Annotated in this window: 100 protein-coding genes, 1 tRNA gene and 1 pseudogene (2 of these 102 only partly in view); 47 read left to right on the top strand and 55 right to left on the bottom strand. The window is 51.6% G+C overall.

The genetic code is table 11. The features are described from left to right. The 11 genes and pseudogenes from metG to FEK42_RS01770 all read left to right on the top strand — a co-directional run. On the top strand, positions 1-1,287 hold the 3' portion of the coding sequence (metG, locus tag FEK42_RS01815) for a methionine--tRNA ligase (protein WP_130260040.1). It extends 747 nt beyond the left edge of the window; the window shows 1,287 of its 2,034 coding nt (coding positions 748-2,034); the start codon falls outside the window, past its left edge; it ends in the stop codon at positions 1,285-1,287. A gap of 140 nt (positions 1,288-1,427) precedes the next feature. Beyond that, positions 1,428-5,225 carry a WGR and DUF4132 domain-containing protein gene (locus FEK42_RS01810; RefSeq protein ID WP_138211718.1) on the top strand — a complete coding sequence of 1,266 codons (3,798 nt, stop codon included), beginning with the start codon at positions 1,428-1,430 and terminating at the stop codon, positions 5,223-5,225. Between the two features lie 12 nt (positions 5,226-5,237). Further along, complete coding sequence (locus FEK42_RS01805) at positions 5,238-9,026, top strand: WGR and DUF4132 domain-containing protein (protein ID WP_138211717.1); 3,789 nt, start codon at positions 5,238-5,240, stop codon at positions 9,024-9,026. 9 nt (positions 9,027-9,035) lie between these two features. Next, positions 9,036-12,668 (top strand): DUF4132 domain-containing protein YehI, encoded by a 3,633-nt coding sequence (gene yehI, locus FEK42_RS01800; RefSeq protein WP_138211716.1) that lies wholly within the window; start codon positions 9,036-9,038, stop codon positions 12,666-12,668. A gap of 60 nt (positions 12,669-12,728) precedes the next feature. Continuing rightward, positions 12,729-13,076: a hypothetical protein gene (locus tag FEK42_RS01795; protein WP_135407329.1), complete on the top strand. Its 348-nt coding sequence runs from the start codon at positions 12,729-12,731 to the stop codon at positions 13,074-13,076. 123 nt (positions 13,077-13,199) lie between these two features. Then, positions 13,200-13,271 (top strand): annotated as a pseudogene (locus FEK42_RS22900) (hypothetical protein); the annotation flags it as partial. 539 nt (positions 13,272-13,810) lie between these two features. Continuing rightward, the gene (locus FEK42_RS01790) at positions 13,811-14,899 is read left to right on the top strand and encodes a MoxR family ATPase (protein WP_001313986.1); all 1,089 of its coding nucleotides are present in this window, start codon (positions 13,811-13,813) and stop codon (positions 14,897-14,899) included. 9 nt (positions 14,900-14,908) lie between these two features. After that, a complete protein-coding gene (locus tag FEK42_RS01785; protein WP_138211715.1) occupies positions 14,909-17,188 on the top strand; it encodes a DUF5682 family protein in 2,280 nt (759 codons plus the stop codon). Continuing rightward, a complete protein-coding gene (locus FEK42_RS01780; RefSeq protein ID WP_135492785.1) occupies positions 17,181-18,317 on the top strand; it encodes a VWA domain-containing protein in 1,137 nt (378 codons plus the stop codon). The genes FEK42_RS01785 and FEK42_RS01780 overlap by 8 nt, the downstream gene beginning before the upstream one ends. Continuing rightward, positions 18,314-20,305, top strand: a complete 1,992-nt coding sequence (locus FEK42_RS01775; RefSeq protein ID WP_135492786.1) for an SWIM zinc finger family protein — start codon at positions 18,314-18,316, stop codon at positions 20,303-20,305. The genes FEK42_RS01780 and FEK42_RS01775 overlap by 4 nt, the downstream gene beginning before the upstream one ends. A 133-nt stretch (positions 20,306-20,438) precedes the next feature. Further along, positions 20,439-20,900 (top strand): YehR family lipoprotein, encoded by a 462-nt coding sequence (locus tag FEK42_RS01770; protein ID WP_130207020.1) that lies wholly within the window; start codon positions 20,439-20,441, stop codon positions 20,898-20,900. 41 nt (positions 20,901-20,941) lie between these two features. Here the strand turns inward: FEK42_RS01770 and FEK42_RS01765 are convergent, their stop codons facing one another. Genes FEK42_RS01765 through btsS form a run of 3 tightly spaced genes read right to left on the bottom strand, consistent with a single transcriptional unit; the run spans position 20,942 to position 23,860 of the window. Beyond that, positions 20,942-21,412: a DUF1456 family protein gene (locus tag FEK42_RS01765; RefSeq protein ID WP_130207022.1), complete on the bottom strand. Its 471-nt coding sequence runs from the start codon at positions 21,410-21,412 to the stop codon at positions 20,942-20,944. Positions 21,413-21,458: 46 nt separating this feature from the next. Beyond that, positions 21,459-22,178: a two-component system response regulator BtsR gene (btsR, locus tag FEK42_RS01760; protein ID WP_130207024.1), complete on the bottom strand. Its 720-nt coding sequence runs from the start codon at positions 22,176-22,178 to the stop codon at positions 21,459-21,461. After that, on the bottom strand, positions 22,175-23,860 hold the full coding sequence (btsS, locus tag FEK42_RS01755) for a two-component regulatory system sensor histidine kinase BtsS (protein WP_130207026.1): 1,686 nt from the start codon (positions 23,858-23,860) through the stop codon (positions 22,175-22,177). The genes btsR and btsS overlap by 4 nt, the downstream gene beginning before the upstream one ends. Before the next feature lie 221 nt (positions 23,861-24,081). On the opposite strand from btsS, the gene mlrA reads away from it, so the two are divergent. Together mlrA and FEK42_RS01745 are read left to right on the top strand one after the other, a co-directional pair. Beyond that, complete coding sequence (mlrA, locus tag FEK42_RS01750) at positions 24,082-24,813, top strand: HTH-type transcriptional regulator MlrA (RefSeq protein WP_130207028.1); 732 nt, start codon at positions 24,082-24,084, stop codon at positions 24,811-24,813. 59 nt (positions 24,814-24,872) lie between these two features. Beyond that, positions 24,873-24,980 (top strand): protein YohO, encoded by a 108-nt coding sequence (locus tag FEK42_RS01745; protein ID WP_064526871.1) that lies wholly within the window; start codon positions 24,873-24,875, stop codon positions 24,978-24,980. Here the strand turns inward: FEK42_RS01745 and yehW are convergent. From yehW to bglX, 5 genes are all read right to left on the bottom strand, one after another. Then, positions 24,961-25,692, bottom strand: a complete 732-nt coding sequence (gene yehW, locus FEK42_RS01740) for a glycine betaine ABC transporter permease YehW (protein ID WP_135491629.1) — start codon at positions 25,690-25,692, stop codon at positions 24,961-24,963. The two genes, FEK42_RS01745 and yehW, sit on opposite strands and share 20 nt — an antisense overlap. A 4-nt stretch (positions 25,693-25,696) precedes the next feature. Continuing rightward, positions 25,697-26,623: a glycine betaine ABC transporter ATP binding protein YehX gene (gene yehX / locus FEK42_RS01735; protein ID WP_130207032.1), complete on the bottom strand. Its 927-nt coding sequence runs from the start codon at positions 26,621-26,623 to the stop codon at positions 25,697-25,699. Continuing rightward, positions 26,616-27,773, bottom strand: a complete 1,158-nt coding sequence (gene yehY, locus FEK42_RS01730) for a glycine betaine ABC transporter permease YehY (protein ID WP_135410167.1) — start codon at positions 27,771-27,773, stop codon at positions 26,616-26,618. Before yehY ends, yehX begins: the two co-directional genes overlap by 8 nt. A gap of 6 nt (positions 27,774-27,779) precedes the next feature. Further along, positions 27,780-28,697, bottom strand: a complete 918-nt coding sequence (gene osmF, locus FEK42_RS01725; RefSeq protein WP_130207036.1) for a glycine betaine ABC transporter substrate-binding protein OsmF — start codon at positions 28,695-28,697, stop codon at positions 27,780-27,782. Between the two features lie 148 nt (positions 28,698-28,845). Beyond that, positions 28,846-31,143 carry a beta-glucosidase BglX gene (gene bglX / locus FEK42_RS01720; protein WP_130207038.1) on the bottom strand — a complete coding sequence of 766 codons (2,298 nt, stop codon included), beginning with the start codon at positions 31,141-31,143 and terminating at the stop codon, positions 28,846-28,848. 195 nt (positions 31,144-31,338) lie between these two features. On the opposite strand from bglX, the gene dld reads away from it, so the two are divergent. After that, on the top strand, positions 31,339-33,054 hold the full coding sequence (dld, locus tag FEK42_RS01715; RefSeq protein WP_131162578.1) for a D-lactate dehydrogenase: 1,716 nt from the start codon (positions 31,339-31,341) through the stop codon (positions 33,052-33,054). 98 nt (positions 33,055-33,152) lie between these two features. On the opposite strand, the gene pbpG is transcribed toward dld, so the two are convergent. Together pbpG and FEK42_RS01705 are read right to left on the bottom strand one after the other, a co-directional pair. After that, complete coding sequence (gene pbpG / locus FEK42_RS01710; protein ID WP_130207042.1) at positions 33,153-34,085, bottom strand: D-alanyl-D-alanine endopeptidase; 933 nt, start codon at positions 34,083-34,085, stop codon at positions 33,153-33,155. Positions 34,086-34,258: 173 nt separating this feature from the next. Beyond that, positions 34,259-34,846 carry a Yip1 family protein gene (locus tag FEK42_RS01705; protein WP_001295454.1) on the bottom strand — a complete coding sequence of 196 codons (588 nt, stop codon included), beginning with the start codon at positions 34,844-34,846 and terminating at the stop codon, positions 34,259-34,261. 168 nt (positions 34,847-35,014) lie between these two features. Here FEK42_RS01705 and FEK42_RS01700 point away from each other — a divergent pair, with 168 nt between their 5' ends. Next, positions 35,015-35,572 carry a DedA family protein gene (locus FEK42_RS01700; RefSeq protein WP_130261138.1) on the top strand — a complete coding sequence of 186 codons (558 nt, stop codon included), beginning with the start codon at positions 35,015-35,017 and terminating at the stop codon, positions 35,570-35,572. Between the two features lie 51 nt (positions 35,573-35,623). Here the strand turns inward: FEK42_RS01700 and mdtQ are convergent, their stop codons facing one another. Continuing rightward, positions 35,624-37,063, bottom strand: a complete 1,440-nt coding sequence (mdtQ, locus tag FEK42_RS01695; RefSeq protein ID WP_135492787.1) for a multidrug resistance outer membrane protein MdtQ — start codon at positions 37,061-37,063, stop codon at positions 35,624-35,626. 159 nt (positions 37,064-37,222) lie between these two features. On the opposite strand from mdtQ, the gene yohP reads away from it, so the two are divergent. Further along, complete coding sequence (gene yohP / locus FEK42_RS23240; RefSeq protein WP_205712852.1) at positions 37,223-37,369, top strand: small membrane protein YohP; 147 nt, start codon at positions 37,223-37,225, stop codon at positions 37,367-37,369. 373 nt (positions 37,370-37,742) lie between these two features. On the opposite strand, the gene dusC is transcribed toward yohP, so the two are convergent. Further along, positions 37,743-38,690 carry a tRNA dihydrouridine(16) synthase DusC gene (gene dusC, locus FEK42_RS01685; RefSeq protein ID WP_135492788.1) on the bottom strand — a complete coding sequence of 316 codons (948 nt, stop codon included), beginning with the start codon at positions 38,688-38,690 and terminating at the stop codon, positions 37,743-37,745. A gap of 272 nt (positions 38,691-38,962) precedes the next feature. On the opposite strand from dusC, the gene FEK42_RS01680 reads away from it, so the two are divergent. From FEK42_RS01680 to preA, 7 genes are all read left to right on the top strand, one after another. Next, on the top strand, positions 38,963-39,361 hold the full coding sequence (locus tag FEK42_RS01680; protein WP_001295452.1) for a CidA/LrgA family protein: 399 nt from the start codon (positions 38,963-38,965) through the stop codon (positions 39,359-39,361). Continuing rightward, positions 39,358-40,053: a CidB/LrgB family autolysis modulator gene (locus FEK42_RS01675; protein WP_130207051.1), complete on the top strand. Its 696-nt coding sequence runs from the start codon at positions 39,358-39,360 to the stop codon at positions 40,051-40,053. Before FEK42_RS01680 ends, FEK42_RS01675 begins: the two co-directional genes overlap by 4 nt. Positions 40,054-40,182: 129 nt before the next feature. Then, positions 40,183-41,067, top strand: coding sequence for a cytidine deaminase (gene cdd, locus FEK42_RS01670; RefSeq protein ID WP_130207053.1), 885 nt, complete (start codon positions 40,183-40,185; stop codon positions 41,065-41,067). Between the two features lie 185 nt (positions 41,068-41,252). Beyond that, positions 41,253-41,972 carry an outer membrane permeability protein SanA gene (sanA, locus tag FEK42_RS01665; protein WP_130207054.1) on the top strand — a complete coding sequence of 240 codons (720 nt, stop codon included), beginning with the start codon at positions 41,253-41,255 and terminating at the stop codon, positions 41,970-41,972. A gap of 2 nt (positions 41,973-41,974) precedes the next feature. Continuing rightward, positions 41,975-42,214: a DUF2542 family protein gene (locus FEK42_RS01660; protein ID WP_135492789.1), complete on the top strand. Its 240-nt coding sequence runs from the start codon at positions 41,975-41,977 to the stop codon at positions 42,212-42,214. 193 nt (positions 42,215-42,407) lie between these two features. Beyond that, positions 42,408-43,646 carry an NAD(P)-dependent oxidoreductase gene (locus FEK42_RS01655; RefSeq protein WP_135492790.1) on the top strand — a complete coding sequence of 413 codons (1,239 nt, stop codon included), beginning with the start codon at positions 42,408-42,410 and terminating at the stop codon, positions 43,644-43,646. Continuing rightward, on the top strand, positions 43,640-44,875 hold the full coding sequence (preA, locus tag FEK42_RS01650) for an NAD-dependent dihydropyrimidine dehydrogenase subunit PreA (protein WP_135492791.1): 1,236 nt from the start codon (positions 43,640-43,642) through the stop codon (positions 44,873-44,875). Before FEK42_RS01655 ends, preA begins: the two co-directional genes overlap by 7 nt. A gap of 70 nt (positions 44,876-44,945) precedes the next feature. Here the strand turns inward: preA and mglC are convergent, their stop codons facing one another. The 6 genes from mglC to folE all read right to left on the bottom strand — a co-directional run bounded on the left by mglC (position 44,946) and on the right by folE (position 51,855). Then, positions 44,946-45,956, bottom strand: coding sequence for a galactose/methyl galactoside ABC transporter permease MglC (gene mglC, locus FEK42_RS01645; RefSeq protein ID WP_001275110.1), 1,011 nt, complete (start codon positions 45,954-45,956; stop codon positions 44,946-44,948). A gap of 15 nt (positions 45,957-45,971) precedes the next feature. Beyond that, positions 45,972-47,492 (bottom strand): galactose/methyl galactoside ABC transporter ATP-binding protein MglA, encoded by a 1,521-nt coding sequence (gene mglA / locus FEK42_RS01640; protein ID WP_135410171.1) that lies wholly within the window; start codon positions 47,490-47,492, stop codon positions 45,972-45,974. Positions 47,493-47,552: 60 nt separating this feature from the next. Next, complete coding sequence (mglB, locus tag FEK42_RS01635; protein WP_001036964.1) at positions 47,553-48,551, bottom strand: galactose/glucose ABC transporter substrate-binding protein MglB; 999 nt, start codon at positions 48,549-48,551, stop codon at positions 47,553-47,555. Positions 48,552-48,848: 297 nt separating this feature from the next. Next, positions 48,849-49,871 carry an HTH-type transcriptional regulator GalS gene (gene galS, locus FEK42_RS01630; RefSeq protein ID WP_130207064.1) on the bottom strand — a complete coding sequence of 341 codons (1,023 nt, stop codon included), beginning with the start codon at positions 49,869-49,871 and terminating at the stop codon, positions 48,849-48,851. Between the two features lie 141 nt (positions 49,872-50,012). Beyond that, positions 50,013-51,170, bottom strand: a complete 1,158-nt coding sequence (yeiB, locus tag FEK42_RS01625) for a DUF418 domain-containing protein YeiB (RefSeq protein WP_135491637.1) — start codon at positions 51,168-51,170, stop codon at positions 50,013-50,015. A 16-nt stretch (positions 51,171-51,186) separates the two neighbouring features. Then, positions 51,187-51,855 carry a GTP cyclohydrolase I FolE gene (gene folE, locus FEK42_RS01620; RefSeq protein WP_001139613.1) on the bottom strand — a complete coding sequence of 223 codons (669 nt, stop codon included), beginning with the start codon at positions 51,853-51,855 and terminating at the stop codon, positions 51,187-51,189. A gap of 257 nt (positions 51,856-52,112) precedes the next feature. Here folE and yeiG point away from each other — a divergent pair, with 257 nt between their 5' ends. Then, on the top strand, positions 52,113-52,949 hold the full coding sequence (gene yeiG, locus FEK42_RS01615) for an S-formylglutathione hydrolase (RefSeq protein ID WP_135492792.1): 837 nt from the start codon (positions 52,113-52,115) through the stop codon (positions 52,947-52,949). 31 nt (positions 52,950-52,980) lie between these two features. Here yeiG and cirA read toward each other — a convergent pair whose 3' ends face one another. The 3 genes from cirA to yieE all read right to left on the bottom strand — a co-directional run bounded on the left by cirA (position 52,981) and on the right by yieE (position 57,813). Continuing rightward, a complete protein-coding gene (gene cirA, locus FEK42_RS01610) occupies positions 52,981-54,972 on the bottom strand; it encodes a catecholate siderophore receptor CirA (RefSeq protein ID WP_135492793.1) in 1,992 nt (663 codons plus the stop codon). A 285-nt stretch (positions 54,973-55,257) separates the two neighbouring features. Then, positions 55,258-56,727 (bottom strand): lysine-specific permease, encoded by a 1,470-nt coding sequence (gene lysP / locus FEK42_RS01605; protein ID WP_130207072.1) that lies wholly within the window; start codon positions 56,725-56,727, stop codon positions 55,258-55,260. Between the two features lie 204 nt (positions 56,728-56,931). Then, the gene (yieE, locus tag FEK42_RS01600) at positions 56,932-57,813 is read right to left on the bottom strand and encodes a DNA-binding transcriptional regulator YeiE (protein ID WP_130207074.1); all 882 of its coding nucleotides are present in this window, start codon (positions 57,811-57,813) and stop codon (positions 56,932-56,934) included. 98 nt (positions 57,814-57,911) lie between these two features. On the opposite strand from yieE, the gene FEK42_RS01595 reads away from it, so the two are divergent. From FEK42_RS01595 to FEK42_RS01585, 3 genes are all read left to right on the top strand, one after another. After that, positions 57,912-58,961, top strand: coding sequence for a YeiH family protein (locus tag FEK42_RS01595; RefSeq protein WP_000182044.1), 1,050 nt, complete (start codon positions 57,912-57,914; stop codon positions 58,959-58,961). A gap of 73 nt (positions 58,962-59,034) precedes the next feature. After that, positions 59,035-59,892, top strand: coding sequence for a deoxyribonuclease IV (nfo, locus tag FEK42_RS01590; protein WP_000873880.1), 858 nt, complete (start codon positions 59,035-59,037; stop codon positions 59,890-59,892). A 2-nt stretch (positions 59,893-59,894) separates the two neighbouring features. Beyond that, on the top strand, positions 59,895-60,983 hold the full coding sequence (locus FEK42_RS01585) for a sugar kinase (RefSeq protein WP_130207078.1): 1,089 nt from the start codon (positions 59,895-59,897) through the stop codon (positions 60,981-60,983). A 54-nt stretch (positions 60,984-61,037) separates the two neighbouring features. Here FEK42_RS01585 and FEK42_RS01580 read toward each other — a convergent pair whose 3' ends face one another. Continuing rightward, positions 61,038-62,288, bottom strand: a complete 1,251-nt coding sequence (locus FEK42_RS01580; RefSeq protein ID WP_135492794.1) for a NupC/NupG family nucleoside CNT transporter — start codon at positions 62,286-62,288, stop codon at positions 61,038-61,040. Between the two features lie 99 nt (positions 62,289-62,387). Continuing rightward, positions 62,388-63,329, bottom strand: coding sequence for a ribosylpyrimidine nucleosidase (gene rihB, locus FEK42_RS01575; RefSeq protein WP_135492795.1), 942 nt, complete (start codon positions 63,327-63,329; stop codon positions 62,388-62,390). Positions 63,330-63,458: 129 nt separating this feature from the next. On the opposite strand from rihB, the gene FEK42_RS01570 reads away from it, so the two are divergent. Next, entirely contained in the window at positions 63,459-64,157 is a 699-nt protein-coding gene (locus tag FEK42_RS01570) for a transcriptional regulator YeiL (protein ID WP_135492796.1), read from the top strand. Positions 64,158-64,215: 58 nt separating this feature from the next. On the opposite strand, the gene FEK42_RS01565 is transcribed toward FEK42_RS01570, so the two are convergent. The 6 genes from FEK42_RS01565 to fruB all read right to left on the bottom strand — a co-directional run bounded on the left by FEK42_RS01565 (position 64,216) and on the right by fruB (position 71,626). Continuing rightward, positions 64,216-65,466 (bottom strand): NupC/NupG family nucleoside CNT transporter, encoded by a 1,251-nt coding sequence (locus FEK42_RS01565; protein ID WP_135492797.1) that lies wholly within the window; start codon positions 65,464-65,466, stop codon positions 64,216-64,218. A 93-nt stretch (positions 65,467-65,559) separates the two neighbouring features. Next, positions 65,560-66,498 carry a pseudouridine-5'-phosphate glycosidase gene (gene psuG, locus FEK42_RS01560; protein ID WP_130217118.1) on the bottom strand — a complete coding sequence of 313 codons (939 nt, stop codon included), beginning with the start codon at positions 66,496-66,498 and terminating at the stop codon, positions 65,560-65,562. Then, entirely contained in the window at positions 66,486-67,427 is a 942-nt protein-coding gene (locus tag FEK42_RS01555; protein WP_130207090.1) for a pseudouridine kinase, read from the bottom strand. Before FEK42_RS01555 ends, psuG begins: the two co-directional genes overlap by 13 nt. A 422-nt stretch (positions 67,428-67,849) precedes the next feature. After that, positions 67,850-69,541 carry a PTS fructose transporter subunit IIBC gene (gene fruA, locus FEK42_RS01550; protein ID WP_130260502.1) on the bottom strand — a complete coding sequence of 564 codons (1,692 nt, stop codon included), beginning with the start codon at positions 69,539-69,541 and terminating at the stop codon, positions 67,850-67,852. A 16-nt stretch (positions 69,542-69,557) separates the two neighbouring features. After that, positions 69,558-70,496: a 1-phosphofructokinase gene (fruK, locus tag FEK42_RS01545; protein ID WP_000091270.1), complete on the bottom strand. Its 939-nt coding sequence runs from the start codon at positions 70,494-70,496 to the stop codon at positions 69,558-69,560. Then, the gene (gene fruB, locus FEK42_RS01540; RefSeq protein ID WP_135492798.1) at positions 70,496-71,626 is read right to left on the bottom strand and encodes a fused PTS fructose transporter subunit IIA/HPr protein; all 1,131 of its coding nucleotides are present in this window, start codon (positions 71,624-71,626) and stop codon (positions 70,496-70,498) included. Before fruB ends, fruK begins: the two co-directional genes overlap by 1 nt. 367 nt (positions 71,627-71,993) lie before the next feature. Here fruB and setB point away from each other — a divergent pair, with 367 nt between their 5' ends. Continuing rightward, on the top strand, positions 71,994-73,175 hold the full coding sequence (gene setB, locus FEK42_RS01535) for a sugar efflux transporter SetB (protein ID WP_130260503.1): 1,182 nt from the start codon (positions 71,994-71,996) through the stop codon (positions 73,173-73,175). Here the strand turns inward: setB and FEK42_RS01530 are convergent. Further along, positions 73,172-73,426: a YkgJ family cysteine cluster protein gene (locus FEK42_RS01530; RefSeq protein WP_064526801.1), complete on the bottom strand. Its 255-nt coding sequence runs from the start codon at positions 73,424-73,426 to the stop codon at positions 73,172-73,174. The two genes, setB and FEK42_RS01530, sit on opposite strands and share 4 nt — an antisense overlap. A 154-nt stretch (positions 73,427-73,580) precedes the next feature. Between FEK42_RS01530 and yeiP the strand changes: the two genes are divergently transcribed. From yeiP to yejF, 10 genes are all read left to right on the top strand, one after another. Beyond that, entirely contained in the window at positions 73,581-74,153 is a 573-nt protein-coding gene (gene yeiP, locus FEK42_RS01525; protein WP_001136827.1) for an elongation factor P-like protein YeiP, read from the top strand. Positions 74,154-74,374: 221 nt separating this feature from the next. Then, complete coding sequence (locus tag FEK42_RS01520) at positions 74,375-75,841, top strand: mannitol dehydrogenase family protein (RefSeq protein ID WP_138211714.1); 1,467 nt, start codon at positions 74,375-74,377, stop codon at positions 75,839-75,841. Positions 75,842-75,959: 118 nt separating this feature from the next. Continuing rightward, positions 75,960-76,946, top strand: coding sequence for a zinc-binding GTPase YeiR (gene yeiR / locus FEK42_RS01515; protein WP_130207100.1), 987 nt, complete (start codon positions 75,960-75,962; stop codon positions 76,944-76,946). 38 nt (positions 76,947-76,984) lie between these two features. Continuing rightward, the gene (gene lpxT / locus FEK42_RS01510) at positions 76,985-77,689 is read left to right on the top strand and encodes a Kdo(2)-lipid A phosphotransferase (RefSeq protein WP_130207102.1); all 705 of its coding nucleotides are present in this window, start codon (positions 76,985-76,987) and stop codon (positions 77,687-77,689) included. 421 nt (positions 77,690-78,110) lie between these two features. Continuing rightward, positions 78,111-78,677 carry a bifunctional murein DD-endopeptidase/murein LD-carboxypeptidase gene (mepS, locus tag FEK42_RS01505; RefSeq protein WP_000241011.1) on the top strand — a complete coding sequence of 189 codons (567 nt, stop codon included), beginning with the start codon at positions 78,111-78,113 and terminating at the stop codon, positions 78,675-78,677. 182 nt (positions 78,678-78,859) lie between these two features. Then, positions 78,860-80,416 carry a cyclic di-GMP phosphodiesterase gene (locus FEK42_RS01500; RefSeq protein ID WP_130207104.1) on the top strand — a complete coding sequence of 519 codons (1,557 nt, stop codon included), beginning with the start codon at positions 78,860-78,862 and terminating at the stop codon, positions 80,414-80,416. 81 nt (positions 80,417-80,497) lie between these two features. Continuing rightward, a complete protein-coding gene (locus FEK42_RS01495; protein WP_130207106.1) occupies positions 80,498-82,312 on the top strand; it encodes an extracellular solute-binding protein in 1,815 nt (604 codons plus the stop codon). Then, entirely contained in the window at positions 82,313-83,407 is a 1,095-nt protein-coding gene (locus FEK42_RS01490) for a microcin C ABC transporter permease YejB (RefSeq protein WP_000501604.1), read from the top strand. It abuts the gene before it with no gap. Beyond that, positions 83,407-84,432: an ABC transporter permease gene (locus FEK42_RS01485; RefSeq protein WP_130217098.1), complete on the top strand. Its 1,026-nt coding sequence runs from the start codon at positions 83,407-83,409 to the stop codon at positions 84,430-84,432. The genes FEK42_RS01490 and FEK42_RS01485 overlap by 1 nt, the downstream gene beginning before the upstream one ends. A 1-nt stretch (position 84,433) precedes the next feature. Further along, entirely contained in the window at positions 84,434-86,023 is a 1,590-nt protein-coding gene (gene yejF / locus FEK42_RS01480) for a microcin C ABC transporter ATP-binding protein YejF (RefSeq protein WP_135492799.1), read from the top strand. 3 nt (positions 86,024-86,026) lie between these two features. On the opposite strand, the gene FEK42_RS01475 is transcribed toward yejF, so the two are convergent. The 3 genes from FEK42_RS01475 to rsuA all read right to left on the bottom strand — a co-directional run bounded on the left by FEK42_RS01475 (position 86,027) and on the right by rsuA (position 88,617). Next, positions 86,027-86,371 carry a YejG family protein gene (locus FEK42_RS01475; RefSeq protein ID WP_064526789.1) on the bottom strand — a complete coding sequence of 115 codons (345 nt, stop codon included), beginning with the start codon at positions 86,369-86,371 and terminating at the stop codon, positions 86,027-86,029. Positions 86,372-86,703: 332 nt separating this feature from the next. Continuing rightward, on the bottom strand, positions 86,704-87,894 hold the full coding sequence (gene bcr, locus FEK42_RS01465) for a multidrug efflux MFS transporter Bcr (protein WP_000213385.1): 1,191 nt from the start codon (positions 87,892-87,894) through the stop codon (positions 86,704-86,706). 27 nt (positions 87,895-87,921) lie between these two features. Continuing rightward, entirely contained in the window at positions 87,922-88,617 is a 696-nt protein-coding gene (gene rsuA / locus FEK42_RS01460) for a 16S rRNA pseudouridine(516) synthase RsuA (RefSeq protein ID WP_130207114.1), read from the bottom strand. Positions 88,618-88,766: 149 nt separating this feature from the next. Here rsuA and FEK42_RS01455 point away from each other — a divergent pair, with 149 nt between their 5' ends. Next, positions 88,767-90,527, top strand: coding sequence for a DEAD/DEAH box helicase (locus FEK42_RS01455; protein WP_135492800.1), 1,761 nt, complete (start codon positions 88,767-88,769; stop codon positions 90,525-90,527). 124 nt (positions 90,528-90,651) lie between these two features. Continuing rightward, positions 90,652-90,936 (top strand): 50S ribosomal protein L25, encoded by a 285-nt coding sequence (gene rplY, locus FEK42_RS01450; protein ID WP_000494183.1) that lies wholly within the window; start codon positions 90,652-90,654, stop codon positions 90,934-90,936. Between the two features lie 150 nt (positions 90,937-91,086). On the opposite strand, the gene yejK is transcribed toward rplY, so the two are convergent. Beyond that, the gene (gene yejK, locus FEK42_RS01445) at positions 91,087-92,094 is read right to left on the bottom strand and encodes a nucleoid-associated protein YejK (RefSeq protein ID WP_130207118.1); all 1,008 of its coding nucleotides are present in this window, start codon (positions 92,092-92,094) and stop codon (positions 91,087-91,089) included. Between the two features lie 181 nt (positions 92,095-92,275). On the opposite strand from yejK, the gene FEK42_RS01440 reads away from it, so the two are divergent. The 4 genes from FEK42_RS01440 (at position 92,276) to narP (ending at position 95,265) form a co-directional block, all read left to right on the top strand. Further along, a complete protein-coding gene (locus FEK42_RS01440; protein ID WP_001135667.1) occupies positions 92,276-92,503 on the top strand; it encodes a YejL family protein in 228 nt (75 codons plus the stop codon). Between the two features lie 19 nt (positions 92,504-92,522). After that, on the top strand, positions 92,523-94,283 hold the full coding sequence (gene yejM, locus FEK42_RS01435; protein WP_130260510.1) for an LPS biosynthesis-modulating metalloenzyme YejM: 1,761 nt from the start codon (positions 92,523-92,525) through the stop codon (positions 94,281-94,283). A 74-nt stretch (positions 94,284-94,357) separates the two neighbouring features. Then, positions 94,358-94,434, top strand: a tRNA-Pro gene (locus FEK42_RS01430). Between the two features lie 183 nt (positions 94,435-94,617). Next, a complete protein-coding gene (narP, locus tag FEK42_RS01425) occupies positions 94,618-95,265 on the top strand; it encodes a nitrate/nitrite response regulator protein NarP (protein ID WP_064526779.1) in 648 nt (215 codons plus the stop codon). 213 nt (positions 95,266-95,478) lie between these two features. On the opposite strand, the gene ccmH is transcribed toward narP, so the two are convergent. From ccmH to napF, 15 genes are read right to left on the bottom strand one after another with little or no spacing between them, the layout of a single operon-like run. After that, a complete protein-coding gene (gene ccmH, locus FEK42_RS01415; RefSeq protein WP_130260512.1) occupies positions 95,479-96,531 on the bottom strand; it encodes a cytochrome c-type biogenesis thiol:disulfide oxidoreductase CcmH in 1,053 nt (350 codons plus the stop codon). Next, a complete protein-coding gene (gene dsbE, locus FEK42_RS01410; protein WP_033545454.1) occupies positions 96,528-97,085 on the bottom strand; it encodes a thiol:disulfide interchange protein DsbE in 558 nt (185 codons plus the stop codon). Before dsbE ends, ccmH begins: the two co-directional genes overlap by 4 nt. Then, positions 97,082-99,025: a cytochrome c-type biogenesis heme lyase CcmF gene (gene ccmF, locus FEK42_RS01405; protein WP_135410181.1), complete on the bottom strand. Its 1,944-nt coding sequence runs from the start codon at positions 99,023-99,025 to the stop codon at positions 97,082-97,084. Before ccmF ends, dsbE begins: the two co-directional genes overlap by 4 nt. After that, complete coding sequence (gene ccmE, locus FEK42_RS01400) at positions 99,022-99,501, bottom strand: cytochrome c maturation protein CcmE (protein ID WP_130221898.1); 480 nt, start codon at positions 99,499-99,501, stop codon at positions 99,022-99,024. Before ccmE ends, ccmF begins: the two co-directional genes overlap by 4 nt. Continuing rightward, positions 99,498-99,707 carry a heme exporter protein CcmD gene (ccmD, locus tag FEK42_RS01395; RefSeq protein WP_130217080.1) on the bottom strand — a complete coding sequence of 70 codons (210 nt, stop codon included), beginning with the start codon at positions 99,705-99,707 and terminating at the stop codon, positions 99,498-99,500. The genes ccmE and ccmD overlap by 4 nt, the downstream gene beginning before the upstream one ends. Next, positions 99,704-100,441, bottom strand: a complete 738-nt coding sequence (gene ccmC / locus FEK42_RS01390) for a heme exporter protein CcmC (RefSeq protein ID WP_001295447.1) — start codon at positions 100,439-100,441, stop codon at positions 99,704-99,706. Before ccmC ends, ccmD begins: the two co-directional genes overlap by 4 nt. Positions 100,442-100,482: 41 nt before the next feature. After that, positions 100,483-101,145, bottom strand: coding sequence for a heme exporter protein CcmB (gene ccmB / locus FEK42_RS01385; protein ID WP_000971724.1), 663 nt, complete (start codon positions 101,143-101,145; stop codon positions 100,483-100,485). Further along, positions 101,142-101,765, bottom strand: a complete 624-nt coding sequence (gene ccmA, locus FEK42_RS01380) for a cytochrome c biogenesis heme-transporting ATPase CcmA (RefSeq protein WP_240727847.1) — start codon at positions 101,763-101,765, stop codon at positions 101,142-101,144. Before ccmA ends, ccmB begins: the two co-directional genes overlap by 4 nt. Positions 101,766-101,779: 14 nt before the next feature. Further along, complete coding sequence (gene napC, locus FEK42_RS01375; protein ID WP_130207128.1) at positions 101,780-102,382, bottom strand: cytochrome c-type protein NapC; 603 nt, start codon at positions 102,380-102,382, stop codon at positions 101,780-101,782. A gap of 9 nt (positions 102,383-102,391) precedes the next feature. Further along, a complete protein-coding gene (gene napB / locus FEK42_RS01370; RefSeq protein WP_000835174.1) occupies positions 102,392-102,841 on the bottom strand; it encodes a nitrate reductase cytochrome c-type subunit in 450 nt (149 codons plus the stop codon). Beyond that, positions 102,838-103,701, bottom strand: coding sequence for a quinol dehydrogenase ferredoxin subunit NapH (napH, locus tag FEK42_RS01365; RefSeq protein ID WP_135492801.1), 864 nt, complete (start codon positions 103,699-103,701; stop codon positions 102,838-102,840). Before napH ends, napB begins: the two co-directional genes overlap by 4 nt. Next, the gene (gene napG / locus FEK42_RS01360) at positions 103,688-104,383 is read right to left on the bottom strand and encodes a ferredoxin-type protein NapG (RefSeq protein WP_130260516.1); all 696 of its coding nucleotides are present in this window, start codon (positions 104,381-104,383) and stop codon (positions 103,688-103,690) included. Before napG ends, napH begins: the two co-directional genes overlap by 14 nt. Before the next feature lie 6 nt (positions 104,384-104,389). Further along, on the bottom strand, positions 104,390-106,876 hold the full coding sequence (gene napA, locus FEK42_RS01355; RefSeq protein WP_000778047.1) for a periplasmic nitrate reductase subunit alpha: 2,487 nt from the start codon (positions 106,874-106,876) through the stop codon (positions 104,390-104,392). Beyond that, positions 106,873-107,136, bottom strand: a complete 264-nt coding sequence (gene napD, locus FEK42_RS01350) for a chaperone NapD (protein WP_000557378.1) — start codon at positions 107,134-107,136, stop codon at positions 106,873-106,875. The genes napA and napD overlap by 4 nt, the downstream gene beginning before the upstream one ends. Then, complete coding sequence (gene napF / locus FEK42_RS01345) at positions 107,126-107,620, bottom strand: ferredoxin-type protein NapF (protein WP_130207132.1); 495 nt, start codon at positions 107,618-107,620, stop codon at positions 107,126-107,128. The genes napD and napF overlap by 11 nt, the downstream gene beginning before the upstream one ends. A gap of 108 nt (positions 107,621-107,728) precedes the next feature. On the opposite strand from napF, the gene FEK42_RS23160 reads away from it, so the two are divergent. Next, the gene (locus tag FEK42_RS23160) at positions 107,729-107,893 is read left to right on the top strand and encodes a hypothetical protein (RefSeq protein ID WP_276320415.1); all 165 of its coding nucleotides are present in this window, start codon (positions 107,729-107,731) and stop codon (positions 107,891-107,893) included. 132 nt (positions 107,894-108,025) lie between these two features. Continuing rightward, the gene (eco, locus tag FEK42_RS01340; protein WP_130207134.1) at positions 108,026-108,514 is read left to right on the top strand and encodes a serine protease inhibitor ecotin; all 489 of its coding nucleotides are present in this window, start codon (positions 108,026-108,028) and stop codon (positions 108,512-108,514) included. A 254-nt stretch (positions 108,515-108,768) separates the two neighbouring features. Here the strand turns inward: eco and mqo are convergent, their stop codons facing one another. From mqo to ompC, 6 genes are all read right to left on the bottom strand, one after another. Beyond that, on the bottom strand, positions 108,769-110,415 hold the full coding sequence (gene mqo, locus FEK42_RS01335) for a malate dehydrogenase (quinone) (protein WP_135492802.1): 1,647 nt from the start codon (positions 110,413-110,415) through the stop codon (positions 108,769-108,771). Between the two features lie 217 nt (positions 110,416-110,632). After that, positions 110,633-112,276 (bottom strand): microcin J25 efflux ABC transporter YojI, encoded by a 1,644-nt coding sequence (gene yojI, locus FEK42_RS01330; protein ID WP_138211713.1) that lies wholly within the window; start codon positions 112,274-112,276, stop codon positions 110,633-110,635. A gap of 75 nt (positions 112,277-112,351) precedes the next feature. Further along, complete coding sequence (gene alkB, locus FEK42_RS01325; protein WP_135492803.1) at positions 112,352-113,002, bottom strand: DNA oxidative demethylase AlkB; 651 nt, start codon at positions 113,000-113,002, stop codon at positions 112,352-112,354. Continuing rightward, positions 113,002-114,066 carry a bifunctional DNA-binding transcriptional regulator/O6-methylguanine-DNA methyltransferase Ada gene (gene ada / locus FEK42_RS01320; RefSeq protein WP_135492804.1) on the bottom strand — a complete coding sequence of 355 codons (1,065 nt, stop codon included), beginning with the start codon at positions 114,064-114,066 and terminating at the stop codon, positions 113,002-113,004. The genes alkB and ada overlap by 1 nt, the downstream gene beginning before the upstream one ends. Before the next feature lie 73 nt (positions 114,067-114,139). After that, on the bottom strand, positions 114,140-115,195 hold the full coding sequence (apbE, locus tag FEK42_RS01315; protein ID WP_138211712.1) for an FAD:protein FMN transferase ApbE: 1,056 nt from the start codon (positions 115,193-115,195) through the stop codon (positions 114,140-114,142). 110 nt (positions 115,196-115,305) lie between these two features. Next, on the bottom strand, positions 115,306-115,343 hold the 3' end of the coding sequence (ompC, locus tag FEK42_RS01310; RefSeq protein ID WP_135492805.1) for a porin OmpC. Its footprint extends 1,087 nt past the window's final position; 38 of the gene's 1,125 nt are visible here — the last part of the coding sequence; the start codon falls outside the window, past its right edge; its stop codon occupies positions 115,306-115,308.

Below are 115,343 nucleotides of genomic sequence, written 5' to 3'. Positions count from 1 at the left end.
TACTTCTACGTCTGGCTGGACGCGCCGATTGGCTACATGGGTTCCTTCAAAAATCTGTGCGACAAACGCGGCGATACCGTAAGCTTCGATGAATACTGGAAGAAAGATTCCACCGCCGAGCTGTACCACTTCATCGGTAAAGATATCGTTTACTTCCACAGCCTGTTCTGGCCAGCCATGCTGGAAGGCAGCAACTTCCGTAAGCCGACCAACCTGTTTGTTCACGGCTATGTGACGGTGAACGGCGCGAAGATGTCCAAGTCTCGCGGCACCTTTATTAAAGCCAGCACCTGGCTGAATCATTTTGACGCTGACAGCCTGCGTTACTACTACACGGCAAAACTCTCTTCGCGCATTGATGATATCGACCTGAATCTGGAAGATTTTGTTCAGCGTGTGAATGCCGATATCGTGAACAAAGTGGTTAACCTGGCATCCCGTAATGCGGGCTTTATCAACAAGCGTTTTGACGGTGTGCTGGCAAGCGAACTGGCTGACCCGCAACTGTATAAAACCTTCATTGATGCCGCTGAAGTGATTGGTGAAGCGTGGGAAAGCCGCGAATTTGGTAAAGCAGTGCGCGAAATCATGGCGCTGGCTGACCTGGCTAACCGCTATGTCGATGAACAGGCTCCGTGGGTAGTCGCAAAACAGGAAGGTCGCGATGCTGACCTGCAGGCGATTTGCTCAATGGGCATCAACCTGTTCCGCGTACTGATGACTTACCTGAAGCCGGTACTGCCGAAACTGACCGAGCGTGCAGAAGCATTCCTGAATACGGAACTGACCTGGGATGGTATCCAGCAACCGCTGCTGGGCCACAAAGTGAATCCGTTCAAGGCGCTGTATAACCGCATCGACATGAAACAGGTTGAAGCACTGGTGGAAGCATCCAAAGAGGAAGTAAAAGCCACTGCCGCACCAGTTACTGGCCCGCTGGCAGATGATCCGATTCAGGAAACCATCACCTTTGACGACTTCGCCAAAGTTGACCTGCGCGTGGCGCTGATTGAAAACGCAGAGTTTGTTGAAGGTTCTGACAAACTGCTGCGCCTGACGCTGGATCTCGGCGGCGAAAAACGTAATGTCTTCTCCGGCATTCGTTCTGCTTACCCGGATCCGCAGGCACTGATTGGTCGTCACACCATTATGGTGGCCAACCTGGCACCACGTAAAATGCGCTTTGGTATCTCCGAAGGCATGGTAATGGCTGCTGGTCCTGGCGGGAAAGATATCTTCCTGTTAAGCCCGGATGCTGGTGCTAAACCAGGCCATCAGGTGAAATAATCCCCCTTCAAGGCGCTGCATCGACAGCGCCTTTTCTTTATAAATTCCTAAAGTTGTTTTCTTGCGATTTTGTCTCTCTCTAACCCGCATAAATACTGGTAGCATCTGCATTCAACTGGATAAAATTACAGGGATGCAGAATGAGACACTTTATCTATCAGGACGAAAAATCACATAAATTTTGGGCGGTGGAGCAGCAAGGCAACGAGTTGCATATCAGTTGGGGCAAAGTCGGCACCAACGGGCAAAGCCAGGTAAAAAGTTTTGCTGATGCTGCTGCGGCGGCAAAAGCGGAACAGAAGCTGATCGCAGAGAAAACGAAAAAAAGCTATGTGGAAAATGCTTCTGCAAACGTGCATATCACCCCCATCACCAAAGCCACTCCTGAAGTTGAAACTTCTCCTGAGAGTAAAAACCAACGCCCCTGGCTGGCTGATGATGCGGTCATTCGGCTAACTGACGATATTAATCGATTTGCTTTTCCTCATCGCTCTCGCCCCAGAGAGATCAATTATCTGCACAAAGATAGTCAAATATGGCAGCGCATCGCGAATAACACCAGGGCATATGATCCCGCCAACAATTACCGTTCTTATCCAGAAAACTGGCAGCAGGCTTTTGCTGAGTTACAAATGCGAGTTCAGGGTAATCAACAGACAGGGAGTGCGCAATCTGACGCAGCATTACTCTGGAGTTTCTGGAATTTTAGCTCCACAGATGAACTGGTCGATGACTTAGTCATTCGCTGTGGTCTGGAAACTACCGTTGAAATTGCCCTTCTCGCTCTTCAACTTAGATATAAACCAGTAAAAGGCGCAGTAACCACCATCATTCCACCTAATCACAAAGCAGAATCGCTACCGCGTTGGCATCAACGTCTATGTCATCATCTTTCACTCGCTTCAGAAGATGAGTGGCAACGCTGTGTAGATAAAGTACTCGCGGCTATTCCCTCGCTATCCCAAGCACGGCAACCTTTTGCGGCGTTACTGCTCCCTGAACGCCCGGATATTGCCAATGCTATGGCTCTACGCTATGCAGACCAAAACGTTCCGGCGATGACCTGGTTAAGACTGGTGGTAACCGATGACGCCGCTCTGACTACAGCAGAAAAATACGACTTCCCACCGTTATCTCGTGATTTTCGCGCTTATCTGGCAATGTTGTTGGCAAATAATGGGGTGCGCGGTGTAAGCCGGATACTTCTTGAGTTAACGGAAGAGCATTCTGATAATCCCACTTATCTCTTCGAGCGCATCAGCGAGACTGAAGATCTTGTCAAATGGTTATGGAAAACGAATCACCCGGATGCGATTCAAATTCTGATCCTCGGTGTAGTTGGCAAGAAAAAGCACCTGGAATACCTAAGCAAAGCCTGTCAAAAGCATCCCGCTGCGGCTATTGCCGCTTATGCAACTTTGCTGGCTATACATGAAGATGCACAGTGGCGCAACGCACTTGTCAAACTGATTACCGCCACGCCAGAGTTGGTATGTGACGTCATTCCCAGGGTTAATGCTAAAGCGGCAGGCATCTTATCTGAATGTCGTCCGCAGCCAGTCGCTGAAAAATGTGAATACGCCACTGTGGATATGTTGCCGGAGCTGCTTGTCGCTCCACCGTGGGTAATAAATAAGAAAAAAAATGTCATACCCGTATTTAATTTACCGGTACTTCCCATTCCTGCCGTCACGGATATCACACCAGGAATTACAGAGTTAATCAGTCATACTGACATATCCAGATTCTATGAAATCGCGCAATATCAGGCATCACAGCAAACCTTATTTACCGACCTGCCACTAATTGAAAAAGAAAGCTGGGAGACATCTTTCATTCCTTTTACTCCAGAACAACAAATCCTTTGGCAATTAGGTTTTAATGAATGGCTGCATTGCGAAGATGACTTACATGAAAAAAAATATATACCGCAAAGCGCTGTTGATGCCTTGTTGCGCTTTGATTTTCCAGCACTAAAAGCTGAGTTTGCGAAATATCACAACAATGCCAACAAAAGCTGGAATCTATCTGCGCTTTGTTACTTACCGGGACAACAGGCGATTTCATTTCTCAACCAAATAATCATTGAGGAGCGATATTCAGGTGAGAAAGAGATTCTGGGGATTTTTGGCAGTACGGCCATTCCTGCGTTTATGACCTGCTTGCAACGAGATCATCAACGACTGTGGATATTCACCCTCTTTATTGGGGCCAGTGAACTAGCCTTACCAATGGCGCAGCGGTTACAGAAAAAAATGGCTTACAAGGATGCCGTTAATTGGCTGGCAAATAACCCGCGCCATGCCACCGCCGGGCTACTGCCTTTGGCGCTGGGCAAACCGTGCCAAAATCGGGAATATGCCCGCCAGGCACTCCTCCTGCTAGTGAAATTAAACCAGCGAGAAACGATTGAGGAAATCGCCCAAGGATATAATCAACCTGATGTTTTAGCTGCGCTGGCAACATTATTTGATAGCGACCCACTGGAAGAATATCCTGCAAAAATCGCCCCACTGCCCGGCTTTTATCAGTTCACCTTATGGCACAGACCTCGGCTTAAAAGTAACAACCTGCCTCTGCCAGATGACGCTATGCGCCACCTCGGCACAATGTTGAGCTTTCCACGCGACATTACCTCCTACGCTGGGCTGGCGATCATCAAAGAAACCTTCACCCGCGAATCACTGGCTGACTTTGGCTGGGATCTCTACATGGCATGGACAGAAGCTGGCGCACCCGCAAAAGAAAACTGGGCATTTACCTCGCTGGGGATTCTAGGCAATGACGACACCGCGCGTAAACTAACCCCGCTCATCCGCGCCTGGCCTGGTGAATCCCAGCATAAACGCGCGGTTTACGGGCTGGATGTGTTAGCCAGTATCGGTAGCGACATTGCGCTAATGTTGCTTAATGGCATTGCGCAAAAGATTAAATTCTTTGCATTACAGGAACATGCCAGCGACAGAATCAATATGGTCGCCGAAAATCGCGGACTGACAATGGCCGAACTGGAAGACCGCCTGGCACCGGATTTAGGGCTTGATATCAACGGCTCGCTGATACTTGATTTCGGCCCCCGCAAATTCACCGTTGGTTTTGACGAAACCTTAAAACCTGTAGTGTGCGATGCAAACGGCAACGTCCTGAAAGATTTACCCAAACCAAACCAGAGCGATGAAAAAGCTCAGGCAACTGACGCGGTTAATCTCTTCAAACAGTTGAAAAAAGATGTACGCGCCATAGCCAGCCAGCAGATTGATCGTCTGGAACAGGCTATGTGCCAGCGCAGACGCTGGACGGCAGAGCAGTTCCGCCTGTTCCTGGTGGAGCATCCGCTGGTACGTCACTTAACCCGACGGCTGTTATGGGGGGGTTATAACGATGAAAACGCCCTTATCACCTGTTTTCGTGTCGCAGAAGACAGCACTTACAGCGATGCGCAGGATGAGCTATTCACGCTGCCAGCAGGAAACATCGGTATTCCGCATGTGCTGGAAATCTCCCCTGAATCCGCCGCTGCATTCAGGCAAATTTATGCTGATTACGAACTGCTTCCCCCTTTCCAACAGCTCGAGCGAGGTAGCTATCACCTTGCTGACAATGAACGTAATACTCACGAACTGACACGCTGGCAAGGACGGCTTTGCCAGGCCGGACGCATTGTCGGGCTGGAACGCCGAGGCTGGCAACGTCTGGAAGAAAGCGGCAGCGTTTATGCGATGCGCAAAACAACCCCTCATGGCGATCTCGAACTTGAAACGGAACCTTTTTCATTAATTTATGGTGAAACGGGGTATGGCGACCAGCTACCGGTTGAAAGCGTAAAAATCACCTCGCCAGATGATCGCTACGGTAAACAATCCTCACTCACTTTCTCCATGCTCGACGACATCACCGCCAGCGAGCTGATTAACGACATCGAATCACTGTTTGATTAAAAGGATTTAGCAATGAAAACCTATATTTATCAGGACGAAAAATCACATAAATTCTGGGCGGTGGAGCAGCAGGGAAACGAGCTGCATATCAGTTGGGGCAAAGTCGGCACCAACGGGCAAAGTCAGGTAAAAAGCTTTGCAGATACTGCGGCGGCGGAAAAAGCGGAACTGAAGCTGGTTGCGGAGAAGGTGAAGAAGGGGTATGTGGAGCAAGCGAAGGATAATTCTTTGCAACCTTCCCAAACGGTAACGGACTCTCTCAAGGTAGCGGACTCATCCACCATTATTCAGGAACAACCCTCTTTCGTAGCAGAAACCCGTGCGGCTGACAAAAATACAGATGCTGTTTTACCGTGGCTGGCGAAAGATATTGCTGTCGTTTTTCCACCCGAAGTTGTACACACCACGTTAAGCCATCGTCGCTTTCCCGGAGTTCCTGTTCAGCAAGCAGACAAATTGACCCAATTACGTCGCTTAGCCTGTAGTGTGTCGCAACGGGATAATAAAACAGCCACATTTGACTTCAGCGCCTGTTCTTTAGAATGGCAAAACACCGTCGCCCAGGCGATCAGTCAGATCGACGGCCTGAAAACAACACAGTTACCACCACCAGTAATGGCTGTACTCACGGCACTTGAAATGAAATGTACAAGATATAAAGAGCGTGAGGATGTTATGGATCAGATCGTTCAGGAAGGCGGTCTGGAATATGCTACTGATGTAGTAATACACCTTCAACAGATTGATATTGAATGGGATTATGCGAATAATATCATTATTATTCTGCCGTCTGGCATTGCACCTGATAACTTGCAGCAATATTCCAGTTTTGAATTACGCCTACGTAAACATTTATCGCTGGCGGAAGAGTCTCTCTGGCAAAAATGTGCACAAAAACTTATTTCCGCAATTCCACATATTCCAGAATGGCGGCAACCATTAATTGCTTTGCTATTACCCGAAAATCCAGAAATTGCACATGAAATTGCCCAGCGTCTACTGGTGCAAAAAAAAATACCCTCGCTTGAATGGCTAAAAATAGTGGCGACTGATGAGCACATTCTTACCTTATTAGAAAAATATCACGAGCCATATGCCATTTTTGATGATTACCATCGTGGTGCGATATGCTCAGCCACCGTATTACAGGAGCAAGGCGTTGTAGCCCTGCCCCGATTTGCTCCCTATGCCGCAAGTGACTACTGCGCCGATGTGTTGCGTCATATCAATCATCCGTTCGCATTAACACTGCTTATACGTGTAGCCGGGCAAACAAAACGCTGTCACGATCGGATGACGAAAGCCTGCACTGCGTTCCCACACGCAGCGCTGGCGGCATTAGCAGAACTTCTGGCACAAAAAGATGAAAAGTGCTGGCGCATTATGCTAATGACGATGCTTATCTCGCAACCGGCACTAGCAGAACAGGTCATTCCCTGGCTCTCGACACCCGCAGTTGCCGTGCTGAAATCATGCCAGCAACAACTGATACAACCGTCAAACCATGCCTGCGCCGATCTACTGCCAGCCGTAGTAGTCTCTCCTCCTTGGCTTTCGAAAAAGAAAAAATCGCCGATTCCGGTGTTGGATTTATCGCCACTTAGCCTCGAATCTGTATGCACAATAACCGACACAGAAGCTAAAGAGTTTCAAACTCGTTGGGACTGGGAGCCGCATAAGCCTGGTGAAGGTGCTAAAGCTTTCCTTAGCTCACTGGGTTATCGCCGCTGGGATTTTGTCACATATAAATATATCGGCGCTTCTGAGTCGGCAATTGACGCATGGGAACGTGAAGACTTCGCCACACTTATCCAAATGTTTAAAGCCCATCATGCACCGTATCAGGGGGAGTGGCATCTCAACTCACTTCCCTTTTTACCTATGCAAAAAGCGATTAAGCTATGGGAATTTCTCAGTAAAGAGCCGCATACCGCGATAAAACCTGTCATGCTTTATTTGCGACTGTCAGGTATGAGTGGTTTTCTGCACTCGTTTTCACGCTACCCTCAAGAAGGTTTTGCGGTTGCTGATTATTTTGCCGCAACGGAGCTGGCTCCTTCCGTCGCCCGCGCCTTCAACAAACTCAAAACCCTACGACAAGACGCCCGCACCTGGCTGCTGAAATACCCGGAACATGCCATTACCGGCCTGCTGCCTTCGGCGCTCGGCAAATCCGGTGAAGCCCAGGATAACGCCCGCGCTGCCTTGCGTATGCTTACTGAAAACGGTCATCAGCCATTACTGCAAGAAATCGCCCGGCGTTATAACCAGCTGGAAGTAACCGATGCGGTGAACGCTCTGCTTGCGCTCGATCCCTTAGATAATCACCCGACAAAAATCCCCACTCTTCCGGCCTTTTATCAGCCATCGCTCTGGAACCGCCCGGTATTAATAGCAAATGCCCAATCACTACCAGATAGCGCCCTCCTCCACCTCGGTGAAATGCTCCGCTTCCCTCAGGAAGAGGCGCTGTATCCGGGATTATTGCAGGTGAAAGACGCCTGCACCGCCGACTCACTGGCGGGATTTTCCTGGGATATGTTTACCGCCTGGCAAGCCGCTGGCTCACCGTCGAAAGAGAGCTGGGCGTTCACTGCGTTAGGTGTTCTCGGCAACGATGACACCGCCCGCAAACTGACGCCATTAATCCGCGCCTGGCCTGGCGAATCCCAGCACAAACGCGCCACCGTTGGGTTGGATATTCTCGCTGCTATCGGCAGCGATATCGCCCTGATGCAGCTTAACGGCATCGCCCAGAAACTGAAATTCAAAGCATTACAGGAGCGGGCAAAAGAGAAAATTGCCGATATTGCCAAAAGCCGCGAGCTCACGGTCGCGGAGCTTGAAGATCGCTTAGCGCCCGATCTCGGTCTGGATGATAACGGTTCGCTGCTGCTGGATTTTGGCCCACGTCAGTTCACCGTCAGCTTTGATGAAACCTTAAAACCGTTTGTGCGCGATGTTTCCGGCAGCCGCCTGAAAGACTTACCTAAACCGAATAAAAGCGATGATGACTCACTGGCGAACGTGGCTGTTAACCGCTACAAATTGCTGAAAAAAGACGCGCGGACCGTTGCTGCCCAGCAGGTGGCAAGGCTGGAATCCGCCATGTGCCTGCGCCGCCGCTGGTCGGCTGAAAACTTTCAACTCTTCCTGGTTGAACATCCACTGGTACGCCACTTAATCCGCCGTCTGATTTGGGGCGTTTATAGCGCCGAAAACCAGCTACTGGCGTGCTTCCGCGTGGCGGAAGATAACAGCTACAGCACCGCTGACGATGACCTCTTCACCTTGCCGGAAGGCGATATCTCTATCGGCATTCCTCACGTTCTGGAAATATCACCGACGGATGCTGCCACCTTTGGTCAGCTTTTTGCCGACTACGAACTGCTACCGCCGTTCCGCCAGCTCGACCGTAACAGTTACGCCCTGACAGAAACCGAGCACAATGCCAGCGAATTGACCCGCTGGGCAGGCAGAAAATGCCCGAGCGGTCGGGTCATGGGACTTGCGAATAAAGGTTGGGTGCGTGGTGAACCGCAGGATGGTGGCTGGATCGGCTGGATGATCAAACCTCTGGGCCGCTGGTCGTTAATCATAGAAATCGATGAAGGCTTTGCTGTTGGTATGTCGCCAGCCGAACTTAGCGCCGAGCAACTCTTAAGCAAGCTGTGGCTATGGGAAGGCAAAGCAGAAAGCTATGGCTGGGGGAGTCATTCAACTCAGGAAGCGCAGTTCTCCGTACTCGATGCCATCACCGCCAGCGAGTTGATTAACGATATTGAAGCTCTGTTTGAATAAGGAAAGAGCATGGACAAGGAATTACCGTGGCTGGCGGATAACGCCCAAGTGGAACTGAAATATAAAAAAGGCAAAACACCACTCAGCCATCGCAATTGGCCGGGCGAACCGGTGCCTGTTATCACTGAAAGCCTCATCCAGACACTGGGTGATGAATTGCTACAAAAAGCTGAGAAGAAAAAAAACATTATCTGGCGTTATGAAAATTTTTCACTGGAGTGGCAGTCCGCCATTACGCAGGCCATCAACTTGATCGGCGAACACAAACCCACGATCCCGGCCCGCACAATGGCGGCGCTAGCCTGTATCGCACAAAAGGACAGCCAACAGTTGCTCGACGAAATCGTCCAACAAGAGGGGCTGGAATATGCGACTGAGGTGGTGATTGCACGCCAGTTTATTGCACGATGTTATGAGAGTGATCCTCTGGTTGTCACATTGCAGTATCAGAACGAGGATTATGGCTATGGTTACCGCTCAGAAACCTATAACGAATTCGATCTCCGACTGCGTAAGCATCTCTCTCTGGCAGAGGAAAGCTGCTGGCAGCGATGCGCCGACAAACTCATTGCCGCACTGCCAGGAATCACCAAAGTTCGCCGCCCTTTTATTGCGCTGATCCTCCCTGAAAAACCAGAAATCGCCAATGAGTTGGTAGGTCTTGAATGCCCGCGGACTCATTTTCATTCTAAGGAGTGGTTAAAAGTTGTTGCTACTGACCCCAAAGCGGTGAGAAAACTCGAACGCTACTGGAGCCAGGATATATTTAGCGATCGAGAAGCCAGCTACATGTCGCATGAAAACCACTTCGGCTACGCGGCCTGCGCTGCCCTTTTGCGCGAACAAGGACTGACAGCCGTTCCGCGCCTGGCAATGTATGCCCATAAAGAAGATTGCGGCAGTCTACTGGTACAAATTAACCATCCGCAGGTCATCCGCACCTTGCTGTTAGTTGCTGATAAAAACAAACCCAGTCTGCAACGTGTGGCTAAATACAGTAAAAACTTCCCCCATGCGACGCTCACCGCACTGGCAGAACTGCTGGCGTTAAAAGAACCACCTGCGCGCCCTGGTTATCCAATCATCGAAGACAAAAAGCTGCCTGCCCAGCAAAAAGCACGCGATGAATACTGGCGTACGCTGTTACAAACGCTGATGGCATCGCTGCCACAACTGGCAGAAGACGTCATGCCATGGTTAAGTATTCAAGCCCGGACAGTGCTGAATAGTTATTTATCGGCACAGCCCAAACCGGTTATTGATAGCACCGATAACAGCAATCTGCCTGAAATCCTCGTTTCACCACCGTGGCGTAGTAAGAAAAAAATGACAGCTCCACGTCTTGATTTGGCACCGCTCGAATTAACTCCGCAAGTTTACTGGCAACCAGGCGAACGAGAGAGGCTTGCGGCCACTGAGTCTGCCCGTTATTTCAGCACGGAATCTCTTGCGGAACGCATGGAACAAAAAAGTGGGCGAGTTGTATTACAGGAACTGGGTTTTGGGGATGATGTATGGCTGTTTCTGAATTATATACTCCCCGGAAAACTGGATGCTGCACGCAATTCACTCATTGTTCAGTGGCATTACTACCAGGGGCGGGTTGAAGAGATCCTGAATGGCTGGAACTCCCCGGAAGCACAATTAGCAGAACAGGCGCTTCGCAGCGGTCACGTAGAAGCGTTAATTAACATATGGGAAAACGACAACTACTCACGTTATCGTCCGGAAAAGAGTGTCTGGAACCTGTATTTATTGGCACAGCTGCCACGAGAGATGGCACTGACGTTCTGGCTGCGTATCAATGAGAAAAAATACCTGTTCGCTGGCGAAGACTATTTTCTCAGTATCCTCGGATTGGATGCGCTACCCGGTTTGTTATTGGCTTTTTCGCATCGTCCAAAAGAAACATTTCCGTTAATGTTAAATTTCGGCGCCACCGAACTGGCGCTGCCCATTGCTCGCGTCTGGCGTCGTTTCGCGGCGCAGCGTGATCTGGCTCGCCAGTGGATTTTACAATGGCCGGAACATACGGCTACTGCACTTATCCCTCTTGTCTTCAGCAAATCCAGCGACAACAGCGAAGCGGCATTACTAGCCCTTCGTTTACTGTATGAACAGGGACATTGCGAATTGCTACAAACTGTAGCCAATCGTTGGCAGCGTACATATGTATGGCCAGCCCTGGAACAATTACTTAAACAGAGCCCAATAGAAATTTACCCGGCACGCATTCCAAAAGCCCCTGATTTCTGGCATCCGCAAATGTGGTCCAGGCCGCGCCTTATCACTAATAATCAACCTGTTACCGATGACGCTCTGGAAATTATCGGCGAAATGCTGCGCTTTACCCTGGGGGGACGTTTTTATAGCGGGCTGGAACAACTGAAAACGTTCTGCCAACCGCAAACGCTGGCCACTTTTGCCTGGGATCTCTTCACCGCGTGGCAACAAGCTGGCGCCCCCGCAAAAGACAACTGGGCATTTCTGGCGTTAAGTCTCTTTGGCGACGAAAGCACGGCACGAGATCTGACGACACAGATCCTCGCCTGGCCACAGGAAGGCAAATCTGCCCGTGCTGTCAGTGGTCTGAATATACTTACCCTGATGAATAATGATATGGCGCTGATACAGCTGCATCATATATCGCAACGGGCGAAATCCCGCCCCTTACGTGAAAACGCAGCGGAATTCCTTCAGGTGGTCGCAGAAAATCACGGGCTAAGCCAGGAAGAGTTAGCGGACAGATTAGTCCCATCACTGGGCCTTGATGATCCGCAGGCGTTGATTTTTGATTTTGGTCCCCGGCAGTTTACCGTTCGCTTCGATGAAAACCTCAACCCGGTTATCTACGATCAGCAAAACGTTCGCCAGAAAAGTGTTCCCCGGTTGCGCGCCAATGACGACCAACTAAAAGCATCCGATGCACTGGCCCGACTAAAAGGACTAAAAAAAGATGCCACTCAGGTGAGCAAAAACCTGCTCCCGCGTCTTGAAACTGCCCTGCGCACCACCCGACGCTGGCCGCTGGCAGATTTTCATTCTCTCTTTGTTAATCATCCATTTACTCGCCTGGTTACCCAGCAACTGATATGGGGCGTTTATCTGGCAAATGAACCGCGACGTTTACTCAACGCCTTTCGTGTGGCTGCAGAGGGGGAATTCTGCAATGCACAAGATGAGCCAATTGACCTGCCTGCGGACGCTCTGATTGGCATTGCCCACCCGTTAGAAATGACAGCAGAAATGCGCAGTGAATTTGCACAGCTTTTTGCCGATTACGAAATTATGCCGCCTTTTCGCCAGTTGGCGCGGCGCACGGTGTTGCTCACGCCAGAAGAGGCGGCAAGCAACAATTTAACCCGCTGGCAGGGAAAATCAGCCACCGTTGGGCAACTAATGGGAATGCGATACAAAGGCTGGGAGTCAGGCTATGAGGACGCATTTGTCTATGACCTGGGCGCGTACCGGCTGGTCCTTAAGTTTTCACCCGGTTTTAACCACTACAGTGCTGATAGCAAAGCGCTGATGAGCTTCCGTTCTCTTCGAGTGTACCGTGACAATAAATCCGTCACTTTTGCCGAACTTGATGTGTTTGATTTGAGTGAGGCGTTAAGTACGCCAGATGTCATTTTCCACTGACACACAGCGGGCAGTGATGCAACTGCCCGTTATCAACACGACTTACCACCGGGAAAAGCGATGATCGTGCCAAAAGAGCTGGTCGCTATTTACGATTATGAGGTTCCTGTACCTGAAGATCCTTTTTCCTTCAGACTTGAGATCCATAAATGCTCTGAATTATTTACAGGTTTCGTCTATCGACTGGAACGATTCCGGCTACGTCCAACATTTAATGATGCCGACCCGCTAATAAATGATGCGTTGATTTATATAAGAGATGAGTGTATTGATGAGCGAAAATTACGAGGTGAATCACCAGAAACGGTAATAGCAATTTTTAATCGTGAACTACAAAATATATTCAACCGACAAATAGAAAAATATACTCTAAATAATTCAAGTTGCAGGAAGGCGATAAGCGAGTGAATCCCCAGGAGCTTACTAAAGTAAGTGACTGGAGTGAACGACAAATCCGCATGGAGCGGATTTGAACGCTACTTGTAGCGGCCCCGTAAGGGGTGAGGTCCATGGATGGGCCGAATAACCCGCAGTCGCAGCACATGCAACTTGAAGTATGACGAGTATAGCTTTATTAAAGGGGGAAACGGTATTCCCCCTTAAATGCGTTTCAATTTGCCCGTTACTTCAACAAATCAATCAACCGTAACAGAGCCACTAATAACTCCAGTACGGCAATGAGCACGGTTAACTTTTGTGTCAGCGTGTCCATCCGCTCTCCTTATTAAGGAGCGCAACACCAGTACCTTACCCTTACACTGCCTGTCGATACTGGTTTACGTATGTTGAGTCGCCATGTTGCACTCCGGATCAGGGCACCACCTGAGGCACCACCCGTCCGGTAGCCAGGACTTGAAATTGGTTCGATCCGGCGCAACTTCCCAACAGTCAGGATTATAAATCTCATTATCTTAATTGCAACACGGTCCAGAGGTGGTTATAATTCGTTCGTTGAGATGCCATGTTGCACTATCAGTAACTTAACATCAAAGTAGTAAATAAAAGAACCTGCCTCACCAGCAGGTTTTTTTATTTACTGTGATCTGCTTTCCAGATATTTTCCGCTCAAACAACTAATGCGCCAAACATTTATTGCGCGTAAAATATCGTTTATTTTCTTAATACATTTCAGGGATGAATATATGTCACCGCAGAATAATCATCTGCAGCGTCCGCCTGCTGCTGTGTTATACGCCGTTGAACTGGCAAAATTAAAGCAAAATGATAACGCACCTTGCCCGCCCGGTTGGCAGTTAAGTTTGCCTGCAGCCCGTGCTTTTATCCTTGGCGACGAAGCGCAAAATATTAGCCGTAAAGTCGTGATTAGTCCCTCCGCTGTCGAACGTATGTTAGTCACTCTTGCCACCGGACGCGGTTTGATGTTGGTGGGAGAACCCGGCACCGCAAAATCTCTCCTGTCTGAATTACTGGCAACCGCTATTAGCGGCGATGCCGGGTTAACCATCCAGGGCGGCGCATCTACCACCGAAGATCAAATCAAGTACGGCTGGAACTACGCCCTGCTTATCAACCATGGCCCGTCAACGGAAGCGCTGGTCCCTGCCCCGCTTTACCAGGGAATGCGCGACGGCAAAATTGTCCGTTTTGAAGAGATAACGCGTACACCGCTGGAAGTACAAGACTGTCTGTTAGGTATGCTTTCTGACAGGGTGATGACGGTGCCGGAACTCACTGGTGAAGCCAGTCAGCTCTATGCGCGAGAAGGCTTTAATATTATTGCCACTGCCAATACCCGCGATCGCGGCGTCAATGAAATGAGTGCCGCGCTAAAGCGTCGCTTCGATTTTGAAACGGTTTTTCCGATTATGGATTTCGCCCAGGAGCTGGAGCTGGTCGCCAGTGCTTCGGCGCGTTTGCTGGCCCATAGCGGTATTCCGCATAAAGTGCCTGACGCGGTACTGGAGTTACTGGTACGCACTTTCCGCGACTTGCGTGCCAACGGCGAAAAGAAAACGTCAATGGATACACTAACAGCGATTATGTCCACTGCTGAAGCCGTGAACGTGGCCCACGCTGTGGGCGTCCGCGCCTGGTTTTTAGCGAATCGCGCGGGGGAGCCAGCCGACCTGGTGGACTGTATTGCCGGAACCATCGTCAAAGATAACGAAGAAGATCGCGCTCGTCTGCGCCGTTACTTCGAACAGCGTGTCGCCACACATAAAGAAGCTCACTGGCAGGCTTATTATCAAGCTCGCCACCGCCTGCCGTGAGGAAAGAGCATGAGCGAGCCGTTAATTGTCGGCATCCGGCATCATAGTCCGGCCTGCGCCCGGCTGGTGAAATCGTTAATCGAAAGCCAGCGACCACGATATGTGTTGATTGAAGGCCCGGCTGATTTTAATGACCGGGTAGACGAACTGTTTTTAGCCCACCAGCTTCCGATAGCTATTTACAGTTATTGCCAGTATCAGGACGGTGCTGCCCCCGGGCGTGGTGCCTGGACGCCATTTGCTGAATTTTCGCCGGAGTGGCAGGCGCTACAAGCCGCACGTCGTATTCAGGCACAAACTTACTTCATTGATTTGCCTTGCTGGGCGCAAGGTGAAGAAGAGGACGATTCGCCTGATACGCAAGAGGAAAGCCAGACCTTGCTGCTGCGTGCCACCCGCATGGATAACAGCGACACCCTGTGGGATCACTTGTTCGAAGATGAAAGCCAGCAAACTGCATTACCCTCTGCACTGGCGCGCTATTTTGCCCAACTGCGGGGCAACTTCCCCGGCGATGCACTCAATCGTCAGCGCGAAGCCTTTATGGCCCGCTGGATTGGATGGGCGATGCAGCAAAACAATGGCGACGTGTTAGTCGTCTGCGGTGGCTGGCACGCTCCGGCACTGGCAAAAATGTGGCGCGAATGCCCGCAGGAAATTAACAAGCCAGAATTGCCCGCACAGGATGAGGCCGTTACAGGTTGCTATCTCACGCCATACAGTGAAAAGCGCCTTGATGTGCTGGCTGGATACCATTCAGGAATGCCTGCCCCGGTCTGGCAAAACTGGTGCTGGCAGTCGGGCTTGCGGCAGGCGGGAGAACAACTGCTAAAAACGGTTCTTACCCGTTTGCGCCAGCATCACTTGCCTGCTTCAACCGCGGATATGGCTGCCGCTCATCTGCATGCGATGGCTCTGGCACAGTTGCGTGGTCATACACTACCGTTACGCACTGACTGGCTGGATGCTATAGCAGGATCGCTGATTAAAGAAGCCTTGAACGCGCCGTTGCCGTGGAGCTATCGCGGAGTTATTCATCCCGATACCGATCCGATTCTGGTTACGTTGATAGACACATTAGCGGGTGACGGATTCGGTAAACTTGCCCCCTCCACGCCACAACCGCCTCTGCCAAAAGATGTCACCTGCGAACTGGAACGTACCGCAATCTCTCTTCCGACTGAGCTTACCTTAAATCGCTTTACCTCCGATGGGCTGGCACAAAGTCAGGTGTTACATCGGCTGGCAATACTCGAGATTCCCGGCATTGTGCGCCAGCACGGAAGTACGCTGACGCTCGCAGGCAATGGTGAAGAACAGTGGAAATTAACCCGCCCGCTTAGCCAACATGCGGCATTGATTGAGGCCGCCTGTTTTGGTGCCACACTCCAGGAAGCCGCACGCAATAAATTAGAAGCCGATATGCTGGACGCGGGTGGAATCGGCAGTATCACCACATGTCTTAGCCAGGCGGCGTTAGCGGGTCTGGCGTCCTTCAGTCAACAATTACTGGAGCAACTCACATTATTAATCGCCCAGGAAAATCAATTTGCCGAAATGGGCCAGGCGCTGGAAGTGCTATATGCCTTATGGCGGCTGGATGAAATTAGCGGTATGCAAGGCGCGCAGATATTACAAACGACGTTATGCGCGGCTATCGATCGCACGCTGTGGCTGTGTGAATCTAACGGAAGACCGGATGAAAAGGAGTTTCACGCTCACCTGCATAGCTGGCAAGCGTTGTGTCATATCCTGCGCGATCTACATAGCGGTGTGCAACTCCCCGGCGTTTCTCTTTCTGCGGCGGTGACCTTACTGGAGCGCCGCAGTCAGGCGATTCATGCCCCGGCACTGGATCGCGGTGCGGCTCTTGGCGCACTGATGCGTCTGGAACATCCCAACGCCAGTGCCGAAGCGGCGTTGACGATGCTGACGCAGTTATCTCCGGCACAATCCGGCGAGGCGCTGCACGGTTTGCTGGCGCTGGCCCGCCATCAACTGGCCTGTCAGCCTGCATTTATCGCCGGTTTCAGCAGTCATTTAAATCAACTAAGTGACGCCGATTTTATCAACGCCCTGCCCGATTTACGCGCGGCGATGGCCTGGCTACCGCCACGAGAACGCGGGACGCTGGCGCATCAGGTGCTTCAGCATTATCAACTGGCGCAACTTCCCGTTTCGGCGCTGCAAATGCCGTTGCATTGCCCACCGCAAGCCATTGCACATCATCAACAACTCGAACAGCAGGCACTGGCATCGCTGCAACACTGGGGAGTTTTCCATGTCTGAACTGAACGATCTTCTGACCACCCGTGAGCTACAACGCTGGCGATTGATTCTTGGCGAAGCGGCAGAAACGACGCTTTGTGGACTGGATGACAACGCCCGACAAATAGACCACGCGCTGGAGTGGCTGTACGGGCGCGATCCTGAACGGATCCAGCGTGGTGAACGTTCCGGTGGATTGGGTAGCTCAAATCTCACCACGCCTGAGTGGATCAACAGTATTCACACGCTGTTTCCGCAACGGGTGATTGAGCGGCTGGAAAGCGATGCCGTGCTGCGCTACGGCATTGAAGATGTGGTGACGAATCTCGACGTGCTGGAACGTATGCAGCCTTCTGAAAGCCTGCTACGCGCCGTTTTGCACACCAAACATCTGATGAATCCTGAAGTGCTGGTTGCCGCCCGCCGGATAGTGCGCCAGGTTGTTGAAGAAATTATGGCGCGACTGGCAAAGGAAGTTCGTCAGGCTTTTTCTGGTGTCCGCGATCGCCGTCGCCGTTCATTTATTCCACTGGCGCGTAATTTCGATTTCAAAAGTACTCTGCGCGCCAACCTGCAACACTGGCACCCACAACACGGCAAGTTGTATATCGAATCCCCCCGCTTTAACAGCCGTATTAAGCGCCACAGTGAACAATGGCAACTGGTCTTACTGGTCGATCAAAGCGGATCGATGGTCGATTCGGTGATCCACTCTGCGGTGATGGCGGCCTGTTTATGGCAGTTACCCGGCATTCGTACCCATCTGGTCGCTTTTGACACCAGCGTGGTTGATCTCACCGCCGACGTTGCCGATCCGGTAGAGTTATTAATGAAAGTACAATTAGGCGGCGGGACCAATATCGCCAGTGCCGTGGAGTATGGTCGGCAACTTATTGAACAACCAGCAAAAAGCGTCATTATCCTCGTGAGCGATTTTTATGAAGGGGGTTCATCATCATTGCTGACGCATCAGGTGAAAAAGTGTGTCCAGAGCGGCATCAAAGTGCTGGGACTGGCAGCGCTCGATAGCACCGCAACACCTTGCTATGACCGCGATATGGCCCAGGCGCTGGTTAATGTCGGCGCACAAATAGCCGCGATGACGCCGGGCGAGCTGGCGACCTGGCTGGCGGAGAATCTTCAATCATGAATTCACTACGCCCGGAATTATTAGAACTGACACCACAGGCACTGACGGCGTTAAGCAATGCCGGTTTTGTTAAGCGCAGCCTTAAGGAACTGGAAAATGGCAATGTTCCAGAAATCAGTCATGAGAACGGCGCTTTAATCGCCACCTTCAGTGACGGTGTCCGTACCCAGCTGACGAACGGTCAGGCACTGAAAGAGGCTCAGTGCAGCTGCGGGGCCAGCGGCATGTGCCGCCATCGCGTGATGCTGGTGTTAAGTTATCAACGACTTTGCGCTACCGCCCTGCCCACGGAAAAAGAAGAAGAGTGGGATCCAGCAATCTGGCTGGGAGAGCTGGCAACCCTACCCGATGCCACCCGTAAACGCGCACAGGCGCTGGTCGCTAAAGGCATCACCATTGAGTTGTTCTGTTCGCCAGGAGAGATTCCCTCTGCTCGCTTACCAATGAGTGACGTCCGTTTTTATTCCCGCAGCAGTATTCGCTTCGCGCGCTGTGATTGCATTGAAGGAACACTTTGCGAACATGTCGCGCTGGCGGTACAGGCCTTTGTCCAGGCCAAAGCGCAGCAAACAGAATTTACCCATTTGATCTGGCAGATGCGCAGCGAGCAAGTTGCCGCGAATGATGACCCATTTGCCAGCAACGAGGGCAACGCGTGCCGTCAATATGTTCAGCAATTAAGCCAGGCATTATGGCTTGGCGGTATCAGCCAGCCGCTCATCCATTACGAGGCAGCATTCAACCGCGCATTGCAGGCGGCAGAGACCTGCAACTGGCGCTGGGTGAGTGAATCAATACGACAGCTACGGGCAAGCGTTGATGCCTTCCACGCCCGCGCCAGCCACTACTACGCCGGAGAATGCTTGCGTCAGCTTGCGGCGTTAACCAGTCGCTTGAACAGTGCACAAGAAATGGCACGCCGCGACAGTGTTGGTGAAATTCCTCCCATGCCGTGGCGCACGGTGGTTGGCGCAGGCATTGCCGGAGAAGCAAAGCTTGATCATCTGCGGCTGGTGTCGCTAGGTATGCGTTGCTGGCAGGATATTGAGCAGTATGGTTTACGCATCTGGTTCACCGATCCCGACACCGGCAGTATTTTGCACCTTTCGCGCAGTTGGCCGAGAAGCGAACAGGAAAACTCACCGGCAGCCACACGTCGGCTGTTTAGTTTTCAGGCTGGCGCACTGGCAGGTGGGCAAATTGTTTCACAAGCCGCGCGTCGCAGTGCCGAAGGCGAGCTGCTGTTAGCTACTCGCAACCGCTTAAGCAGTGTTGTCCCACTGTCGCCTGATGCTTGGCAAATGCTGGGGGCGCCGTTGCGCCAGCCCGGCATTGAAGCTTTGCGGGAATACTTACACCTGCGCCCGCCAGTCTGCGTCCGGCCGCTTAATCAGGTGGATAATTTATTTATTCTGCCGGTGGCGGAGTGTATTTCGCTGGGATGGGACAGCAGCCGCCAGACGCTGGATGCGCAGGTAATTAGCGGCGAAGGTGAAAATAATGTGCTGACGTTATCGCTGCCAGCCTCTGCCTGTGCCCCCTTTGCGGTTGAACGCATGGCGGCGCTTTTGCAGCAGACGGATGATCCCGTGAATCTGGTTTCTGGGTTTGTCCGTTTTGTCGACGGGCAGTTAACGCTGGAGCCGCGGGTAATGATGACGCTAACCCGCGCCTGGGCGCTGGACGCTGAAACTGCGCCTGTTGCAGCACTACCTTCTGCCAACGTTCTTCCTGCGCCATCCACCGCGCATCAGTTGCTGATGCGCTGCCAGACATTGCTCATTCAACTGCTACATAACGGTTGGCACTATCAGGAACAAAGCGCTATTGGTCAGGCCGAATTGCTGGCGAATGAACTTACCGCAGTGGGTTTTTATCGGCTGGCGCATGTGTTGGCACAATTGCGTAACCCGGAATGCGATTCAAGGGTAGAAGCATTGAATAACTGTGTTTTACTTTGCGAGCAGTTATTACTGATGCTTGAGTAACAAGGAGGGAAAGATGCTTTTTATTAAGAGTTCTACTCCATTTCCGGACTGCTCAAAACAAGGTATAAAGCATATTCTATAGCGCCCTGGTGAGAGTCACCAGTTTCCTGATTTTGATAAAATGGAGTTTTACATGAAGGCTTTCAACAAGCTGTTTTCCCTCGTTGTTGCATCTGTTCTGGTTTTCTCTCTCGCAGGCTGCGGTGACAAAGAAGAATCTAAGAAATTTAGCGCTAACCTGAACGGTACTGAAATTGCCATTACTTATGTCTACAAAGGCGACAAAGTGATTAAGCAATCTTCAGAAACCAAAATTCAGTTTGCAACCATTGGTGCAACCACCAAAGAAGATGCAGCTAAGAAACTTGAGCCATTAAGCGCCAAATACAAAAACATTCCGGGCGTTGAAGAAAAATTAACCTATACCGATACTTACGCGCAGGAAAATGTAAATATCGATATGGAAAAAGTTGATCTGAAAGCCCTGCAGGGCATTTCCGGTATCAAGATGGGTGATGAAGATACCAGCAAAGGTGTCAGCATGAAGCAGATTGAACTGGTCATGGCTGCTGCTGGTTTTAAAGAAGTGAAATAATCTGTCGGCGGCCATGTTCTTGCATGGCCGCCATGCCCGTCTTAGCTTTTCTTCACATGCTGGCGCGCTGCCAGTCCACGCAGAAAATAACGTAAGAATTGATCGCCGCATTCGCGGAAGTTTTTATGATCCGGCGCACGCATCATTGCAGTAATTTCCGGCATGGAAACGCGGAACTGCTGTTCGGTCAGGATCGCCAGAATGTCATCGGTTTTCAGTGAAAACGCAATGCGCAATTTTTTCAGCACGATGTTGTTATTAATGCGACGTTCCGGCTCCAGTGCCGGTGCGGACTCATCCCTGCCGCGTTTTTCATAAATCAAACCATTCAGGAATGAAGACAAAACAATGTCCGGACAACGCTGAAAACCCTCTTCGTCTTCTTTACGTAGCCAGACGGCGATCTGTTCCGCGGTGGCTTCAACATTAGCCAGCGCCAGGATACGCACCAGGTCATTATTGTTGGCTTTCAAAATGTAGCGCACGCTGCGCAGAATATCGTTACTTAGCATGAGGCCTTCGGGTGTTAATGAGGCAAAGAGCCATTTTAGCAGTCTTTTACAGGCCAATCGCCTCTTTTAAACTTTTCAGATAACGGCGGCTGACAGGGACGGTTAATCCATTACGCAAAATCAACTCAGCCTGACCGTTATCTTCCAGGCGAATCTCCTGTAAATGCGCGAGGTTAACCAGATACTGTCGATGGCAGCGCAGTAGCGGTGTGCGGCTCTCCAGCGTGCGCAAAGTTAATTCTGTGAAGCCCTCTTTCCCTTCCTGGCTGATAACGTAAACACCGCTCATTCGACTACTAACAAACGCCACGTCTTTCATTTGCAGCAAATAAATACGACTATGACCGGTACAAGGGATAAATTTCAGCGCCTGCTGATTTTCCGGTAACAGCGAAACATCCTGCTTGCTGCGCTCCTGTCGCAAACGCACCAGTGTTTTCTCCAGCCGCGCTTCATCAATCGGCTTCAATAGATAATCAAAGGCATGTTCTTCAAAGGCTTTTATAGCGTATTCGTCAAACGCGGTGAGAAAAACAATATATGGGCGATGTTCCGGGTCAAGCATGCCCACCATTTCCAGACCGCTGATACGCGGCATCTGGATATCGAGAAACAGCACATCCGGGCGCAGTTTATGCACCGCGCCGATCCCTTCTACGGCGTTTGAACATTCGCCGACAATTTCAATATCACTCTGCTCCTGCAGAAACACACGCAGGTTTTCCCGAGCTAACGGTTCATCATCAACAATTAAGACTTTAATCATGCCTCATCCCTCCATGGCAGTCGTAACGTTATTCGGGTGTAACTATCAGGCTCACAGGCGACGCTTATCCCATAGTCATCGCCAAACCGTTCACGTAAACGCTTATCCACCAGATTCATCCCCAGCCCGCTGGCATTGGTTGCCGGTTGATACAAACCGGCATTGTCTTCGATCTCCAGCATTAAATGTTGCCCCTCACGTCGGGCGCTAATTGCCACTCTCCCCGTATCCAGGAGTTGTGATGTCCCATGTTTAATGGCGTTTTCCACTATCGGTTGTAGGGTAAACGCGGGCAATTGCTGCTGAGATAACGCCTCCGGAATAGAAATGTTGACCTGCAACCGCGACTGGAAGCGCGCCTTTTCAATTTGCAGATAAGCATTCACATGTTCAATTTCGTCGGCGAGAGTAACAAACTCCGAGGGCCGCTTTAAGTTTTTGCGGAAAAAAGTGGAAAGATACTGCACCAGCTGACTGGCCTGTTCGCTGTCACGGCGGATCACGGCTTTGATGGTGTTAAGCGCATTAAACAAAAAATGGGGATTGACCTGGGCGTGAAGCAGTTTGATCTCTGACTGGGTGAGCATCGCTTTTTGCCGCTCATACTGCCCGGCGAGGATCTGCGCCGAAAGCAGTTGTGCAATCCCCTCCCCCAGCGTGCGGTTGATCGAGCTGAACAGCCGATTTTTAGCTTCATACAATTTGATGGTACCCATCACCCGCTGATTTTCACCACGCAGAGGGATCACCAGCGTTGAGCCTAACTTGCACTGCGGATGCAAAGAGCAACGGTAGGGCACTTCGTTGCCATCGGCGTAAACCACTTCTCCGGTTTCAATGGCTTTTAAGGTATAAGCCGAAGAAATCGGTTTGCCGGGTAAATGATGGTCGTCGCCAATACCAGTAAAAGCCAACAGTTTCTCGCGATCGGTAATCGCTACCGCGCCAATATCCAGCTCCTGATACAGCACCTGGGCCACCTTCATGCTGTTCACTTCGTTAAAGCCCTGGCGCAAAATGCCTTCCGTCGAGGCCGCAACTTTCAGCGCGGTAGCGGAAAAAGCCGAGGTGTATTTTTCAAACATCGCGCGCTTATCGAGCAAAATGCGCATAAACAGCGCCGCGCCCACGGTGTTGGTTACCATCATCGGCGCAGCGATATTACTCACCAGACGCACCGCATCTTCATAAGGTCGGGCAATCGCCAGGATGATCAGCATTTGCACCATTTCCGCGACGAACGTGACGGCACCAGCGGTAATGGGGTTAAAGACTTTATCGGTACGCCCGCGGCGGATCAGGATGCTATGTACCAGCCCGCCGAGCAATCCTTCGACGATCGTCGAGATCATGCAACTCAGCGCGGTCATGCCCCCCATCGAATATCGATGTAGACCGCCGGTCAGACCAACCAGTCCGCCCACTACCGGACCACCGAGTAAGCCGCCCATCACCGCGCCAATCGCTCGCGTATTAGCAATCGAGTCGTCGATGTGTAACCCGAACCAGGTGCCCATGATGCAGAAGATGGAAAAGACGATATAGCAGAGAAATTTATGCGGCAGACGAACAGTGACCTGCATTAACGGTATGAATAATGGCGTTTTACTCATCAACCACGCAATAACCAGAAAAACGCACATCTGCTGAAGCAGCAGCAACACCAGATTAAAATCGTACATACCCGCAAACCACACGTCCCTTTAAAACGCGTAACATACATTGCTCGCGTTCAACTTTCTTTGAACTGTTGCAGAAAAATGAAAAATCGTGAGTACGATCACTCAAAACAACCTGGCAAAAACAAAATCATCCTAATCGAGATCAAAAAACTGCCAAAACTACCTGGTTCATAAAAGAACGTCTACAGTTATGCTGGGACCTCGCAAGCAAGGGTGGGACGATGGCGCTTTACACGATTGGTGAAGTGGCGTTGCTTTGTGATATCAACCCTGTCACGTTACGCGCGTGGCAGAGGCGTTATGGGCTGTTAAAACCGCAGCGCACAGACGGCGGTCATCGCCTGTTCAACGATGCCGATATCGACCGGATCCGGGAGATCAAACGCTGGATCGACAACGGTGTGCAGGTCAGCAAAGTTAAAATGCTACTCAGTAATGAGAATGTTGATGTGCAGAACGGCTGGCGCGATCAGCAAGAAACTCTGCTTAGTTACCTGCAAAGTGGCAACCTGCAAAGTCTGCGAATGTGGATCAAAGAGCGTGGTCAGGATTATCCCGCCCAGACGCTCACCACACATCTGTTCATTCCTCTGCGCCGACGGCTTCAGTGCCAACAACCGACTCTCCAGGCACTGCTGGCGATTCTGGACGGCGTACTGATCAACTACATCGCCATTTGCCTGGCTTCGGCACGTAAAAAACAGGGCAAAGATGCGCTGGTGGTTGGCTGGAATATTCAGGATACCACTCGTCTGTGGCTGGAGGGCTGGATTGCCAGTCAACAAGGATGGCGCATTGATGTCCTCGCCCACTCGCTCAATCAACTACGCCCTGAACTGTTCGAAGGCCGTACATTGCTGGTGTGGTGCGGCGAAAATCGAACCTCCGCCCAACAGCAGCAACTCACCAGTTGGCAGGAACAAGGGCATGATATTTTCTCACTCGGCATTTAATGATTCGTTAACAAATGCGCTTTACTGTACAATCCTTTCGTTAACATAAGGAGTGCATTATGCGCATAGCTAAAATTGGGGTTATCACCCTGTTCCTGTTTATGGCGTTAGGCGGTATCGGTGGCGTAATGCTCGCAGGTTATACCTTTATTTTGCGTGCTGGCTAAGCGCCTGCACCAGCCGTTCAAACAGGCGGTCTACGATGATCGCCGCCAGTGCCACCAGTAACGCCCCCTGAATCACATAAGCGGTATTAAATCCGCTAAGCCCGATGATGATGGGCGTACCCAGCGTACTGGCCCCAACCGTTGAGGCGATCGTCGCCGTGCCAATGTTGATAATCACCGAAGTCCGCACGCCCGCCAGAATCACCGGCGCAGCCAGCGGTAACTCGACTTTGCGCAGTCGCTGACTACGGCTCATTCCCATACCTTTGGCAACTTCGGTCACGCTGGCATCAATCGCTCCCAGCCCGGCAAGTGTCGCCTGCAAGATGGGTAGCACGCCGTAAAGGATCAGCGCGATAATCGCCGGTTGCTGACCAAACCCAATTACCGGAACGGCAATCGCCAGCACCGCGACGGGCGGAAAAGTCTGCCCAACGGCGGCAATAGTTTCCACCATCGGGCGAAATTCCGCGCCCCACGGGCGAGTGACAGCAATTCCGGCACCAGTGCCAATGATCACCGCAAACAAACTCGAAATTCCCACCAACCAGAAATGGGCCAGCGCCAGGGCTGCAAAACTTTCTTGTTGATAAACGGGTCGTGGCAGTTGTGGGAACAAGGCAGCAAACAGCGGCTGGCTGTAAGGCAGCCAGAAGATCAGTGCCACAAACAGAGCAATGAGCCAGAACAGCGGATCGCGCCATATCTTCATTCGATTACGCCTCCACCAGCAGATCCTGAAAATGCAGCGTGCCGCAAGGCTGGCCCTGCGTGTTGACCACCGGCAGCACTTCGCATCCCCGCGCAACAAACAGGGAGAGCGCATCGCGTAGCGTCATCTCTTCTGCCAGCGCCTCACCTTCAGCCCGTTCTTCGCGGCGCACGTAATCCGCTACGCTACGCAATGACAACAGACGCACACCCAGTTCGCTGCGCCCAAAAAACTGGCGGACAAAATCGTTTGCCGGACGAGTCAGCATCGCCAGCGGATTGCCCTGCTGCACCACTTCACCGTGATCCATTAACACCAGATGTTCTGCCAGCCGTAGTGCTTCATCAATATCATGAGTGACCAGCACAATGGTGCGCCCCAGCAAACGGTGAATGCGCGTCATCTCTTGTTGCAACGCGCCGCGCGTTACCGGGTCCAGCGCGCCAAAGGGTTCATCCATCAGTAAGACTTGCGGATCGGCAGCCAACGCGCGCGCCACCCCCACACGTTGCTGTTGACCGCCGGAAAGCTGGTGCGGATAACGCTCACGCAAATTCGGTTCCAGCCCCAGTAACGCCATTAGTTCGTCGATACGATCGTCAATCCGCGCCCGCGACCATTTTTGTAATTGCGGCACGGTGGCGATGTTTTGCGCCACGCTCCAGTGGGGAAACAGGCCAATAGATTGAATGGCATAGCCCATCCGGCGGCGCAGCTCCAGCACTGGCAGCGAGCGAATTTCTTCTCCGGCAAAGCGGATCACTCCGCTGTCATGCTCCACCAGGCGGTTAATCATTTTCAGGGTGGTGGATTTACCGGAGCCAGATGTACCGATCAGCACCGAAAAACTCCCTTCCTGAAAATTGAGATTGAGATCGTTAACGGCTTTTTGTGCGCCGAACAGTTTGCTGACATGGCTAAATTCAATCATTACGTTTCACCTTCAGCAGTGCGATAAGCAAATCGAACAGCGCGTCGATCAGCACCGCCAGAACAATTACCGGGATCACCCCCAGCAACACTAAATCAATGGCACTGCTTAGCAGCCCCTGGAAAACCAACGCCCCAAAGCCACCCGCACCAATTAACGCCGCAATCACCGCCATACCGACGGTCTGCACCATCACCACCCGCAGGCTGCGCAGAAATACTGGCAGCGCCAGCGGTAACTGGACATGCAGGAAACGCTGCGCCCCGCTCATACCCATCGCTGTGGCGCTCTCCAGCACATCACGCGGGATCTGGTTCAAGCCGACTACCACGCCGCGCACCAGAGGCAGCAAAGCATAGAGCACCAGCGCTATCAGCGCTGGCGTCATGCCTGTTCCTGCCACACCAAGCGTACCCAGCAACGGAAAGGCAGTAACCAGCGCGGCAAGCGGCGCAATCAACAGGCCAAAAAGCGCCACCGAAGGCACGGTCTGAATGACATTGAGCAGAGAAAAAATCGCCCCCTGCCGCGCAGTGGAAAAGTAGCACCAGACGCCCAGCGGCACGCCAATCACTAACGCAGGCAGCACCGCACCAAACAGCAGGGTCAGATGTTGCGCCAGCGCGTCATCGAACACATCCTGACGGTTGGCGTATTCTTTCATTAACGAGAGATCGTTAAGCGTGCCGGAGTACAGCAACCACAGCGGAATAATGGCAATCTGCATATGCAACAACCAGCGCCACAGCGGATGCGTGGAAATTCGGCGGATGGCATCGCTACAGGCCAGCAGTACCAGCGCCGCAGCCAGCCAGAAACCACTGCCGAGGCTGGTACGCGCCAGCGCACTGCCATTTTGCGCCAGTTGTGTCGCCGCCTTTCCAGCTCCCCACACCAGCAATACGAAGACGAATTGCGCCAGAATGAGTGCAAAAATGCTGCCTTTTCTACCGGGAATAAAACAGGCAGTCAGCCAGGCGCAACCAACGCCCACCAGCATCCAGATCGTTTGTGGCCACAGTTGCCAGAGATAACGTCCCTCACCAGAGACTAACCTGTTAGGTGCATAGCTGATAAACGGCAGCGCCGCTGCGATTGCCGTCAGCAACAGCAGCAGCGCCAGAACAGGATTAATACGTAGATAAGACACGGGAAATTACTTCGTCCACCCTTTTTGTTTCAGATAGTCGGCAGCCACTTTTTTGGCATCCAGTCCTTCAACGGCAATGCTGGCATTCAGTTTTTGTAACGTTTTTTCATCGAGGCTGGCGAAGACTGGCTGTAGCCACTGTGCCATTTGCGGATACTCTTTCAACACCGACTCACGCACCACTGGCGCAGGCGCGTAGATAGGTTGCACGCCTTGCGGATCGCTTAAGGTTTGCAGCCCCAGCGCCGCGACCGGGCCGTCAGTGCCGTAAGCCATTGCGGCATTAACGCCAGAGGTTTGCTGGGCAGCGGCTTTGATCGTCACCGCCGTGTCGCCACCGGCCAGTGACAGCAACTGATCCTGATCGAGTTTAAAGCCATAGGCTTTTTCAAAAGCGGGTAACGCATCGGCGCGTTCGATAAACTCTGCCGAGGCTGCCAGTTTGAAGGTGCCGCCCTCTTTCAGATAACGGCTCAGGTCGGCAAGCGAAGTGAGTTTGTTTTTCTCTGCCACATCCTGGCGCACGGCGATGGTCCAGGTGTTATTCGCAGGCGCGGGCGTCAGCCAGATTAACTTGTTTTGCTCCGCATCGAGCTTTTTGACTTTCTCGTAGCCCTGCCCGGCATTTTTCCACGCTGCATCGTTTTCATCTTTAAAGAAGAAAGCACCATTGCCGGTATATTCCGGATAGATATCCAGTTCGCCGGAAGTAATTGCCCCGCGCACCACGGGTGTCGTTCCCAACTGGACTTTATTCACCGTCGGTACGCCGTGGCTTTCGAGTACCTGCAAGATGATGTTGCCGAGTAGTGCGCCTTCAGTATCGATTTTCGAACCGACTTTAACGGGGGAAGCCGCCTGTAGCGGCAGGCTCACAGCTGCCAACATAACAAGTGAACCCGCCCAGAGCTTTGAGAGTGGCATGATGCTTTCCTCATTCTTTTACTGTTGTTTTCAGCGAATTAAGAGAAAAGCATAGTTGATAATAGCGGGGTTAGCCTGACAGGGCGGATTCAGTTGCAGAATCAGATAAATACTTAAAGGGCGCAAACGTCGCGCCCTTACTAAAGCATTACAGCAACTCAAACTCGCCTTTCTTAACGCGTGCGGAATCAGTGCCGATAAAGACATTGAACTTACCAGGCTCGGCATCATACTTCATCTGCTGATTCCAGAACTTCAGCGCCTCAATATCGATTGGGAAGCTGACGGTCTGAGTTTCGCCCGGTTTCAGGGTGATTTTCTCAAAACCTTTCAGCTGCTTCACCGGACGACTCATGGAAGCCGTTACATCCTGCAGGTACATCTGAATCACCGTTGCCCCTTCGCGCTTACCGGTGTTCGTCACCTGCACGCTGGCGGTCACTTTGCCGTCACGCTTCATGGTCGGCGCAGAAAGTTTCACATCAGAGACGGTAAAAGTGGTGTAGCTCAGACCATAGCCGAACGGATAAAGCGCCCCGTTAGCTTCATCAAAATAGCGCGAAGTGTATTTGTTCGGCTTGTCGGCATTATACGGACGACCGGTATTCAGATGGCTGTAGTAAACCGGGATCTGCCCGACAGAACGCGGGAAGGACATCGGCAGCTTACCGGACGGGTTGTAATCACCAAACAACACATCGGCAATCGCATTACCCCCTTCCGTACCCGCAAACCAAGTTTCCAGAATCGCGTCGGCCTGCTGATCTTCTTTCACCAACGCCAGCGGGCGACCGTTCATCAGCACCAGCACCAGCGGTTTTCCGGTGGCTTTCAGCGCCGCAATCAAATCGCGCTGGCTTTGCGGAATAGTGATATCGGTCCGGCTGGAGGCTTCGTGCGCCATCCCTTGGGCTTCACCGACCACAGCCACTACCACATCAGATTGTTTCGCCGTCTGCACCGCTTCATCAATCATCTCTTGCGGCGAGCGCGGATCGACTTTGACTGCTTCTTCATACTGATTCAGGAAATCGATAATACCTTTGTCACTGGTGACGTTCGCCCCTTTGGCATACAGCACCTTGCCGTTTTCCCCGACGGCATTTTTAATCCCGGTCAGTACAGTCACGGATTGATCGGCAACACCAGCTGCGGACCAGCTGCCCATCACGTCACGTTTGCTGTCCGCCAGTGGACCAACCACCGCAATGGTTGCCGACTTTTTCAGCGGCAGGGTTTCAAGGCGGTTTTTCAGCAACACCAGGCTTTCGCGCGCTACTTCACGTGCTTCTTTGCGGTGCAGGCGGCTTTCGGCATTGGTATCAACCGGGTCAGACTCTTTCGGACCAAGATGGCTGTATGGGTCGTTAAATAACCCCATATCATATTTAACGTTCAGTACATGGCGGGCAGCGTCGTCCAGCTCTTCCATGGTCACTTTGCCAGACTTGATCAAACCAGGCAGATACTTCGAGTAATACTCGTCACTCATGCTCATGTTGATCCCGGACTTAAGCGCCACGCGCACCGCATCTTCCGGGTCTGCCGCCGTGCCATGTTTAATCAGCTCTTTGATTGCACCGTGATCGGAAACCGTGATGCCTTTAAAACCCCACTGGTCGCGCAGAACATCTTTCAGCAGCCAGGAATCAGAAGTTGCAGGCGTGCCGTTGAGTGAGTTCAGCGCCACCATCACCGCGCCGCTGCCTGCGTCCAGCCCCGCTTTGTACGGCGGCATATAGTCATTAAACAGGCGCTGCGGGCTCATATCGACGGTGTTGTATTCTTTACCGCCTTCAACCGCACCGTAAGCAGCAAAGTGTTTGACGCTGGTCATCACCGAGTAGCGATCTGCCGGGCTTTTACCCTGCATCGCTTCAACCATGGTTTTACCCATAATTGAGGTGAGATAGGTATCTTCACCAAAACCTTCGGAAGCGCGACCCCAGCGAGGATCGCGCGAGACATCGACCATCGGCGCCCAGGTCATGTTCAGGCCATCGTCCGCCGCTTCATAAGCTGAAACGCGCCCGACGGTTTTCACTGCGTCGAGGTTAAAAGAGGACGCCAGACCGAGGCTAATCGGGAAAACTGTGCGCTGACCGTGCAGCACGTCGTAGGCAAAGAAGAGAGGAATTTTCAGGCGGCTCAGTTCCATCACTTGATCCTGCATGGCGCGGATATCCTGACGGGTTACGGTATTAAAAATCGCTCCAACCTGCCCGTCTTTGATCATCTCGCGGATCGCCTCTTTCGGGTTATCCGGGCCGACGCTGATTAGGCGCAGCTGACCAATTTTCTCATCAACCGTCATTTTCTTGAGCAGCTCGGTGACGAACGCATCCCGCGCTTCGGGCGTTAATGGATGGTTGCCAAATAAATCATCCGCCAGTGCTGGCTGTAGGGCCAGACTCACCGCGATACCTACTGAACATAGCCATTTCATGTGGATTATTCTTCCTCTGTTGCCCGACGTGGCAGCGAAAATGGTGCAAAAGCGGTAGTTTGCCATAACCCTGATGGAGAGAGAAAAAGAAAGCTCAGTTTATTGTCTGAATTTTCAAAATATTCACTCGCTGAATTGTCATACAAGGCGCTATTCTAGTTTGTGATGTTTTTTCGCCACCACAAGGAGTGGAAAATGTCTTCCATGACAACAACTGATAATAAAACCTTTTTGAATGAACTTGCCCGTCTGGTCGGTTCTTCATACCTGCTCACCGATCCCGCAAAAACGGCCCGCTATCGCAAGGGCTTCCGCTCCGGTCAGGGTGACGCGCTGGCCGTTGTTCTTCCAGGCTCGCTACTGGAATTGTGGCGAGTACTGAAAGCCTGCGTCACCGCCGACAAAATTATTCTGATGCAGGCCGCCAATACGGGTCTGACCGAAGGCTCGACACCAAATGGTAACGATTATGATCGCGATATCGTGATCATCAGCACCCTGCGCCTCGACAAGCTGCATGTTCTCGGTAAGGGCGAACAGGTGCTGGCGTATCCTGGCACTACGCTCTATTCGCTGGAAAAAGCCCTCAAACCATTAGGCCGTGAACCGCACTCGGTGATTGGTTCGTCGTGTATAGGCGCATCGGTCATCGGCGGTATCTGTAACAACTCCGGCGGCTCACTAGTGCAGCGTGGTCCGGCGTATACCGAAATGTCGTTGTTTGCACGCATTGATGAAAACGGCAAACTGACGCTGGTCAACCATCTGGGGATTGATCTGGGTGAAACGCCGGAGCAGATCCTCAGCAGGCTGGATGACGATCGCATCAAAGAGGATGATGTGCACCACGATGGTCGCCACGCCCACGATTATGACTATGTTCATCGCGTGCGTGATATCGAAGCCGACACACCTGCACGTTATAACGCCGATCCGGATCGCCTGTTTGAATCCTCCGGTTGCGCCGGAAAACTGGCCGTCTTCGCCGTGCGTCTCGACACCTTTGAAGCGGAAAAAAATCAGCAGGTGTTTTATATCGGCACCAACCAGCCGGACGTGCTGACCGAAATCCGCCGCCATATTCTGGCTAATTTCGAAAATCTGCCGGTTGCCGGGGAATACATGCACCGGGATATCTACGATATCGCGGAAAAATACGGCAAAGACACCTTCCTGATGATCGACAAACTAGGCACCGACAAGATGCCGTTATTCTTTAATCTCAAGGGACGTACCGATGCGATGCTGGAGAAGGTGAAGTTCTTCCGCCCACACTTTACCGATCTCGCAATGCAGAAATTCAGTCATTTGTTCCCCAGTCATTTGCCACCGCGCATGAAAAGCTGGCGCGATAAATATGAACATCATCTGCTGTTAAAAATGGCGGGGGATGGCGTGGGCGAAGCAAAATCCTGGCTGGTAGATTTTTTCAAACAGGCCGAAGGCGATTTCTTTGTCTGTACGCCGGAAGAAGGCAGTAAAGCGTTTTTACACCGTTTCGCGGCGGCAGGCGCAGCGATACGTTATCAGGCCGTGCATTCCGATGAAGTCGAAGACATTCTGGCGCTGGATATTGCTCTGCGGCGTAATGACACCGAGTGGTATGAACATCTGCCGCCGGAAATCGACAGCCAGCTGGTGCATAAGCTCTATTACGGGCATTTTATGTGCTACGTCTTCCACCAGGATTACATCGTTAAGAAAGGCGTGGATGTGCATGCGCTGAAGGAACAGATGCTGGAATTGTTACGCCAGCGCGGCGCGCAATATCCTGCCGAGCATAACGTCGGTCATTTGTATAAAGCACCGGAGACGCTGCAAAAGTTTTATCGTGAAAACGATCCGACTAACAGTATGAATCCAGGGATCGGTAAAACCAGTAAGCGGAAAAACTGGCAAGAAGTGGAGTAAATACGGCTGGATGCCTGATACGCAAGCACCGTATCAGGCATGGGCATCGAATGCCGGATGCGGCGTGAACGCCTTCTCCGGCCTACGGGCAAGCAAACTTAATCGTTCTGTGCCGTCTGCCCTGCCGCCGCCATCTGGGCGGCCTTTTGTTTTTTATAACTCAACGCCGCTGCCGGAACGGGCATCACTTTGCCGGTTTCAATCCATGTACGCAGGCGGCTAGCATCAGCAAAATGGGTATATTTGCCAAACGCATCCATCACCACCAGCGCCACTGGTTTATTATTGAAAACCGTGCGCATCACCAGGCAATGCCCTGCGGCATTGGTAAAGCCGGTTTTGGTTAGCTGGATATTCCAGTTATCGCGATACACCAGATGGTTAGTATTGCGGAATGGCAGCGTATACGACGGATTAGAGAAGGTCGCCATATCTTCACGGGTGGTACTTAACTGACCGATCAACGGATATTGTTTGGTGGCAATCAACAATTTGGTCAGATCACGGGCAGTCGAAACGTTATGCACTGATAGCCCGGTCGGTTCAACGAAACGCGTGTTATTCATCCCGAGAGCTTTTGCTTTCGCATTCATTGCTTTAATAAATGCGTTATAACCGCCAGGATAATGATGTGCCAGGCTCGCCGCCGCGCGGTTTTCCGAAGACATCAACGCCAGCAGCAGCATATCTTTACGGCTGATTTCACTGTTCAGTCGTACGCGCGAATAGACCCCTTTCATCTCCGGCGTCTGGCTGATGTCTACTTTTAGTTTCTCATCCAGCGGCAGTCGTGCATCCAGCACAACCATCGCAGTCATTAATTTGGTGATTGAGGCAATCGGACGCACCAGATCCGGGTGGTTCGAATAGATCACTTTGTTGGTATTAAGATCAACAATCATCGCACTACCGGAAGCAATTTCCGGCTGCGAAGCGGTGGTAGCGGCTGCCGTTTTCGCAGCGGCCTGCGGTGCAAAAGGCACAGCCAGCATCAGGGCCAGGCTAAATAAAGAAACTCGAAATTTCGGCATGATGAGCATTCAAATAGTGGTTCACGCGCACGGGTTGCGCACCGCCGGAGTAAGGATTTACTGAGGCTAGCGAAGCCATCATAACGAGCAAAAAGTGCGGTCGTCAAAGGAGAATCGTGAGGAAATGCTGCATTGCTGACATTTACGCCAGCAATGCAACGCAAAAGAACTTTCTAGAACAGACGATAACCGTACCCCCAGAGTATGACGGTAAGGGCGAGCAGGACTTCCAGTACCAGCACACCAATCGCCAGTGTCGAACTGGAGAAGCTAAGACCTTCCTCTTTGTTGATATTCAGGAAGCTTGGAATACCGAGATAAAGCAGATACCCCGTGTAAAACAGCGCCACCGTGCCAACCAGAGCACACAGCCAGACCAGCGGGTAAAGCGCTACCAGACCGCTTAGAAACAGCGGCGTCGCGACGTATCCCGCGAAGACCATACAGTGCGCAAGCGACGGGCGCTGTGGGTAATTGCGCGCCATCCACCAAATGACCCGCCCCATCACCGCGACCCCAGCCAGCATCACGCCATAAAACAAGACAGCCAACGCCAGTCCGGTAAACCAGGATAACTTCAGGATAGTGCCATCGCCAAAATTCCAGCCGATTTGCGTAGTGCCAATGAAGGCGCAAATCACCGGAATCGCCGCCATCAGCAAAACGTGGTGGGTGTAGTGGTGAGAAATCGTTTCGTTTTCACGATTAATTACCTGCATTTCACGATCGGGATGGGAAAACAGTCCCCAGACATGGCTCATACCGCCCCCTTGTTGTGAGTTCATGAACCTGACAGTTCAAGTATAAGTCAGCTTGTGATTATTTTTTGCGCGATCACTAAATTAGTGCACTGCCCTGCGGGGCTTTTTCTGCGTGAATGATTTACTGGGTGTATGCTTACAGGCAACCAAAGGGAGACAGACTGGCCTATGGATATTAATACGCTTATTTCACAATATGGTTATGCCGCGCTGGTACTTGGCAGTCTGGCAGAGGGTGAAACCGTCACCTTGCTCGGTGGTGTTGCCGCGCATCAGGGGCTGCTGAAATTCCCGCTAGTGGTACTTTCCGTAGCACTTGGCGGCATGATTGGCGACCAGGCGCTTTATCTGTGTGGACGGCGGTTTGGCGGCAAGCTGTTACGACGTTTATCAAAACATCAGGACAAAATTGAACGGGCGCAGAAGCTGATCCAACGTCATCCGTATCTGTTTGTTATTGGTACACGTTTTATGTATGGCTTTCGGGTGATTGGTCCGACGCTGATTGGCGCCAGTCAGCTACCGCCGAAAATATTTCTACCGCTGAATATTCTCGGCGCATTTGCCTGGGCGCTGATTTTTACCACCATTGGCTACGCAGGTGGCCAAGTGATTGCGCCGTGGTTGCACGAACTTGACCAACATTTGAAGCACTGGGTTTGGTTGATTCTGGTTGTGGCTCTGGTGGTTGGTGTTCGCTGGTGGCTGAAACGGCGCGGGAAATGAAACGCCGGTGAGGTCCAACGTTTCTCTGCTTAATACTTGATAAATGAGACATCAACCGCGTTTATAGCCCCCGCCCAGCGCACTGGTGAGTTGAATGGAGGCATCCAGCCATTGCCCTTGCAAAAGCAGGCCGTTGGCTCGTTCGCGAAGCGCCGGAATTCTGGCTTCACTGACGCGGGAACCCGCGATGATGCCCGCGTTAAATCGCGCCTGTGCCAGCCCCACCACTCGCATGGCATCGCGCTCAATTTGTGCCTGATGCTGGTTTTTCTCTGCCAGTATCTGCACCTGACTCGCCGCCCGCGCCACATCGTTCACCGCCTCGACCACTGCTTTGTTGTAGTTGGCAATCGACAAGTTGCTTTCGGCTTTCGCAATATCAAGATTGGCATTAAGTCTGCCGCTGTCGAATATTGGCAATGTCAGCCCCGCCGTGACGCCCATCTGTTGGGCGGAGCTACGAAAAAGATCGCTTAAATGCAAAGCATCCTGTTGCAGGAAGGCCATCAGATTGATGTCGGGATAAAATGCCGCTTTTGCTGCGTCGATGGTACTTAACGACGACTCGACATACCAATGCGCCGCCTGCAAATCTGCCCGCCGGGCCAGCAAGGAATATCCCAGTTCATCAGGAAGCTGGCTTGCCACTTTCGGCAACGTGACCGGATGCAGCTTCAATGCGCTTTTCTGATGGTTGGTGAGCGCACTTAATCGCGCCTCGATAATTTTCATTTTACCCGCGACATCGTTGAGCTGTTGCTGGGTTTTACTGGCATTAATATCGGTTTCCACACCTTCAACCGAAGAGGTAATTCCACGCTGATAGAGCTGGCGATCGGTCGCAATAATGGTGTTCTGCTCTTTTTCGATTTGCAGCAATACAGTGTTCAAAGCTGCCTGGGTTTGCCACTCCCAGTACAGGCGTGCCACGCTGCCAGCCAGCAATTGTCGGGTCTGCTCACGTTCAGCCGCCCGTGCTTTAACATTCCCCAGGCGAGCAGTAACTTCCGCCCGATTCTTTCCCCAAATATCAAGATGCCAGCCCGCCGTTAAACCAAAAGTACCGTTGGTATACCACGGCCCCGTGGTACCGGCAGCAGGATCGTTCAGGGCAAACGGCCCCATTAACCCTTCAGCCGACATTTTTTGCCGTTGCATATCCGCAGAAAAATCTACCTGCGGGCCATCCTGGGTCGCTACTGCTTTCGCCTGCGCTTCAGCCAGTTGAATGCGCTGTTCAGCCACCTGCATATCCGGCGCGTTCTGTATTGCATTATTAATTAAGGAAGTGAGTTGATTATCGTGGTATTCCAGCCACCACTGGCTGTCTGGCCAACCGTTTTTCAATGCCGCAGGTAACGCAGTGTCCACTTGCGTGGCAGGCGTTTGCAGGTTTAACGCCTGACGAGTTTCGTGCACAGGCGCACACCCAGCCAACAAAATTAAAAGCGGAAAACAGAAGCTTGCTGCATTAAATGAATCACGATTCATGGGGAATAATCAGGTAAGAAACGGTGCGCGGAGATTACCGTGTGCGGCGAAATATTTTTTAGTTACACGTGGCAATACATCAGCGGAAATAAAACGACATATCCAGAAAAATATACAATAAGTGAATGATATCCTCTGATTTATCTTAATCGTTTATGAATGACGGCAAAGAGTTTCATTTTTTCCTATACTTATTCAGCATTCACAAATAAAGGAACGCCAATGAAAATTATACTCTGGGCAGTATTGATTATTTTCCTGATTGGGCTACTGGTGGTGACTGGCGTATTTAAGATGATATTTTAAAATTAATTAATGTCATCAGATTCGAAAATAACGAGAATATTTCAGTCTCTCATCCTGTTGCGCTCCTGTCATGTGCATTGCTTCATATAATCACTGGCGCAAGGAGCGCGCAAGGGGCGGCCAATCGCCGCCGCCCCCTGCACCCCCGGGCTCTGGCGAACAAAATCGCCGCTGCGCGGTGCCCTCGGCTTATCCCTTACGGCTACCGGGTCGGGCGCGAGGTAACATCCCTGTAAGACGCGCCCTCAGCCCACATCCATGTGGGCTGCCCCGGCCTTCAGGGAACGCCTCGGCGATTTTGACGCCACCAAACAACCGTGCGGCCTATTGATAAAGAGCTAACACATTGTCAAAAAAACATCACTATAGTTTTTTAAAGTTTCTCGATATCAATTGCCTGAATAGCCCTTGCAATATCAGGGGAATTATTCAACACCCGCACATGCTGAAATAATCCCGTTGCTTCATCATATTCTTTACGTAAATAACTCAACCACTGCTTGATCCGCGCGACGTGATATAACCCGGTATCCCCCTGTTTCTCCAGACGGGTATACTTTTGCAGCAATGCAACGACCTCCGGCCACGGCATTCGCGGTTCGTTATATTTCACCACCCGACTCAGGTTGGGAATATTGAGCGCCCCGCGCCCAATCATCACCGCGTCGCAGCCGCTGATAGCCATACATTGCTGCGCACTCTGCCAGTCCCAGATTTCACCATTGGCAATTACCGGAATATTCAGCCGCTGGCGAATCTCGCCAATCGCCCGCCAGTCAATATGCTCCGCGCGGTACCCCTGCTCTTTTGTCCGCCCATGCACCACCAGCTCCGTAGCACCAGCCTGTTGAACAGCATCGGCAATTTCAAATTTTTTCTCGCCACTGTCCCAGCCCAAACGCACTTTCACGCTGACGGGCAAATGCGCCGGTACGGCTTCGCGCATCGCTTTCGCGCCCTGGTAGATGAGTTCGGGATCTTTCAGTAACGTTGCCCCACCGCCGCTGCCGTTAACCGTTTTCGACGGGCAGCCGCAGTTAAGATCCACGCCCCAGGAACCTAATTCCACCGCACGGGCGGCGTTCTCTGCCAGCCATTGCGGGAACTGCCCCAGCAACTGTACGCGCACCAGCGTACCTGAAGGAGTACGGCTGGCGTTTTGTAGCTCAGGACAAATGCGATGAAAAACTTTTACCGGCAGCAGTTGATCCACCACGCGAACAAACTCAGTGATGCACAGATCGTAGTCGTTAACTTCGGTCAGCAATTCGCGCACCAGAGAGTCAAGTACCCCCTCCATTGGCGCCAGTAACACACGCATATCATCACCCGCAAAAAAATGAGGCGCTATGTTAGCGCCTCCGGTCAGCGGATTAAAGGTCTGCCGAGTGAGATTGCGGCAAAGCTGCAATCCCTCTCTATGCTTGATCTATGGCAAACACACTTTCTGTTGCGAAAAAGCAGATTTGCCTGAGTTCGCTGCTCACATCGTCATACCCAGGCGCGAAAAATAGCGATGAATTCTTAATGTGATCTGTAGCACATTTTATGAATTAATTGTATGATGAATCCATCTCATCTGGGGTGTTGATTATGAGTAAGACACTGAACATTATCTGGCAATATTTACGCGCTTTCGTCCTGATTTATGCCTGCCTGTATGCAGGCATTTTCATTGCATCCCTGCTACCGGTAACCATTCCGGGCAGCATTATCGGGATGCTGATCCTGTTTGTCCTGCTGGCCTTGCAAATTCTTCCGGCGAAGTGGGTCAATCCGGGGTGTTACGTTTTAATTCGCTATATGGCGCTATTGTTTGTGCCGATTGGCGTAGGCGTAATGCAATATTTTGATTTACTACGCGCGCAGTTTGGCCCGGTAGTGGTTTCCTGTGCAGTCAGTACGCTGGTGGTTTTTCTGGTGGTGAGCTGGAGTTCTCAACTGGTGCACGGTGAACGTAAAGTCGTAGGTCAGAAAGGATCAGAAGAATGATGGCAAATATCTGGTGGTCATTACCGCTGACGTTGATTGTCTTTTTTGCCGCCCGCAAGCTGGCGGCGCGGTATAAGTTTCCCTTGCTTAACCCGTTGCTGGTGGCAATGGTGGTGATCATTCCTTTTTTAATGCTGACCGGCATCTCTTACGACAGCTACTTTAAAGGTAGCGAAGTGCTAAACGATCTGCTGCAACCGGCGGTCGTCGCGCTGGCCTATCCTTTATATGAACAGTTGCATCAGATCCGCGCCCGCTGGAAATCAATCATCACCATCTGTTTTATCGGCAGCGTGGTAGCGATGGTGACAGGGACTTGCGTGGCATTGTTGATGGGGGCTTCACCGGAAATTGCTGCGTCAATATTACCGAAATCAGTCACTACGCCAATTGCGATGGCTGTCGGCGGCAGTATTGGCGGTATTCCGGCAATCAGCGCAGTTTGTGTCATTTTCGTCGGGATCCTCGGCGCGGTCTTTGGTCATACGTTACTTAATGCGATGCGTATTCGTACCAAAGCGGCGCGCGGTCTGGCGATGGGGACGGCTTCCCACGCCCTCGGTACGGCGCGCTGTGCTGAGCTGGATTATCAGGAAGGCGCATTTAGTTCGCTGGCGCTGGTGTTATGCGGGATTATTACTTCGCTGATCGCGCCGTTCCTTTTCCCAATTATTCTGGCAGTAATGGGCTAAAATTTGCGATGCGTCGCGCATTTTTGATGTACGTTTCACTTGTTGCATAATTAATGAGATTCAGATCACATATAAAGCCATAGCAGGTTCGTAAACTGTTATCCCATTACATGATTATGAGGCAACGCCATGCATCCACGTTTTCAAACTGCTTTTGCCCAACTTGCGGATAACTTGCAATCTGCGCTGGAACCTATTCTGGCAGACAAGTACTTCCCCGCTTTGTTGACCGGGGAGCAAGTCTCTTCGCTTAAGAGCGCAACCGGGCTGGACGAAGACGCGCTGGCTTTCGCACTGCTACCGCTGGCTGCGGCCTGTGCGCGTACGCCATTGTCGAATTTTAACGTTGGCGCTATTGCACGCGGCGTGAGTGGTACATGGTATTTCGGTGCCAATATGGAATTTATTGGTGCAACAATGCAGCAAACTGTTCATGCCGAACAAAGTGCTATCAGCCACGCCTGGTTAAGCGGTGAGAAAGCTCTCGCGGCCATCACCGTTAACTACACGCCTTGTGGTCACTGCCGTCAGTTTATGAATGAACTGAACAGCGGTCTGGATCTGCGTATTCATCTGCCGGGTCGCGAAGCGCACGCACTGCGTGACTATCTGCCGGATGCCTTTGGACCAAAAGATCTGGAGATAAAAACGCTGCTGATGGACGAGCAGGATCACGGCTTTACGCTCACTGGTGATGCGCTTTCTCAGGCAGCGATTGCCGCGGCAAACCGTTCGCACATGCCTTACAGTAAGTCACCAAGCGGTGTAGCGCTGGAATGCAAAGACGGTCGTATTTTCAGCGGCAGCTACGCTGAAAACGCCGCATTCAACCCGACTCTGCCGCCGTTGCAGGGGGCGTTAATTCTGTTGAATCTCAAGGGTTATGATTACCCGGATATCCAGCGCGCGGTTCTGGCAGAAAAAGCCGATGCGCCGTTGATTCAATGGGATGCAACCTCAGCAACGCTGAAAGCTCTCGGCTGTCACAGTATCGACCGCGTTCTTCTCGCTTAAGCCTGGTGCCGGATGCGGCGTGAACGCCTTGTCCGGCCTACAGGTCTGGCACGCTGATAAGCGTTGCCTCAGGCTTGTCAGCGCTCTCCTGATGTCGAAAATCCCGGCAAACAGTTTACCGTTTCTTGCGCAAAAGCAGCGGGTAAAGTAGCCTGATAAAAATTTCCCGAGATCGAGTCTTCTGCATGTTAAAGCGTCTGTTCTACAGCCTGTTAGTCATGATCGGCTTGCTGCTGTTGACTGTGCTCGGCCTCGATCGCTGGATGAGCTGGAAAACCGCGCCTTATATCTACGACGAGTTGCAGGATCTCCCCTACCGTCAGGTCGGCGTGGTGCTTGGCACAGCAAAGTATTATCGCACCGGAGTCATTAATCAGTATTACCGCTACCGTATTCAGGGAGCGATTAATGCCTATAACAGCGGTAAGGTGAACTATCTATTACTTAGCGGCGATAACGCGTTGCAAAGTTATAACGAGCCGATGACCATGCGCAAAGATTTAATAGCCGCTGGCGTCGACCCCTCTGATATTGTTCTCGATTACGCGGGCTTCCGAACGCTGGATTCCATCGTACGCACGCGCAAAGTGTTCGATACTAATGATTTCATTATTATCACCCAGCGTTTTCACTGTGAACGGGCATTATTTATCGCTTTACATATGGGTATTCAGGCCCAGTGTTATGCCGTACCATCGCCAAAAGATATGTGGTCAGTACGTATTCGCGAATTTGCTGCCCGTTTCGGTGCACTGGCTGACCTTTATATTTTTAAGCGTGAGCCGCGCTTTTTAGGCCCATTGGTCCCTATTCCGGCAATGCATCAAGTGCCGGAAGATGCGCAGGGCTATCCCGCCGTCACGCCCGAGCAGTTACTTGAATTACAAAAGAAACAAGGAAAGTAGTTATGGATGTACAGCAGTTTTTTGTCGTTGCCGTTTTTTTCCTAATCCCTGTATTTTGTTTTCGCGAAGCGTGGAAAGGCTGGCGTGCTGGCGCGATTGATAAACGGGTTAAAAATTCGCCGGAACCGGTGTATGTCTGGCGCGAAAAAAATCCGGGACTCTTCTTTGCTTATATGATGGCGTATTGCGGTTTCGGAATTTTATCTATTGGCATGATTATTTATCTTATTTTCTATCGTTAATATCTCCCTCTTCAGTTAATTATTGAGAATAATTATTACTTCACCTGATAAGCTGCGGATATCACATTCTTAACCGCAGCTATTTGTGAATCCTTTCACAGTTTAAATTTCCCCGCACGCTTAGCCTTAATATCAATACATTATTATTCACTAAACGCTCGCCTTAATTACCTATAGCATTAAGGAAGATCACATGCCGCAACAAAATTATCTGGATGAACTCACTCCGGCTTTTACGCCTTTACTGGCGATTAAAGAAGCCTCTCGCTGTTTATTATGTCACGACGCGCCCTGTAGTCAGGCTTGCCCGGCGCAAACCGATCCGGGAAAATTTATTCGCTCAATTTATTTTCGTAATTTTAAAGGTGCTGCCGAGACAATTCGCGAAAATAACGCGCTCGGTGCCGTTTGCGCCAGAGTATGCCCGACGGAAAAATTATGCCAGCGCGGTTGTACACGAGCCGGTGTCGACGACCCAATTGATATTGGTCGCTTACAGCGATTTGTTACTGATTTCGAACAGCAAACCGGAATGGAGATTTTTCAGCCCGGCAGTAAAACGCTCGGCAAAGTGGCGATCATTGGCGCAGGCCCTGCCGGGCTACAAGCGAGTGTGACTCTGACCAACCGGGGATACGACGTCACTATTTATGAAAAAGAAGCACAGCCAGGTGGTTGGCTGCGTAATGGCATTCCGCAATTTCGTTTGCCGCAATCAGTGCTGGATGCAGAAATCGCCCGTATCGAAAAAATGGGGGTGACCATTAAGTGCAATTGCGAGATTGGTAAAACACTCACGCTGGAACAATTGAAAGCGGAAAACCGAGCGGTACTGGTGACTGTCGGTTTATCGCGCGGGGCCACCCTGCCGCTGTTTGAGCATAGCGATGTTGAGATCGCCGTCGATTTCCTGCAACGCGCACGCCAGGCACAAGGCGATATCAGCGTCCCGCAGAACGCATTAATTATTGGTGGCGGCGATGTCGCAATGGACGTTGCCAGCACGCTGAAAGTTCTTGGTTGCCAGGCGGTGACCTGCGTTGCGCGTGAAGAGTTAGATGAGTTTCCGGCAAGCAAGAAAGAGTTCACCAGCGCTCAAAAATTGGGGGTATCGATTATCGATGGCTTTACGCCAGTGGCTGTAGACGGCAATAAAGTGACGTTTAAACATGTTCGTTTACCGGGCGAACTGACGATGGCGGCGGACAAAATTATTCTCGCTGTAGGTCAACATGCCGAACTTGCCGCTTTTTCCGCACTGGAACCACAGCGCAACACCATCGAAACGCAAAATTACCAGACCCGCGACCCGCAACTGTTTGCCGCTGGCGATATTGTTGAGGGTGACAAAACCGTGGTTTATGCAGTGAAAACCGGGAAAGAAGCCGCCGAGGCGATTCATCATTATTTAGAGGGAGCTTGCTCATGTTAACGAAAGATCTTTCTATTACCTTTTGCGGCGTGAAGTTTCCCAACCCGTTCTGCCTCTCTTCTTCGCCGGTTGGCAATTGCTACGAGATGTGCGCCAAAGCCTACGATACCGGCTGGGGTGGCGTGGTGTTCAAAACGATCGGCTTTTTTATCGCTAATGAAGTCTCACCGCGTTTTGATCATCTGGTGAAAGAAGATACCGGTTTTATCGGCTTCAAAAATATGGAGCAGATTGCTGAACATCCGTTGGAAGAGAATCTGACCGCCCTGCGTCGGCTGAAAGAAGATTACCCGGACAAAGTATTGATCGCCTCGATCATGGGGGAAAATGAGCAGCAGTGGGAAGAGCTGGCGCGTCTGGTGCAAGAAGCTGGCGCGGATATGATCGAGTGTAACTTCTCCTGTCCGCAGATGACCTCCCATGCAATGGGTAGCGATGTCGGGCAAAGCCCGGAGCTGGTAGAAAAATATTGTCGGGCAGTGAAACGTGGTTCCACGCTGCCAATGCTGGCGAAGATGACGCCGAATATCGGTGATATGTGCGAAGTGGCGCTGGCGGCAAAACGCGGCGGCGCAGATGGCATTGCAGCGATTAACACCGTCAAATCCATCACCAATATCGATCTTAATCAGAAAATCGGTATGCCGATCGTCAACGGTAAATCGAGTATTTCCGGTTATTCCGGTAAAGCAGTGAAACCGATCGCCCTGCGCTTTATTCAGCAAATGCGCACGCATCCAGAGCTGCGCGATTTCCCGATCAGTGGTATCGGCGGTATTGAAACCTGGGAAGATGCGGCGGAGTTTTTATTGCTCGGCGCGGCAACCTTGCAGGTGACCACCGGCATTATGCAGTACGGTTATCGCATTGTGGAGGATATGACGAGCGGGTTGTCGCATTACCTTGCCGATCAGGGATTTGATTCGTTGCAAGAGATGGTGGGGCTGGCGAATCATAATATTGTTCCGGCAGAAGATTTAGACCGCAGCTATATCGTCTATCCCCATATCAATCTCGATAAATGTGTTGGCTGTGGGCGCTGTTACATTTCCTGTTACGACGGTGGTCATCAGGCGATGGAATGGAACGAGAAAACGCGTACGCCGCATTGTAATACCGAAAAATGCGTTGGTTGTTTGCTTTGCGGTCATGTTTGCCCGGTGGGTTGTATCGATCTCGGGGAAGTAAAGTTTAAGAAAGGAGAGAAAGAACACCCGGTAACGTTGTAAAACCAGCGTTGCATCCGGCATTTGGCTCCGATTGCCGGATGCGGCGCATCCGGCAATACCCACAATCACATCACTTCTTACGTGCGTATTTCAGTGAATCCAGCGCCACGGCGAAGATAATAATCGCCCCTTTGATGATGTACTGCCAGTACGGGTTTACGCCGATGTACGTCAGGCCATAGTTAATGACCGTAAAGATAATGACCCCGGTCACTACACCAATGACCGTTCCCACACCGCCGCTGAACGATACGCCGCCCACCACGCACGCCGCGATAGCATCCAGCTCATACATGAAGCCGAGGTTGTTGGTGGCAGAGCCGATACGTCCGGCTTCTAACATCCCGCCGAAGGCATAGAACACGCCAGACAACGCGTAGATCATCAGCAGGTTCAGGCCAACGTTGACACCAGAAACTTTCGCCGCTTCCGGGTTACCGCCAATGGCAAAAATGTTCTTACCGAAACGGGTTTTGTTCCACAGCACCCAGACGAAGGCCACCGCAATCAGGGCGTAGAAGGTGATGTAAGAGAGACGGAAGCTCCCCAGCGCAATAAAGCCCTGGGCAAAAGTGGAGAAACCACTGTCAAAACCAGAAATAGGCGACGCACCAACAAAGTCGTAATAGAGCGAGTTAATGCCATAAACGATGATCATCGTACCGAGAGTGGTTATGAACGGCGTTACGTTGAGATAGGCGATAATCAGCCCGTTGATCAAACCGATAACCGCGCCAATAGCACAGACAATCAGAATAACCAGCGCAATCGGCATCGTAGCCATTTCCGGGAACACTTTGTTGGCGTTATCCATCGACTGCAATAACGTCGCCGCTACAACTGCCGCCAACCCCACCTGACGACCAGCGGAAAGGTCAGTCCCCTGGGTGACAATTAACCCTGCCACGCCGAGCGCGATAATAATACGCACCGATGACTGGGTGAGAATATTACTTAAGTTCAACAAACTTAAAAATGTTGGGTCCTGGAAAATAATAATCGCCAGCAAAACTAAAAGAACGACATAAATACCGCCCTCTTTCAGGTAAGTAAGAAAACTTTTCTTATTTAACGCACTCATGGGAAGCCCCTAATCTTAAAGGTGCAAAGACGCAAGACGCAGAATTTCGTTTTGCGTTGTTGTTTTTGTATCGACAATTCCGGAAACGAGGCCATTGCTCATAACCAGAATACGGTCTGTTATCCCTAACAACTCTGGCATTTCAGAGGAGATAATAATAATCCCCTTGCCTTTCTTCGCCAGTTCGGCAATTAACTGATAAATTTCAAACTTCGCTCCGACATCAATACCGCGCGTTGGTTCGTCGAGCATTAATATTTCCGGTTGCGTCAGTAACCAACGACCAATAATCACTTTTTGCTGATTACCGCCGGAGAGCGAACCAATTTGCGTCCGATGACCTGGCGTTTTTACCCGCATCGAATCAATCACCCACTGGGTATCGCTTTTCATCCGCGAGTTATCCAACAAGCCCACTTTATTTTTGTAGTTGCGAATATTGGAAATTAATGAGTTAAAGCCAATATCCAGATAGGCATAAATTCCCGTTGAACGGCGTTCTTCAGTTACTAGTGCAAATCCGTGGTTAATGGCTTCGTTGGCATTATGGTTATTGATCTTTTTGCCATGCAACGTAATGGTGCCAGCAGATTTCTCGCGAATGCCAAATAATGTCTCAACAATATCGGTACGTTTCGCCCCCACCAGCCCGGCAATACCGAGGATCTCCCCTTTATGCAGGTCAAACGAGACATCGCGAATCGATGGCTGGCGTAGTGACGTCAGGTTACGCACTTCGAGGATCACTTCGCCCGGCTTGTTTTCTTTATCCGGGAAACGCTGGTTAAGAGAACGACCAACCATCATGGCGATGATCTTGTCCATCGTCAGCCCTTCCAGCGGTTCGGTAGCGATCCACTGACCATCGCGCAATACGGTGACTTCATCACATAACTGGAAAATCTCTTCCATTTTATGCGAGATATAGACAATACCGCAGCCGCGTTCTTTTAATTTACGAATAATAGTAAACAGATGATTGACCTCTTTTTCGGTTAACGAAGAAGTCGGTTCATCCATAATCACAATTTTCGCGTTATAGGAAAACGCTTTAGCAATTTCGATCATCTGCATTTGCGAAACAGATAATGTACCGACGCGCGCACGCGGATCGATATCAATATCCAGTTCATCAAAAATCGCTTTAGTTTCGCGGTACATTTTGTCCTGATCAACAAACATGCCTTTGGTGGGATATCGCCCCAGCCACATGTTGTCCATCACCGAACGTTGTAATACCAGGTTTAACTCCTGGTGTACCATCGAAATACCATTTTCCAGTGCTTCTTTGGCAGAATGAAAATCGATCTCTTTACCCTGGAATAAAATGGTGCCGGAATCTTTTTGATAAATACCAAACAGGCATTTTAATAATGTTGATTTTCCCGCGCCGTTTTCCCCCATTAATGCATGGATAGAATGTGGCCGGACATTTAAATTAACGTTATCAAGTGCCTTAACACCGGGAAAGGACTTGTTGATACCGCTCATTTCCAACAAGTATTCACCTGATGACGGAGTCGTTGAGCTGACCATATAATTTTACCTTGTTGGTCATACAATAAGGGCGCAATAAACTATTGCGCCCGTTCAGTCTTATTTCTTGCTGAATTCAGCCAGGTTATCTTTGTCTACGCCAACATAAGGTACGCGAACCACTTTGTTGTCGATTTTCCAGTTGGTGCCGTCAGCGGCGCCCTTGCCATCGGCCAGGTTTTTCGCCAGATCAAAAGTCGCTTTCGCCTGGTTGTTGGCATCATTCAGTACGGTACCCGCCAGCGCACCGGATTTCACCAGGGCCAGTGCTTCTGGCAGCGCATCGACGCCAAACACCGGAATGCTGGACTTATTGTGCGCTTTCAGTGCTTCTACCGCGCCCATTGCCATCGCATCGTTGTTGGCAATAACCACTTCGATTTTGTTGGCGTTCGGACCAGACAGCCAGGCGTCCATCTTATCTTTCGCCTGAGCGGTGTCCCACATAGCGGTATCTAACTGTAACTGTTCAGTTTTGATGCCTTTGTCGTTCAGCTCTTTAATCACGTAAGTGGTGCGGGCTTCTGCATCCGGATGGCCCGGCTCGCCTTTCAGCAGTACGAATTGAATCTGACCGTCTTTATTCAGATCCCAACCCTGATTCGCCGCCCAGTGTTTAGCAATCAAATCGCCCTGAATAATGCCGGACTCTTTGGAGTCGGTGCCAACGTAGTAGGCCTTGTCGTAGCTATCCAGCGCCTTACGGGAAGGTTCTTTGTTGAAGAAAACTACCGGTACGTTTTGTCCGCGCGCTTTCTCAATCACTGTACCCGCAGCTGCCGGGTCAACCAGATTGATTGCCAGCGCCTTCACCCCTTTCGCCAACAGCACGTCAATCTGATCGTTCTGCTTGGACTGGTCATTCTGTGAATCATTCATCAGCAACTGGACGTCTGGTGCTGCTTTCGCATCCTGTTCGATAGCCTTACGCACAACAGACATAAAGTTATCGTCATATTTATAAATCGTCACACCAATACGGGTATCAGCAGCGTGTGCAGCGGCGCCGAATAACATGCTGGCCATCACAGCAGACAGGGTTAACACCTTCTTATTCATGGTATCTCCGGTTTTTCTTATGCAGGGTAGTGCTTGAGATAAATGCTCGGCGGGCCAGTATGGTTAATGAAGTGTTACTGAACGCCGAAGCTCATTTTTAAAAATCCGTTCGTCCATGCCCGGTAACGCTCCATAAAACGGCTCTAATTGTTGTTATGACGCCATAACCTCGATAAAAGCGATTATTCGCTGTTACATACAAGTTACAACGTTAAAACGGTGCAATCATAGCTACCACATTGTTAACATACTGTGAAATCACTCACAAATTGAAAGCGGTTACATCCCCTGATTTGCTCAGTTAGTGATCGCCGCCGCATTCTGGCGTATTGCGACAGAATGGCGGCGCACTAACGTCGGCATAAAACAGTGGCTGGCACGCGGATCAATGTTGCCTGCTGCCCCCTGCAAGGCCAGTTCCGTGGCTAATTTTGCCATCGAAGCAATGGGGTAACGCACAGTCGTTAATTGCGGGTCGGTGTAACGAGCAATGGGGATATCATCGAAACCGATGATTGAGAGATGTAACGGAATCGCAATGCCATTATCTTTTAATGCCGTCAGAGCGCCAGCGGCCATATTGTCATTATAGGCAAATACAGCGGTAAGTTGTAGATTGCGCCCGAGTAGTTCAACCATCGCCGCCTCGCCGCCTGGCATATCCGGCGTCCCCGTGCCAATCCAGCTTTCCGGCGGAACAATATCCTGCTCTTTCAGCGCGCTTATCCAGCCCGCTTTACGCATTGCGTCATCTTCAATGCTGTGGCTGGAAGAGAGATAACCGATACGTTGATGGCCGTTGTTCAGCAACATGCGCGTCGCCATTCTGGCACCGCTGATATTATCCAGACAAACACAGCGATGGGCATAGCCTGGCACAACCCGATTGATGAGCACCATGCCGGGAATGTTGTCCATAAATTGCGCCAGCTCGTCGTCACTTAACGCCTTTGAATGAACAATCAATGCGTTACAACGCTGGCGGATTAGCACTTCGATGGCGTGACGCTCTTTTTCCGCTTCATGATAGCTATTGCCAATCAACACATATTTCTGATGTTGCTGGGCAACGAGATCGACAGCTTTAACCAATGCGCCGAAAAATGCATCTGAAACATCCATGACCACCACACCGATGGTATCGCTCACCTGAGTTGCCAGCGCCTGTGCATTGGCATTTGGCCGATAATCCAGCTCACTCACCGCTTTCATAACTGCTTCACGCGTGTCGGCACTTACCAGCGTGCTGTTATTGAGCACCCGGGAAACCGTTGCCACAGAGACGCCAGCCTGACGCGCTACATCACGAATGGTGATCATATTCACTACCTGTTATGAGAATGCAGTAGGTTACTGCTTGCTGGCGGCTATTTTGTCAGCACTGAATACAGGACTTCGTGAATCGAGTCACAGCAATGGAAACGGTTACAGCCGTTTTGTTAATGAATGTGATCCAGATCGTTATCTGGATGTTTTAGATAATGCAGGTCCGGCAGCGCGCAAGGTTAACTGACGCCAGAGCCATTCCACCGGCCCCTGACGGAAGTAACGCAGCCAGATAACAGAGAAAAGCAGGTTCGCCAGCCATACCGGAACGACAAACACCAGCAACTCCAGGCGGTCAAACTGCATAAACAAACCGAGGTGGTAAAACAGCGTGGTACAAATCAGCGTTTGCAGTAGATAATTGGTTAGCGCCATCCGTCCGACGCAGGCGATTGCCAGCACCAGCCTGAAGCGGCTTAATTGCGGCCAAAAGCCATAAAACAGCGACGCATAGCCAATTGCCTGAAACGGCGCGCTAAGTTCACGCGGCATTTGAAGTAAGAAGGCACACCAGCGATACGCCCAGTCCAGCCGCCATTGCAGTGCGATAGCAGGAAGGTTAATCAGCACACCAATTGCCACCAGCACAAAACCGGTACGACGATAGTGACGTAAGCTGAACTGCCCTTTCAGCCAGCCGCTACGCATCAGCGCCGCGCCAATTAACATCATCCCTGCCAGTTGCCAGCCATACTGCGCGCCCAGTGCCAGTAAACTGTTGCCGACGCCATCGGCACGGTTACTGATCGCTTCAACGCCGCCATGAAGTTTCCAGTATTTTTCATACAAAATGGCCGATGCATCTGGCGTCCAGGCGCGGCTGGTCTGGCTGTCAGAAATCAACCCCAGCAACAGCAAAACGCCAATCCCCACCAGATACAGCATCACGCCAGTATTAAATAAACTTTTTACCGATGGCGCATCGCGCACCAGTCGCCAACTGATTAAGCCCACCAACCCGTAAGCCAGCAGGATATCGCCGTCCCAGAACAATAAACCGTGAATAAAGCCCAGCAAGACTAACAGTGTTAACCGCGACTGAATCCAGCGTCTGCCGCGCGGCAGCAACATTTGCAGGCCCGCGCCAAACAGCAGCGCAAAAAGCGTGAGGAATTTTACCTGGCCGATGAGATCCAAAAACGCCCAGGTCCAGGCGTCGGACGGGGTAATAGTGCCATACCAGGCGGGATTGAGATAAGCCGCCTTTGGTAAACCAAAGGCGCTGATGTTTAATAGCAGGATCCCCAGAATGGCGACGCCGCGAACAAAATCGAGCGTGACGTTGCGCTCCATGGTTCCTGCCTTTTAATCAGTTGTGATGACGCACAGCGCGCAGAAACTCGTGCCGCGTATTCTGACTGGATTTGAACAAACCACCGAGGGAGGTCGTTGTCGTGGCGCTGGTTGCATCGCGGATGCCACGCGCTTTCACGCAGTAATGCACCGCGTCGATGGAGACAGCCACGTTATTGGTGCCCAGCAGCGTTTGCAGCGCAATGAGGATTTGCTGAGTCAGACGTTCCTGCACCTGCGGGCGCTGGGCAAAGAACTGCACGATGCGGTTAATTTTCGACAGGCCGATCACCGAATCTTTCGGGATATAGGCTACCGTCGCTTTGCCATCGATAGTGACAAAATGGTGCTCGCAGGTGCTGGTCAGGGTGATATCGCGCACGGTGACCATTTCATCGACCTTCATTTTGTTTTCAATGAGGGTGATTTTCGGGAAATTGGCGTAATCCAGACCGGAGAAAATTTCATCGACATACATTTTAGCGATGCGATGCGGCGTTTCCATCAAACTGTCATCAGCGAGGTCGAGATTCAATAGCTGCATGATTTCAGTCATATGACCGGCGATAAGGCTTTTGCGCGTTTCGTTATCCATTTCATGCACGGGCGGGCGCAGCGGTGTTTCCAGTCCTCGCGCAACTAACGCTTCATGAACCAGGGCCGCTTCTTTACTGAGTGATGGCATTTATGTTTTCTCCTGCAGGTGTGACGCCTCCGCCCTGCGTGGGGGCAAAGTTATTAAGCTGATTAGCAGCCCGATTATTGTGCGTGAGGTGGCGCACATAATCCAGTATTCACAGCGATAATTATTGTAATTGCCGCTGCCTTTCAGCGTTAGATGTTAAAACATCGTTATGCATATGCGGAAGTGAAAGTTACTCACAGCGCATTGAATAAACGGTATGATGACTAAAATGCAAACAACACAACAAGGAGCCACGCATGGAAATGCTCGAAGAGCACCGCTGTTTTGAAGGCTGGCAGCAACGCTGGCGGCACGACTCCAGTACCTTAAATTGCCCGATGACGTTCAGCATCTTTCTCCCACCGCCCCGCGACAACGCCCCTCCACCTGTGCTGTACTGGCTTTCAGGTTTAACCTGCAATGACGAGAACTTCACCACCAAAGCAGGCGCTCAGCGCGTAGCGGCAGAACTGGGGATTGTGCTGGTGATGCCAGACACCAGCCCACGCGGCGAACAGGTTGCCAACGATGATGGCTACGATTTAGGCCTGGGTGCAGGGTTTTATCTCAACGCCACGCAACCACCGTGGGCGACGCATTACCGGATGTATGATTATCTGCGCGATGAATTACCGATGCTGATTCAATCGCAATTTAACGTCAGCGATCGCTGTGCTATTAGCGGTCATTCGATGGGTGGTCATGGCGCGTTGATTATGGCGCTGAAAAATCCGGGCAAATACACCAGCGTTTCGGCCTTTGCGCCGATTGTGAATCCGTGCAGCGTCCCGTGGGGAATCAAAGCATTTAGCGCCTATTTAGGTGAGGACAAAAATGCATGGCTGGAATGGGACAGTTGCGCGCTGATGTACGCCAGCAATGCGCAAGATGTGATTCCGACGCTTATCGATCAGGGTGATAACGATCAGTTTCTTGCCGACCAGCTTCAACCCGCGGTACTGGCAGAAGCTGCGCGCCAGAAAGCGTGGCCGATGACGCTACGTATTCAACCTGGTTATGATCACAGTTATTACTTCATTGCTTCTTTTATAGAGGATCATCTGCGCTTCCATGCGCAGTATTTACTGAAGTGAAAGTTCGCCCGGTTCGCCGGGCATCTCCTCATCAGAAGCGATAATCCACTGCCATAAAGTAACGACGCCCGTCTTCGTTATAGCTGTAGTCATCACGACTCAGATCTTTGTCGCCCAGGTTCAGCACGCCTGCGCGCAGTTTGACGTCTTTGGTCACCTGCCAGGCCGCGCCGGTATTCCAGATGGTATAACCGCCCGGTGTTTTAGCGGTATCGCTGTCGGCACGTTTCTGACCGGTGTAGTGACCAGAAACATAGAACGACCAGTCTTCCAGCGCCAGCGGTTTCCAGTCCAGCGTACCGTTCGCGGTATGGAACGGCAGATCGGATAGCGGTTTGTTTTCACCGTTGCTGACATCGCGTCCATCGTTGTAGGTGTAGTTGAGTGACAGCTTCCATTCATCGTTGAACGGGATTTTCAACTCAGTTTCCACACCCTGGATACGTGCTTTATTGACGTTGTAGTAACTGAACACCGGTATACGTCGACCGTTTGCCCCCGTTTCAAAACCAACAAAGTTTTGGTAACCCGGTGCAGCATTGACGTCAGATGTACGGCTGATGCTAATACGATCTTTCACATCATTGCGGAAGACGGTCACACTGGATTCAACGCCTTCCAACCAACCTTCTTCGCCCATGTAGTAAAGCCCCAGCTCCCAACTTTCGCTGGTTTCTGGTTTCAAGTCCGGGCTACCAATAATCTTGCATGCGCCACGGCAGGAGTTGGTCGTCCAGTCGGGGCTAAGTTGTAATAACGAAGGTGCTTTAAAAGCCGTCGCCCAGCCGCCTTTTACTGTTACGGTATCGGTGGCGTTATAGACCAGATAGGCTCGCGGACTCCAGTGTTCGCCGTAGGTTTCGTGATCGTCCATACGCACGCCGGTCGTCAGCGCCAGCGGCTCGAAGATCCGCCATTCATCTTCCACAAACAGCGCGTACTGACTGGCGGACGTTTTAGTGCTGGTGCCGCCGGTCAGGTTCACCGCATCGCTAAGTTTGTCGTGGTGCCATTCACCACCTACCGTGACAAACTGATTGATAGCCGTCAGCGGCAACGTGTATTTGCCATCGACCGTGTTACTTTCGGAAGTAATCGGGCTACTATTGCCAGGGTTTTTGTTCTCGACTTTCTCACCATAATATTTCAGTTCGCTGGTGCCGTAATCCCAGCGCCCATTATGGCTTACGGAGTAGTTCTGGCGTTCGAGGCGGTTTTTGTCCAGCGAGTCAGAATCGCGATCCTGGCGGTCGAAACCGTAACCAGCGGTAAAATCGTGATTTTGATTCGGCGTCCAGGCAAATTCGACATTGCCGTCGCGGCTGGAGAATCCTTCAATACGCGGCGTTTCTCCCGTGTCGGTAGTAGAGGAACTCTGCGGGTCATCCTTTTCACGTTTTGCCAGGCTGCCGTAAGCTTTCATTCCCAGCACGCCGTCAATCAGCGGTCCACTCGTGAAGAACTGGCCGTTGTAGGTGTCACCGCGATCGCGATGTTCCTGAATGGTGGTATCTACCGTTACCGTACCTGACCATTTCTGGCCGATTTTTTTGGTGATGATGTTCACCACGCCGCCGAGCGCATCGGAACCATACAGTGAAGACATCGGGCCACGTACCACTTCGATACGTTCGATGGAATCGACCGGGATCCAGTTCAGGTCAAAGTCATTATGGCGGAAGACGGCATTGCGCGAGTTAACACGTTTACCGTCGACAAGAATCAGGGTGTAGCTGCTATCCAGACCACGAATACTGACGCCCTTACGGTTGTCCCCTTCGTTAGTCAGTTGTACGCCAGGCACTTCTTTGAGGACATCCTTCAGATTCTGTACCGGTTTTCGCTGCAGGTCTTCCTGGGTAATGACGCTGATACTGGCGGGCGCATCTTTGAGGTTTTGTTCAACGGAAGATGCCGTGACTACCATCGTTTCGCCATCATCATCAACCGCTAACACAGGCCATGCACATGAAACTGCGGACAAACACAGCCCGACCCGTACGAAAGGGTTCAACCTAAACATTCCATATCTCCATGAGGTAACTACGAAAATAAAATGGGTTATCGCTCACATCTTCTTCATGTCCCCTTGCGTACGGCAGCATCGCGGTAGACTTTTTTGTATGCAGGTGATCATCCCAAAAGCCTGAACAGCCTCTGATTTGTCAGCCTTTTTTGATTTCGGCGTAACGATAATGCAAACGATAACAATTATCAATCCAAATGTTAAATTTTATATCCGTATGAATACTAAGGAAAAGAAAAAGCCCTCTCGGTTGAGAGGGCTTTATTAAGGAAGGGGTAAAACTTATTTCTTATCGTTCTGCGGGAACTTCATTTCGCTGTAGCGTACGAAGTGGGTTCCTTTAATCAACTTATAGCCAAACCAGATCATAAGGAACAGCGGGATGCCAATATAGGTTGCCGCTACGCCACCCCAGTCGATAGTGTCTTTCAGGAACGCTTCGTAGTTCTGGCCCAGAGTGATAATCAGGCACAGCACAAAAGCGAAGATCGGTCCCAGCGGGAAGAAGCCTGAACGGTACGGCAGATCGTTAATATCATGCCCCTGCAGCACATAACCGCGACGGAAACGATAATGGCTGATCGCAATTCCCAGCCAGGCGATAAAGCCTGTCATACCGGAGGTGTTCAGCAGCCACAGGTATACCGTCTGGTTACCAAACATGGAGGTCAGGAAGCACAGACCTGCAATTACCGTGGTCGCATACAGTGCGTTACGCGGTACGCCGCCACGCGACAATTTAGCGAAAATGCGCGGTGCTTTACCGTCACACGCCAGGGTGTACAGCATACGAGTAGACGCATACATACCGGAGTTACCCGCTGACAGCACCGCCGTCAGAATAACCGCGTTCATCACCGCCGCCGCAGAGAGCAGACCCGCATGCTGGAACACCAGGGTGAACGGGCTGACGCTGATGTCTTTAACATCATTACGCAGCAGGCTCGGATCGGTGTATGGAATGATCAGGCTGATGATCAGGATTGCGAACACATAGAACAGCAGGATTCGCCAGAACACCTGACGTACCGCGCGTGGAATGTTTTTCGCCGGTTCTTCGGACTCGCCTGCAGCAATACCGATCAGCTCGGTTCCCTGGAAAGAGAAGCCGACAATCATTGCCACACCGATCATCGCCGCAAAACCACCAGCAAATGGTGCTTCGCCAATCGTCCAGTTGCTCCAGCCCGCAGGCTGTGCGCCTTTGAAGATGCCGATAATCATCATCACGCCGACGATGATAAAGACAATGACCGTGGTGACTTTGATCAGTGAGAACCAGTATTCCGCCTCGCCAAAGCCACGAACTGAAATGTAGTTCAGGAGGAAGATAACGCCGAGGAACAGCGCACTCCAGATCCAACCCGGGGTGTCCGGGAACCACCAGCTCATGACCAACTGAGCGGCCACCAGGTCAACGGCGATAGTTACCGCCCAGTTGTACCAGTAGTTCCAGCCCAGCGCGAAGCCAAAGCCTTCTTCAACATAGTTCTGACCGTAAGTGGCAAAGGAACCAGAAACCGGCATATATGCCGCCAGTTCACCAAGACTGGTCATCAGGAAGTAAACCATCAGGCCGATCAGAATATACGAGAGCAGCGCCCCACCTGGACCTGCCTGAGAGATCGTTGCGCCAGAGGCAACAAAAAGACCCGTACCGATGGAACCGCCAATGGCAATCATCGTCAGGTGACGCGCCTTTAATTCACGGCGTAAGCCCGGCGCTTCTGTGGTTTTAGTTTCGGAAACCATACGAAAATGCTATCCATCTTAAAAATGAGGCGCGATTGTAGCAGACGATTTGCAATCCTTCCGGTAGAAATACGCTTTTATAAGACACCTTCATGATCGTCCAGGGATTATAAGTAAAGCAACCAATCTCTTTTCTGGCGAATGTATACCGGTGGTGCTGTGTCACAAAATCGACACAGCCCCCGTAGGTTTCTGTACAACAGATTAACGCGGCAAAGTGGAGGAATCGCAGTACTCCAGAAAGCGCCGTAACGCGTTGGAAAGGTGTTTCTGCCGATGATGTATACGCCACAACGTACGCATCAGGCGCGGCAGAGGGACAGCAACTTCACTTAATGTGCCAGCCTGCAATTGATCTTCAATGACCCTTCGCGACAGGCAACTAATTCCCAACCCATGACGCACCGCATGTTTGATTGCCTCGGAGTTACCTAATTCCATCGCCATCTCAAACTTCGGTAAATGCGACAGTAACAGATAATCGACAATCTCCCGCGTGCCTGAACCGCGTTCACGCAGGATCCACGGCGCAGCGGCCAGCTGTTCTAAGGTGACCGGACCACGAGCCAGCGGCGAAGTCGGCGCGGCGAAAACCACCAGCTCGTCTTCCAGCCACGGTTCAGAAATGATTTCAGTGCTGTGGCACGGTCCTTCAATAAAGCCAATATCAACGCGGAAATCCAGCACCGCTTGCATCACGTCCTGGCTGTTCCCAACGCTCAGTTCAATCGGCAACTGCGGATAATCATGGCGATAACGGGCGATGACTGCAGGCAGAATGTAGTTACCGATGGTACTACTGGCATAGACACGAATCGCGCCGTTGTCTTCGCGAAACAGTTGTTCGATTTCAATCGCCTGTTCAAGCAGTGCCAACGCACGCGGATAGAGCAGCCGCCCGTGTTCATTAACAACCAGTCTTTTACCCACGCGATCAAACAGTTGCACGCCAAGCTGCCCTTCCAGGTCGGTCAAGGCTGCGCTCACTGCTGATTGCGACAACGCCAGCATCACCGACGCCTGGGTGGTTGATCCACTTTTCAATACTTCTGCAAAAACTTCCAACTGCCGGAGGGTGATGTGCATAGTCGCTTACCACTTATAAAGATTAATTATAAATATATAATCAATTTTATTTTTAAACCAGTTAGTCGTAACCTTATGCCCGGTTAAAGGAGAGGGTTATGACGAATATCACCTTACAGAAACAACATCGTACACTGTGGCATTTTATTCCGGGGTTAGCCCTGAGTGCAGTTATCACCGGGGTCGCCCTGTGGGGTGGTTCCATTCCCGCGATTGCGGGTGCCGGGTTTAGTGCCCTCACCCTCGCAATCTTGTTGGGGATGGTTTTAGGCAACACCATCTATCCGCACATCTGGAAAAGCTGTGACGGTGGCGTGCTGTTTGCCAAGCAATATTTATTACGTCTGGGTATCATTCTTTATGGCTTCCGTCTGACGTTCTCACAAATTGCCGATGTCGGTATCAGTGGGATCATCATTGACGTGCTGACGCTGTCCAGTACCTTCCTGCTGGCTTGCTTCCTGGGGCAGAAAGTGTTTGGTCTGGATAAGCACACCAGCTGGTTGATCGGTGCCGGTAGCAGTATCTGTGGTGCTGCAGCGGTACTGGCGACTGAGCCGGTAGTGAAAGCGGAAGCCAGTAAAGTAACCGTGGCTGTTGCAACCGTTGTTATCTTCGGGACCGTCGCGATTTTCCTCTACCCGGCGATATATCCACTGATGTCTCAATGGTTTAGCCCGGAAACTTTCGGTATCTACATTGGTTCTACTGTGCACGAAGTGGCGCAGGTGGTGGCGGCAGGTCATGCCATCAGCCCGGATGCAGAAAACGCAGCGGTTATTTCCAAAATGCTGCGCGTGATGATGCTGGCCCCGTTCCTCATTCTGCTGGCGGCGCGTGTTAAACAGCTGTCTGGGGCGAACAGCGGCGAGAAAAGCAAAATCACTATTCCGTGGTTTGCCATCTTGTTCATCGTAGTTGCCATCTTTAACTCGTTCCACCTGTTACCGCAGAGCGTGGTGAACATGCTGGTAACGCTGGATACCTTCCTGCTGGCAATGGCGATGGCGGCGCTGGGTCTGACCACTCACGTCAGCGCGCTGAAAAAAGCCGGGGCGAAACCTCTGCTGATGGCACTGGTACTGTTTGCCTGGCTGATTGTTGGTGGTGGTGCAATTAACTATGTGATTCAAAGCGTCATCGCATAAACCACTACATCTTGCTCCTGTTAACCCGCTATCATTACCGTTTTCCTCCAGCGGGTTTAACAGGAGTCCTCGCATGAAATACATTGGAGCGCACGTTAGTGCTGCTGGCGGTCTGGCAAATGCCGCAATTCGCGCCGCCGAAATCGACGCAACCGCGTTTGCCTTGTTCACCAAAAACCAACGTCAGTGGCGTGCCGCACCGCTCACGACGCAAACCATCGATGAATTCAAAGCCGCCTGTGAAAAATATCACTACACATCGGCGCAAATTCTTCCCCACGACAGTTATCTGATTAACCTCGGACATCCGGTCGCTGAAGCCCTGGAAAAATCGCGCGATGCCTTTATAGATGAAATGCAGCGTTGCGAACAACTGGGACTTTCTTTGCTCAACTTCCACCCTGGCAGCCATCTGATGCAGATTTCAGAAGAGGATTGCCTTGCGCGTATTGCCGAATCCATCAACATTGCACTGGATAAAACACAAGGTGTGACCGCGGTTATTGAAAATACCGCAGGTCAGGGCAGCAACCTTGGATTTAAATTCGAACATCTCGCGGCGATTATCGACGGTGTGGAAGATAAATCCCGCGTCGGCGTCTGCATTGATACCTGCCATGCTTTCGCTGCCGGGTATGATTTGCGTACTCCAGCCGAATGCGAGAAAACGTTCGCTGATTTTGCTCGTATTGTTGGCTTTAAGTATCTGCGCGGGATGCACCTCAACGATGCGAAAAGTACCTTTGGCAGCCGCGTTGATCGCCATCATAGCCTTGGTGAAGGCAATATCGGTCATGATGCGTTCCGCTGGATCATGCAGGACGACCGCTTCGACGGCATTCCGCTGATCCTCGAAACCATCAACCCGGATATCTGGGCAGAAGAGATCGCCTGGCTGAAAGCGCAACAAACTGAAAAAGCGGTAGCCTGAAAATGAACAACCGGGAGAAGGAAATCCTTGCAATTTTACGGCGTAACCCGCTGATTCAGCAGAATGAAATTGCGGATATGCTGCAAATTAGCCGTTCGCGCGTAGCGGCGCATATTATGGATTTAATGCGCAAAGGGCGGATTAAAGGCAAAGGTTACATTCTCACCGAGCAGGAATATTGCGTGGTGGTGGGAACAATCAATATGGATATTCGCGGGATGGCGGATATCCGTTATCCGCAAGCGGCCTCTAATCCCGGTACAATTCATTGCTCGGCGGGCGGCGTTGGGCGCAACATTGCCCACAATCTGGCGCTGTTAGGCCGCGACGTCCATTTACTCTCGGTGATTGGCGATGACTTTTATGGCGAAATGCTCCTGGAAGAGACGCGCCGCGCCGGAGTGAATGTCTCCGGCTGTGTTCGTTTACACGGCCAAAGCACATCGACGTATCTGGCAATTGCCAATCGAGACGATGAAACCGTGCTGGCGATTAACGATACCCATCTGCTGGAACAGTTGACACCGCAACTACTGAACGGGTCGCGCGATTTACTTCATCATGCGGGCGTGGTGCTGGCAGATTGTAACCTGACTGCCGAGGCGCTGGAGTGGGTCTTCACCCTTGCCGATGAAATCCCGGTGTTTGTCGATACCGTTTCAGAATTTAAAGCGGGCAAAATCAAACACTGGCTGGCGCATATTCACACTCTGAAACCCACTTTGCCAGAGCTGGAAATTTTATGGGGCCAGCCGATAACCAGCGATGCTGATCGTAATGCCGCAGTGAATGCGTTGCATCAGCAAGGTGTTCAGCATCTGTTTGTTTATTTGCCCGATGAGTCAGTTTATTGCAGCGAAAAGGATGGTGAACAATTTTTGCTGACTCCGCCAGCACATACGACGGTAGACAGTTTTGGTGCTGACGATGGTTTTATGGCGGGCCTGGTGTATAGCTTTCTGGAAGGAAGCAGTTTCCGTGATAGCGCCCATTTTGCGATGGCCTGCGCGGCAATTTCGCGCGCCAGCGGCAGCTTAAACAACCCAACCCTGTCTGCCGATAACGCGCTTTCATTAGTGCCAATGGTGTAACAATGTTGCCGGTTGCGACGCTTAACGCGTCTTATCCGGCTCATAAATCGCGCACTACGCTAAACCAATAAAGAACCCGGCAATGGTCGCACTCATCAGGTTGGAAAGCGTCGCCGCCGCCAGCGCCCGTAAACCAAGCTGGGCGATTTCCGGCGCACGGTGTGGCGCAACCGCAGAAAATGCCCCAACCACTACCCCGATAGAACCAAAGTTAGCGAAACCGCACAGCGCAAAAGAAATAATCGCCACGGTTTTAGCATCCAGAGAGCCACCCGTTTGCAGATATGGCGAGAAATTGAGATAAGCAACAAATTCATTGATCGCCAGCTTCTGCCCAATCAAACTCCCGGCAAGATTTGCATCACTCCAGTCAACACCCATCACCCACGCCAGCGGGGCCAGCAGATAACCTAAAATGGACTCCAGCGAGGCTTGCTCAAAACCAAACCAGCCGCCAACGCCGCCGATAATACCGTTAATTAACGCAATGATGGCAACAAATGCCATGACTACTGTCGCCACACCCGCAGCGATTTTCAGCCCGGTCATTGCCCCTGTAGCAGCGGCCTCAATAATGCTTTTTGGCGGTGTTTCGGTGAAAGAGAGGTTATTAAAGGAAACCTGCGAAGATTCCGTAGCCGGGCTTAACAGGCGGGCAAACAAGATCCCGCCGGGGATCGCCATTAACGATGCCGCCAGCAAATATTCCACAGGCACGCCCAGTGCAGCGTAACCAATCATCGTCGAACCGGCAATTGAGGCCATACCGCTGCAAATAGCTGTAAACAGCTCATTGCGATTCAGACGATCGATAAAGGGCTTCACGATCGCCGGAATTTCGTTTTGCCCAAGGAAAATGGTAGTAACCGCGACGAATGACTCAATCTTGCTGATATTTAATGCTTTCTGGAATATACCGCCAAGAATGCGAATTAAGATCCCCATCACACCGATGTAGTAGAGAATACTCACCAGTGCAGTGACGAAGATAATTGCCGGTAATACTCTGAAACCAAAGATAAATCCTGCGCCATCAAATAAGGTATCCATCTTCGGTCCGACCAGAGAACCGAAGATAAATGCGCTACCCGCGTCGCTGTACGCCATCACTTTATGCACGCCAAAAGCGACTTTTTCAGCGACCCAACGCCCTGGCGGTAACCACAGCATTATGCTGCCAATCACGACCTGTAACACTAACGCCGCGCCAACGGTACGCAGGCTGATCTTCTTCTTGTTTACTGACAGTAAAAACGCAATCGTCAGCAATACCACCATTCCCAGAACACTTCTCATGACATCCATAGTTATTATCTCTTCATGTCATTTTGGGCGACGGCTTTCTGCCCATCAGAAATAGCCGGGCCTGCATCTTGCGATACTGACCCGGCTTGTTATCAACACTTAATGGGTTTTGATGTAGCCGCGAACGCACTCTTCGACTAAGCCCCAGAACCAGTCGGTATCAATAGTGATGCCGACTTTGGTATTGGCGGGCTTGCCAAGAACGCCCAACTCGTCGCAGACGGTACGCCCGTAGCAAGGGCCGCTATTAACGTCCACTTCGACGTACATATCCTGGGTTTTAATGCCATTCGGGTTAATCAGATAACCGATGCAGGTGGCGTCGTGCACCGGGCCGCCAGCCAGACCGTAGTTTTCGAACTGCGTTTTGAGAGTGAAGTTCATGATGTCGCTGAACAGCTCCCCGGCAGGGCCGCCTGCCCTTTCCATCCGTGCAATCACGTCAGGGGTGCAAACGGTCTGGTTGGTGAGATCGAGGCCCATCATCACCAACGGAACGCCGGAGGTGAACACCACGCGTGCGGCTTCCGGGTCAGCAAAGATGTTGAACTCGGCAGATGGCGTAAAGTTGCCAGTACCATAAGCGCCGCCCATCAGTACAATTTCACGGATTTTGGGCAGGATTGCGGGTTGCATGCGCATTGCCACCGCGATGTTTGACGATGGACCAACCGGCACCAGAGTGATATCGCCATCGCTTGCCATCAGGGTATCGATGATGTATTTCACCGCATGAGTGTTTTCTGCCTGGCGGGTCAACGGCTCGAATACCGGGCCATCCAGTCCGGTTTCACCGTGAATATTATCGGCAACAATTTGTTGACGCATAATGGGCTGCGGCATCCCCGCATAAACCGGAACATTAATCTCCAGTTTCTGGCAAACATTCAGGCCATTAATTAATGTTTTATCAAGCGTCTGATTACCCGCCACAATAGTGATACCTAATAAATCAATCGCCGGATGTTTCGCAGCCATCATTATGGCAATAGCATCATCATGACCCGGATCACAATCCAGAATAATTTTTCTCTTTTCCATTGTTTATTTCCTCTGTTTCCAGTTGCGTTATTTTTTCTACAGCAAAGAAAATTCGACCGGGCCGATGATTGAATCTTAACAACAGCGTACGTATGCTAAATATGAGAAATCTCATAGCGGATAAACATCGTGAAAGAAATCCACAATAATGAATTGAAGCAACAACTGATTAACGAATCCGCATTTAAGGATTGCTTTTCAACGGATGTTTCTACCGACACGCGGTTATTTCACTTTTTAGCGCGTGACTACATTGTGCAGGAAGGGCAACAGCCGTCCTGGCTGTTTTACCTGACGCGAGGCCGTGCCAGACTTTACGCCACGCTAGCTAATGGTCGCGTGTCGCTGATCGATTTCTTTGCCGCTCCCTGTTTTATTGGCGAGATTGAGTTAATCGACAAAGACCATGAACCGCGTGCGGTACAGGCTATTGAAGAGTGTTGGTGCCTTGCGCTCCCTATGAAACATTACCGTCCGCTGTTATTAAACGACACGCTTTTTTTACGAAAACTCTGCGTCACCTTAAGTCATAAAAATTATCGCAATATTGTTTCTTTAACTCAGAACCAATCATTTCCGTTAGTGAATCGCCTGGCAGCATTTATATTACTCTCGCAGGAAAGTGATCTTTATCACGAAAAGCACACGCAAGCCGCAGAGTATTTGGGCGTTTCTTATCGACATCTTTTATATGTTCTCGCGCAATTCATTCACGACGGTTTATTAATTAAAAACAAGAAAGGGTATCTAATTAAAAACAGAAAGCAGTTGTCAGGACTGGCGCTGGAGATGGACCCGGAGAATAAATTCTCCGGGATGATGCAGTAAAAATTATTTGCAATAGCGCGATTGCCGGATACGTCTTATCCGGACTACAAATCGAGCATTACGCCAACCCAAGAAAGAACCCGGCAATAGTCGCACTCATCAGGTTGGAAAGCGTCGCTGCTGCCAGCGCCCGTAAACCAAGCTGGGCGATTTCCGGAGCACGTTTTGGCGAAATAGCCGAAAACGCCCCAACGACAACGCCGATAGAACCAAAGTTAGCAAAACCACACAGCGCAAAGGAGATAATTGCCACGGTTTTCACTTCCAGCGTGCCACCCGTTTGCAGATACGGTGAGAAACTCAGGTAAGCAACAAATTCGTTTATCGCCAGTTTCTGCCCAATCAGACTACCCGCAAGGTTAGCATCGCTCCAGTCTACCCCCATGATCCACGCCAACGGTGCCAGCACATAGCCAAAAATACTTTCCAGAGAGGCATTGGCGAAACCAAACCAGCCGCTAATTCCGCCGATAATGCCGTTAATCAGGGCAATAATTGCGACAAACGCCATTACCACCGTCGCCACACCGGCGGCGATTTTCAGCCCGGTCATCGCACCGCTCGCCGCCGCTTCGATAAAGCTTTTTGGCGGCGTTTCGCTGAATGACAGGTTTTCAAATGTCACCTGCGAAGGCTCGGTTGCCGGGCTAAGAATACGCGCAAACAAAATACCGCCGGGGATAGCCATCAGCGATGCCGCTAACAGGTAGTCAATCGGCACGCCCATTCCGGCATAACCAATCATCATCGAACCTGCAATAGACGCCATCCCGCTACAAATTGCGGTAAACAGCTCGTTGCGATTCATGCGATCGATAAACGGTTTTACGATCGCCGGGATCTCGTTTTGCCCGAGGAAAATAGTGGTAACCGCAACAAAAGATTCGATTTTGCTGATGTTGAGGGCTTTCTGGAAAATACTGCCAAGAATACGAATCAGCAGTCCCATTACGCCAATGTAGTACAGTAGGCTGATAAGCGCAGTGACGAAGATAATCGCCGGGAGTACGCGAAAGGCGAAGATAAAGCCCGCGCCATCAAAGAGAACATCCATTTTCGGCCCAACCAGCGAACCAAAAATGAAGGCGCTACCGGCATCACTGTAAGACATCACTTTATGAACGCCTAATGCCGCCTGTTCTACTGCCCATTTTCCCGGCGGAAAATAGAGCATGATGCCTCCAATGGCGATTTGCAGCAGCAGCGCGGCCCCAACAGTGCGCAAACTGATGCCCTTTTTATTCACCGACAACACAAACGCAATTGCCAGCAATACCACCATACCCACCAAACTTCTCATTATATCCATAATGATTTTCCCTTTATGCCAGTAAACCCGGCGCCAGCGCCAGGTTTCGGTATGTATGATCAGTACGGGCGACGGCTTTCTGCCCGTCGGAAATTAACCCGCGAGACGCTGGTATTCTTTGGCAATTTCACTCGCCAGAATGGCGTTGTTGAACACCAGCTGGATGTTGGATTTCAGGCTGTCGCCGCCGGTCAGTTCAGCAACACGCGCCAGCAAGAACGGCGTACTTTCTTTACCAATAACACCCTGCGCTTCAGCTTCAGCTACCGCCTGATCGATCGCCGCATTGATAGTGTGTTCCGGCATAGCAAACTGTTCCGGGATCGGGTTCGCTACCACGAGGCCACCGTTCAGCCCGCTTTGCCATTTCACCGCCATCGCGCGGGCAATTTCTGTGGCACTGTCGAGACGAATGCTGACGTCAAACGGGCTGGTCCGGCAGAAAAACGCAGGCAGCGCTTTGGTCTGATAGCCAATTAGCGGTACACCGAAAGTTTCTAAATATTCGGTAGTTAAGCCTAAATCGAGAATAGATTTCGCCCCGGCACAAACTACGGTGACATTGGTGTGCGCCAGTTCCTGCAAATCGGCAGAAATATCGAAGGTATGTTCCGCCCCGCGATGTACACCACCAATTCCCCCGGTGGCAAATACTTTAATTCCGGCAAGCGCCGCAATAATCATCGTTGAAGCAACGGTGGTTGCGCCATTTTTTCCGGCGGCAACAACAAAAGGTAAATCGCGACGGCTAACTTTGGTTACGTTATGTCCTTCACGACCCAGCAATTCAATTTCTTCTTTGCTTAAGCCCACTTTCATGACGCCACCAATAATGGCGATAGTGGCAGGTACAGCGCCCTGTTTACGAATAGTTTCTTCCACTTCAATTGCCGTCTGGGCATTTTGTGGAAACGGCATACCGTGAGAGATAATGGTCGATTCCAGCGCAACTACTGGTTTTTTGCTTTTTAAAGCATCCTGAACTTCCGGGGAAATTTGTAATAATTCAGGGGAAATGTTTAATTCAGACATTCTGCGTTCTCCACTAACGATATAACGTTGGCAATCGATAAATTGGGGTTATTGGTGTATTCACAGGAGAGCGCCATTGACGAACATCCCTGTGCAAAACGAACAGATTCGGCAAACGGCATTCCGTCGACCCAACACGAAGCAAGACCTGCCATCATGGCATCGCCCGCTCCGGTAACATTAATGACATTGGTTTTAATCGGTGCAGACCAGCCGTTTTCACTGCCTATTTCACTGTAGTAAACGCCGTCGCCGCCCATACTCAGTACCAGGCGGTTCAGGCCATGTTGATGGAACCAGGCGGCAACTTTTGCGACATCTTCACGCCCTGACAACGCAATCCCGCTCAGGGTTTCTGCTTCAAGGCGGTTTGGCTTCAGGGTGTGGATCTGACTTAGACGGTCGCGCACTTTGACACATTTCCATGCCGAAACTGGATCGACAAATACAGGTACGTCGGCGGCATTATCCAGAATCCAGACCAACGCCTCTTCACTGATATTACAGTCAGCGACAATGACCTTTGCTCCCTGGATAAATTCACGGTGCTGTGCGAGATATTCCGCAGAAATACAGTTACTAATATTCATGTCATTTATAGCAACCAACATTTCACCGGTATTATCGAGCAATGATAAATAGCTCGACGTATTTTCCCCTGGCACAATCAGGCATTTCTCGACATAAACACCGGATTGATTGGTTTGCGTCAGGAGCGATTGACCATAAAAATCACTGCCTACAGCGCTAAGTAGCCAGACTTTGTTCCCCAGCAACGCCAGATTTTGCGCGATATTGCGCCCTACTCCACCAGGTGTAAATTTTATTTTCCCTGGATTTGAATCCGCATAATTTAATGATTCATGTGAATATCCGGCGACATCAATATTCGCCGAACCTATAATTACGACATATTCCTTTTCGCGCATAGCACGTCCCCTGGTAAAAAATTACCAACTCTGTCAATCCACAAGAATATAGGTACTGCAAATAACGTTTAAACATGTGTTCGTATTTAAACATGTGCTCATAGTATGCATGTTTTACTTAAAGTAAATTGCCGCCAGATGGGCAAAATGGGCAGATTTGAACAGGCTCACAAAACGCTATTAAATGCATGGATTAAAAAAACGGAGAATTTGTGACGGGATGCACAGAACGGAAGCAATAAAAAAGGGCAGAAATTAATCTGCCCTTGAGGAAATAATGTTAATGTTTGATGAAGATTTCAGGTTTCAACTTAAAGATAAAATAGATAAATTCATAGAGTTACCCTCAAGAACGGGTCAATCACCTTGCGATCTTCACATGATACAGGGCTGGAAATTTCTGCCCTGTAACACACCTTTTATTACGCTGCTTTCGCTACCGCGTCCACTTCCGGACGTTTCAGGAAGGCATAAGCCAAACCCGCCACCAGCGTACCGGCAATAATTGCCACCAGGTAACCCAGTACCGGCGTAATTGCGCCCGGGATCAGCAGCACAAACAGACCACCGTGCGGTGCCATCAGTTTCGCACCAATCGCCATAGAGATTGCACCAGTCAACGCCCCACCAACGATACAGCACGGCAGCACACGCATCGGATCACGGGCAGCAAACGGAATTGCACCTTCGGAAATAAAGCACAGTCCCAGTACCAGAGCTGCTTTGCCGCCTTCCTGCTGCGCTTTGTCGAATTTGCGACGCGCCACCATCGTTGCCAGCCCCATTGCCAGCGGTGGCACCATACCTGCCGCCATAATCGCTGCCATTGGGCCATAGGTTTGGGTACTCAGCAGACCCACACCGAACGCGTATGCCGCTTTGTTAACCGGGCCGCCCATGTCAGTACACATCATGCCGCCAAGGATCGCGCCCAGCAGAACCGCATTCGCAGTCCCCATCGTTTGCAGCCAGTGAGTCAGAGCTTCGAGGATGCCAGCAACCGGTTTACCGATCAGGTAGATCATCGCCAGACCAACCACCAGACTGGAAATCAGCGGAATGATCAAAATCGGTTTCAGCGCTTCCATACTCTGTGGCAGTTTCAGCTGCGTGCTGATTAACTTCGCGATGTAACCGGCCAGGAAGCCCGCAATAATACCGCCAATGAAACCAGAACCAGTGCTGACCGCCAGCATACCGCCAATCAGGCCAGGCGTGAGGCCCGGACGGTCGGCAATAGAGAAGGCAATATAACCTGCCAGTACCGGCACCATCAGCGCAAAGGCTGAACCGCCCCCAATCTGCATCAGCGCCGCTGCCAACGTACCCGGCTCTTTAAACGCTTCGATACCAAAAGCAAAAGAAAGCGCGATACACAGACCGCCAGCAACCACCATCGGCAACATGTAGGAAACGCCCGTCAGCAAGTGACGATACGCGCCTGCACTCTCTTTCTTGCCTTCAGTCGCCGCCGTTTGAGCTTTGCCTGCTGGTTCGTAAGGCGTCGCTTCAGCAACGGCTTTATCCAGTTCCTGCGCGGTTTTCTTCAGCGCCAGACCGGTAGAGGTGCGATACATCGGTTTACCAGCAAATTTCGCCAGATCGACTTCAATATCTGCCGCCACAATGACCAGATCCGCCGCAGCCACTTCTTCAGGGGTGATGGCATTACCCGCGCCAACAGAGCCACGAGTTTCAACTTTCACCCACCAGCCACGTTTTTTCGCTTCGGTTTCAATGGCTTCTGCCGCCATAAAAGTGTGCGCCACCCCGGTCGGGCAAGCAGTCACCGCAACTACGCGTTTCGGACCACTGGCAGCAACCGGTGCTGTCGCAGCGACCGGCGCAGTGTAAGGTTTCGCATGGCCTTTGGCTTCACTCAGGAACAGCTCAGGGTGCGCAACTGCCCGGGAAATATCGCCCAGCCAGACATTTTTACCGTTCAGCGCGCTGTCGTTCGGGATGGAATCACCGAGAACAATCGCCATTTCAGCGTCGTTCGGATTGTCGATGATTTCCAGTTTTGCTTTTCGCGCCGCCGCGCCCAGCAGGGTCTTCGCCATATAGGCGCGTGCCTGACCGAGATTAGCGTCAATAATCAGCAGCGTTTTCATTATGCCTCTCCTGCTGTCAGTTAAAAGGTTGTAAGTCGACGCGCGCCATCATTGCGGCCAACTGCGGACGATCGGTAATACCCACATTGCTTTGACTTACCGCCAGGGCAGCAACAGCTGTCGCCAGACGCAGAGTGTGTTCACTGGATTCACGCATCAGCAAGCCATAAATCAGGCCACCAACCATAGAATCCCCTGCGCCAACGGTGCTTACGACATCGACTGACGGTGGTTTGGCGATCCATTCGCCGGAGGCATTAACCCAAAGCGCGCCTTCGGCACCCAGTGAAATAACGACATGCGCGATACCTTGTTCACGCAGCGCATGCGCAGCTTCAATCACATCTTTCATTTCAGGCAGTTTACGGCCAGCCCAGATTTCCAGCTCGCGGCGGTTAGGTTTCACCAGCCACGGTGCCGCTTTCAAACCTGCCACTAACGCTTCACGACTACTATCAAAGATAATGCAAGGACACTGACTACGCAGGCGAGTCATCCAGTCGGTGAAGGCTTCCGGGCTGACGCCTGATGGTAAACTGCCGCTGACACAGACCATATCGAACTGACCAAGCCAGCTCAGAGAATCCGTCACAAAGCGTTCCCAGTCGGCTGGAGTGACTTCAAAACCAGAGAAGTTGAGGTCAGTCACTTCGCCGTCTTTTTCCGTCAACTTGACATTAATACGGGTGCGCCCCTGTACAACCTGGAAACGGTTGGCAATGCCCAGCTCGCTGAACAATTGCTGAAACCCATCCTGGTTATCTTTACCGAGGAAGCCGCCAACAGTGACATCAATACCCAGATCTTTCAGAACTTTGGCAACGTTGATACCTTTACCCGCCGCATGCAGACCGGTGGTTTTTACCAGGTTCACTTCGCCGCGTTCAATTTCCGGGCAGAAACCAACAAGGTCATAAGCCGGATTAAGGGTGATCGTAGCAACACGTCTGCTCATTACGCGCCCTCCCCAAGACCTGCGGCGATGGCGTCGCCAATGGCGTTCAGCGCCTGTTCAGCATCTGGTCCCTGGGCGGTAAAGCGTAGGCGATGACCTTTCTTAACGCCAAGTGCTACAACTTTCATCAGACTACGTCCGTTTGCCGGTTTGCCGGTGCCATCAAGGTTTGTCACGGTAATATCACTGTTAAATTGTTTAATGGTATTGACCAACATGGTGCCTGGACGGGCATGCAGGCCGTGTTCATTGCGCACCACAAACTCCGCGCTTAACACGTCGTCGGTCGGCGCATCATCGCTGGTCAGCAGTGCCAGCAGCGTTGCCGCATCTGCTTTCAGCAAGCGGTCAGCTTTATTGTCGAGCAGCAAATCGGCGAGACGCTTAAGAACCGCGACGGGCTGATCGTCATTCATCGCCACACTCACCAGCATGGCAGCCGTTTCGCCGTCCACATCAAAAGCATTTGCCGCACGGCTTACCGCAATCGCGCTACGCAGATTACCTTCGGCGCTATCGCTCAGCCAGATGCCTTGCCCGAGATTTAATGGCTGCTCGTTGATGGCTTTGGTGACGAAGGTAGCGTCAACTGCGCCCGCTTCTTTCAGACGAGCAGCGTTTAACGCTTGCAGGGTCAGCAAATCACTGGCAACGATATCCAGCGTCAGCATTTCGTTATCGAGCTTCAGCTGCTCACTCTGCTTTTCGCCCATCAGCAATGCGCGAAGTTCTTCTGCTGTTATTGCTGACTTCAGTTGTTCAGCAACGGAGTCATCGCTCAGTACATGGGTTAGTTGGCGCAGCAAGCCCAGATGTTCATCGGAGCTGGCGGCAATACCGATAGCAACATACGCGACTTGACCTTCACCCCATGTCACACCTTCCGGGAACTGAAATACCTGAACGCCGGTTTTCAGGACCTGATCGCGGGTGTCGGTAGTACCGTGTGGAATAGCAATCCCGTTGCCGAGAAAGGTTGAGGTTTGCTGTTCGCGTGCCAGCATGCCATTGACGTAGCCTTCCGCTACATTACCGGCTTGCACCAGCGCCGCGGCGACCTTGCGAATAGCCTCTTCTTTGTCTCCGGCCTTCTCGCCCGGATGGATGTCCTGTACGGATAACTGGAACATAGTTCTCCTCTTTTGCTGAATTGAAACGATTCAGCTTCTATGAGAAAAAAAGCGCCAACCTGGCTAAGGATTAAAGACAAGATCGCGCTGAAACGTTTCAATTAAGAATAATACTTCTTCTTCAGCACGCAAGGGAAGCCGCTAAATTATGTCCAAAAGTTTGATGTGCTGCACATTTTTTTGCCAAAAATCTGAAATGCTGACAGTGAAATTAGCCATCAGCATTAGCATTTCGGCGGCGTCAGCTGAGGATCAGCAAGAGTGAAATGCCATTTTGATTATTCGTAGCGAGTTTGATTTCACTGACTGTTTATTTTCTGACAGGCAGCGTAAACTCCGCGTCTTCATCTTTCACTGATCGACCAGCATGCATAACTCCCCCGCAGTTTCCAGCGCGAAATCGTTTGACCTGACGTCAGCGGCGTTTTTAATTGTTGCCTTTCTCACCGGTATTGCAGGTGCCCTGCAAACCCCGACGCTAAGTATTTTCCTCACTGATGAAGTGCACGCGCGCCCGGCGATGGTGGGATTCTTCTTTACCGGCAGCGCCGTTATCGGAATTCTGGTCAGTCAGTTTCTCGCCGGACGCTCTGATAAACGCGGCGATCGTAAATCGCTGATTGTCTTTTGCTGCCTGTTAGGCATGCTGGCCTGTACCCTTTTTGCCTGGAATCGCAACTACTTTGTTTTGTTATTCGTCGGCGTTTTTTTAAGCAGCTTTGGTTCTACCGCCAACCCGCAAATGTTTGCTCTTGCTCGTGAACATGCCGACAAAACCGGGCGTGAAGCGGTGATGTTCAGCTCTTTTTTACGCGCCCAGGTATCGTTAGCGTGGGTCATTGGCCCGCCGCTGGCGTATGCCTTAGCGATGGGATTCAGCTTTACGGTAATGTATCTCAGCGCGGCGGTGGCGTTTATTGTCTGCGGCGTGATGGTGTGGTTGTTTTTACCGTCGATGCAAAAAGAGGTACCGCAAGCAACTGACACGGTTGAAGCGCCTCGCCGTAATCGTCGCGATACACTGCTGTTGTTTGTGATTTGTACATTGATGTGGGGCTCGAACAGTCTGTATATCATCAACATGCCACTGTTTATTATCAACGAACTGCATCTTCCTGAGAAACTGGCGGGCGTGATGATGGGGACCGCAGCCGGGCTGGAAATTCCGACCATGTTGATTGCCGGATATTTTGCCAAACGTCTGGGTAAGCGCTTCTTAATGCGCGTTGCCGCCGTAGGTGGCATCTGTTTTTACGCAGGTATGCTGATGGCACATTCACCTGTCATTCTGTTGGGCTTACAGCTGCTGAATGCTATTTTTATCGGCATTCTGGGCGGTATCGGGATGCTCTATTTCCAGGACCTGATGCCCGGTCAGGCAGGTTCAGCCACCACGCTCTATACCAATACGTCGCGCGTGGGCTGGATCATCGCTGGTTCAGTGGCGGGCATCGTCGCCGAGATCTGGAATTATCACGCGGTGTTCTGGTTTGCGATGGTGATGGTTATCGCCACCCTGTTTTGCTTGCTGCGGATTAAAGATGTTTAAGGCGCGGTCAACATTTCCAGATCGATAAGCCAGGTCATGGCCTGCTGACGCGTGTTACCGCACATTTCAGCACTGGCCTGCAAGCCTGCGCAAACTTTCGGCCGCAGTGGAGATGTGAAAATTTTACAGCGTTGCTGTTCATCAAGCTGAATGCAGGGCGTATTGGCGGGCTTGCCATCTGGCATACCGGGAATAGGACTGGAGATTGAGGGGGCGGTGCAACACGCCCCGCAACCCGGACGGCATTCCATACGTTGTTCTCTTAAGGTTAACCACCGGATTGAGGAGCGCGCACATTACCACCTTTTTGGCACCAGCAAAAGTGCGAATACCACTTGCCTGAAAGGCCCGTCGCGAGTAGTTTGTCGCGATATTTTTGACATTTTCGACAACAGGAATTTTTCGATGCCAAGAGCGAACGAAATTAAAAAAGGTATGGTACTGAATTACAACGGCAAACTGCTGCTGGTTAAGGACATTGATATTCAGTCGCCTACCGCCCGCGGTGCCGCTACGCTGTACAAAATGCGTTTTTCAGACGTCCGTACCGGGCTGAAAGTGGAAGAACGCTTTAAAGGCGATGATATCGTTGATACCGTGACGCTGACCCGCCGCTACGTTGACTTCTCCTACGTCGATGGCAACGAATATGTCTTTATGGATAAAGAAGACTATACCCCGTATACCTTCACCAAAGATCAGATTGAAGAAGAACTGCTGTTTATGCCGGAAGGCGGCATGCCAGACATGCAGGTTCTGACCTGGGACGGTCAACTGCTGGCGCTTGAACTGCCGCAGACCGTTGATCTGGAAATCGTTGAAACCGCTCCTGGCATCAAAGGCGCTTCTGCCAGTGCCCGTAACAAACCGGCGACCTTGAGCACCGGCCTGGTGATTCAGGTACCAGAATACTTAAGCCCGGGCGAAAAAATTCGTATCCATATCGAAGAACGCCGTTATATGGGGCGTGCTGACTAACTTCAGCCACATTCAGAACAGGGACAGCTCAGACTGTCCCTTTTTAATTTATTATACCAATCCTTCATTTTGCGCCTCCTGAACACCTTTCGCCTGCAATATTCACTTGTAAATTGATCGTCCTCACACTTCATCGCATTAACAATCCAGACCAATTTCAATTGCTGTCATATAACTTTACACTAGCGTTGTTAATCAATCGTTACTAAGACGTGACTTCTATGAACACAATTGCCTCCACTACGTTCCCGCCTCACATTCACACTCCACGTTACGATCGCCAGCAATTGAAATCCCGTATCGTTCATTTTGGCTTTGGAGCCTTTCACCGCGCACATCAGGCGTTACTGACCGACCGTGTGCTGAATGCCCAGAGCAGCGATTGGGGGATCTGTGAAATCAGTTTGTTCAGCGGCGATCGGCTAATGAGCCAACTTCGCGAACAGGATCATTTATATACCGTGTTGGAGAAAGGCGCAGACGGCAATCAGGCGATTATTGTCGGGGCCGTTCATGAATGCCTGAATGCAAAACTGGATTCCTTAGCGGCGATTATTGAGAAGTTTTGCGAACCGCAGGTGGCAATTGTGTCCCTGACCATTACCGAAAAAGGTTATTGTATCGACCCGGCCACCGGTGCGCTTGATACCAATAATTCGCGGATTATTCATGACTTACAAAGCCCGGAAGAACCTCACTCCGCGCCAGGCATTCTTGTCGAAGCGCTGAAACGCCGTCGTGAACGTGGCCTTGCGCCGTTTACCGTACTTTCCTGCGATAATATTCCCGACAATGGTCATGTGGTGAAAAATGCGGTGCTGGGGATGGCTGAAAAACGCTCTCCAGAACTTGCCGAGTGGATAAAAGAACACGTCAGCTTTCCGGGAACCATGGTCGACCGCATTGTCCCGGCAGCAACGGAAGAATCACTGGCAGAAATTAGCCAATATCTGGGCGTGAATGATCCCTGTGCAATTAGCTGCGAGCCGTTTATCCAATGGGTGGTAGAAGATAACTTCGTCGCAGGGCGCCCAGCCTGGGAAATCGCAGGTGTACAAATGGTGGATGATGTCCTGCCGTGGGAAGAGATGAAACTGCGCATGCTTAATGGCAGCCACTCTTTTCTCGCTTATCTGGGCTACCTGGCTGGATTCGCCCATATTAGTGATTGCATGCAGGACCGCGCATTTCGCCATGCCGCCAGAACATTAATGCTGGAGGAGCAAGCGCCAACGCTACGGATTAAAGATGTCGATTTAACATACTATGCGGATACGTTAATTGAACGTTTTGCCAATCCAGCGCTGAAACATAAGACCTGGCAAATCGCGATGGATGGCAGTCAAAAATTACCGCAACGCATGTTGGCAGGGATTAGCATCCATCTGGCTCGCGAAACAAACTGGCCGTTACTGGCATTAGGCGTCGCAGGTTGGATGCGCTATGTGAGCGGCGTAGATGATGCCGGAAAAGCTATCGATGTCCGCGATCCGCTTTACGATAAAATTCACAACCTCGTTGCGGGCAGTAGCAGTGAACAACGCGTCACCGCCCTGCTTTCTTTGCATGAAGTATTCGGTGATGACCTACCAGATAACCCGCATTTTGTGCAGACCATCGAACAAGCCTGGCAACAAATCGCGCAGTTCGGCGCGCATCAGGCGCTATTAAACACCCTCAAAATTTAACGATTTCTGCGGTTAAAGCGGATGGAGCATCGCTTCGTCCGCCCTCTCTCTTCTCTTTTCCGCCTTTTTTAGCCAGGATTAACGCACAGTTAACTCATCTGATTATTGCGGAGCCGTTGTGACCAGGACCAACCTCATCACCGGTTTTCTCGGCAGCGGGAAAACAACCTCTATTCTTCATCTGCTAGCCCACAAAGATCCCAATGAAAAATGGGCGGTTCTGGTTAATGAATTTGGGGAAGTCGGAATTGATGGTGCTTTGCTCGCTGATAGCGGCGCATTGCTGAAAGAGATCCCCGGCGGCTGCATGTGCTGCGTTAATGGTTTACCCATGCAGGTAGGGTTGAATACCTTACTGCGCCAGGGAAAACCAGACCGCTTGCTGATAGAGCCGACCGGACTGGGTCATCCGAAACAGATCCTCGATCTGTTAACCGCGCCGGTCTATGAACCGTGGATCGATCTGCGCGCCACGTTGTGCATTCTCGATCCGCGCCTGCTGCTGGACGAAAAAAGCGTCGGTAATGAAAACTTCCGTGATCAACTGGCTGCCGCAGACATCATTGTCGCCAATAAATCCGACCGTGCTACGCCAGAAAGCGAGCAAGCGTTACAACACTGGTGGCAACAAAACGGTGGCGAACGGCAATTAATTCACAGCGATCATGGGCAAATTGAAGGTCATCTTCTGGATTTACCTCGTCGAAATTTAACTGAGTTACCCGCCAGCGCTGCCCATTCGCATCAACATAACGAGAAAAAAGGATTAGCGGCATTAAGCCTGCCAGAGCATCAACGCTGGCGTCGCAGTCTGAATAGCGGACAAGGACACCAGGCCTGCGGTTGGATATTCGACGCTGATACCGTGTTCGACACCATTGGCATTCTGGAATGGGCGCGGCTTGCGCCGGTCGGACGCGTAAAAGGCGTGATGCGGATACCAGAAGGTCTTGTGCGCATCAACCGTCAGGGCGATGACCTACACATTGAAACGCAAAACGTTGCACCACCAGATAGCCGCATTGAGCTGATTTCCAGCAGCGAAACTGACTGGAACGCCTTACAGAGCGCGCTGTTGAAGCTTCGTTTAGCGACCAACGCGTAAGGTTGCCTGCGTTTTTCAGTAAGATAATTAGAGAAAATATGATCAAAAATTTGCCGCAAATAGTGCTGTTAAATATTGTCGGCCTCGCGCTGTTTCTTTCCTGGTACATTCCCGTCAATCATGGATTCTGGTTGCCAATTGACGCGGATATTTTTTATTTTTTTAATCAGAAACTGGTCGAAAGCAAGACTCTTTTATGGCTGGTTGCGTTGACTAATAATCGCGCCTTCGACGGTTGTTCACTGCTGGCGATGGGAATACTGATGCTGAGTTTCTGGCTGAAAGAAAACGCACCCGGCAGACGGCGTATTGTGATTATTGGTCTGGTCATGCTGTTAACCGCAGTGGTATTAAACCAGTTGGGCCAGGCATTTATTCCGGTAAAACGGGCCAGTCCGACATTGACCTTTACAGATATTAACCGCGTCAGCGAACTGCTATCTGTTCCAACGAAAGATGCCTCACGAGATAGTTTTCCCGGCGATCATGGCATGATGCTGCTTATTTTTTCCGCTTTTATGTGGCGATATTTCGGAAAAGTCGCAGGAGTAATCGCCCTTATTATATTTGTGGTTTTTGCATTTCCCAGAGTGATGATTGGCGCACATTGGTTTACCGATATCATTGTCGGTTCCATGACGGTGATATTGATTGGGTTGCCCTGGTGGCTAATGACACCTTTAAGTGATCAATTAATCGCCTTTTTTGACAAATCACTGCCTGGAAAAAATAAACATTCATAAAACAAATAACTCACAGTAATTAACATCATCAGGTTTATTTTCATAGTAGGGATAATCCTGATGATGTGCGACTTTGCTCTCGTTCATTAAGTGAAATGATCATTCTCTAAGCAAATGAATGGATTGCGCATCTTTTAGACAACAGTGCTTTAATTGACCAATCCCGTTTATTAACTTTCTGTATCACTTTTTCTTATAAAAAATCATGTAAAACCGCTCGCCAAGACCGCGTCAATCGGGTAATCTCGAACACGTTTTGCCTCGGCGGTAGATTATCCTCACAGCATATAATTTTGTGCGTTAGTCCACAGATTTGGCCTTAAGGAATTGTTTCAACGTGCCCAGGTAATTAGTCTCGTGTCGCTTGGCATTTTTTTATAACGATATTTGTCGTTAAGGACTTCAAGGGAAAACAAACAACATGGTCAAATCTCAACCGATTTTGAGATATATCTTGCGCGGGATTCCCGCGATTGCAGTAGCGGTTCTGCTTTCTGCATGTAGTGCAAATAACACCGCAAAGAATATGCATCCTGAGACACGTGCAGTGGGTAGTGAAACATCATCACTGCAAGCTTCTCAGGATGAATTTGAAAATCTGGTTCGTAATGTCGACGTAAAATCGCGAATTATGGATCAGTATGCTGACTGGAAAGGCGTACGTTATCGTCTGGGTGGCAGCACTAAAAAAGGTATCGATTGTTCTGGTTTCGTACAGCGTACATTCCGCGAACAATTTGGCTTAGAACTTCCTCGTTCAACTTATGAACAGCAGGAAATGGGCAAGTCAGTTTCCCGCAGTAATTTGCGTACAGGTGACTTAGTTCTGTTCCGTGCTGGTTCAACTGGACGCCATGTCGGTATTTATATCGGCAACAATCAGTTCGTTCATGCTTCCACCAGCAGTGGGGTTATTATTTCCAGCATGAATGAGCCGTACTGGAAAAAGCGTTACAACGAAGCACGTCGGGTTCTTAGCCGCAGCTAATAAACCGTTTGGATGCAATCCCTTGGCTATCCTGACGAGTTAACTGAAGGCACTGCTTAAGCAGTGCTTTTTTGTTTTCATTCATCATAGAAAATGATGTTTCCGTGCCTTGAACCAGGCTATAGTCCCGTCATTCTCTTCCACTTCAGCGTTGTCGTAATCTCGGGAATATTAACGGAACCATGTTCATACGCGCTCCCTCTTCCGGACGTAAGATCCTGCTTACCTGCATTATTGCGGGCGTGATGATTGCAATACTGGTCAGCTGTCTTCAGTTTTTGGTTGCCTGGCATAAACACGAAGTCAAATACGACACACTGATTACCGACGTACAAAAGTATCTCGATACCTACTTCGCCGACCTGAAATTAACCACTGACCGCCTACAGCCGCTCACCTTAGATACCTGTCAGCAGGCTAACCCTGAACTAACTGCCCGCGCGGCGTTTAGCATGAATGTTCGCACATTTGTGCTGGTGAAGGATAAAAAGAGCTTTTGTTCATCAGCAACGGGGGAGATGGATATACCGCTCAATGAGTTGATCCCGGCGCTCGATATTAACAAAGACGTCGATATGGCGATGTTGCCTGGCACGCCAATGGTGCCCAACAAACCCGCTATCGTCATCTGGTATCGCAACCCTTTATTGAAAAATAGCGGCGTTTTTGCAGCATTAAACCTGCACCTGACGCCATATCTTCTCTATAGCTCTCGTCAGCAAGATTTCGACGGAATCGCACTCATTATTGGCGATACCGTGCTTTCGACATTTTCGTCGCATTTGATGAACGTCCGTGAGTTATCCGGCAAACCCGTACGCGAAACCAAAATAACAGGCATTCCGCTGACTGTGCGTCTTTATGCTGATGACTGGACATGGAACGATGTGTGGTATGCGTTTTTACTGGGCGGTATGAGTGGAACGGTCGTTGGCCTGCTCTGCTATTACCTGATGAGTGTGCGCATGCGCCCTGGCAGAGAAATTATGGCTGCCATCAAACGTGAGCAATTTTACCTGGTGTATCAGCCGGTGGTTGATACACCAACGCTGCGGGTCACGGGCCTGGAAGTGCTGCTACGCTGGCGTCACCCTGTTGCAGGTGAAATCCCGCCGGATGCCTTCATTCAATATGCCGAATCGCAAAAGATGATCGTGCCGCTGACCCAGCATCTGTTTGAGCTTATAGCCCGTGATGCGGCTGAATTACAAAACGTACTGCCGGTGGGCATAAAGTTTGGCATTAATATCGCACCGGAACATCTGCACAGCGAGAGCTTTAAAGCGGATATACATCGGCTGCTCGCCTCCCTACCCGCGCACCATTTCCAGATTGTACTGGAGATAACCGAGCGCGATATGCTGAAAGAGCATGAGGCCACAAAACTGTTCGCCTGGCTGCACTCTGTCGGCGTGGAAATTGCTATTGATGACTTCGGCACCGGACACAGTGCGCTTATCTATCTGGAACGCTTCACGCTCGAGTATCTGAAAATTGACCGTGGATTTATCAATGCTATAGGTACGGAAACGGTCACATCTCCGGTGCTTGACGCGGTGCTCACGCTGGCGAAACGTCTCAATATGCTGACGGTTGCTGAAGGTGTCGAAACACCGGAACAGGCGCGCTGGCTACGTGAGCGCGGTGTTAATTTCCTGCAAGGCTATTGGATTAGCCGTCCCTTACCGATAGATGATTTTGTCCGCTGGCTGGAGAAACCGCATACGCCGCAGTGGTAAGGTGTGCTTGTGTCCCTTATTATTCATAGTTGAAGCATGCCGGATTGCGGCTAATGATGAGTAAAAGGAAATCCGTTGCAGATGATTGTGCGCATACTGCTGCTGTTTATCACCCTGTTCACCTTCGGTGCGCAGGCGCAAGCTATCAAGGAAAGCTATGCCTTTGCGGTGCTGGGAGAACCCCGGTATGCTTTTAATTTCAACCATTTTGATTATGTGAATCCCGCTGCGCCGAAGGGCGGGCAAATAACGTTATCCTCCATTGGTACCTTCGATAATTTTAACCGCTATGCACTACGCGGAAACCCCGGCGCACGCACCGAGCAACTGTACGACACGCTATTTACCACTTCCGATGACGAACCCGGCAGTTATTACCCGCTGATTGCCGAAAGCGCACGCTATGCTGACGATTATTCCTGGGTAGAAGTCGCTATCAATCCGCGCGCCCGTTTTCATGATGGTTCGCCGATTACCGCGCGCGACGTTGAGTTTACTTTTCAAAAATTTATGACCGAGGGCGTGCCGCAGTTTCGCCTGGTATACAAAGGCACAACGGTCAAAGCCATAGCGCCATTAACCGTGCGTATTGAATTAGCCAAACCAGGCAAAGAAGATATGCTGAGTCTGTTTTCGCTGCCGGTATTTCCAGAAAAGTACTGGAAGGATCATAAACTTAGCGACCCGCTCTCTACGCCTCCGCTTGCCAGTGGTCCGTACCGCATTACATCCTGGAAAATGGGCCAGAATATTGTTTATTCTCGCGTTAAAGATTACTGGGCGGCCGATTTACCGGTAAATCGTGGTCGCTGGAATTTCGATACCATTCGCTATGATTATTACCTCGATGATAATGTCGCCTTTGAAGCGTTTAAAGCCGGTGCCTTTGATTTGCGTATGGAAAACGACGCCAAAAACTGGGCTACGCGCTATACCGGTAAGAATTTCGATAAAAAATACATTATCAAAGATGAGCAAAAGAACGAATCAGCCCAGGATACGCGCTGGCTGGCGTTTAATATTCAACGACCGGTATTCAGCGATCGCCGGGTCCGGGAAGCCATCACCCTCGCCTTTGACTTTGAATGGATGAATAAGGCGTTGTTTTACAATGCCTGGAGTCGCACGAACAGTTATTTTCAGAATACCGAATACGCGGCCAGAAATTACCCCGACGCCGCTGAGCTGGTGCTTCTGGCGCCAATGAAAAAAGATCTACCGCCAGAAGTGTTCACGCAAATCTACCAGCCACCAGTGTCCAAAGGCGATGGCTACGACCGTGACAACCTGTTAAAAGCCGACAAACTTCTCAACGATGCAGGCTGGGTGCTGAAAGGTCAGCAACGCGTTAATGCCACCACAGGCCAGCCACTCAGCTTTGAATTATTGCTTCCTGCAAGCAGCAATAGTCAGTGGGTATTGCCGTTCCAACATAGCCTGCAACGGCTGGGTATCAACATGGACATTCGCAAGGTGGATAACTCGCAAATCACCAACCGAATGCGCAGCCGCGACTATGACATGATGCCGCGCGTGTGGCGGGCGATGCCGTGGCCCAGTTCCGATTTACAGATTTCCTGGTCATCGGAATATATCAACTCCACTTATAATGCCCCCGGCGTGCAAAGCCCGGTTATCGACTCGCTAATTAACCAAATTATTGCCGCCCAGGGAAATAAAGAAAAATTACTGCCTCTGGGGCGCGCCCTGGATCGCGTATTAACGTGGAATTATTACATGTTGCCGATGTGGTACATGGCGGAAGACCGTCTCGCCTGGTGGGATAAATTCTCCCAGCCGGCCGTGCGCCCCATCTATAGCCTCGGTATCGATACCTGGTGGTATGACGTCAATAAAGCGGCCAAACTGCCGTCCGCCAGCAAACAGGGAGAGTAGATGGGCGCTTACCTGATTCGCCGTCTGTTGCTGGTGATCCCAACATTATGGGCGATTATCACCATCAACTTTTTCATCGTGCAAATTGCGCCTGGCGGCCCCGTCGACCAGGCCATCGCCGCCATTGAGTTTGGTAATGCCGGAGTATTACCCGGCGCAGGCGGCGAAGGCGTTCGTGCCAGCCATGCGCAAACGGGCGTCGGCAATATCAGCGACAGTAATTACCGTGGCGGACGCGGGTTAGATCCCGAAGTGATCGCTGAGATCACGCATCGCTACGGTTTCGATAAGCCGATCCACGAACGTTACTTCAAAATGCTTTGGGACTACATTCGCTTTGATTTTGGCGACAGCCTGTTTCGCAGCGCCTCGGTGCTGACGCTGATTAAAGACAGTCTGCCTGTTTCCATCACCCTCGGATTGTGGAGCACGCTGATTATCTATCTGGTGTCGATTCCACTGGGTATTCGCAAAGCCGTTTATAACGGCAGCCGCTTTGATGTCTGGAGCAGCGCATTTATCATCATCGGCTACGCCATTCCAGCCTTTTTGTTCGCCATCCTGCTGATTGTCTTCTTCGCGGGCGGCAGCTATTTCGACCTGTTCCCTCTACGCGGCCTGGTTTCCGCTAACTTTGATTCGCTGCCGTGGTATCAGAAAATCACGGATTATCTGTGGCATATCACGCTGCCGGTGCTGGCTACGGTGATTGGCGGCTTTGCGGCGCTGACCATGCTGACAAAAAACTCATTCCTTGATGAAGTGCGTAAGCAATACGTGGTGACCGCGCGTGCGAAAGGGGTAAGCGAAAAAAATATTCTCTGGAAACATGTGTTCCGCAACGCCATGCTGCTGGTGATTGCCGGTTTTCCGGCGACGTTTATCAGCATGTTTTTCACCGGCTCTCTGTTAATTGAAGTGATGTTTTCGCTCAATGGCCTCGGTTTACTGGGCTACGAAGCGACCGTCTCGCGCGATTATCCGGTGATGTTTGGCACCCTGTACATTTTCACCCTGATTGGCCTGCTGCTGAATATTGTCAGTGATATCAGCTATACGCTGGTCGATCCTCGTATTGATTTTGAGGGACGCTAATGTCGCGACTCAGCCCCGTCAATCAGGCCCGTTGGGCGCGTTTTCGTCATAATCGCCGCGGCTACTGGTCGTTATGGATTTTCCTCATCTTGTTTGGTTTGAGTTTGTGTTCTGAACTGATCGCCAACGATAAGCCATTGCTGGTACGTTATGACGGCAGCTGGTATTTCCCGTTGCTGAAAAACTACAGTGAGAGTGATTTTGGCGGCCCGCTGGCAAGTCAGGCTGATTATCAGGACCCGTGGCTGAAACAACGGCTGGAAGATAAAGGCTGGGTATTGTGGGCGCCGATTCGCTTTGGCGCTACCAGTATCAACTTTTCCACCGACAAGCCCTTCCCCTCCCCACCTTCCCGGCAAAACTGGCTGGGAACGGATGCCAACGGCGGCGATGTGCTGGCGCGCATTCTGTATGGCACGCGGATCTCGGTTCTGTTTGGTCTGATGTTGACACTCTGCTCCAGTGTAATGGGCGTGCTGGCGGGGGCGCTGCAAGGCTATTACGGTGGGAAAGTGGATCTCTGGGGGCAACGCTTTATTGAAGTATGGTCGGGGATGCCGACGCTGTTTTTGATTATTTTACTTTCCAGCGTCGTACAGCCTAACTTCTGGTGGCTGCTGGCAATTACTGTCTTATTTGGCTGGATGAGTCTGGTCGGCGTGGTACGGGCTGAGTTTTTACGTACCCGTAATTTCGACTACATCCGCGCAGCGCAGGCGCTTGGCGTCAGCGATCGCAGTATCATCCTGCGTCATATGTTGCCGAATGCCATGGTCGCTACTCTCACCTTTTTACCGTTTATTTTATGTAGTTCGATAACCACCCTGACCTCGCTCGATTTCCTCGGCTTCGGTCTGCCGCTCGGTTCACCATCACTCGGCGAACTGCTGCTACAAGGGAAAAATAACCTTCAGGCTCCGTGGCTTGGGATCACTGCCTTCTTGTCGGTGGCGATATTGTTGTCTTTGCTGATCTTTATTGGTGAAGCCGTCCGCGACGCATTTGATCCTAATAAGGCGGTGTAGCATGACGCAAACTCTGTTAGCGATTGATAATTTGTCGGTGGGTTTTCGCCATCAGCAAACTGTTCGTACCGTAGTGAATGATGTTTCACTACAGATTGAGGCTGGCGAAACGCTGGCGCTGGTGGGTGAGTCAGGTTCTGGCAAAAGCGTTACCGCGCTGTCAATTTTACGTCTGCTCCCTTCCCCGCCGGTTGAATATCTCTCTGGCGATATCCGTTTTCATGGAGAATCGCTGCTTCATGCCAGCGAGCAAACATTGCGTGGCGTACGCGGTAATAAGATTGCCATGATTTTCCAGGAGCCGATGGTGTCATTAAACCCATTGCATACACTGGAAAAACAGCTTTATGAAGTGCTTTCACTCCACCGCGGAATGCGTCAGGAAGCGGCGCGTAGCGAAATTCTTAACTGCCTTGATCGCGTCGGTATCCGCCAAGCGGCAAAGCGGCTGACAGATTACCCGCATCAGCTCTCCGGCGGTGAACGCCAGCGGGTGATGATTGCGATGGCGCTGTTAACGCGACCGGAATTATTAATTGCCGATGAACCAACCACCGCACTGGACGTCTCTGTCCAGGCGCAGATTTTGCAGCTGTTGCGCGAACTGCAACATGAACTGAATATGGGTATGCTGTTTATTACTCATAACCTCAGTATTGTCAGAAAACTGGCTCACCGCGTGGCGGTAATGCAAAATGGTCGCTGTGTGGAGCAAAATAACGCCGTTACGCTCTTTGCCTCCCCTGAACATCCTTACACGCAAAAACTACTCAACAGTGAACCGTCAGGCGACCCGGTGCCGTTGCCAGAACCTGCCTCAACGTTGCTTGATGTTGAACAGCTTCAGGTTGCCTTCCCCATTCGCAAAGGGCTACTGAAACGTGTCGTCGATCATAACGTGGTCGTCAAAAACATCAGTTTTACGCTGCGGGCGGGTGAAACGCTGGGCTTAGTAGGCGAGTCTGGTTCCGGTAAAAGCACAACGGGGCTGGCGCTACTGCGGTTGATTAACTCTCAGGGCAACATCGTTTTTGACGGTCAGCCATTACAAAATTTAACTCGTCGCCAGCTATTGCCCATTCGCCATCGCATTCAGGTGGTATTTCAGGATCCAAACTCCTCGCTCAACCCACGACTCAACGTGTTGCAGATTATTGAGGAAGGGTTACGGGTTCACCAACCGACGCTCTCTGCCGTGCAACGCGAAGAACAAGTGATAGCCGTGATGCATGAAGTGGGGTTAGATCCTGAAACGCGCCACCGTTATCCGGCGGAATTCTCGGGTGGTCAGCGGCAACGTATTGCGATTGCCAGGGCATTGATTCTTAAGCCTTCGCTGATCATTCTTGATGAACCGACATCATCGCTCGACAAAACGGTACAAGCGCAAATATTGACGCTATTGAAATCATTGCAACAAAAGCATCAACTGGCCTATTTGTTTATCAGCCATGATTTGCACGTTGTCCGCGCGTTGTGTCATCAGGTTATCGTGCTGCGACAGGGAGAAGTGGTGGAACAAGGACCGTGCGCGCGCGTGTTTGCCGCACCGCAGCAGGAGTATACGCGTCAGCTACTGGCGTTGAGCTGACGCTTAAAATGGATTGTAGTTTGAGAAAGGTTCGGCAATGGCCACACCAAAATTTTTCAGTCGACACGTCGCCGCAAACTCGTCCTGACGATTCACAAACAGACATGGCTCACCTTCGCACTCGAGAACAGAGCACGGAACTTCAATATCGCTTAATGCCTGGCTGAGTTTGTACATCACCGACCATGCGTTATCGCCATCAGGGCTAAGTAATTTAAGCGCCACCAGGCTGTTGTCGCCGCACTGTCCATTTTGCGGAATCGGTTCAACTTTCGAACCTGCGAAACCTGCAGACCAACGATAGTTCTGCGGCAGTCGATGGACGATTGAGAGTTGTAATGAAGTCACTTATTTTCCCCGGAAGCACATTTACTTCACAATTTATTTACATTAATTTTAACACACCATCAACAATCTGTCCTTCAACAGATCGTAAAGATTGATGCCTCGCCTGCGTAGCCGCTATTGTTCTGATTTAAATGATATCTGCGGGCGTGGTCACGTTTGCGGGGCTATATGTACCCGTTTCTGCGATCTAACTCAACCTTTTTAACTACAATGATGTGACTTTTTACATAAATTGAGTTTACATAAAATAAACATATATCGGGGGAATGATAGATTTGCGGTTGACATGCATCAACAAAGGAAGCCTTTTAGCTTCCCCGTTGTGCAATAGATCACCGTTTTTTCGGTCGACTGGCGTAAAGACAGAAGAGAATGGAACTGGTCGCACAGAAAGCAATGGACCAGATCATTGGCCATGCAGAGTTAAACGTCGCCAGCGAAAGCAGTGCGCCAACAATGGCGCCAATACCAAAACGGAAGGTTCCTGCCAGCGACGACGCGGTTCCCGCCATATGGGGGAATTCGTCCAGAATCACCGCCATCGCGTTAGAAGACACCATCGATACGCAGCCCACAAACGCCGCAACGCCAACCACCAGCGACCAGAATCCCAGCCCCAGTAGCGCGCTGATAACCATCCACGCCGCCATAATAAATTGTATCCACAACCCCGAGCGGAACATATTTAACGCACCAATACGGCGAACGAAGCGGCTGTTAAAGATGGTCATCACGAACAGGAAAACAATGTTTAGCGCAAAGTAATAACCAAAGTTTTCCGGCGCAACGTGGTTGATTTCAATGTAAACAAACGGTCCGGCGCTTAAGAACGAGAACATCCCGGCAAAGCTGAAACCACTGGCCAGCATATAACTCAGGACACGCTTATGGCGGAACAGCGCAGCAAAGTTACCGATAGTGGTACGAATGTGGAACGGTTGGCGACGCTCCGGCGGTAACGTTTCTTTGATCAGGAAGAAAATCATTGCCGAAGCCAGAATTGCCGCCACAGCGAGGATCCAGAAGATGTAATGCCAGCTCAACCACACCAGCACCCAACCGCCAACAATCGGTGCCATCAACGGTGCAATGGTGGTCACCAGCATGACAAACGACATCATCCGCGAGAACTCTTCTTTCGGGTAGATATCGCGCATCAAAGCGTTGATAACCACGCTGGCCGCAGCCGCCGCCAGACCGTGGAAGAAACGCATCACAATCAGCTGATCGATGGTTTGCGCCAGCGCACACGCCACCGCCGCCGCGGCAAACACCAGCGTACCACCGAGGACAACCGGCTTGCGCCCGAAGCTATCCGCCATCGGCCCGTAGATTAACTGCCCCAACGCAAAACCCAGAATATAAGTACTCAGGGTCATCTGCGTGCTGCCCGCTGGCACACCAAACTGCGCTGAAATCACTGGCAGCGCGGGCAGATACATATCAATCGACAGCGGCATCAACATGGCCAAAAGGCCAAGGATAAAGACAATAGCAAACGACGAATGCTGTCGAGTGGTCACAACGGGCTCCTGAATAAAATGAAAGTGTTAACCGACGCTGGCAATTTCTTCTGCAGTTAATGGACGATATTCACCTGGGGCTAAATCTTCATCCAGAGTAATACCGCCAATGCGTTCACGATGCAGCTCAACCACGTGGTTACCCACGGCGGCGAACATGCGTTTCACCTGATGATAACGCCCTTCACTGATGGTCAGACGGACCTGCGTAGGGGTAATCACTTCCAGCACCGCTGGCTTAGTGAGATCTTTTTCGTTATGCAGCTGTACGCCTTTAGCAAATTGCTCTGCCGTATCGTCAGCTACGGGTGATTCAAGCGTCACCAGATAGGTCTTCTCGCAATGATGACGCGGAGAAGTAATGCGATGCGACCACTGACCGTCGTCAGTCATCAGCACCAGACCGGTGGTATCAATATCCAACCGCCCCGCCGCGTGCAGTTTCCACGCCACAGGTTCATCCAGAAAATAGAGCACCGTTGGGTGATCCGGGTCATCAGTTGAGCAAACATAGCCCTGGGGCTTGTTGAGCATGAAATAACGCGGGCCGTGTTGCTGCGCCAGCGGGTTGCCATCGTAAGCGACATCATGTTCAGGGAGCAGTTTGAACGCTGCATTACGGACGATTTCGCCATCGACGGTGACACGATTGCCGCGGATTTCACGCCCGGCAATAGCACGGCTAACACCGAGTTGCTGTGCGATAAATTTATCAAGTCGCATGTGTGTGATTTTGCCTGTAAAAAACGGAGGTCGGGCATAGACCCGAAAATCAGAACTGTTGTCTGCCCAGTATAGCGGTCTAATAACTTCCCTCAAGGGAAAAAGATCCGTGGCATACTATTAGCAGATTAATCTACCTACGCTAAACCATGATTTTTACACTTCGTCCATACCAGCAAGAAGCCGTGGATGCCACGCTCAACCATTTTCGTCGTCATAAAACCCCTGCCGTTATCGTGCTGCCTACCGGAGCAGGTAAAAGCCTGGTGATTGCCGAACTGGCACGGCTGGCGCGTGGTCGAGTTCTGGTGCTGGCACACGTCAAAGAACTGGTGGCGCAGAACCATGCTAAATACCAGGCGTTGGGGCTGGAAGCCGATATTTTTGCCGCCGGGCTAAAACGCAAGGAGAGCCACGGTAAAGTGGTATTTGGCAGCGTGCAATCGGTCGCCCGTAATCTTGATGCCTTTCAGGGTGAATTTTCGCTGTTGATTGTCGATGAATGCCACCGTATTGGTGACGACGAAGAGAGCCAGTATCAGCAAATCCTCACTCACCTGACAAAAGTGAATCCCCACTTACGCCTGCTGGGGCTGACTGCCACGCCCTTTCGGCTGGGCAAAGGCTGGATTTACCAGTTTCATTATCACGGCATGGTACGCGGCGATGAGAAAGCCCTTTTCCGTGACTGCATTTATGAGCTACCGCTGCGTTATATGATTAAACACGGCTATCTGACGCCACCAGAACGGCTGGATATGCCGGTAGTGCAATACGATTTCAGCCGCTTGCAGGCACAGAGTAACGGGCTGTTCAGCGAAGCTGATCTCAACCGCGAGCTGAAAAAACAGCAACGCATTACACCGCACATCATCAGCCAGATTATGGAGTTCGCCGAAAAGCGTAAAGGGGTGATGATTTTCGCCGCGACGGTTGAACACGCAAAAGAGATTGTCGGTTTGCTACCCGCAGAAGATGCTGCACTGATTACTGGCGACACGCCCGGCGCTGAACGCGATGTATTAATTGAAGATTTTAAAGCCCAGCGTTTTCGCTATCTGGTCAATGTTGCGGTGCTGACCACCGGATTTGACGCCCCGCACGTCGATCTTATCGCCATTCTGCGCCCTACCGAATCAGTGAGTCTTTACCAACAAATTGTCGGGCGCGGCCTGCGTCTGGCGCCGGGTAAAACAGATTGCTTAATTCTCGATTATGCGGGCAATCCTCATGACCTCTACGCACCGGAAGTTGGTACACCGAAAGGCAAAAGTGACAACGTCCCGGTGCAGGTTTTCTGCCCTGCCTGTGGCTTTGCCAACACCTTTTGGGGCAAAACTACCGCCGATGGGACATTGATTGAACACTTTGGTCGCCGCTGTCAGGGATGGTTTGAAGATGGCGACGGCCATCGCGAACAGTGTGACTTCCGTTTCCGTTTTAAAAATTGTCCGCAATGTAACGCGGAAAACGATATTGCCGCCCGCCGTTGCCGCGAATGTGACACCATTCTGGTTGACCCGGATGATATGTTAAAAGCGGCGCTACGACTGAAAGACGCGCTGGTATTACGCTGTAGCGGCATGTCTTTGCAGCATGGGCACGACGAGAAAGGCGAATGGTTGAAAATCACCTATTACGATGAAGACGGCGCTGATGTGAGTGAGCGTTTCCGTCTGCAAACGCCCGCCCAGCGTACTGCCTTCGAGCAGCTTTTTATCCGCCCACATACGCGTACACCGGGCATCCCTTTGCGCTGGATCACCGCTGCCGATATCCTCGCCCAACAAGCCTTATTGCGCCATCCGGATTTTGTCGTCGCACGAATGAAAGGCCAGTACTGGCAGGTGCGTGAAAAAATATTCGATTACGAAGGTCGTTTTCGGCGGGCGCACGAATTACGCGGTTAATGGTAGTTTTGATTGATGTATAAGGCGATTGAGTATAGAATCTCGCCCGCTTTTGCATACGCAAAGCAGATCACTTACCTGTTGCTGGGTCGCCTGTAGCAGGAATCATTTAAGAGAGAAAGAAATGTTTACTATCAACGCAGAAGTACGTAAAGAGCAGGGTAAGGGTGCGAGCCGCCGCCTGCGTGCCGCTAACAAGTTCCCGGCAATCATCTACGGTGGCAAAGAAGCGCCGCTGGCTATCGAGCTGGATCACGACAAAGTCATGAACATGCAAGCTAAAGCTGAATTCTACAGCGAAGTTCTGACCATCGTTGTTGACGGTAAAGAAATCAAAGTTAAAGCTCAGGACGTACAGCGTCATCCGTACAAACCGAAGCTGCAGCACATCGACTTCGTTCGCGCTTAATCGCTGAATAAGTTGTAAAAAACCCCGCTCCGGCGGGGTTTTTTGTATCTGCAGATTAGCTTCTTTGCAATGCCTGATTACGGCATTGCTATTTTGGGTAGGCCAGATAAGGCGTTCACGCCGCATCTGACATACATAACACAACTCCGATTAATTGCCGCCAGAGGTCCGACGCTGCAATTGATCGCGCAGGTTTGGCGGCGTACCTTTAATGGTCAGCGTATCGGTCGCTGGATCCCAGAAGATGCGTTCACCTAACAGCATCGCATCAAAGTTAATGGTCAAGCCACCGCCGCTACCGGCAAACTTCGTCAATTGACGCAGCGTGCTGCGGTCTGCCGGGAAGCTCTCTTCCAGTTCATACCCTTTTTCAGCAGCAAATTCCGTGAAGCTCACTTCGCTGACGCCCGCCAACTCTTTTGACAGCGACTCCAGTTCAATCTCCTCGCCCGCCTGCAATTGCTCATTACAATAGCTATAAACTTGCTGGCGAACGTTCTGCCGTTCTGCTTTATCCAGTTGCGCTTCTGCGGTGAAGTCGTCGACCGCTTGCAACAGACCGCGGTTTTGCGCTTTGGCGTTCAACCCTTCGCTGGCACCGAGGAAATCCATAAAGAAATCGGCGACTTTGCGTCCGACTCGCCCTTTCAGGAAAGTCAGATAGCGGGTCGATTCCGGATTGGTTTCCCACTCAGTTAAATCAATACGCGCCACAATATCCGCATGATTGATATCAAGATAATGGGTCGGGTTGATGTCGAGATTTTCGTTGACGCGCATACTGCTTAGATTGCTCAGCACGCAAATCAGCAAATACTCAACTGCCAGATAACGATAGTGGCAAAACAGGACGAAACCGCCATCAGCAAATGGATATTTTGCCAATTCGTCACGCAGGCGACCGGTTGCCGCGCGGCTAAATGCCAGAAAGTCCTCTTCGCCCTGACGTTGCAAGCGCAGCGTCTGCGCCAGTTCACTCTCTTCGCTGAACAATCCGTAGGCTTTGTTCTTGGCGCTATAGACCCGATGCAACTCTGCCACCATCTCAACGACGGTTTCCGTCGGTTCCAGCAATGAATCGCGCAACACCAGCTCAAGGTTCTGCTCATCACGCTTGATAAGCTGGTGCAGAGCAATCTGGTTGATATCCAGACTCATGATAAACTCTCCTTTAAGACCGGGCGGTATTCAACCACCACCGGTAAAGCGACGCAATAAAAGTTGGCGGTCATTTTACAGAAGGCTGCGTAAGGAGAATGATTGAAAGCATAAAAAAGCAGAAAAAAAACCGTTGCTACGGTAATATGTTGCCCTTTCATCAACTAACTGATTTCGATTTATGCCACAAATTTCCCGCTACAGTGATGAACAGGTTGAACAATTGCTCGCAGAGCTGCTCAACGTACTGGAAAAACATAAGGCTCCGACCGACCTTTCCCTGATGGTGTTAGGCAACATGGTCACTAACCTTATCAATACCAGCATTGCCCCGGCTCAACGCCAGGCAATTGCCAACTCTTTTGCCCGCGCTTTGCAGTCCTCGATCAACGAAGACAAAGCGCACTAAGGGAAACAGATAACAGGTTATGGTAACTCATCGTCAGCGCTACCGTGAAAAAGTCTCCCAGATGGTCAGCTGGGGGCACTGGTTTGCACTGTTCAACATTCTGCTCTCACTTGTCATTGGCAGTCGTTACCTGTTTATCGCCGACTGGCCGACAACGCTTGCGGGTCGTATTTATTCCTATGTAAGCATTATCGGCCACTTCAGCTTTCTGGTGTTCGCCACCTACTTGCTGATCCTCTTCCCGCTGACCTTTATCGTCGGCTCACAGAGGCTAATGAGGTTTTTGTCCGTCATTCTGGCCACTGTGGGAATGACGCTGTTACTGATCGACAGCGAAGTCTTTACCCGTTTCCATCTCCATCTTAATCCCATCGTCTGGCAGTTGGTTATCAATCCGGACGAGAATGAGATGGCGCGCGACTGGCAGCTAATGTTTATCAGCGTGCCAGTTATTTTATTGATTGAACTGGTGTTTGCGACGTGGAGCTGGCAAAAGCTGCGCAGTCTGACGCGTCGTCGGCGCTTCGCCCGTCCGCTGGCCGCATTCTTATTTATCGCCTTTATCGCCTCACACATGGTGTATATCTGGGCCGATGCTAACTTCTATCGCCCTATCACCATGCAGCGCGCTAACCTGCCGCTTTCGTACCCGATGACGGCGCGACGTTTTCTTGAGAAGCATGGTCTGCTTGATGCGCAGGAGTATCAACGCCGTCTGATCGAGCAAGGCAATCCAGACGCTGTTTCCGTACAGTATCCGTTAAGCGAATTGCGCTACCGCGATATGGGCACCGGGCAGAATGTGCTGCTGATTACTGTCGATGGCCTGAACTACTCACGCTACGAGAAGCAGATGCCTGCACTGGCGGGTTTTGCCGAACAAAATATTTCGTTCACGCGCCATATGAGTTCAGGCAACGCCACCGACAACGGTATCTTTGGCTTGTTCTATGGCATCTCGCCAAGCTATATGGACGGTATTCTGTCGACCCGTACGCCTGCGGCGTTAATTACCGCGCTCAACCAGCAAGGCTATCAGTTGGGCTTATTCTCGTCAGATGGCTTTACCAGTCCACTGTATCGCCAGGCATTGTTGTCAGACTTCTCGATGCCGAGCGTACATACACAATCCGATGAGCAGACCGCCACGCAGTGGATCAACTGGCTTGGCCGTTACGCGCAAGAAGATAACCGCTGGTTCTCGTGGGTATCTTTCAATGGCACCAATATTGACGACAGCAATCAGCAAGCATTTGCCCGGAAATATAGCCGCGCAGCTGGTAATGTCGATGACCAGATCAATCGCGTCCTGAATGCGTTACGTGAATCCGGGAAACTGGACAACACGGTGGTGATTATCACTGCTGGTCGCGGCATTCCGCTGAGCGAAGATGAAGAAACCTTTGACTGGTCACGTGGCCATCTTCAGGTGCCATTAGTCATTCACTGGCCTGGCACACCGGCACAGCGTATTAATGCCCTGACCGATCATACTGATCTTATGACCACGCTAATGCAACGCCTGCTACACGTCAGCACGCCTGCCAGCGAATACTCACAAGGTCAGGACTTGTTCAACCCTGAGCGCCGTCATTACTGGGTAACAGCCGCAGATAACGATACGCTGGCAATTACCACACCGAAAATGACGCTAGTACTGAACAATAACGGTAAATACCGCACTTACAACTTACGTGGTGAAAGAGTGAGAGACGAAAAACCACAGTTGAGTTTGTTATTGCAGGTGCTGACAGACGAGAAGCGTTTTATCGCTAACTGATTAATTATAAATCAGTTAGCAAAATATCTTACTTGCAATCGGTGTGGAAAACGGTAGTATAAGCAGCCACGAGTCGGCACGTAGCGCAGCCTGGTAGCGCACCGTCATGGGGTGTCGGGGGTCGGAGGTTCAAATCCTCTCGTGCCGACCAAAAATCCCAAGAAAACCAACCACAAAGGTTGGTTTTTTTATATCTACGTCAATCCCCCTCTACCCACACTTACAGTTTTCACTACATGCCCATACATAAAATAGGGTAACATTCACGCGCCTGGTAGCGTTACCAACGCTACGCTCAAACATAATGATTCTAATAAAACCTCAGGAGACTACTATGCCTGAAGCAACGCCTTTTCAGGTGCTGATTGTGGATGATCATCCACTTATGCGACGCGGTGTTCGTCAGTTACTGGAGCTTGACCCTGGCTTTGAAGTGGTCGCCGAAGCAGGCGACGGCGCTAGTGCTATCGATCTGGCGAATAGACTGGATATCGACGTGATCTTGCTGGATCTCAATATGAAAGGTATGAGTGGCCTGGATACCCTCAATGCCTTGCGCAGGGATGGCGTTACCGCGCAAATTATTATCCTGACCGTTTCAGATGCCTCCAGCGATATCTTTGCATTGATAGACGCAGGCGCTGACGGTTATCTGTTGAAAGATAGCGATCCGGAAGTGTTGCTGGAAGCGATTCGCGCCGGAGCAAAAGGTAGCAAAGTCTTTAGTGAACGCGTCAGTCAGTACTTACGCGAGCGTGAAATGTTTGGCGCTGAAGAAGACCCCTTCAGCGTGCTAACGGAGCGTGAATTAGATGTTCTGCACGAACTGGCACAAGGACTGTCCAATAAGCAGATCGCTTCGGTACTGAATATTTCTGAGCAGACGGTAAAAGTCCATATCCGCAATCTGCTGCGTAAACTCAACGTCCGCTCACGCGTGGCGGCCACCATTCTGTTCCTGCAACAACGCGGGGCGCAATAAAAAAATAGCCCGATGGTTTTACCATCAGGCTGATATTGATGACAAACGCAACACTGCCTGATGCGCTACGCTTATCAGGCCTACACGGATCGAGCAATGTATTGAATTCGCACGATTTTGTAGACTGGATAAGGCGTTTACCCCGCATCCGGAATAAACAAAGCGCACTTTGTCATCAGTCTGGCCCCGATGGCATCACCATCGGGCTTCTTCTTATTTACTTTCGTGTGGTGATAAATGCTGCATCGCCTGCGCGATACTGCGTTCAATAACCGCACGGCGTGTATCGTTAGCAGGCAGCATTTTTAACATCATCTCCCACGCGGCAACGGCTTCGCCAAATCGCTGCTGCTCAAAGGCATTAAACGCATACATACTTAACACACGAATATTGCTGTGGTCCGTTCTCACCAACTGGCGTAGCAGTTCGCCGCCGAGGCGGTTGTCGTTGGGATCAGATGAACGTGTCAACGCTTCCGCGTAACCCAGTGCGGCATCGCTGTTTTTCGGATCGAGGCGATACGCAGTAGCGTATGCATCGGTCGCGATACTGGCGTTACCCAGCGCCATCCCAACGCGGCCCAACATAATCCAGCCTTCTATATCTCCCGGATTTTTTTGCAGTTGAGTACGCATTCCAAGTGCAAGGCGCGACATCTCTTCTTCATTGAGCGGATCGGCTTTAGGATCCAGCGCCCTGTCCAGCAATGCCGGAGCCTGCGCAGTGGCCTGCTGCCAGATTTTTACCTGCTGATAATTGCCAGTCTGGTAGTAGCCGACGCCTGCCACAATCAACGCCACAACAATACCCGGCAGGTAAACAGCAAATCCGGCGCGCTTACCTTCCGGCACGCTTTGTTCAGGAAACTCCTCCACTGCCAGCCGTACACGCCGCCGCGAGCGGGCATAAATAACCCAACCGCCGATACCAATAGCCACCACTGGCAGCACCCACAGCAGCACGGTCAGCGGCGTTAACGGCGGATCGTAAGTAACGAAGTTGCCGTAACGCGCCACCATATAATCGACAATCTCCTGCTTGCTTTTACCTTCCTGCATCAGTTCGTACACTTTCTGGCGCAGGTCGGTGGCAATCATCGAGTTAGAATCGGCAATGCTGTTGTTCTGGCATTTCGGGCAGCGCAGTTCTTCAGTGAGCTGACGGAACTGTTGTTCCTGTGCTTCATCCTTAAACTGCAACACGTCAATGGTTGCCAGCGCAGAGCCGGAGATCATCAGCATCAGCACACCCAATAAAAACCTCATTGTGCGGCCTCCTTACTGTATTTCTCCCACAGCGGCTTGATCTCTTCTTCCCAGACGCGAGGATTGAGATCGCCCGCATGGCGATAGCGAATGATGCCGTTGCCGTCAATAAGGAACGTTTCTGGCGCGCCATAGACACCGAGATCCAGCCCTAACATGCCGTCGCCATCAAACAGGCTTAGCGCGTAAGGATTGCCCAGCTCTTTCAGCCAGCTAATCGCTTTCTGGCGATCGTCTTTATAGTTCATGCCGACCACGCGGATACCCTGCGCAGAAAGCTGATTCAGATATTGATGTTCCGCACGGCAGGTCGGACACCAGGTCGCCCAGACATTAAGCAGCACCGGTTTGCCCTGAGTCAGCACATCTGCCTGATAAAACTGCCCCGGATTGTCCAGTGATTCGAGGCGAAATTTCGGCACAGGCTTGCCAATCAGCGCCGATTCCAGATTGGTCGGATCATCCCCTTCGGCATTACGCGCCAGCTGCCACAGCAGCGCCGCGGCAATCGCCAGGAAGATAATCAAAGGAAGTAACAATACTTTGCGCTTCATACAGCCTCCGGCGCAGTTTTTTGCGGACTTACGCGCTTACGATAGCGAGGATCAAACAGGCACAGCAGCCCGCCCAACGCCATCATCAGCCCGCCCGCCCAAATCCAGCGAACAAACGGTTTGTAGTAAAGACGCACAGCCCACGCGCCGTTTTCCAGCTCTTCACCGAGCGCGGCGTACAGATCACGAGTGATGCCGCCGTCAATCGCCGCTTCGGTCATCATCGACCCGGCAGTGTTGTAATAACGTTTTTCCGCATACAGCACCGTTTCCGGCTTGCCATCTCGCGTTACGCCGATAGTCGCCACACCGCCGCGCCAGTTCGGGCCAGTCACCTCTTTGACATCACGGAAAGTGAAGCGATATTCATGAATATCGACGCTATCGCCGGGCTTCATGCGCACATCACGCTCAACGCTGTAGTTCTGGCTGAAGGCAATACCAACAATTGTTACCGCCAGCCCCAGGTGAGCCGCCACCATGCCCCAATAACTGAAGGTAGTTTTCGTGCCGCGTGAAATACGCAGCGCAGCTTCCGCTATTGCCAGCACGGCAATCCAGCAGGCCATTGCCAGGCCGAGCACCGTCATCGCCACAACTTTGCTTTCAAACAGCCACGGCAACAGCAGAGACAGCACCAGCGTAGAGATGAAGGCGATAATCAATAAATTGCGGATTTTACGTGGGCGATCGCGTCCCCAGCGCACCAGAGGACCAATACCCAGCACCAGTGCAAATGGCACCATCAGCCAGGTAAACATGCTGTTGAAGAACGGTTCGCCAATAGAAATACTGCCTAATCCCAGTTGTTTATGTACCAGTGGTAACAACGTCCCAAGAAGCACCACCAGCATCGCGGCGACCAGCAAAACGTTGTTCGCTAACAGCAGAGATTCCCGCGACCACAGCGCATTGTTCACCCGTGAACGGACTTTGTGTCCACGGGCAGCAAACAGCAGCAGCGAGCCGCCAATCACCAGTACCATAAAGGCGAGAATGAACATGCCGCGCGCCGGATCCGAGGCAAACGCGTGTACCGATACCAGCACGCCGGAGCGCACCAGGAAAGTCCCCAGCAGACACAGCGAGAAAGCACTGATTGCCAGCAATAATGTCCACGCTTTGAAACTGGCGCGTTGTTCAGTGACCGCCAGCGAGTGCATCAGCGCAGTACCCACCAGCCATGGCATAAACGAGGCATTTTCTACCGGATCCCAGAACCACCAGCCGCCCCAGCCGAGTTCGTAATAGGCCCACGCGGAACCGAGTACGATGCCGAGCGTCAGGAAGATCCACGCTGCCAGCGTCCACGGACGAGTAAAACGTGCATAAGTGCTGTCCAGACGCCCACTCAGCAAAGAAGCAATGGCAAAAGCAAACGCCACCGAGAAACCCACGTACCCCATGTAGAGCAGAGGCGGATGGAAGATCAGCCCCGGATCCTGCAACAACGGGTTAAGATCGCGCCCTTCAATCGGGAAGTTCGGCAATGTGCGAGAGAACGGGTTAGAGGTAAAGAGAATGAACAGCAAAAAGCCGACGCTGACCATGCCCATTACCGCCAGTACGCGCGCCACAATATCCAGCGGAATACGCTGGCTAAAAATCGCCACCGCAAACGTCCAGCCGCTCATTAGCAGCACCCATAGCAGCAGCGAACCTTCATGCGCGCCCCAGGTAGCCGCCACGCGATACCACACCGGAAGCTGGGTATTGGAGTTACTGGCGACATAGGTGACGGTGAAGTCGTTTACCACGAAGGCGTTAACCAGCACCAGAAACGCGCCAGCCACGCACATAAACAGCAGCCAGGCAAACAGCCGGGAGGAGGCCATCATCCGCGCATCACCACGCGCCACACCCCATAGCGGATAAACAGACAGCAAAAGTGCAATCCCTAACGCCAGGCACAGCAGTCCGTTACCAATTTCTGGCATCATGATGCGGGATCCTTATAAGCACTTGCCGGGCGACGATGGTTAGCATCCATCGCCTTTTCAACTTCTGGCGGCGTGTAGTTTTCGTCGTGTTTCGCCAGTACTTCTTTAGCGAGGATATGATTGCCTTTTTCCAGTTCGCCCTGAACCACAACGCCCTGCCCTTCACGGAACAGGTCCGGCAAAATGCCTTCGTAAGAGACATCTACTGAACCTTCAGCATCGTAAATGGTAAACGTTACTTTCAGTGAGTCAGGATCGCGCTGCACGCTACCCGGCATCACCATCCCGCCAACGCGCAGACGCTGACCGACTTCCGGCATCTGCTGCGTTTCACGCTTACCGTAGAGAATTTCTCCCGGTGTATAGAAAAGATCGATATTAGAGCGCAGCGCATACAGCACCAGACCGATGGTCAGCGCCAAACCTGCCAACACGGCGCAGGCAATCCACAAACGATTTTTACGGCGAATATTCATGCAGCCTCCTGCTGTTGCATGGCACGTAACCGCGCCTCACGCGCCCGCTGTTGCGCCACACCACGCAAAATTGCGCGATGCCGCATCACCGAGTGCACGACCAAAGCCACCAGCGGAATAACGGTCATCACTACCGCCAGCCAGACAAAAAAGGCGTAACCGCCCATTGCGAAAAATTCATTCCAGGAAGCAAATGCAGGGGTCATTTACGGCCTCTTTTCAGTATCAGTTCACTCACCCACGGACGGCGTTTTTCCATCAGCAAAATCAAATTGCGCATCCGCATTAGCGTCAGCGTGGCAGACAGCAGCAGGAAGCCAAAAATCGACCAGCGCAGCGGCGAGCGCATTGCCGGATCGATACTTTGCTGCATCCGCGTTGATCCCTGATGTAGGGTGTTCCACCACTCCACGGAATAATGAATAATCGGCAGGTTCACCACGCCAATTAGCACCAGAATACCTGCCGCACGGCCCGCCAGACGGCGGTCGTCGAAAGCGTGCCACAGGGCAATCACACCAACATACAAAAACAGCAGCACCAGTTCGGAAGTCAGACGCGCGTCCCATACCCACCAGGTACCCCACATCGGTTTTCCCCATGCGGAGCCAGTAACCAGGGCAATAAAAGTAAATACCGCGCCGATAGGTGCCATCGCCGCGACCGCCAGGTTAGCCATTTTCATCTGCCAGACAAGGCCGATGAACGCCGCTACCGCCATCGAGGCATAAATACCCATCGACCAGATTGCCGCAGGCACATGTAGATAAATAATGCGATAGCTATTTCCTTGCTGATAATCCGCCGGAGCAAAGCCGAATCCCCAGATCCAGCCGACGGTGAGCACGACCACACTGGCGATTGCCAGCCACGGTATAAACCAGCCACAGATTTGATATAACCGTGGAGGGATCGCCAGTTGATGTAGTGTTTTCCACATAATTTCGATACCAGACTCGAACAAAAATCAGTAATCCAGCGTTATTGAATGCTGATTCGTAACGCTGCCGCCGTCGCAAAAGGACTTAATGTCGCGGTGCCAGCCAGCAACGCGCCTAAAATTGCCAGATACCCGTCCACGGGCAAATGCATCGAAGCCGCGTCCATCGCAGCGGTGGCAAAGATGAGCAAGGGGATGGTGAGTGGTAACACGAGAATGCTGAGTAGCACTCCACCGCGCTTAAGTCCGACCGTCAGCGCCACGCCTGGCGCACCAAGAAAGCCAAGCGTGGGGGTTCCCAACAACAGCGTAAGCGCCATCACTTGCCAACCGTACACGTCCATTCCCAGTAGCAATGCCACCAGTGGTGAGAGAATGAGCAGAGGCAAACCTGTCACCATCCAGTGCGCCATCACCTTCGCCAGCACAACGGCGGGCAAGGGTAATGGCAACAACATCAGTTGTTCAAGACTGCCGTCCTGCAAATCGTCACGAAACAGTCGCTCCAGCGCCAGCAAAGAGGAAAGCAGCGCCGCCACCCAGATAATGCCCGGTGCAATCCTCGCCAGCAATTGCGGCTCCGGACCGATACTAAGTGGAAAAAGGGTAATAACAATCAGGAAGAACCACAGCGGGTTAGCGATTTCGGCGCTATGGCGAAACGCCACGCGCAGCTCAAGACGGAAAATGCGCCAGAACATCATGCGCCCCTTGTATGCGTCAGAGAAATGCGGCGGATTTTACTTTCAGCAACGTTGAGCGGCTGGTGGGTGGTCAGAATCACAATCCCCCCCTGCTCCGTATGCTGCGCCATGCGCTGGGTCAGACGATCGACGCCGTTGACGTCAATCGCGGTAAAAGGTTCGTCGAGGATCCACAACGTAGCGCGGGTCAGCCATAATCGCGCCAGCGCGACGCGGCGTTGTTGCCCGGCAGAGAGCTGGTTTACGGGAATATCTTCGAATCCGGCAAGCCCGGCCTGTGCCAGAGCTTCCAGACATTGTGCGGTATCGCCGTCACGGTGATAAAAGTGCAGATTTTCTAACGCCGTCAGCCGGGTTTTAATCCCCGGCTGATGGCCTATCCATAACAGGTTTTGATGGTAGCTGTCGCGTACCTGATGCAAGGGCTGCCCTTGCCAGAGAACCTCACCGGCGTCAGGGCGAGACAACCCAGTCAGCAGACGAAGAAGCGTTGTCTTCCCCGCACCGTTGCTGCCGGTGATTTGTACCCACTCTCCTGCGTTCAGCGTAAATGACAAACCACTAAACAAGGTTCGTTCATCCCGCTCGCAGAGCAATTCTCTGGCTTCAAGCATCCCCACGCAATGACATCCTGTTAAAAACCTGGTTCAACTTCGCGCATATCGGGTAGCTTGTGCGCGATCCCTTTATGGCAGTCAATACAGGTTTGCCCATCTTTCACCGCTTGATCGTGCATCTTCGCGGCAACACCTTTCTGGGCGGTTAAATCCATAAACTCGAAGTTGTGACAGTTACGGCACTCCTGCGAGTTGTTGTCCTTCATTCGCCGCCACTCATTCTGTGCCATAGTCAGGCGATGAGCTTCGAATTTCTGCGGCGTGTCAATAACGCCCAGAATTTTACCATACAGCTCTTTACTTGCTTTGAGCTTGCGTATCATTTTCGGCACAAACTCGTGCGGAACGTGACAATCCGGACAGGTCGCACGGACGCCGCTACGGTTGTTGTAATGCACGGAATCCATGTATTCCTGATACACCGTGTTGCGCATTTCGTGGCAGCTAATGCAAAACTCTTCAGTGTTAGCTTTTTCCATCCCGGTGTTAAAGCCGCCCCAGAAGACGATGCCGCCAACAAAGCCGATCAACAGCAGCGTCCCCAGCGCCAGACGGCTGGGGGTACGCCACCATTTCCACAGGCGCTTAATCAGACCAGGCTTACGGTCAGAATTTCCCATAATAACCTCTTATTTCCCGTAACCTTTTGATGGGGTAAAGGTATTCCCCACGATTGGCGCGGTATCGGCCTGCGGCACGTGGCATTGCAGACAGAAATAACGACGCGGAGCCACTTCTGCGCCCACTTTGCCGTCGCTGTCCATAAAGTGAGTAGGACTGATGCGCGGTGCGCCAGTGGTGCGATAGCTTTCAACACCGTGGCACTGTAAGCAGCGGTTGGTATTGGTCGTTACCTGATAACCTTCAACACTATGCGGGATCATTGGCGGCTGATTCACATAGTTCAGCGGCATCCGATCCTGCTCTTTTGGCATCCGAATGGCCCCTTCCTGCGTCCCGGATACTTCCGGCGACTGGCTAAAATCGACGCCATTTGCCGCCCAAACCGCGCCGCTCACCACCAGGGCCAGCATCGCCGTCCATTGACACAGCGCTTTCTTCAGGTCATGGCTTTTCATGATTTCGCTCCCGAACTCCATCGTGTAGTTATTGTAAATACATCCTCAGAACAGACATCCACGCAGCGACCGCACGTCATGCAATCGCGGCTGGTGACCTGCACCGGGCTTTGTTCATCCAGCACCGGGGCACGTAGCACATGCGGTTCCGGGCAAACATGAAAACAATCCATACAGCGGTTACATTTCTGCCGATCGGTGGCCGCAACGGTAATCACACCTTTGCTACCCAGCACGCCATACAGCGCGCCGACCGGACAAATATGGCCGCACCAGCCGTGTTCAACGACCAGTAGATCAAATAAAAACAGCGCGAGAATAAGCAGCGCGCCGCTGCCGAATCCCATTACCAGGCTACGCCCCATCAGAGAAACGGGGTTGATCCATTCCCAGATGAGCGTGCCAGTTAAGGCGGATCCCACCAGAATGACCACCAACAGCACGTAGCGAATGTGGCGAGGGATCGTCGCAGACTGATTGAGATCAAATCGTCTGCGTAACCAGTTTGCTAAATCGGTAATTGGGTTCAGCGGGCAGACCCAGCTGCAAAATAATCGCTTTCCTGCCAGGGCGTAGAGCACGGTGATAATCACCGCACCGATCAGCGCCACCGAGGCAGGCAGATGACCGCTGGCAAGGCTTTGCAGTGTCATCAGCGGATCGGTCAGCGGAACGGTGTCGAATAACAGGCTACTGCTGTAGTTGCCATGCAAGATCCACACACCAAACCACGGGCCGCTCAAAAACATCCCCAGCACGAAGAACTGACAAAGGCGACGCAACACCAGCCAACGGTGACTGCGCCACCAGCCTTTTTTCTCCAGCGCTTCGCGCCCGGCGTCACGTTTACGATTTGCCATTTTTCCCCTCCAGCCAGCCGAAGCGGTAATGGTGACCTAACTCCCCTTTCGCCAGTGACAGCGGTAACACCTTGATTGCCGGTTGTTCCAGCACACACACCTTTTCGCACTTACCGCAGCCGGTACAGGCGTCGCTGTGAACCGTCGGCAGAAAACGGGCGTGCTTACCGGTACGCGTGTTGCGCTCCAGCTCCAGGGTGATTGCCTCATCAATTTTCGGGCATTCGCGATAACAAACATCACAGCGCAGCCCCTGAAAGTTGAGACAGTTTTCCTGGTCCACCAGCACCGCCAGCCCCATCCGCGCGTCGTCGATCGATTCGATCTCACGATCCAGCGCACCGCTTGGGCACACTTTGGCGCACGGAATGTCCTCACACATTTCGCAAGGAATATCCCGTGCGACAAAATATGGCGTACCCGCCGACAGGCCAGAGGCCAGCGTCGCCAGTTTTAAGGTGTCGTAAGGGCAAGCCTGAACACACTGACCGCAACGCACACAGGCACTGGCAAAGGCGTTCTCATTTATGGCTCCGGGCGGGCGCAACCGCACGCCAGATGCGCGTGCGGTTTGCTGTTGTAACCCCAGCGCCACACCCACGGCTGCCAGCCCGCCTGCTGTGCGAACAACATCGCGCAGAAAGCGGCGGCGACCATTTTGAGGTTTCGCTGACCGGGACATAATGGCTTACACCTTCTCCAGTTTGACCGCGCACTTCTTGAAGTCCGTCTCTTTCGAGAGCGGATCGGTCGCGTCCAGCGTCAGTTTGTTAACCAGCTGTGCGGCGTCGAAGAACGGCATGTACACCAGGCCCTGCGGCGGACGGTTACGACCGCGCGTTTCGACAATCGAGATCACTTCGCCACGGCGAGAAACCACTTTCACTTTGTCGCCACGACGCAGATCGCGCGCTTTCGCATCCAGCGGGTGAATAAACAGGACCGCTTCCGGGAAGGCACGGTGCAGTTCCGGTACACGGCGAGTCATACTGCCGGTATGCCAGTGCTCCAGAACGCGTCCGGTAGAGAGCCACAGGTCGTACTCTTCATCCGGTGCTTCCGCCGCCGGTTCGAACGGCAGCGCGAAGATCACCGCTTTGCCATCCGGTTTACCGTAGAACTTATAGCCTTCGCCCGCTTTCACGTACGGGTCGTTACCTTCGCTGTAACGCCACTGCGTTTCTTTACCGTTCACTACCGGCCAGCGCAGACCGCGTGCTTTGTGGTAGTCATCGAACGGTGCCAGATCGTGACCGTGACCGCGACCAAACCATGCGTACTCTTCGAACAGCCCTTTTTGCAGATAGAAGCCCAGCTCGCGGGATTCATCGTTCAGCTGATCTTCTGCCAGTTCGGATACCGGGAATTTGCTCACTTCCGGAGTGGCATACAGAACTTCGTACAGCGTTTTGCCACGCAGTTCCGGTTTCTTCGCCAGCAGCTCTTCCGGCCATACTTCTTCAGTTTTGAAGCGGCGGGAGAACTGAACTAACTGCCAGAGATCCGATTTCGCTTCGCCCGGAGCCTGTACCTGCTGACGCCAGAATTGAGTACGGCGTTCGGCGTTACCGTAAGCGCCCTCTTTCTCTACCCACATTGCTGTCGGCAGGATCAAGTCCGCTGCCAGCGCACTGACTGTCGGATACGGATCGGAGACGATGATAAAGTTGCGCGGATCGCGCCAGCCCGGCATACGCTCTTCATTAATATTCGGCCCGGCCTGCATGTTGTTGGTACACATGGTCCAGTAAACATTCAGCTTGCCGTCTTTCAGCGCACGGTCTTGTGCCACCGCGTGCAGACCGATTTTCGCCGGAATGGTGCCGCTCGGGATATTCCACTTCTTCTCGCAGATATCACGGTGTTTCTCGTTAGTCACCACCATGTCCGCAGGCAGACGGTGAGCAAAGGTGCCCACTTCACGCGCAGTACCACACGCGGAAGGCTGCCCGGTCAGGGAGAACGGACCGCAACCCGGCTGGGAAATTTTGCCGGTCAGCAGGTGCAGGTTGTAGACCAGGTTGTTGGCCCACACACCGCGGGTATGCTGGTTGAAGCCCATCGTCCAGTAGGAGATGACTTTCTTGTTCGGATCGGCATACAGCTGCGCCAGCTGTTCCAGCTGATCTTTTGGTACGCCAGTCATTTCGGCGGTTTTTTCCAGCGTATACTCGGCAACGAAGGCTTTGTAATCTTCAAAGCTCATCGGTTCGGAGGCGTCAGAACCTGGATTCTTCGCTGCTTTTTCCAGCGGATGGGTCGGACGTAAACCGTAGCCGATGTCCGTCGCCCCTTTGCGCAGGTTAACGTGTTTGCTAAAGAAGTCCTGATTTATCGCATTGTTTTGAATGATATAGTTGGCGATGTAGTTCAGGATCACCAGGTCAGACTGTGGCGTAAAGATGATGCCGTTATCCGCCAGCTCGAAGCTACGATGCTGGTAGGTAGAAAGCACCGCCACGGTGACGTCCTGGTTAGAGAGACGACGGTTAGTGATGCGTGACCAGAGGATTGGGTGCATCTCCGCCATGTTAGCGCCCCACAGCACAAACGCGTCAGCCTGCTCGATGTCGTCATAGCAGCCCATCGGCTCATCCATACCAAAGGTACGCATAAAGCCAACCACCGCCGACGCCATACAGTGACGCGCGTTCGGGTCGATGTTGTTCGAGCGGAAGCCCGCTTTGAACAGCTTGGACGCGGCATAACCTTCCCAGATAGTCCACTGGCCAGAACCGAACATACCGATCGATTCCGGCCCTTTTTCTTTCAGGGCGGTTTTGAATTTCTCTTCCATCACATCGAAGGCTTGATCCCAGGTGATTGGGGTAAATTCGCCTTCTTTGTCATATTTACCGTTTTTCATACGCAGAAGCGGCTGCGTCAAACGGTCTTTACCGTACATGATTTTGGGCAGGAAATAGCCCTTAATGCAGTTCAGACCACGGTTAACCGGTGCGTCCGGGTCGCCCTGACAGGCCACCACACGCCCCTGCTGCGTTCCGACCAGAACGCCGCAACCAGTACCGCAGAAACGGCACGGCGCTTTATCCCATTTAATGGCTTCCTGCTGACCAACAACGGCGCGGGCAACGCCCGGCACGCTGAGACCGGCAGCCGCCGCAGCGGCCGCAACGGCGTTAGCTTTCATAAAGCTACGACGACTGAGTTTCATGGTGTTTCCTCACCTTGCTCTTCCTGCTGGTGATAAACCAGCGACACCGCCAGCACGCCCTCTACGTTGCGTACTGACTCAATGGTTTGGATCAGCGTTTCGCTGTCTTCTGCTTCCACCACCACAATCAACTGACCGCTCGGCGCGTCGCTGACAGCAACTTCACAGCCGGGAAAGGCGTTCAGTTGGGTGCTGATGTCTGAAATTCGTTCGCTTTTGGCCTGCACGACCAGGCTGCAAACTTGCCAGTTAGTGTGCATGGAGATACTCCGCAGTTATGGCTGATACCGGACAACTGGCTGCACATGCTCCACATCCGTTGCAAAGTTGGCTATTAAGTTGCGGCTGGTAGATCCCGGAGAGCGTCGGGCGAAAGATAATTGCCATTGGCTCACAGCTATCCTGACAGCGGCGACATTCAACTGACTGATACGCCAGGCACGCGTCCCCAATGGTGAACTGCAAATCCCAGGCCCTGGTGTGGCGCGGAGAAAATAGCGATTCGGGGCAAGCCTGCGCGCAGGCGTAACAGAAGCTGCACTCGTTATTTTTGAAATTAACGCTCGGATAGCCACCCGCGCCGCGTTGCAGAATGTTGTTTTCACAAGCATTAATACAGGCATCGCAGCGGGTGCAATGGGCCAGAAAATGAGATTCATCACCGGACCAGGGCGGACGGATACCGTTACTGGCTTTGCGCCAGCGACCAGTGAGTATGCCCCGACGGGATGCATCAATCTTCACATTGACCTTCCATCATTAACGCGCTCTGAAAATTGAGAGCGACCAAAGAAACCGCGTAATTAATAAGCCATTTTTATAGGCGCTAAGATATTAAAGGATGTGTCAAAGATGCATACCCCGATCGGGGTAAAACCTGTAGCAGGATCAAAAGAGTGGCGGGAAGGCTGGCAAAAATGGGCTTTTATTCACATTTCAACCGGTTATAAACAATTTTACATAGCGATAAATTCACCAAAGATATTCTTCCAGGCTTCGCCACCCATCAGCATATAACTCCAAAAGAGAAGGTAAAGTTGTCTGAATATTCTATGCATTATTCATAAAGCAAATTAATAAATCTGATGAATATGTTAACCTTCAGCGACATCATCGGTGAAAACCTATAAATGAAGAAGGAAAGCAAAAATGAAGACCATTCTACCTGCAGTATTGTTTGCCGCTTTCGCCACAACTTCAGCCTGGGCGGCAGAAAGCGTTCAGCCACTGGAAAAAATCGCCCCTTATCCGCAAGCTGAAAAAGGGATGAAGCGTCAGGTGATTCAGTTAACCCCGCAAGAAGATGAATCTACCCTGAAAGTAGAACTGTTAATCGGTCAGACGCTGGAAGTTGACTGCAATCTGCATCGTCTCGGCGGGAAACTGGAAAGCAAAACGCTGGAAGGCTGGGGCTATGATTATTATGTCTTTGATAAAGTTAGCTCCCCGGTTTCTACGATGATGGCCTGCCCGGATGGCAAGAAAGAGAAGAAATTTGTCACCGCGTATCTGGGCGATACCGGAATGCTGCGTTACAACAGCAAGCTGCCGATCGTGGTGTATACGCCAGACAATGTGGATGTGAAATACCGCATCTGGAAGGCGGAAGAGAAGATTGACAACGCAGTAGTTCGCTAAACACAGCGTAACGCCCGTCGGTCGGATAAGGCGGTTACACCGCACCGACATGCAACGCCCGAGCCGGTTGCCTGATGCGACGCTGGCGCGTCTTATCAGGCCTACGCCGCGGTTAAGTGCTGCAACCGCCAGGTCGGATAAGGCGGTTACGCCGCATCCGACATCTAACGCCCGAGCCGGTTGCCTGATGCGACGCTGGCGCGTCTTATCAGCATACGCCACATCCGGCATACCATGCCGAATGTGGCACATCATTACAACGCAATATCCGCGACTTCTTTTTGAACGGGTTGCGGTTTCAACTGCGGTTTCGGCGTACTGTCTGCCGCCTGCGGTTTGTCGTATTTCAGCCCCAGCACTTCGCTGGTGTACTGCAACTCACGTTCCGTTGCTGCCACATCACCATTCAGCTTACGTCCATAAGACGGAACGATCGCTTTCAGCGTGGCCTGCCATTGCGGGCTGGAAACACGATCACCAAACACTTTTTCCAGCAGATTCAACATAATCGGTGCGGCGGTTGACGCCCCCGGCGATGCCCCCAGCAGCGCAGCAATGGTTCCTTGCTGGTCACTGACCACTTCTGTTCCCAGGCGCAGTACGCCACCTTTCGCGGCATCACGCTTGATAATCTGTACGCGCTGCCCCGCTTGCCATAAACGCCAGTCCTCTTTTTTCGCCTGTGGATAGTACTCTTTCAGCGCTGCAAAACGATCCTCTTCACTCAACATCACCTGACTAATCAGGTATTTCACCAGATCGAAATTATCCAGCCCGACGTGCATCATCGGCATCACATTAGAGGTGGTGGTGGAACTCATCAGATCCCACAACGAACCGTTTTTGAGGAATTTGGTTGAGAAGGTGGCAAATGGTCCAAACAGCACTACGCGTTTACCGTCCAGAACACGGGTATCAATATGCGGAACCGACATCGGCGGCGCACCGACAGATGCTTTACCGTAAACCTTCGCCAGATGGTGATTAACCACGTCAGGGTTTTCCGAGACGAGGAACTGACCGCCCACCGGGAAACCAGCGTACTCTTTCGCTTCCGGGATACCGGATTCTTGCAAAAGCTTCAGCGCCGCACCGCCCGCACCGATAAAGACAAATTTCGCGCGAATGTTCTGTACTGTGCCATTTTTCAGATCGGCAATGGTGACGGTCCAGGTGTTGTCGTCATTACGTTTGAGGCCGCGGACTTCGCTACTGAGTTGCAGCGAGAAGTTAGATTTTTTCTGCAAGGAAGCAATTAACTGGCGAGTGATTTCACCATAGTTCACATCGGTGCCGATTTCTGTACGTGTTGCAGCCACTTTCTGCTGCGGATCGCGCCCTTCCATCACTAACGGTGCCCACTCTTTGATCTGCGCGTGATCTTCAGAGTAACGCATACCGCGAAACAGCGAGCTTTGTTGCAACGCGGCGTAACGGGCGCGCAGGAAATTGACGTTATCCTCGCCCCAGACAAAGCTCATGTGCGGAACGGTGTTAATAAATGAGCGCGGGGTACGCAGCACGCCGCGCTCGACCTGGTGCGCCCAGAACTGGCGGGAAATCTGAAATGCTTCGTTAATGGCGACTGCTTTTTCGATACTGATGCTGCCATCGGCGTTTTGCGGGGTGTAGTTCAGTTCCATCAGTGCAGAATGCCCGGTTCCGGCGTTGTTCCAGCCGTTCGAACTCTCCTGCGCTACACCCTCCAGGCGCTCCACCATGGTCATCGACCATTCAGGCTCCAGCTCCCGTAAATAGGTCCCCAACGTGGCGCTCATAATGCCGCCGCCAATCAACAGTACATCAGTTTCCTGCTCCTCGGACGCTTTCGCTTTTGCCGCCATCGAAACGGCATTAAGCCCCACGGCCATCGAGAAGAGCATGGCAGTCACTTTTTTCATCTTGTTAATGCCTTACTTTTAGTCGCTTTATTGCAGGTGAGATTTGCGCGGCATCAACGGTAACACTTAAGTAACAACATTTAAATAATGTTTATAAATTATCTTCTAATTTTATAAACATTATAATTTCGTTGATTAATTATAGGGTTATTAGAAACGAAGGGATTTTTAGAATATTGACCTGGCGGCAGCAGTCCGCCAGGTCAGCGTCGAAATATTATGCCGTCCGGGCAACGGCATCACGAGAAGCAGCATCGCGCTCTGCGCCCATCAGCTCGCTAAGTTGCCCGTTGCGCATTTCCAGCAGACGGTCGGCGTGGATAAAGTAATGATCATCATGACTGATGGCGAAAATAGTTTTACCCATCTCCTGCATCAGCGGCAGCAGCACCTGATAAAACTCACGGCGGAAATGTGGATCCTGATCCGCCGCCCATTCATCCAGCAGAATAATATCGCGTTCTTCTGCCAAAGCCAGCAACAGCGCCACGCGTTTTTTCTGCCCTTTCGATAACTTCAGGTTAACAATACGCCCGTTACTTAACTCAAGCTTATGACCCATTTTCAGCTGCGCCAGCCACTTCTCAACCAGTTGCGGGTTAGCAGGTTTACCTTCCGGCCCCAGCAGTTGATCAAATAACCAGACATCGGTAAACACCGCCGAAAACAGTTTGCGATAATCTTCCGGTTTTTCACCGCTGACAGGTTTGCCATCCAGCAAGATTTCGCCGCTTTGTGGCTGATACAACCCAGTCAGCAACATCGCCAGCGTCGATTTTCCACTACCGTTGCCACCAATCAGAAACAGCAGCTCGCCACGTTTGATGGTGAGATTAATCGGCCCAACGGAAAACGCGTTATCCTGATAAGCAAACGTAACATTACGCAGCTCCAGCGTTTGCCAGTTGGGAAACGCCTGCGGGCGCGGAAACTCCGCTTTGAAAGGTGCGAGCGCGAATTTGTTCAGCTTATTAAACGCCACCTGCGCCGTCAGCAGCGTCGGCAATGCGCCAACCGCCGAAAGCAGTGGCGTACGCAGGAATAACAGCGTCAACGAATAGGTCGCGGCAACGTTGGTATCAGCCCAACCCAGGCTATTTGCCATCCAGAATACCAGGCCGATAGCACCCAGCATCATAATGTTCGACCAGTTCACGGCACTTAGATGGAAGGTGTCTGCGCGGATAATATGATGGCGATACTCTTGCGCATCAGGAATGTAGAGGTTGTTAAACACATACTCGGCGCGCTCACGGTTCAGAGTCAGCTCTTTGCGCCCTTCGAGTACAGTTTGAAAATCCGAGTACAGTTTGTCTTCGGTTTCACGCAGAGTCGCCATATGCTTGTACACCCGCGCCACCAGTACAAAACCGCCCCAGATGGTGACTGCCATCCAGATAGCCGTTACCAGCAACATTTTGCCCGATAACATCCACAAATACGCCGCTGAACCGATAGTGAGAATGATCCCCTGCACCAGTTCCGGCAGACGCACAAAAGCAATGGTGATATTGCGTACATCGCTGGTTAACCCCGCCAGCAACGAGGCGCTACCGAGTTGTTCGATACGCTCGACGTGAGTATCCAGAATCCGCTTGATAAATTCGCTACGCAGTCGGTAAACGAAATGATGCCCCAGCGTAGTAAGTGCCAGTTGCGATCCCAGTGTTACCGCCATTAACAGCAGCAATAAACCCAGAAACTCCGGCAACACCAGCAGACTGGTATCCGCCGTTTCGATAAGGCGCTGATTGATAAAAGCAATTAAGCCAATGCCTAATGCCGCACTGGCGAGGCTTAGCGCCATCACACTGATAAATGGCCAGCGATACTGCCGCCAGACAAGTACAAGAAGTTCCATGCAGAAAACCCGGACAATGAATTACAGCCCGCAGTTTAAACATCTCCGCGCACACAGCAATAATAATTCTTATTTTTATTCTTTTTTACCTGCCTGACGGAATGTCAGGTTGTAGCGGCAGTCGGCGGTGAGTGGATGAAACCCCGCTTTGAGCGGTTGAATGCCGTGATAAAACAGCCGTGATTCACCGCCCCACACCACCACATCGCCATGTTCCAGCAACAAACGTTTGAGAGGATCATTTCGTTTCAGGCCGCCAAATTGAAAAATCGCGGGTAAGCCCAGAGAAACAGAAACAATCGGCACGCGCAGATCCGGTTCGTCTTTATCCTGATGCAGCGACAGTTTCGCGCCCGGGGCGTAGCGGTTGACAAGGCAAGCGTCAGGCTGGAAATCTGGATAGCCCGCTGCCGTGGCCGCGCGCCGACATAAATCATAAAAACTTTGCGGCATGGCAGGCCACGGTTGATTTGTTTGCGGATCAATGGGCGAATAGAGATAACCTTGCCGATTGGTCGTCCAGCCCAGATGCCCGCAGTTGGTCATCGCCACCGACATGGTATATCCGCCAGGAGTGACCATCTGGCGAAACGGCGACTGGCTGGCAATGCCACTGATATCGTGCATCAGTTGTTCCGCTACGTTAAAAGCAAAACGGCGCAAAATCACCGCGCCGGAAGCCAGCGATTCGTGCCACGGTTCAGCATCAGCAAACAGATCCAACATTACCTCTCCTCATGTTCAGCTTCGCGGCGCAGCAAGTGCGCTTTGCGCGACACGCCCCAGCGGTAACCAGAAAGTGTGCCATCACCGCGTACTACCCGATGACAAGGGATAATAATAGCTAATCTATTGGCGGCGCAGGCACTGGCTACGGCGCGAACGGCTTTTGGTTTGCCAATCGCGTTCGCCAGTTGCTGGTAACTCACCGTTTCACCACAAGGTATAGTGCGAAGCGCCTGCCAGACTTGTTGCTGAAAAGCGGTGCCGCGAATATCCAGCGGTAACGTCAGCGGCGTATCGCGGTTATTGAGGCTGGCGATAACCTCACGTATATGTTGCTGAAACGTCAGGTCAGCTGGCGCGTTGTCAGCGGCAGGAAACATCTGACGGAGTTCGCTAATCAACGTCCCGTCATCGTCGCCCAGCAGAATCGCGCAAATCCCCCGCTCGCTTTCTGCCACCAGGCAGCGCCCCAGTTCACAATCGGCCAGCGCATAACGCACAGCCAGGTTTTCGCCACCGTGACGAAACTGTTTAGCCGTCATGCCCAACGTTTCGTCAGCTTTGCGGTAGTAACTGCTGCCGTCGGGGAATCCAGCGTTCAGAATCGCCTGGGTGACGCTCTCCCCTTTCGCCAGCGATTCGCGCAAGCGACGAGCACGCCAGGCCTGTTGCCAGGCTTTTGGCGTCATTCCGGTGGTGGCTTTAAATAAACGATGCAGATGGAATGGACTCATCGCCACCTGGTCGGCCAAGGCTTCCAGCGTTACAGGCGTTTCCTGTTCCAGTAGTTGACACGCGTGGGTGATTTTATCCAACCGGTGTTGCTGGGCATTGGCTTTATCAGGTTGGCAGCGTTTGCAGGGGCGAAATCCGGCGACGAGTGCCTCGCTGGCATTTGCGTAGAAGGAGACGTTTTCCCGCAAGGCATGTCTCGCGCGGCAAGACGGACGGCAAAAGATACCCGTGGTGCGCACGGCGAAAACGAATTCGCCGTCGGCATTCGGGTCGCGGGCTAAGACCGATTGCCAGCGTTGATCGTCAGTTAAGCGTGTGGCGTTTTTCATAATCAGCTCCCTGGTTAAGGATAGCCTTTAGTCTGCCCGGTCACCATCACGCAAAAACCAACAATCTTGCGCTTTAATTTTTTTCGCTGATAAGGAAGCTTTTAAACTGCGGCGACATCCAGGTTTTAAAACTATCACCTTCTTTGGTGATCATATAAACCGCCAGCCCTTCCCGGCGAACGACTTCTTTGGCTTTCTCTGGCCCGAGCACCATCAAACCTGTATCCCAGGCGTCAGCTTCCAGTGCCGTCGGAGCAATCACCGTCACGGACACCAGATTATGTTCGATAGGTCGTCCGGTTTGCGGATCGATAACATGGGAAAGGCGTTTGCCGTCCAGTTCGTAATAATTGCGATAGCTGCCGGAGGTACTGATACCGTGACCGTTGATATCCACTACCGCCTGAACCGCGTTTTCTTTATCGGTTGGTTTTTGAATCGCCACTCGCCACGGCTGGCCCTCGCCGTTCATACCGCGGCTGTTCAGCGCCCCGCCCACCGACACCAGGTAGCGAGAAATCCCTTCCTGCTCCATCAAGCGTGCCAAATGATCGGCCGCATAGCCTTCGCCGACGGTCGAAAGATCGACATATAAATCCGGAAGATCTTTTTGCAGGTACTGCTGATGATACTGATTGATGACCGTCAGGTGCTGTAAGCCGGTTTTGGCTTTCATTGCATCAATTTGTCCCTGGCTCGGAATTTGTACCGGTTGTTGTTCCGGACCAAAGCCCCACAGATTCACCAGTGGCCCGACAGTAATATCCATCGCGCCATCGGTCTTTGCGCCAATACGCTGCGAGGTAGTGACGATATCCGCCATCGCTTCATTTACCGGCCACGGAGTCAGGCTTTGCGAGTCGTTAAAGCGCATCAGAGCGGAGTCTTTTTTATAGGTCGAAAGCAGCTGATCGTCAGCGTCCAGCTGGGTCTGAATCTTCTCTTTGAGCTCGGCACTACGTTTGGCGTCAATGCCCGGGATGCTGGCACGCCAGAAGGTTCCCATGGTTTTGCCTTCAAGAACAGTCACTTCAGTAGCGTGGGTGTTGGCGGGTTGTGGTTTTTGATCGCAACCGACAAAGAAGAGCGTGGCAGCCAGCAATGCCACGCGGGTAAAGTTTATTTCCATATGTGATTATCCTCATGCGAACGGTCGCAAGAGTACACCAAAAAAACGCGTTTGTACGCTGAAAACAATGAAAAAAGGGCCCGAAGGCCCTTTGTCGATAGAAATCGAAATTAGAACTGGTAAACCAGACCCAGAGCTACGATGTCAT

The organism is Escherichia sp. E2748, from assembly GCF_005781125.1.
In the GTDB taxonomy this organism is placed as follows: Bacteria; Pseudomonadota; Gammaproteobacteria; order Enterobacterales; family Enterobacteriaceae; genus Escherichia.
This window is presented reverse-complemented; position numbering and strand designations above follow the sequence as displayed.

What these genes read in the sequence shown, in the direction of transcription:
- FEK42_RS01810 (WP_138211718.1), top strand. Translation starts at nt 1,428, where the DNA reads ATGAGACACTTTATCTATCAGGACGAAAAATCACATAAATTTTGGGCG.
- FEK42_RS01805 (WP_138211717.1), top strand. Translation starts at nt 5,238, where the DNA reads ATGAAAACCTATATTTATCAGGACGAAAAATCACATAAATTCTGGGCG.
- yehI (WP_138211716.1), top strand. Translation starts at nt 9,036, where the DNA reads ATGGACAAGGAATTACCGTGGCTGGCGGATAACGCCCAAGTGGAACTG.
- FEK42_RS01795 (WP_135407329.1), top strand. Translation starts at nt 12,729, where the DNA reads ATGATCGTGCCAAAAGAGCTGGTCGCTATTTACGATTATGAGGTTCCT.
- FEK42_RS01790 (WP_001313986.1), top strand. Translation starts at nt 13,811, where the DNA reads ATGTCACCGCAGAATAATCATCTGCAGCGTCCGCCTGCTGCTGTGTTA.
- FEK42_RS01785 (WP_138211715.1), top strand. Translation starts at nt 14,909, where the DNA reads ATGAGCGAGCCGTTAATTGTCGGCATCCGGCATCATAGTCCGGCCTGC.
- FEK42_RS01780 (WP_135492785.1), top strand. Translation starts at nt 17,181, where the DNA reads ATGTCTGAACTGAACGATCTTCTGACCACCCGTGAGCTACAACGCTGG.
- FEK42_RS01775 (WP_135492786.1), top strand. Translation starts at nt 18,314, where the DNA reads ATGAATTCACTACGCCCGGAATTATTAGAACTGACACCACAGGCACTG.
- FEK42_RS01770 (WP_130207020.1), top strand. Translation starts at nt 20,439, where the DNA reads ATGAAGGCTTTCAACAAGCTGTTTTCCCTCGTTGTTGCATCTGTTCTG.
- FEK42_RS01765 (WP_130207022.1), bottom strand. Translation starts at nt 21,412, where the DNA reads ATGCTAAGTAACGATATTCTGCGCAGCGTGCGCTACATTTTGAAAGCC.
- btsR (WP_130207024.1), bottom strand. Translation starts at nt 22,178, where the DNA reads ATGATTAAAGTCTTAATTGTTGATGATGAACCGTTAGCTCGGGAAAAC.
- btsS (WP_130207026.1), bottom strand. Translation starts at nt 23,860, where the DNA reads ATGTACGATTTTAATCTGGTGTTGCTGCTGCTTCAGCAGATGTGCGTT.
- mlrA (WP_130207028.1), top strand. Translation starts at nt 24,082, where the DNA reads ATGGCGCTTTACACGATTGGTGAAGTGGCGTTGCTTTGTGATATCAAC.
- FEK42_RS01745 (WP_064526871.1), top strand. Translation starts at nt 24,873, where the DNA reads ATGCGCATAGCTAAAATTGGGGTTATCACCCTGTTCCTGTTTATGGCG.
- yehW (WP_135491629.1), bottom strand. Translation starts at nt 25,692, where the DNA reads ATGAAGATATGGCGCGATCCGCTGTTCTGGCTCATTGCTCTGTTTGTG.
- yehX (WP_130207032.1), bottom strand. Translation starts at nt 26,623, where the DNA reads ATGATTGAATTTAGCCATGTCAGCAAACTGTTCGGCGCACAAAAAGCC.
- osmF (WP_130207036.1), bottom strand. Translation starts at nt 28,697, where the DNA reads ATGCCACTCTCAAAGCTCTGGGCGGGTTCACTTGTTATGTTGGCAGCT.
- bglX (WP_130207038.1), bottom strand. Translation starts at nt 31,143, where the DNA reads ATGAAATGGCTATGTTCAGTAGGTATCGCGGTGAGTCTGGCCCTACAG.
- dld (WP_131162578.1), top strand. Translation starts at nt 31,339, where the DNA reads ATGTCTTCCATGACAACAACTGATAATAAAACCTTTTTGAATGAACTT.
- pbpG (WP_130207042.1), bottom strand. Translation starts at nt 34,085, where the DNA reads ATGCCGAAATTTCGAGTTTCTTTATTTAGCCTGGCCCTGATGCTGGCT.
- FEK42_RS01705 (WP_001295454.1), bottom strand. Translation starts at nt 34,846, where the DNA reads ATGAGCCATGTCTGGGGACTGTTTTCCCATCCCGATCGTGAAATGCAG.
- FEK42_RS01700 (WP_130261138.1), top strand. Translation starts at nt 35,015, where the DNA reads ATGGATATTAATACGCTTATTTCACAATATGGTTATGCCGCGCTGGTA.
- mdtQ (WP_135492787.1), bottom strand. Translation starts at nt 37,063, where the DNA reads ATGAATCGTGATTCATTTAATGCAGCAAGCTTCTGTTTTCCGCTTTTA.
- yohP (WP_205712852.1), top strand. Translation starts at nt 37,223, where the DNA reads ATGACGGCAAAGAGTTTCATTTTTTCCTATACTTATTCAGCATTCACA.
- dusC (WP_135492788.1), bottom strand. Translation starts at nt 38,690, where the DNA reads ATGCGTGTGTTACTGGCGCCAATGGAGGGGGTACTTGACTCTCTGGTG.
- FEK42_RS01680 (WP_001295452.1), top strand. Translation starts at nt 38,963, where the DNA reads ATGAGTAAGACACTGAACATTATCTGGCAATATTTACGCGCTTTCGTC.
- FEK42_RS01675 (WP_130207051.1), top strand. Translation starts at nt 39,358, where the DNA reads ATGATGGCAAATATCTGGTGGTCATTACCGCTGACGTTGATTGTCTTT.
- cdd (WP_130207053.1), top strand. Translation starts at nt 40,183, where the DNA reads ATGCATCCACGTTTTCAAACTGCTTTTGCCCAACTTGCGGATAACTTG.
- sanA (WP_130207054.1), top strand. Translation starts at nt 41,253, where the DNA reads ATGTTAAAGCGTCTGTTCTACAGCCTGTTAGTCATGATCGGCTTGCTG.
- FEK42_RS01660 (WP_135492789.1), top strand. Translation starts at nt 41,975, where the DNA reads ATGGATGTACAGCAGTTTTTTGTCGTTGCCGTTTTTTTCCTAATCCCT.
- FEK42_RS01655 (WP_135492790.1), top strand. Translation starts at nt 42,408, where the DNA reads ATGCCGCAACAAAATTATCTGGATGAACTCACTCCGGCTTTTACGCCT.
- preA (WP_135492791.1), top strand. Translation starts at nt 43,640, where the DNA reads ATGTTAACGAAAGATCTTTCTATTACCTTTTGCGGCGTGAAGTTTCCC.
- mglC (WP_001275110.1), bottom strand. Translation starts at nt 45,956, where the DNA reads ATGAGTGCGTTAAATAAGAAAAGTTTTCTTACTTACCTGAAAGAGGGC.
- mglA (WP_135410171.1), bottom strand. Translation starts at nt 47,492, where the DNA reads ATGGTCAGCTCAACGACTCCGTCATCAGGTGAATACTTGTTGGAAATG.
- mglB (WP_001036964.1), bottom strand. Translation starts at nt 48,551, where the DNA reads ATGAATAAGAAGGTGTTAACCCTGTCTGCTGTGATGGCCAGCATGTTA.
- galS (WP_130207064.1), bottom strand. Translation starts at nt 49,871, where the DNA reads ATGATCACCATTCGTGATGTAGCGCGTCAGGCTGGCGTCTCTGTGGCA.
- yeiB (WP_135491637.1), bottom strand. Translation starts at nt 51,170, where the DNA reads ATGGAGCGCAACGTCACGCTCGATTTTGTTCGCGGCGTCGCCATTCTG.
- folE (WP_001139613.1), bottom strand. Translation starts at nt 51,855, where the DNA reads ATGCCATCACTCAGTAAAGAAGCGGCCCTGGTTCATGAAGCGTTAGTT.
- yeiG (WP_135492792.1), top strand. Translation starts at nt 52,113, where the DNA reads ATGGAAATGCTCGAAGAGCACCGCTGTTTTGAAGGCTGGCAGCAACGC.
- cirA (WP_135492793.1), bottom strand. Translation starts at nt 54,972, where the DNA reads ATGTTTAGGTTGAACCCTTTCGTACGGGTCGGGCTGTGTTTGTCCGCA.
- lysP (WP_130207072.1), bottom strand. Translation starts at nt 56,727, where the DNA reads ATGGTTTCCGAAACTAAAACCACAGAAGCGCCGGGCTTACGCCGTGAA.
- yieE (WP_130207074.1), bottom strand. Translation starts at nt 57,813, where the DNA reads ATGCACATCACCCTCCGGCAGTTGGAAGTTTTTGCAGAAGTATTGAAA.
- FEK42_RS01595 (WP_000182044.1), top strand. Translation starts at nt 57,912, where the DNA reads ATGACGAATATCACCTTACAGAAACAACATCGTACACTGTGGCATTTT.
- nfo (WP_000873880.1), top strand. Translation starts at nt 59,035, where the DNA reads ATGAAATACATTGGAGCGCACGTTAGTGCTGCTGGCGGTCTGGCAAAT.
- FEK42_RS01585 (WP_130207078.1), top strand. Translation starts at nt 59,895, where the DNA reads ATGAACAACCGGGAGAAGGAAATCCTTGCAATTTTACGGCGTAACCCG.
- FEK42_RS01580 (WP_135492794.1), bottom strand. Translation starts at nt 62,288, where the DNA reads ATGGATGTCATGAGAAGTGTTCTGGGAATGGTGGTATTGCTGACGATT.
- rihB (WP_135492795.1), bottom strand. Translation starts at nt 63,329, where the DNA reads ATGGAAAAGAGAAAAATTATTCTGGATTGTGATCCGGGTCATGATGAT.
- FEK42_RS01565 (WP_135492797.1), bottom strand. Translation starts at nt 65,466, where the DNA reads ATGGATATAATGAGAAGTTTGGTGGGTATGGTGGTATTGCTGGCAATT.
- psuG (WP_130217118.1), bottom strand. Translation starts at nt 66,498, where the DNA reads ATGTCTGAATTAAACATTTCCCCTGAATTATTACAAATTTCCCCGGAA.
- FEK42_RS01555 (WP_130207090.1), bottom strand. Translation starts at nt 67,427, where the DNA reads ATGCGCGAAAAGGAATATGTCGTAATTATAGGTTCGGCGAATATTGAT.
- fruA (WP_130260502.1), bottom strand. Translation starts at nt 69,541, where the DNA reads ATGAAAACGCTGCTGATTATTGACGCTAATCTCGGTCAGGCACGCGCC.
- fruK (WP_000091270.1), bottom strand. Translation starts at nt 70,496, where the DNA reads ATGAGCAGACGTGTTGCTACGATCACCCTTAATCCGGCTTATGACCTT.
- fruB (WP_135492798.1), bottom strand. Translation starts at nt 71,626, where the DNA reads ATGTTCCAGTTATCCGTACAGGACATCCATCCGGGCGAGAAGGCCGGA.
- setB (WP_130260503.1), top strand. Translation starts at nt 71,994, where the DNA reads ATGCATAACTCCCCCGCAGTTTCCAGCGCGAAATCGTTTGACCTGACG.
- FEK42_RS01530 (WP_064526801.1), bottom strand. Translation starts at nt 73,426, where the DNA reads ATGGAATGCCGTCCGGGTTGCGGGGCGTGTTGCACCGCCCCCTCAATC.
- yeiP (WP_001136827.1), top strand. Translation starts at nt 73,581, where the DNA reads ATGCCAAGAGCGAACGAAATTAAAAAAGGTATGGTACTGAATTACAAC.
- FEK42_RS01520 (WP_138211714.1), top strand. Translation starts at nt 74,375, where the DNA reads ATGAACACAATTGCCTCCACTACGTTCCCGCCTCACATTCACACTCCA.
- lpxT (WP_130207102.1), top strand. Translation starts at nt 76,985, where the DNA reads ATGATCAAAAATTTGCCGCAAATAGTGCTGTTAAATATTGTCGGCCTC.
- mepS (WP_000241011.1), top strand. Translation starts at nt 78,111, where the DNA reads ATGGTCAAATCTCAACCGATTTTGAGATATATCTTGCGCGGGATTCCC.
- FEK42_RS01500 (WP_130207104.1), top strand. Translation starts at nt 78,860, where the DNA reads ATGTTCATACGCGCTCCCTCTTCCGGACGTAAGATCCTGCTTACCTGC.
- FEK42_RS01495 (WP_130207106.1), top strand. Translation starts at nt 80,498, where the DNA reads ATGATTGTGCGCATACTGCTGCTGTTTATCACCCTGTTCACCTTCGGT.
- FEK42_RS01490 (WP_000501604.1), top strand. Translation starts at nt 82,313, where the DNA reads ATGGGCGCTTACCTGATTCGCCGTCTGTTGCTGGTGATCCCAACATTA.
- FEK42_RS01485 (WP_130217098.1), top strand. Translation starts at nt 83,407, where the DNA reads ATGTCGCGACTCAGCCCCGTCAATCAGGCCCGTTGGGCGCGTTTTCGT.
- yejF (WP_135492799.1), top strand. Translation starts at nt 84,434, where the DNA reads ATGACGCAAACTCTGTTAGCGATTGATAATTTGTCGGTGGGTTTTCGC.
- rsuA (WP_130207114.1), bottom strand. Translation starts at nt 88,617, where the DNA reads ATGCGACTTGATAAATTTATCGCACAGCAACTCGGTGTTAGCCGTGCT.
- FEK42_RS01455 (WP_135492800.1), top strand. Translation starts at nt 88,767, where the DNA reads ATGATTTTTACACTTCGTCCATACCAGCAAGAAGCCGTGGATGCCACG.
- rplY (WP_000494183.1), top strand. Translation starts at nt 90,652, where the DNA reads ATGTTTACTATCAACGCAGAAGTACGTAAAGAGCAGGGTAAGGGTGCG.
- yejK (WP_130207118.1), bottom strand. Translation starts at nt 92,094, where the DNA reads ATGAGTCTGGATATCAACCAGATTGCTCTGCACCAGCTTATCAAGCGT.
- FEK42_RS01440 (WP_001135667.1), top strand. Translation starts at nt 92,276, where the DNA reads ATGCCACAAATTTCCCGCTACAGTGATGAACAGGTTGAACAATTGCTC.
- yejM (WP_130260510.1), top strand. Translation starts at nt 92,523, where the DNA reads ATGGTAACTCATCGTCAGCGCTACCGTGAAAAAGTCTCCCAGATGGTC.
- narP (WP_064526779.1), top strand. Translation starts at nt 94,618, where the DNA reads ATGCCTGAAGCAACGCCTTTTCAGGTGCTGATTGTGGATGATCATCCA.
- ccmH (WP_130260512.1), bottom strand. Translation starts at nt 96,531, where the DNA reads ATGAGGTTTTTATTGGGTGTGCTGATGCTGATGATCTCCGGCTCTGCG.
- dsbE (WP_033545454.1), bottom strand. Translation starts at nt 97,085, where the DNA reads ATGAAGCGCAAAGTATTGTTACTTCCTTTGATTATCTTCCTGGCGATT.
- ccmF (WP_135410181.1), bottom strand. Translation starts at nt 99,025, where the DNA reads ATGATGCCAGAAATTGGTAACGGACTGCTGTGCCTGGCGTTAGGGATT.
- ccmE (WP_130221898.1), bottom strand. Translation starts at nt 99,501, where the DNA reads ATGAATATTCGCCGTAAAAATCGTTTGTGGATTGCCTGCGCCGTGTTG.
- ccmD (WP_130217080.1), bottom strand. Translation starts at nt 99,707, where the DNA reads ATGACCCCTGCATTTGCTTCCTGGAATGAATTTTTCGCAATGGGCGGT.
- ccmC (WP_001295447.1), bottom strand. Translation starts at nt 100,441, where the DNA reads ATGTGGAAAACACTACATCAACTGGCGATCCCTCCACGGTTATATCAA.
- ccmB (WP_000971724.1), bottom strand. Translation starts at nt 101,145, where the DNA reads ATGATGTTCTGGCGCATTTTCCGTCTTGAGCTGCGCGTGGCGTTTCGC.
- napC (WP_130207128.1), bottom strand. Translation starts at nt 102,382, where the DNA reads ATGGGAAATTCTGACCGTAAGCCTGGTCTGATTAAGCGCCTGTGGAAA.
- napB (WP_000835174.1), bottom strand. Translation starts at nt 102,841, where the DNA reads ATGAAAAGCCATGACCTGAAGAAAGCGCTGTGTCAATGGACGGCGATG.
- napH (WP_135492801.1), bottom strand. Translation starts at nt 103,701, where the DNA reads ATGGCAAATCGTAAACGTGACGCCGGGCGCGAAGCGCTGGAGAAAAAA.
- napG (WP_130260516.1), bottom strand. Translation starts at nt 104,383, where the DNA reads ATGTCCCGGTCAGCGAAACCTCAAAATGGTCGCCGCCGCTTTCTGCGC.
- napA (WP_000778047.1), bottom strand. Translation starts at nt 106,876, where the DNA reads ATGAAACTCAGTCGTCGTAGCTTTATGAAAGCTAACGCCGTTGCGGCC.
- napD (WP_000557378.1), bottom strand. Translation starts at nt 107,136, where the DNA reads ATGCACACTAACTGGCAAGTTTGCAGCCTGGTCGTGCAGGCCAAAAGC.
- FEK42_RS23160 (WP_276320415.1), top strand. Translation starts at nt 107,729, where the DNA reads ATGCATACCCCGATCGGGGTAAAACCTGTAGCAGGATCAAAAGAGTGG.
- eco (WP_130207134.1), top strand. Translation starts at nt 108,026, where the DNA reads ATGAAGACCATTCTACCTGCAGTATTGTTTGCCGCTTTCGCCACAACT.
- mqo (WP_135492802.1), bottom strand. Translation starts at nt 110,415, where the DNA reads ATGAAAAAAGTGACTGCCATGCTCTTCTCGATGGCCGTGGGGCTTAAT.
- yojI (WP_138211713.1), bottom strand. Translation starts at nt 112,276, where the DNA reads ATGGAACTTCTTGTACTTGTCTGGCGGCAGTATCGCTGGCCATTTATC.
- alkB (WP_135492803.1), bottom strand. Translation starts at nt 113,002, where the DNA reads ATGTTGGATCTGTTTGCTGATGCTGAACCGTGGCACGAATCGCTGGCT.
- ada (WP_135492804.1), bottom strand. Translation starts at nt 114,066, where the DNA reads ATGAAAAACGCCACACGCTTAACTGACGATCAACGCTGGCAATCGGTC.
- apbE (WP_138211712.1), bottom strand. Translation starts at nt 115,195, where the DNA reads ATGGAAATAAACTTTACCCGCGTGGCATTGCTGGCTGCCACGCTCTTC.